The sequence below is a fragment of the Methylomicrobium album BG8 genome (assembly GCF_000214275.2).
Taxonomy (GTDB): Bacteria; Pseudomonadota; Gammaproteobacteria; order Methylococcales; family Methylomonadaceae; genus Methylomicrobium; species Methylomicrobium agile.
This window is the reverse complement of record NZ_CM001475.1, coordinates 1144088-1259430: the sequence shown is the minus strand read 5'-3', so window position 1 is coordinate 1259430 and position 115343 is coordinate 1144088. Positions and strand designations below refer to the sequence as shown.

Sequence of the window (115343 nt, the reverse complement as noted above, 5' to 3'; positions counted from 1 at the left end):
CTGTCGCGCGGCTTGCTGTTCGTCTGCCTGATCGTGATTTTTGCCGGGCTCACGCCGCTGCCCAGGGACAGCTGGTGGCATGAGTCGATGCTGCTGCCGCATTTCCAGAATACGGTCGTGTGGCTAAAGACCCGTTTTCCGTCCGGATTTTCGGATTTTCTTCATTATTCTTGATTTTTTAAGGCTTGGACTTATCGATATGTGTGGTATTGCTGGAATTGTTTCCCATCAAAACGTCAACCAGGAGTTGTTCGACGCCCTCACGGTGTTGCAGCATCGGGGACAGGATGCCGCCGGAATCGTAACCTGCGAAAACGGCCGTCTGCATTTGCGTAAGGAGAACGGTCTGGCCCGCGACGTGTTCACCAATGCGCACATGCTGAAACTGAAGGGCGCCATGGGGATCGCCCATGTCCGCTACCCGACCGCCGGCTGCACCAGTTCGGCCGAGGCCCAGCCGTTCTATGTGAACTCGCCGTTCGGCCTGACGCTCGCGCACAACGGCAACCTGACCAACACCAATGAATTGAAAAAAGCGCTGTTCGTCGAGGACCAGCGCCATATCAATACCGATTCCGATTCCGAAGTGCTGTTGAACGTGTTCGCGCACGAGCTGCAGAATCTCGGCAAACTCAGTCTGACCGTCGACGACGTGTTCGAAGCGGTGCGCGGCGTGCATCGCCGCTGCCGCGGGGCTTATGCGGTCGTGGTGATGATCACCGGCTTCGGCATCCTGGGCTTTCGCGACCCGCACGGCATCCGCCCGGTCGTGTACGGCGAGCGCAAGACCGACAAAGGCTCCGAATTCATGATCGCCTCCGAAAGCGTCGCGCTCGACGTGCTCGGTTTTAATCTAATCCGCGACGTCGAGCCCGGCGAGGCAGTCTTCATCGAACAATCCGGCGAACTGCATACGCGGCAATGCGCGGATACGGTCGACCATTGCCCCTGCATCTTCGAATACGTCTATTTCGCCCGTCCCGACTCGATCATCGACGATATTTCGGTCTACAAGGCGCGTCTCCGGATGGGCGAAAAACTCGCGCAAAAAATCCTGCGCGAATGGCCCGATCACGACATCGATGTCGTCATCCCGATCCCGGACACCAGCCGCACCGCGGCGCTGGAAATGGCCAACCGGCTCGGCGTCAAATTCCGCGAAGGCTTCATCAAAAACCGCTACATCGGCCGGACCTTCATCATGCCCGGCCAGAAAATGCGCGAAAAATCGGTCCGGCAAAAATTGAACGCGATCGGCCTCGAATTCGAAGGCAAAAACGTACTGCTGGTCGACGATTCGGTCGTGCGCGGCACGACCTCGGCCCAGATCATCCAAATGGCGCGCGACGCCGGCGCCAAAAAAGTCTATTTCGCCTCCGCCGCGCCGCCGGTCCGCTACCCGAACGTTTACGGGATCGACATGCCCGCCGCACACGAGCTGATCGCGCATAATCTGTCCGAAGAAGAAGTCGGCAAGGCGATCGGCGCGGACCGGATCATCTACCAGGATCTGCAGGACCTGATCGACGCGGTACGCAAAGGCAATCCGGCCATCGAGCATTTCGATACCTCCTGCTTCAGCAAGGAATACGTCACCGGCGATATCGACGACGCCTATCTCGAACATATCGAAGACCTGCGCAACGACCATGCGCAAAGCCAGCGCAATGCCCAGAACTTCATCATCGAAATGCAGAATTGCTAACGATTAATCCACAGAAACGCGCAAGCATTGTAGGCCGGGTTAGCGATAGCGTAGCCCGACAACATCAGGAGTCCCGACAAACCATGAAAGACATCGACTGGAGCGACTACTCCCTCGAAACCCAAGCCATCCGCGCCGGCCATCGCCGCACCCCTGAAGGCGAACACAGCATCCCGATTTTCCCGACTTCCAGCTATGTCTTCAACAGCGCGGAGGAAGCGTCGCTGCGCTTTACCGGCCAACTGCCCGGCAACGTGTATTCGCGCTTCACGAACCCGACCGTGACCGCCTTCCAGGAACGGCTGGCCCTGATGGAAAAAGGCGAACGCTGCCTCGCGTTCGCATCGGGCATGGCCGCGATCATGGCGGTCGGAATGGGTATTCTGAAAGCCGGCGATCATGTGGTCTGTTCGCGCGGCGTGTTCGGCAATACCGTGCTGTTGTTCCAGAACTACTTCGGCAAATTCGGCGTCGAGACCGACTTCGTCGATTTGACCGATTCCGCCGCCTGGGAAGCCGCGATCCGGCCGAACACGCGTTTTTTATTCCTCGAAACGCCGTCGAATCCGTTGACCGAAATCGCGGACATCGCCGAACTGGCCGGCATCGCGCACCGGCATGGCTGCCTGCTGGTGGTCGACAACTGTTTCTGCACCCCGGCCCTGCAAAAACCGCTGACTCTCGGCGCGGACATCGTGGTGCATTCGGCCACCAAATACCTCGACGGCCACGGCCGCTGCGTCGGCGGCGCGGTCGTCGCCAACAACGAAATCATCGACAAACAGATTTATCCGTACCTGCGCACCGGCGGCGCCACGATGAGCCCCTTCAACGCCTGGACCTTCCTGTCCGGCCTCGAATCGCTCGCGGTCAGAATGAAAGCCCACTGCGACAACGCGCTGGCGCTTGCCCACTGGCTGGAACGGCAGCCCGGCGTCGCCAAAGTCCACCATCCGGGCCTTTCCTCGCATCCGCAACATGCGCTCGCCAAAACCCAGCAAAGCCACTTCGGCGCGATCGTCAGCTTCGAACTGGCCGGCGGCAAGGAACAGGCATGGAAGCTGATCGATGCGACCCAAATGATCTCGATCACCGCCAATCTCGGCGACGTGAAAACCACGATCACTCATCCCGCGACCACCACGCACGGCCGCCTGACGCCGGAAGCGCGCGCCGCGGCCGGTATCCGGGACGGTTTGGTCAGGGTTTCGGTCGGGCTCGAGCATATCGAAGATATCAAGCGGGATATCAACCGGGGTTTGTAGAGCGCAATCTGTCGTTTGATTTCGCGTAAGCGTTCACCTCCCTTTGAAAAAGGAAGATCGAAGGGGAATTCAGTTTAGAAAATCTCCCCTAGCCCCTCTTTTTCAAAGAGGAGAACCCATAGCGGGACGGGATTTGCAATCAACGCCGTTAAGTTAAGAGGGAATACCCTGTAGGGTGGATAAGCGAAGCGCATCCACCGCACGGACGCCGGATGCGCTTCCTTATCCAGCCTACCGAATTCCTTAACTTAACGGCATTGTATTTACAATCCCCTCCACACCGTTTTGCGGCTGCCGGCACCCTCAAGTTCTGGAAAATCCTGGAACAACACAGTTCACCCGTCGTCACAAAAATAGTTCGGTTTTAAAAATCCCCCCGGAAAAGTATAATTCCGGCATCGCCTTTGCTTCCCTTTATCTTAATATGTCAATCCAATTCCTGACCTTACACCATGCCAGCCTGATCGTTTCGGATACCGAAAAATCCTTGCCGTTCTACAGGGACGTGCTGGGGCTCAAGCAAATCGAACGGCCGCCGCTGCCGTTTCCGGGCGCCTGGCTGCAAATCGGCGCCTCTCCATCCCAGCAGATACACCTGCTCGAACTCGACAATCCGGACCCGACCACCGGCCGTCCCGAACACGGCGGCCGCGACCGCCACGTCGCGCTAACGGTCGCCTCGCTGGATCCGGTGCTGGAATCGCTGGAAAAAAATCAGGTTTCCTATTCGCTCAGCAAATCGGGCCGCAGAGCGCTGTTCTGCCGCGACCGCGACGGCAACGCAATCGAATTCATCGAACAGCCGCAATAACCTGCCTATCATTTGGGAAAGAAGTAGGCCGGCGGATCGCCTGACGGCATCCGCCCTACGCGCTTCCAAGGAGTAGGTCGGGCAACAGCTCCACCGTTGCCCGACATTGAGCTGGCCATCATACGCCGTGGTGGCGATGATTCACCGTCCACGGTGCAATAGTTGAAAAGTCGGGCACAAAAAACGTGCCCGACCTACTATTCACCGAATACAGTATTAATTAAACCGAAGAGTTTATAGGAGTAGGTCGGGCAACAGCTCCACCGTTGCCCGACATTGGGCTGGCCATCATGCGCCGTGATGGCGATGATTCACCGTCCACGGTGCAATGGGGCGTTGATCTTCCAAGGAGTAGGTCGGGCAACAGCTCCACCGTTGCCCGACATTGGACTGGCCATCATACGCCGTGGTGGCGATGATTCACCGTCCACGGTGCAATAGTTGAAAAGTCGGGCACAAAAAGCGTGCCCGACCTACTATTCACCGAATACAGTATTAATTAAACCGAAGAGTTTATAGGAGTAGGTCGGGCAACAGCTCCACCGTTGCCCAACATTGGACTGGCCATCATGCGCCGTGATGGCGATGATTCATCGTCCACGGTGCAATAGGGCGTTGAAAAGTCGGGCACAAAAAGCGTGCCCGACCTACTATTCACCGAAATGTTGATCTTCCAAGCCCGCCGCCACTCCTGCCCAATCCGAAGGATAAACGCCAAGATGGATGAAACGGTGAAAACTTGAATAGGGCCAATCCCCCGCGCGCAAAACCAAGCCGTGTTTCACGGGATTCCAATGGATATAGTCGCAGTGTTTTTCGAAATCACGGTCGTTGCGAATTTGATGTTCCCAATAGCGCGGTTGCCAGATGGTTTGGGCGCGTTTACGTCGTTGCGCACGGGATGGCAGTGATTTGTAGACGTCCGGGCAATGGCGGGTGAAATGCTTTTTGATGGCGCTCCAGCGCATTGGGTAATTTTTGTCGCCGGGCGGCAACGTCCAAATGCAATGCAGATGGTCAGGCAGCAGCACAAAGGCGTCAATCGTAAAGGGATGAGCGGATTTTACCGTGCGGAAGGCCGTGCGCAATAATTCGACGTTTTCCGGCACGCACAGAAATTTTTGCCGCCGATACGTCACCACGGTAAAAAAATAGGTACCTCCGGGCGTTTGAGCGCGACGGTATTGCATTAAAAATTCCCACGAAATTGAACATGCACATCAATTAAAGCACAGTTTCCACAAAAAAAAGTAGGTCAGGCAACAGCTTCACCGTTACCCGACGTTGGGTTGGCCATCATGCGCGGTGATAGCGATGATTCATCGTTCTCGATGCGATGGGGCGTTAAAACGTCGGGCACAAAAGCGTGCCCGGCCGGCATGATCGAGGCCGCATAAAAAACCACCCGGGCCGACAAACAGCGCGGGTGGTTTTTTCAGGTCAAACACCGTGAGTATTGGAAAAGTCGGGCAACGATGAAACCGTTGCCCGACCTACCCGGCTCAGGGCCGCATAAAAAACCACCCGGGCCGGTAAACAGCGCGGGTGGTTTTTTCAGGTCAAACATATAGTGGGTATTGGAAAAGTCGGGCAACGATGAAGCTGTTGCCCGACCTACCCGGCTCAGCGTTAACCTTCACCGCCCTCACCACCGCCACCTGCAACGGCACCTGCATTACGGCATTGCGCTGGCGCATATTTGTAGCTCTCAGCCGGAACTGTGCATGCCCACGCTATGGTTCCATCCCCGTTAACAACAGGCGTCAATGTCAATGTAAAGTCACCAGCCTTTGTGGTAGTTGCTACCGTAATTACTCCACTTGCGTCAGCACAACCTGAACTTTTAACGTTTTCTGTGGCAGTAGCAAGAGTGGTAACGCCGTTGCATGCGCCTGCTGCAATTACACCACCATTATTAGAAATATTTTCGGCTACAGTCGCTTTCATACTTGATGCGGCGACAAGAGCTTCTGACGCACGCGCACGTATGGTGTAATCCTTATAAGCCGGAATCGCAACCGCCGCCAGGATGCCGATGATCGCAATCACGATCATTAATTCGATTAAAGTAAAACCTTGTTGTTTTTGTACGGGAATATTTTTCATGGTAATTTCCTCTTTGAATGGGTCATTGTTGAAAACAACTCAACAAAAGCAGGTTATGTGCCAAATATTCAATATCCCACGCTCAAGCGTGAATCATGAAAAATTTCATTTCAAAAACAATTCGTTATACTCCACCGTTTTTTTAAAAGGCATTTTTTCATTGCCGGGAAAACCGTTTGAAGAATCATCGCTTCGGCAATTGACAAAAAACGGCATCGTTTTGTGACGCTTTTTGTCAGTAAGGAATCCCCGCCACCCAATGACAACCGCCGAACATAACCGGGTAGGTCGGGCACGCTTTTTGTGCCCGACTTTTCAACGCCCAATAGGTCCGTGGATGATGGATCATCACCATCACGGCGCATAATGGCCAACCCAGCGTCGGGCAACGATGGAGCTGTTGCCCGACCTACCCGACTGACGCTGCATCGCGGCGGATTGCCTCGCGGCGAATCCGTCCTACAAAAGGGCGGAGCCTGGCGGCGGGCTTACCGCTTTTGAACGATTTGTTGAATTTCCGATTCGGATAAGCCGGTTATGTTGGCGATCTCGTCTCGATCCACGCCGGACGCATGCAGCTTGAGCGCAATTTGTGTTTTGGCTTCATATAATCCTTCCGCTTTGCCTAACTCCAGGCCTTTATCCATTGCCGAGGCAATCTTGCTCTCCACGTCGGCCAACGCCTGCATGCGCACTTCGTAAATCCGCCGTTCTTCTTCATCGAACATGCGGTCCACCGCGCTGACCGCTTTGACGATCGCGTTGTCCTCCGCCAATTCTTTCGGAATCTTGTGTTTGTCCAATTGATGCGCCTTGGTCAAAAACGTGCTCCAGCGGTCCAGCGCGGTCACGATTTGTGCACCGGTTTTGGTGAATTTTCTGAGTTCGATGTAATGCAGTTCGAATACGTCGTGCAGTTTGTCGTCTTTGCCGGTTGCGGTATTGATGATCTTGTAAATGGTATGGAATTCGTCGGTTCCCGGAACGAAATTGAAATCCAAGATGTTGATGCTGATCGTTTTTTTTAACTCTTTGAACATCGCGCCTTCGCTGAGCTGTTCGGTGACCAACTTGGCCCAGTAATAGATCGCGCGTTTGTCGAAGTTGTAATCTTCGCTGATCTGCATTTCGATGTTGTACCAACGGCCTTTTTCACTCTTCGCCTTGATGTCGAGAATCGATATCTTGCCGGCCTGATAATCGGCCAGGTTGTAGGGGTTTTTCAGTTCGACGTCCGCGACCCGGTCTTCTTCGGACACGATCGCGTTGATCAACGATATGAGGAGGTCTTTGTTTTCTTCGCTGCCGAACAGCTTTTTAAACGCGAAGTCGACGCGCGGGTTGATGATACACATGGGAATGTCTCGTTACAGCGGGGCAATACCGCCATTATCGCGTTCGCGCGGTGGAAAGGCAATCGGCCGGGCGGTGTCTTTTGCGCCCGACTTTTCGGCGCATGATGGCTAACCCAACGCCGGGCAACGGTGGAGCTGTTGCCCGACTTACTCGGCTACAGATTTTGAACGATTTGTTGAATGTCCGGCTTGGATAAGCCGGTGAGGTTGGCGATGGCGTCTTGATCCATCCCGGAGGCATGCAGCTTGAGAGCGATTTGTTTTTTGGCTTCATATAAACCTTCCTCTTTGCCTTCCGCTCGGCCTTGCTCTTTGCCTTCCGCTCGGCCTTCTTCCCTGCCTTTCGCTTTGCCCAACTCCAAGCCTTTATCCATTGCCGAAGCAATCTTGCTCTCCACCTCGGCCAACGCCTGCATGCGTACTTCGTAAATTTTGCGTTCGTCTTCGTCGAACATGCGGTCCACCGCGCTGACCGCTTTGACGATCGCTCGGTCTTCCGCCAATTCTTTCGGGATTTTGTGTTTGTCCAACTGGTGCGCCTTGGTCAAAAACGTGCTCCAACGGTCGAGCGCGGTGACGATTTGCGCGCCGGTTTTGGTGAATTTTCTGAGTTCGATGTAATGCAGTTCGAACACGTCGTGCAATTTGTCGTCCTTGCCGGTTGCGGTATTGATGATTTTGTAGATGTTGTGGAATTCGTCGATGTCCGGCACGAAATTGAAATCCAAGATGTTGATGCTGATGGTTTTTTTCAGTTCCTTGAACATCATGCCTTCGCTGAGCTGTTCGGTGACCAGCTTGGCCCAGTAATAGATCGCGCGTTTGTCGAAATAATAATCCTCGCTGATTTGCATTTCGATGTTGTACCAGCGGCCATTTTCACTCTTGGCTTTGATGTCGAGAATCGATATTTTGCCGGCCTGATAGTCGGCCAGGTTGTAGGGGTTTTTCAGTTCGACGTCCGCGACCCGGTCTTCTTCGGACACGATCGCGTTGATCAACGATATGAGGAGGTCTTTGTTTTCTTCGCTGCCGAACAGCTTTTTAAAGGCGAAGTCGACGCGCGGGTTGATGATGCACATGGGTATGACTCGTTAAGGCGGGGCAAGGTTGTCATTATCGCGTTCGCCCGGCTGAAAGGCAACTGGTCGTGCAGCCGCGTACACCTAACGCCGGACAGGGCATAGCCGGGTAGGTCGGGCACGCTTTTTGTGCCCGGCTTTTCAATGCCCAATAGGTCCGTGGATGGATCATTGTAACCGCGACGCATAATGGCCAACCCAGCGTCGGGCAACGATGGAGCTGTTGCCCGACCTACCCGACCTACCCGACTGACGCTGCATCGAGGCGACTTGTCGTTAACCACGCCAAGCGTTATGAAGCCGGGTAGGTCGGGCACGCTTTTTGTGCCCGACTTTTCAACGCCCAATGGGTCCGTGGAGGGATCATTGTAACCGCGGCGCATAATGGCCAACCCAGCGTCGGGCAACGATGGAGCTGTTGCCCGACCTACCCGACTGACGCTGCATCGCGGCGACTTGCCGTTAACCACGCCAAGCGTTATGAAGCCGGGTAGGTCGGGCACGCTTTTTGTGCCCGACTTTTCAATGCCCAATGGGTCCGTGGAGGGATCATTGTAACCGCGACGCATAATGGCCAACCCAGCGTCGGGCAACGATGGAGCTGTTGCCCGACCTACCCGACTGACGCTGCATCGAGGCGACTTGCCGTTAACCACGCCAAGCGTTATGAAGAGCACAGTTGTAGGGCGTTTTCGCGATAGCAAAACGCCAACAGGCTTCAAAGCGATGGCGGATTGCCTGGCGGCGAATCCGCCCTACAAAAGGCTCAGAAGTAGAATGATTGCAAGGCTGCGCGGGCGGAATAAATACCCCGCTCCCGCCCGGTGTGCAGTCATAAAAAATATATTTTTGATAGCGTTTGCCGATTGCGAATTCAGAGCTGTGCTATGCTTTTCTCATCCATTATCTCCATTTGGCTTTGTTAACCGGCGGTACCGCTGCCGTGTTTTACACTTGAGTCACTCCCATTGCAGAGCGCCTTATGCAGAAATTCCACCCGTTGCCATTTGAAACCACCACGGCCTCCATCGGCAGCTGGCTGCTTTCCCTCGATCGAGTGGTTCCCGCCGAGAAAATCAATTTGCTCAGCGGGGTATTGAATGAATTGGCGAAATCCCCTATCGAAAAAAGCGCCTTGTTTCTGACCCTGGACAAGCTGACCGAAACCGTTTTGCTGTTATCCAAATTATTGGAGCACCATGCCAGAAAGTCGGCCGACTCGCCGGATAAAGCCCAAAAGCGGATGGCCGCCGCGATCAAATTGCCGAGAAAATTGAGCTTCGCCTATGCGCAATTAGCGCGTGAAAACACCCTCCCCCGCTCCCAACAAGCGGTTTGCGCGTATAGAGCGATGCAGATTTTGTCGCTGCTAAATAAGCGCAATACTTTGTTTTATGCCGCTCAGGATTTGACGATCTGGAAAAAATTCGCGAATTTGTATCTGCTGGCGGAAACGAATCAATGGCTGATGCTGAAATTCGATGACCGAATTCCGGGAATGCCCCATTATCCGACGATCGACGCGCTCGTAAAGCATGCGCTGCTCTTCCATTCGTGCCATCCTTGCCGGTACGACGGCACGGCGATAACGGCCATTTTTGACGCTACCGCGAAATTAGCCGAATATGTTCGGCTGGACCCCGGCTCATCGGATTTTGCCCTCTGCCATTGGCGGCCCGACGCGCTGCTTCCTCCCGATTGCATGGATTCGGAAATTCCCGCGAAACGGGTAGTATCGCTGCATACCGGCAAGTTGACGGATTTTCTCGAAAACCATCCGGATCAGGCGGCAAAATTCGCAGCTTACCCCGGCCTCCTGCCCCGCTTGACCGCTTATCATGAAATCCGCCGCTCGCTCGACCCGCTGCATTCCAGGACCTGCGGCTTGATTGTCGGAAGCGCACAAGCCCGGAAGTTTTTAAATATCCTGATCAGCCGCCACCGGGTCATGGAACTCAGCGGCATTCATGAAAGCCATCAGGCTGTAACCCGTCTGGAGCTGATACCGCTGGAGTTCAGAAGTAATCCGGCATCGCTGTCGTCGAAGATTCTGGCTGACTTCAAAAATGTCTCGGCAAGTCAATCCGCGCTGTTCCCTACCAAAGACAGCGCGTTTTGGGTCACCAAAACCGCCAATCTCAAGTGTTCGCAGGACGAACCGGCGATTCTTGTCCAGGAAAGGAAGCCGCCCTGTTTCGCCTTGATACGCCATATCCGGCCGGACAGCAACATCAAGTTTAAAAATCTTTTGCTGGAGAAAATCGACGGAGACGTTTATCCGGTCGAGTTAGGAAAAATTCATGGATTCATTGTCATTCGCCAGAAAAACGTGCGCGCCGAGCTTTTTCTGCCTCCGGCCAGCCGGTACGGAAATACCGCAGTGCTGGCGATCGGCCGGGGAATTATCGATGCTTCGCTCCGGATAGAGAAATTTATCGAATCGAATATGCATTTTGCTCGCTATGAAGTCAGCTTCTGCTGAACCTGGCCTACAAGCCGGCCCGGCCGGTGCAGAAATTCCGGTTTCAAACCGGAGCCGCAATAGAGTCATGTTCCTCACGGCGAAGTAATCGGTATATTGACGCCGAAAGGCTATAATATACCTCCTTTTCCGGTTAGACTTTCTCGGACAATGGGAGTTTTTTCTCGCCTTCCGCTTTATGAATGGAAAAAACTCTCCATATTTCTACTAGACTTGTAGATTTTTATTCTTGTAAGGCATTAAGGAAGTCGAATTGAAAAGGCAGGTTCCCCTCTCAAAAATTACAAGAAGCCGGGTTGCCCTCGCTATTTTGTTGTGCCTTTGGATAGAGAGGGGATATCCGGAATCTGTTCCGAATAAAGTCAGCCCTGACAGCGTTTATATCATTATCAATTCGGCCAATTTTCAACGGCAAATCAGCCAAACCGGTTTGAATGCCATATTTAAGGAAACTCTGAATAAGTCCTACGCCTGGGATAAAATATCCGCAGCTTGCCATTTTCGATAGGTGCCCGCCATGAAGCAACTCGGACTCAGTGCCCCACTGTTTGTGAAGAAACCGAAACAGACTCGGCGGCAGCAATTTCTCCAAGAGATGGAGCAGGTAGTGCCTTGGAGTTTGTGGACGAGCCGGATAGCGCCGCACTACCCGACAGCGGGCCGAGGCCGCCGCCCCTTTCCCTTGGCGACGATGTTGCGCATTCACCTGATGCAGCAGTGGTTCGGCTATTCCGATCCGGCGATGGAGGAAGTATTGCACGACATGCCGCTGCTGCGCGAGTTTGCCGGGCTCGATGCGGGCGAGGACGCCCTGCCGGATGAAACCACGATCCTCAAGTTCCGGCATCTGCTGGAACGCCATCAGTTGGCACAAACCCTATTTGATGAAACGGCGGCGCTGTTGGCCGAAAAAGGCCTGTTGCTACGGCAAGGCACGATCGTCGATGCGACATTAATCGCTGCCCCGCCGTCCACCAAGAACCGGGCGCGCAAACGGGATGCCGAGATGAGTTCGACCAAGAAAGGGAACAATTACCACTTTGGGATGAAGGCGCACATTGGGGTCGATGCCGAGTCGGGGTTAGTGCATACTGTGGAGATGACCACCGCCAAGGTGGCGGATGGGGTCATGACGGAGGCGTTGCTGCACGGCGAGGAACGGGTCGTGCTGGGCGATCGGGCCTATACCCGCAAGGACCGGAATCTGGCGGCGGATCGCCTGGAAGGTGAGCCGGTTTGGGCCTTTCCGTTCAAGCGGGGGAAGGGTGAGGAGTTGCCGGTAGAGCAAGCCCTTCACAACCACATGCTGGCGCCGTTACGCGCCATGGTCGAACATCCGTTCCGGATCGTCAAGCGCCAGTTCGGCTATACCAAAGTGCGTTACCGGGGGCTGTTCAAGAATGCCCAACAACTCTACTTGCTGTTTGCCCTGGGCAATCTTTATCACGTTCGGCAGGCGCTGCAGCCGACCTAGGGAGACCTTTGTCCTTCGCCCTGGAAAACCGAGAACACTGAGTGAAATCACCCCGATAGCGGGCGCTGCCGGGAAGGATTTGCCCATTTTCGGCGAGGTGCCACGGATGTCGCACGGTGTCGCTTATAAAAACCACTTATTCAGAGCTTCCTTAATATGCGTTTGAGACACTGGAGCGATGGTTCTCCGATTACGGTTTACGTACTGCAGGATGAAGATCCGCTGCATAAAACCTTTTGCAAACAGAAATTACGCGTATTTCCCCATCAGATACGCCGCGGCTGGAACAGGCTGGTTTTCAGCGGCACGGGACAGGCCCCGTTAGTGGTCGAAACGAAAGAGGAGATGTTGAAACAAGTCATGGAAACGCCCGGGGCAGTAGGCTACTTGAGCGGTAAGGATTTGACCTCAGCCGTCAAAATATTGGAAATTCAATAGGAAGATAGGCCTTTATGCACTATTCGCCAATACACTTCAAGCATGACTTGTTCTTCGCGTGCTCCTGCATCGCCGCGTTAGCATTCAGTGCATCCACCGCCGCGCAAAACTTGAACATCAACAAATGGTTGCCCGATTCGGTACAGGTGCACGGTTTTCTGTCGCAGGGCTTCATTCATACGAGCAACAACAATTTTTTCGGCCATTCCAAGGACTCGCTTTCGACCGATTTTCGCGAACTGGGCGTTAACGGTTCGTGGAGCGCATTGCCCGATTTGCAATTAGCGCTGCAGGTGGTCTGGCGGGACGCGGGGCAAACGGATGAAGACGGTTTTCGCATCGATTACGGCCTGGCCAACTATAATCTGTTGTCCACCGAATCCTCGCAGCTGGCGATACGCGCCGGCCGAGTACCGACACCGCTCGGTTTTTACAATGAAACCCGCGACGTCGCGTCGACCCGGCCGAGCATTTTCTTGCCGCAATCGATTTATTTCGATCGCAACAGAAATCTGGCGCTGTCCGCCGATGGAGGCTATCTGTATGGCGAGCACCGCACCGACTTCGGAGATTTTTCGTTCAACTTCGGGCTGATCATCCCCCGCACCGACGACCCGGAATTCATGAATACGATTTTGAGAAGGGAATCGGGTGCTTTGGAAGGCGATACTTCCTGGATCGCCCGCTTGGGTTACGAAGCGCCTGACAAGGGAGTCCGCCTGGCAGTAACTTATGCAGAATTCCTTAGCGATTTCCATTCTTCGCAGCAGCCGTCGAACGAAGGCTCATTCCATTTCAGCCCCTTGATCTTGTCGGCCCAGTACAACGCCGAAAAATGGTCTTTGACTGCAGAATATGCGTTGCGCCGCACCCGCCTGGATTACTTCCAACACTCGGACATCGGTTTTACCGGCCAGAGTTATTATCTCCAAGGCACTTACCGTTTCACCGACAAGCTGGAAGGACTCATCCGCTACGACGAATTGGTATGGGATCTTGACGATCAATACGGCTATCGGTATCCCGCGCCGTTGGGCCCCTCCTTTTCCCGCTATGCTCGGGACTGGACGTTCGGCCTGCGTTATGAAATTCTGCCTTCCTTGCTGGCGAGCGCCGAATACCATCACATCAACGGTACCGGCTGGCTGCCGCGTTTGGAAAATCCGCAGCAAGAGGCTCAACGCTGGGATATGTATGCCTTCATGCTTTCGTATAATTTTTGAGAATACGGCATCACTCCGACAAGACCAGCCAGGTTTTAAAAACCTGGCTGGTCTTCACCCGGAAACCGTCACATTTTCCATATGAAACTCGGGATACGGCATGGCTTTGCCGATGCCGTAGCCTTGCGCGTAATCGATGCCCATGTCCGCCAGCCTGTTCAGAATATCCTGATTCTCGACGAACTCGGCAATCGTCTTGATGCCCATCCCTTGCCCTACGCTGTTGATCGCTTTCACGAACAATTGATCTTCACGGCAGTACAAAATATTCTTGATGAATGAGCCGTCGATCTTCAAATAATTGACCGGCAACTGTTTCAAGTAACTCATCGACGAGAAGCCGACGCCGAAATCGTCCAACGCAAAACTGCCGCCGATTCCCTCGATTTGCAAAATCAAATCATGGGCCGCCTGCAGCCTGGTTACCGCCTGCGTTTCGGTCACTTCAAAGATAAAGTGCTTGGCATCCAGGCGGTAACGCTGCAAATACCGGCTAATCACCGAAAAAGCCCCCGGATTGGACAACATTTCGGCGGACAGATTGATCGACAGCTTGATATCGAGGCCTTGTTTCAATAACTCGGCCTGTTTGCTGAACGCCAGTTCGATCACGCGCTGGTCGATTTGATAGATCAGCCCGGTTTGTTCGGCCACCGTGATAAACTGGGCGGGGTGAACGATCTCGCCCCCTTCCCCGACCATTCTGAGCAGACACTCGTAGTGCGTAATCGTGCGGTCGGCAATGCGCATGATCGGCTGGTAATAGAGTACGAAGCGGTTTTCTTCGAGCGCTTTTTCGATTTTGGCCTTCCAGGTGACCCGGCTCTTGATTTCGTTCCGGTTGATATCGGCATGATTGGCCAGCCGCCAACTGCCCCGGCTTTCCTCCTTCGCCCGATACATCGCGATATCCGCCGAGGCGAGCAGGTCATGCGCGCTGCAGTCCCCTTCCGGAAACATCAAGAGGCCGGCACTGACCGAAACCCGATGCTGCTCGCTGCCGACATCGATCACGACCGCCGCCATTTCGCTGCACAATTTCTGCGCCAGCTCCTCGGCCTGTTTTTGATCGACGTCGATGGCCAGAATGATGAATTCGTCGCCGCCGAAGCGCGCGACGATATCCGCTTTGCGCGTAATGTGGAGCAGTTTCTCGGCCACCTTGATCAAGAGTTCATCGCCGACCTGATGGCCGCTGCTGTCGTTGATGTATTTGAATTGATCGATATCGAAGAATACGATCGCGGACGTATGATTTTGGCGAATCGCCAGGTTGATCGCGTGTTCGAGCTCTTTCTCGAACTTGGGGCGGTTGTAAAGGCCGGTCAAAAGATCGTGTTCGGCCAGCCAGGTCAGGCGGTTCTCCGATTTTTTGCGTTCGGTCAGATCGAGGCCGACCACCAGGATTTCATGCGCGGATTCGGCATTCAGCTCTTCGATGAACAGCGGCGACAAATACCACGAAAGATAGAGTTCGGAACCGTCCGCCGCAAAAATCGGGCACTCGAACTGTAGATTCTTGCTCTGCGTCCGTTCGAAAACGCCGTTCGGCGTGCGTACCAGATCGGAAGCCTCGGCGGTGAAAAACAGCTCGGAAAATTGTTTGCCGACCAGATCGCTTGCCGTGTAACCGGTCAATTGCTCGGTAAATTTATTGAGGGTGCGTATCGTGCCGTTATTATCGATGGTCAGAATGATCACCTGCGCCGTGTTGAGCATGTTGTCGATGAAGTTTTTCTCGATCAAAAGCTCCTTCGCCTGATTGAACAATTCCTGAGTGCGCTGATTGACTTGATTATCGAGCGCCTGCAATGTGCCGATGAGTTCATGCGCCGCGCTTTCCAGTACATCGATTTCGTCCTTCAGGAAAGCGTGTTTGGGCGGCAGGATTTGTTTCCCGACATCGCGGTACTGTTTTTTCGCGATCAAAGGGAACACATTGACCAGGCTTTTGAGGCGCCGCGTCGGTCCGATCAACAAAAACAGCAAGACACCGCCGGATAATAAAAGGCTCGACAGCCCGCTCAGCGCATACAGGGCGGTCGCCTTTTTGACGCTGTCCAGCGAATCGCTGACATCTTCGATGATCAACAATCGGGTTTTATGGCTGGTTTCAAACGGCAGCGAAATCAAATCGTAGGTTTTTCCGCCGATTTCGAAAACGGCCGATCCTTGCGGCAATTCCTCGGGATAGCGTTTGCTGATTTCCCTCAGCAATGCCGAGTTTTTTTTAACCTCGGTCATCGCAATCACATTCATCGCCCAAGGCTCCAGCCGTAGAATGCCGAGATTCTCGCCCGGCGAATGCCGGGTCAGAATAGCCGCATCCAGGCCGATCACATTTTTCAATTTCAATACGGTATCGGCCAAATCGACGCCGAAAATGAAAATGCCGAGAAAATCGCCGTCGTGCAAAAACGGGGTCGCGCGAAAATGAATGCAGTGATCCTTGCACAAAATATAATCGTACGCGGTTTCGTTTTTGGCCGTCAGATTGACCCACTCGTCGAACTGCTTTTGATAAGCGCCTCCCCAGTTGCCAAGCATTTTTGCATCCTTGGTAAACAGAAAAACCGAAGTGATCTGCGACTCCAGTTCGATTTGCGGCCAATTCCGGTCGATCGTCCGCTTGATGGCTTTCAATACCTTGTTCGGCGACATCGAAGAATCCAGCAGCCCCGGAATCAGCCAGCCGATATCGATCCGGTCATTCTTGACCTGTTCCAGAATGGCTCCAAATGCCTGGGAGTAAGCGTGATGCAAGCGCGCCCTTTCCTGTTCGTAATTTTTGTTCAGTGTAAATTGTCCGAACAGCACCACGGCGCCGGAAGAGAGGAAGGTAACGAAGCTGACGGAGAGGATGGCTTTCCAGACAAGGCTCAGAAAACGTTGTGTTTTTCTTTCCATAAAGGGAGGATAGGGAGCGTTCGGGCGATAGCTAGTCGATCAGCTCAGATTGTATCGCATCGTAAAGCGCCTGGTAATCGGGACTTAGATTTTTGTAGATAAGTTCTGGGAAAATCAGATACGGCGCACGCAGACCGAAATAATCCGCCGCCTCCCCGATCCGGCTCAAACCGACACCGAACCGCATCAGCAGCCTCGCAAGACGCGGCTCCATCAAGGCGACCCCATAATCGAGTTTTTCTTCCAACATTAAAATCGCTGTCGCAAATATCAGGCAGACCGGCAGGTAATTGATCGGAAATCGTTTATTACTCTGATCCTCGGAAGATTCCTCGTTTCCGAGATCGTAGCTCTTATCGCTTTTCCGGCGCCGGAAGGATGAAAGAATCAGCATTCTGGAGACTTCGCCGGTTTTTCCGCTTCTGATGTCGTGGACTGGCGCCCGGCTGAAATCGAACGGGTTGGGATAGGTTTTTTCAATCGGCAGCGTTTTCGTAGGACTGGCGTCTAGCGGAACCAATCTGACGTTGCCGATGGGTTGACCGCTCGGTTTATGATAAAGCAGCGTATGAATCGAACAAGCATCCCATAAATCGGTTTCTAAACGTTCCTTGCTTAACGCATCGTTCGCGATCATATTTTGCTCTTCAAAATAAACGCGATAGCGTATGTTAAAAGCGATTTTCTTCATTTCAGGGCTCGAGGCCTTGACCATGCAGAAATATTTTTTGTAATGCGACACAAGACTTAAATTACAATCCATTGAATCACCTCGGCTGAACAGGGCAGCACAATTTATAATTGCAGGACTTTGCTGATTTTGATCGAACCGCAGGCTTGCCCTCAGTGGCACTGCACCGGAACCATGGCAATTTCATGCTCCCTAAGTACCTGCACAGGTTCAGGCAGACCAGCAAATCGAAGGCACCCGGTATATTCTTCACCCTGACATGAACCCTCGGAAAAAGCAGACGTATAGGCTAACGACCGCGCAACTGCACTCATGACGCAAGAGGCACGCCGTCGGTCATCTGCCCGGCTGTTTTCATTCCGGTGCATCCAAAGGCGATGGTATCTGAAAGAAGGCATTCATAATCATAATGCACTCCGTCTGAAATTTAAAAGAAAATCACAATCGTGAATTTTTGATTGTGGTTGTTTTAACTTTTCAGTAACCTACCTTCGCTTAAGTAACGGCCGAATATCCGGCCCGCGATCATCACGGGATAATGAACGCGGACGAAGCCGGGCAGGAGCGGGGCAATGCGTTGCTCCATCCTAACGGGCGTAAGGATGAGACGTTTTGAGGAACTTTTACCCTGCCGATCAGGAGCGGGGACCCTACAAACGTTTTTTTCGTCCGTGCCGGCAAAAGCACCGGCCGCTTACCAAGCCATAATCAATAACAATAACTAAAAAACTAGGAGGAACGGTGTTAAGCGCATCGCTGGCGATAGTTATCGCATTACTGACGGGTCTTTTGGGCGTAGTTTACGTCTTGTGGCAATTCAAAATCATTCTCGGCTACGACCGCGGCAATGCCACGATGCAAGCCATCGCCGAAGCTATCCAGGAGGGGGCTTCGGCTTTTCTCAACCGGGAATACCGGGTTCTGGCCGTCTTCGTCGTGATCGTGGCCTTGGTCATTTCATCCTTTTTACACTGGCAGACGGCGCTGTGCTTCATCGTCGGCGCCATCGCCTCCGCCGCCGCGGGTTATCTGGGCATGTACGTCGCGGTGCGGGCCAACGTCAGAACCGCCGCAGCCGCCAGCCGAAGCCTGCACGAAGGCCTCAGGGTCGCGTTCGGCAGCGGCGCGATCATGGGCATGTCGGTGGTCAGCTTCAGCCTGATCGGCATGGCATCGCTTTACTTGATCTTCAACGGCGATCCGAACCAGATGACCTACGTGACCGGTTTCGGCTTCGGCGCCAGCAGCATCGCTCTGTTCGCGCGGGTCGGCGGCGGTATCTTCACCAAGGCGGCCGACGTCGGCGCGGACCTGGTCGGCAAGGTCGAGAAAGGCATACCCGAGGACGACCCGCGCAATCCGGCCGTGATAGCCGATAACGTCGGCGACAACGTGGGCGATGTCGCCGGCATGGGCGCCGACTTGTTCGAAAGCTACAGCGGCTCGATCATCGCGGCCGCGACCCTCGGCGCGACGCTCGGCGGGGACAAAGCCGCCGCCTTTATCGGCCTGCCGTTCCTGGTAGCAGCGGTCGGCATTGTCGCCAGCCTGTTCGGAATCTACATGGTGACCGGCGAGGAGAAAAATGCGAACGAAGCAACTACCAGGATCTATCCCGGCTATTCCTTATGGATTCGCTACAGCCATCATTTACGCCACTTCGTCGCGAAAATCGACGAAAACGCTTCGCTCGAAGATCTGCTGGCGGCGTTGCGCCGTTCAGTCTGGGCCGCATCGGCAGCCATCCTGGCACTCAGCTTGACGACCGTCCTGATTTCCGGCGCCAGCATCAATTACTGGCTGGTGATCCTGGTCGGCCTGGTCGCCGGCAACGGCATCGCCTATGCGACCGAATATTTCACTTCTTACACCGATAAACCGACCCTCATGATCGCGCACGCGACCCAGACCGGCCCCGCGACGACGATCATTCAGGGCATGGCGGTCGGGATGTTGAGTACCTTGCTGCCGGTACTGATCGCCGCGTTCGCGATCCTGATGAGCATCTGGCTCGGCTTCAAGGCCGACGGCACGATCGCCGCCGGCCTGTACGCGGTAGCCTTGTCCGGGGTCGGCATGCTCAGCACGCTCGGGGTGACGCTCGCGACCGACGCTTACGGCCCGGTCGCCGACAATGCCGGCGGGATCGCCGAAATGGCGCATCTGCCGAGCGAAGTCCGCCACCGCACCGATGCGCTCGACAGCCTCGGCAACACCACCGCGGCCACCGGAAAAGGCTTCGCGATCGGCTCGGCGGTGCTGACGGCGCTGGCGCTTTTAGCCGCCTATGTCTCCGCCGCGAAAATCGAGAGCCTGAACATTCTCGGCCCGACCATGCTGCCCGGCATTCTGATCGGCGCGATGATGCCTTATCTGTTTTCCGCGCTGACGATGATGGCGGTCGGCAAGGCCGCGCACGCGATCGTGATGGAAGTGCGGCGACAGTTTCACGAAATTCCGGGCCTGATGGAAGGCAAGGCGCAGCCCGACTATAAGTCCTGCGTGGGCATCAGTACGGAAGGCGCGCTGAAGGAAATGATCCTGCCGGGCGCGCTGGCGGTTGTCGTGCCGCTCGTCGTCGGCCATGTGCTCGGCAAGGAAGCTCTCGCCGGCCTCCTGATCGGCACGATGAGTTCCGGCTTTCTGCTCGCGGTGATGATGGCGAATGCGGGCGGCGCCTGGGACAACGCGAAGAAATGGATCGAAACCGGACAATACGGCGGCAAAGGCTCGGATGCGCATAAAGCCGCGGTCGTCGGCGACACCGTCGGCGACCCGTTCAAGGACACCAGCGGCCCGTCGCTGAATATCCTGATCAAGCTGATGACGATCGTCAGTCTGGTGTTCGCGACTTCGTTCGGATCGGGGTGGCTGAGTTTCTAAGGCATTTTCATATCGCGTGTAGGGAAGTCCTCACCTTCTGAAGGGTGCCCTGCCGTTGCCCCGTAGGGTACGCTGTGCGTACCTTTTGACATTGAGGGTACGCACAGCGTACCCTACGGGCTGAACCCGTAAGATACAGGTGCCGGACGGGATATTTATGCCGTCCGCAACGTTTAAAGAGGGACGGACAGGTGAGGATGATTTTATGTCTGGAGCACAAAGCTGGCTTTGTTACTCCGTTTCGTCATTTGCAAAGCCAGCGTTGCAACGCCTCGGGGCTAAGCTTAACGGCATGGGTTATAAACCCCATCCCGCTCGGAGCTATTTTCTGTAGGGTACGCTGTGCGTACCATTGGGGGTGAAAAGGTACGCACAGCGTACCCTACAAAATCTTACGGACGGCGCCTATGGCCGGAGGAAACAAAAAAGGGCCTTCCGGCCCTTTTTGCAAACCGAAGCGGAAAAGCTTATTCTTCCTTTTCCGCTTCTTTCATACTCAGGCGAACGCGGCCCTGGCGGTCGATTTCGAGTACCTTGACCCGAACCACGTCGCCCTCGGACAGCTTGTCGCTGACCTTGTCGACATGCTCGTTCGAGATTTGCGAGATGTGCACCAGGCCATCTTTGCCGGGCAGGATCGTCACGAACGCGCCAAAGTCCATCAGGCGCACGACTTTGCCTTCGTAAATCTTGCCGACTTCGACCTCGGCGGTAATCTCTTCGATCAGACGGCGCGCTTCTTCGCCGGCCGCCTTGTCGACCGAGGCGATCTTGACGACGCCGTCGTCGGTCAGGTCGACGCTTGCGCCGGTAATTTCGGTAATGCCGCGGATGGTCGCGCCGCCCTTGCCGATCACTTCGCGGATCTTGCTCGGATCGATCTTGAAGGTGATGATGCGCGGCGCGTAGTCGGACATGTGTTCGCGCGCGGCCGGCAATACCTTGTTCATCTCGCCGAGGATGTGGATACGTCCGGTCTTCGCCTGCGCGAGCGCAGTCTTCATGATCTCGGCGGTGATGCCGTCGATCTTGATGTCCATTTGCAGCGCGGTGATCCCGTCGGCGGTACCCGCGACTTTGAAATCCATGTCGCCGAGATGGTCTTCGTCGCCCATGATGTCGGACAGGACCGCGTAATCGTCGCCTTCCTTGATCAGCCCCATCGCGATGCCGGCCACCGGCGCCTTGATCGGCACGCCGGCGTCCATCAGCGCCAGGCTGCTGCCGCAAACCGACGCCATCGAACTGGAGCCATTCGATTCGGTGATTTCGGAGACGACGCGGATCACATACGGAAATTCTTCCATGACCGGCAACACGGCCAATACACCGCGCTTGGCCAGGCGACCGTGGCCGATTTCGCGGCGCTTCGGAGAGCCGACGAAGCCGGTTTCGCCGACGCTGAACGGCGGGAAGTTGTAGTGCAGCATGAACAGCTCTTTGTATTCGCCGGTCAATGCGTCGATGATCTGCGCATCGCGCTGGGTACCCAGCGTCGCGACGACCAGCGCCTGCGTTTCGCCGCGGGTGAACAGGGCGGAACCGTGGGTTCTCGGCAGTACGCCGGTCCGGATCGTGATCGGGCGAACCGAATCGAGCGTACGTCCGTCGATGCGACGTTTCTCGCTCAGAATCGCCTGGCGGACGATGTTGTATTCGAGATTTTCGATGATGTGGCGGATCGCGTTTTCGGTATATTCGCCCAGTGCGGTAAATTTCTCGATCGCCGCGGTGCGGATCACTTTCAGACGATCCTGCCGAACCAGCTTTTCGGCGATCCGGTAGGCTTCCTGGATGCCTTCCTCGACTTCGGCGGTCACCAGGCGCACCAGCTCGGCATCGGCATCGGGAGCGGTCCATTCGACCACGCCGGCGCCGGCCGCGGCCGCGAATGCGTTGATCGCGTTGATCGCGGTCTGCATTTGTTCATGGCCGAACAACACCGCGCCGAGCATTTCGTCTTCGGTCAGGCCGTCGGCTTCGGATTCGACCATCAGTACCGCATTGGCGGTGCCGGCAACGACCAGTTGCAGGCGCGAATCCTTCAACGCCGCCGGCGCCGGATTCAACAGATATTGGCCGTCCTTGAAACCGACGCAAGCCGCGCCGACCGGGCCGTTGAACGGCAGTCCGGAAACCGCCAGCGCCGCGGAAGCGCCGAGCAGGGCGGGAATTTCGGTATCGACTTCCGGATTCAGCGAGATGACGGTGGCGATGATCTGGACTTCGTCCGTGTAACCTTCAGGGAAGAGCGGGCGTATCGGCCGGTCGATCAAACGCGAAATCAGCGTTTCCTGTTCGGACGGGCGGCCCTCCCGCTTGAAAAAACCGCCGGGGATTTTACCGGCCGCATAGGATTTTTCCTGATAATTCACCGTCAGCGGAAAAAAGTCGTTGCCGCCTGTGTCTTTTTTGCTAACGACGGTCACCAATAATGAGGTGCCTTCGACATCGATGATCACGGCGCCGTGGGCCTGGCGAGCAATTTCACCGGTTTCCAACGTAACGGTGCGATCGCCGTACTGAAATTCTTTCCTGATAGGATTCACTATTAGGTTCCTTTGCGTAGATATTGTTGAGTTAAAACTGGAGGTAACGCTGAAACGCAAACGGCGCCGAACCGGCGCCGTTTGCATTCTGTCTTATTTGCGCAAACCGAGACGATCGATCAGCGTACGGTAGCGGTCGCTGTCCTTGTTTTTCAGATAGTCGAGCAGTTTGCGACGCTGGTTGACCATGCGCAGCAGGCCGCGACGCGAGTGATTGTCTTTTTTGTGCTCCGCGAAATGCGGGGTCAGGTGCTGGATGTGCGCTGTCAACAGAGCGACCTGAACTTCCGGGGAACCGGTATCGGTTTCGGACAGACGGTACTCTTCAACGATTTTTTTCTTTTGTTCCGCAGTAAAAGGCATTTGATCAAACCCTATAATTTTATGTTTCGATAATTAAAAAAAGCCCTGACAGGGCCGGTGACACACCCATTTCCGCGATAGGGGGCAGAGAATGGGGAAATTAAGGCGAAAGAACTGATGGCCAGCCTTTCGCATTGTACTGTTCTGTAGGGTTCCGACGTTCCCACCTGGGAACGATGAAAACAACCCTTTCGTCCTTTTCCTTTAGCCGACTCCTTCCAAATTGAACAGTCTGCAAGGCGCTAGTTTACCATCCAATCGCATTTCGCCCAAGCCTAAAAACGCGCCTGCATGGTACAGGCGCACGGGTCCGGACTGTATAAGTTCGGACCGGACCGACTGTCCATTCCTGATCTTAACCGCATCGCCGTCCTGCAGTTCGACCGCCTGCAATGCCTGCAGCGGTTCATCGACGTTCAGCAGGCAGGCGTCGAGCTGCCGGGCATCCATCGCGCGCAATTGTTCAATCGTGAAAGCCCGGTCAATCGTAAATACGCCCGCCTGCAGGCGGCGCAGTTCCGCGACGGTTCCGCCGCAGCCGAAGTGTGCGCCGATGTCTTCCGCCAGCGAGCGGATATACGTGCCTTTCGAGCAAAACACTTCCAGCGTCAGTCGGTCGTACTCGAAACCGAGCTGTTTTATTTCATAAAGGGTGATCCGCCGGGCCTTGCGCTCGACCGTTTTGCCTTCGCGGGCCAGTTCGTAAAGCTTCCTGCCGTTCAGCTTCAGCGCCGAATACATCGGCGGCACCTGGTCGATTTCGCCGGTGAAGCGCTGCAGGCAGGCATCGAGCATCGCCTGGGTAATCTCGGGAACCGGCTTCGTTTCGAGCACCGTCCCTTCCGCATCGCCGGTGTCGGTCAATACGCCGAGCCGGATCACGACCCGGTAACGCTTGTCGTCATCCAGCATCATGCCCGACACCTTGGTGGCCTCGCCGAAACACAAAGGCAACAGCCCCGTCGCCAAGGGATCGAGACTGCCCGTATGCCCGGCCTTGGCGGCATTCAAGAGGCGCTTGGCCTCCTGGAGCGCCAGGTTCGAAGACACGCCGAGCCGTTTGTCCAGCAGCAGAATGCCGTGGACATTGCGCCGGAGATTACGTTTGCTCATTCCTGATCGGGGGCTTTATCGGTCTGGTCGATATCGCTGAGGAGTTCCGCAACGCGCATGCCGGTATCGAACGAATCGTCGTAGATAAAACGCAGCTCCGAGATATGGCGCAGCCGCATCCGTTTCGCGAGCTCGTGCCGGATTACCGGGGCCAGTTGATTTAGCCGTTTGACATGGTTCCGCTTGCCGGCCTCATCCGCGTTCAGTACCGTAAAATAGATTTTCGCGAGCGCCAGGTCCTTGGTCAGATCGACTTCATTGATCGTAATGAAGCCGAGCCGGGAATCCTTGACGACCCGCTGCAGAATGAACGAGAGTTCCTTCTGCATTTCAGATGCCACGCGGGCGCTACGCCCATATTCTTTTGCCATGATGCTTTACAATACGCGTTTGACTTCGGTCCGTTCAAAGACTTCGATCTGGTCGCCGACTTTGACGTCGTTGTAGTTCTTGACGCCGATGCCGCACTCCATGCCCATCTTGACTTCGTTCACGTCGTCCTTGAAGCGGCGCAGCGATTCGAGCTGACCTTCGAAAATCACCACGTTGTCGCGCAAGACGCGGATCGGCAGGTTGCGCTTGACGTAGCCCTCGACAACCATACAGCCGGCGATCGCGCCGAACTTCGGCGAACGGAACACGTCACGAACTTCGGCCAGGCCGACGATCTGCTCCTTGATTTCCGGCGCCAGCATGCCGCTGATCGCGTTTTTGACTTCGTCGATCGCTTCGTAGATGACGCTGTAATAATGCAGATCGACGCCCTTCTCTTCGATCAGCTTGCGCGCGGTCGCATCGGCGCGGACATTGAAGCCCATCAGGATCGCGCCCGACGCCAGCGCCAGATTTACGTCGCCTTCGTTGATGCCGCCGACGCCGCCGTAAACCACCTTGACCTCGACTTCCGACGTCGACAGGTCGACCAAGGCACCGCGCAATGCTTCGAGGCTGCCCTGCACGTCGGTCTTGAGCACCAGGTTCACGCTCGCGACCTCGCCGGCGGTCATCCGGGAGAAGACCTCGTCCAGCTTGGAAGCCTGCTGCGCCGCATGACGCGTGGTCCGCTTGCGCTCTTCGCGGTGCTTGGCCAGCTCTCTGGCGATCCGTTCGTTCTGTACGACCAGGAATTCGTCGCCCGCATTCGGCGTGCCCGACAAGCCGAGAATTTCGACCGGCACCGAAGGGCCGGCTTCCTTGATCGCTTTGCCGTTCTCGTTGAACATCGCCCGCACCCGGCCGTATTCGTGGCCGCACAGGACCATCTGGCCACTTTCGAGCGTGCCTTTCTGGACCAGCACGGTGGCAACCGCGCCGCGGCCTTTATCCAGGCGCGACTCGATCACGATACCCGAAGCCGGGCCTTGCACCGGCGCCTTCAGTTCGAGAATTTCGGTCTGCACGATCAGGGCTTCGATCAAATCGTCGATGCCCTGGCCGGTTTTCGCCGAAATTTTCAGGAATTGCGTATCGCCGCCCCATTCCTCGGCCAATACGTTGATAACCGACAATTCCTGCATCACCTTATCGGGATTCGCGTCCGGTTTATCGATCTTGTTGATCGCGACGATGATCGGCACGTTCGCGGCGCGCGCATGCTCGACCGCTTCCTTGGTCTGCGGCATCACGCCGTCGTCGGCCGCCACCACCACGATCACCACGTCGGTCACGTCCGCACCGCGCGCCCGCATCGCGGTAAACGCGGCATGGCCCGGCGTATCGAGGAAGGTGACCGCGCCGTGGTCGGTCTTGACCTGATAGGCGCCGATGTGCTGGGTAATGCCGCCCGCTTCGCCGGCGGCCACCCGGGTTTTACGGATATAGTCGAGCAACGAGGTTTTACCGTGGTCGACATGCCCCATGATCGTGACGATCGGCGCGCGCGGCACTTCCGGATAATTCTCTTCCGACTGCGCTTCGGCGAGCATTTCTTTTTCGAGATCGTCGTCGCTCTGCATGATCGCCTTGTGGCCCATGTCCTCGACCAGAATCGCCGCGGTGTCCTGATCGATGCTCTGGTTGATCGTCGCCATGATGCCGAGCTTCATCAGTTGCTTGATCACCACTGCGACCTTCACGCTCATCTTGTTGGCGAGATCGGATACCAGAATCGTTTCCGGAATCGTGACTTCCTTCACGATCGGCGCGGCCGGCATTTCGAACTGATGCTTGCTCTCGAACGGAGATCCCGACCGCTGAGGCGTCGTCTTGGACTTTTTCTTCGGACGGCGCGGCGCATCCCGTCCTTCGGAAAAGACGCCGTCATCGCGCTGCTTTTTGCGATGCAGCGTTTCCTGCTTCTGCAGCGCCTGCTGGCGGACTTTTTCGGCGGTGCGGTTGATCGACTCCTCGACGCGCCGATCCCGTTCGCTTATCTTCTTTTTGGCGGCTTCATCGGTTTCTTTGCCTTTGACGGCTTTTTCCACTTTGGCTTTCTTGCCTTCCTTAGCTTCCTTGACTTTGACCGTTTCAAGCCGGGTTACCGCCCCCCGTGCCGCCGCATCCGCTTCCTCGACAACCTGCACGGCCGCTTCTTCCTCGAACTCCTCCTGCGGCGCTTCTGCCGGAGACGCGGGCCGGGCCTCGACAGCCGGCGGGGCCGTTTCCGCAACCGGTTCGACTACTTCGGCAGGCTTCGCTTTTTGTTCTGCGGCAATGGCCGGCTCGGCCGTCGGCACGGACGGTTTTTCTTCCGGCGCGGGCTGCGGCCGGACTGGCGGTTTGGTTTCAACCGTCTCGACAAGATCGCGTTTGTTTACATAGGTTTTCTTTTTGCGAACTTCGACGGGGATCGTCTTGGTTGCCGTGCCCGGTACGCTCGCCTGCTTGATTTCAATCACCTTGCGGCGCTCCAGCGTCACGCGTCGGGGGACCGTTTTCGACTCGCCGCCATCCTTGCCGTGGCGTTTGCGCAAATGCGCCAGAAGCTGCATTTTCTCGTCTTCGCTGATCACATCGTCCGGCGTATTGGCCGACAACCCCGCTTCCTTCAATTGTTCCAATAACCTTTCCAGAGGTATTTTGACTACCTCGGCCAATTGCTGTACTGTTTGATCGCTCATCGCCTACTCCCGCCTTACTTGCCTTTTTCTTCAGAGAACCAGGGCTCCCGCGCCTTCATAATCAACTTCGCCGCTCGATCTTCATCCATTTCGGGTAAGCTCAGCAGGTCGTCGATCGACTGTTCAGCCAGATCGTCCATCGTGATTATACCGCGGCCGGCCAATTCATAAGCCAGCTCTTTGTCCATGCCTTCCATCTCCAGAAGGTCCTGGGCCGGCTCGTTGGTTTCTATTTTTTCTTCCGCCGCGATCGCGCTGATCAATAAGGAATCTTTCGCCCGGCTGCGCAGCTCGTTCACCAATTCTTCGTCGAAGCCCTCGATTTCGAGCATTTCGCTGACCGGCACATAAGCGATCTCTTCGATCGTATTGAAACCGACTTCGACCAGCGTCATCGCAATGTCTTCGTCGACATCGAGTTCCCTCACGAACAGATCCTTGATCTTGTTCGCTTCGGCTTCGCTGTTCGCTTCGGCTTTGGAGGCATCGATCACGTTCAGCTCCCAGCCGGTCAACTGGGTCGCCAGCCGAACGTTCTGGCCGCCCCGGCCGATCGCCTGGGACAGGTTTTCGGTGCTGACCGCCAGATCCATCGAATGCCTGTCTTCATCGACCACGATCGACTGGATTTCGGCCGGCGACATCGCATTGATCACATATTGCGCTTCGTTCGGATTCCAAAGAATGATATCGACCCGCTCGCCGGCCAGTTCGTTCGAAACCGACTGCACGCGCGATCCGCGCATGCCGACGCAGGCGCCGACCGGATCGAGGCGCGGATCGTTGCTCTTGACCGCGATTTTCGCCCGCGACCCCGGATCGCGGGCCGCCCCCATCAGCGTGATCAGCCCTTCGCCGACTTCCGGCACTTCCAGGCGGAACAACGCCAGCAACAATTCCGGCGCGGTCCGGCTGACGAACAATTGCGGGCCGCGCGGCTCCGAACGCACGTCTCTTAAATAGCCGCGGATACGGTCGCCGACGCGCACCGACTCGCGCGGAATCATGTCTTCCTTCGCGATGTAGGCTTCCACATGGCCGCCGAGATCCAGATAAACGCTGCCTTTCTCGATGCGCTTGACCACGCCGGTAATCAACTCGCCGACGCGGCTCTTGTACGCATCGACGATTTTCTTGCGTTCGGCTTCGCGGACCTTATGGATGATCACCTGCTTCGCGGTCTGGGCGGCGATACGGCCGAACTCGACCGATTCGATCTCTTCCTGCGCCATGTCGCCGACTTGGGCATCCGGATTGTCGAATCGTGCGACATCGAGCAAAATCTGCGTGCCGGGAAACTCGACGTCGCCGTTGATCTCGCTGTTCGGCGCCACCACGTCCCACAGCCGGTAAGTCTTGTAATCGCCGGTCTTTCGATCGATTTCGACACGGGCTTTGATCGGAGTGGCATAGCGTTTGACCGTCGCCATTTCCAGCGCCGATTCGATGGCCTGGAAGACCACTTCCTTCTCAATCGCTTTTTCGTTGGAAAAAACATCCACGACCAACAAAATTTCTTTATTTGCCACTGCGTACTCCTTTTTCGATTAAATACTCCGGCACCAGACGCGCCTTGCTGATTGCCGAAAACGGCACTTCGAAAATTTGGCTGTTTTCGATCAGTGTAATGATATCTTCCTCGACTTTTTCGATCAGACCGGTAATCCGTTTGCGTCCGCCGATCGCCTTGAACAGGTTCACCTGCACGGTACTGCCTTTGAAGCGCTCGAACTGGCTAATCTTGAAAAACGGCCGGTCCGCCCCCGGCGAGGATACTTCCAACTGGTAATTGTCCGGAATCGGATCTTCGACATCGAGCATGCCGCTGACCTGATGGCTGACTTTCGAGCAGTCATCGAGCACTATGCCGTTGTCGCTGTCAATATAAATTCTCAATAAACCGTGCCTCGGATGCGGGTGATATTCAATGCCGACACATTCATAACCCAAACCCTCCACGATCGGCTCGATCAAGGCGACCAAATGTTCGGGAGCCTGCTTCATTTTTCCTCGCTTTTCACCGCACAAAAAAAAAGAGCCCAGGGCTCTTATCACTGACTAGCCAATGCTGTCGCCACAAACACGGAGCCCGGAAAATAAAAAACCCCATGATGGGGCTTCCGTGTAAATGGCGGCAGGGACCTTCGAAACGACCGCTTTCGAACCTCTGCCGTTAGGATACGACATAAATACCGACACATCCTAAAAGACTTAATATATCATAATGTTTAGCAATTTTCAAAACGATTTAAGCATTTCGGCCCGCCGCCCTGCGGAACGCGCGCCCAAAGCGGCAAGGCCGTACGTGTCCGCGGTTCCATTGCCGTTTTTCACTACCGAGGATGAGCCCCGTTTCCAGGCCATGCTATGATGGACTTTTTCGGAACGGGAGCCATCCCGATGTGGATACAAAAAGCATTCTTTCTGCCGCTGAAAAAACGCGGCTTTCATTTGGTTACCAACGAGATCCTTCAGGAAATCCCGGAGTTAAGCACTATCCATTGCGGGTTGCTGCATTTGTTCATCAAGCATACCTCCGCCTCCCTGGCGCTCAACGAGAACGCCGACCCGACCGTGCGCCAGGACCTGGAAAGCCATTTCAACGAGATGGTGCCAGAGCGCGCGCCTTATTATCTGCATGATTACGAGGGCGACGACGACATGCCCGCGCACATCAAAAACTGCCTGCTCGGTTCGAGCCTGACGATTCCGGTCACGCGAGGCAAATTGAACCTGGGGATATGGCAGGGCATTTATCTCTGCGAGCATCGGAATCATGGCGGCAATCGGGAGATGGTCGCCACACTGCATGGCGAGTAAGAACCGGCATCATCAACAGGGAAAGGACGGTCTTGTTCGGATTGCCGGGACGGGCTTCAGCCCTGTAGCCTCAACCGTCAGCCGACTTCCAAAACCGGCGCCGCCGCCAACAGTTTGCGGGTATAGTCGTGCCGCGGCGCCGTCAGCACCTGCTTCACGTCGCCATACTCGACGATTCTCCCGCGGTGCATCACCGCAACTGCGTCGGCAATTTCGGCAACGACCGCCAGATCGTGCGTGATGAACAGATAGCTGACGTTCTTTTCGCGCTGCAGGGTTTTCAAAAGCTCGATGATCTGCGCCTGCACCGATACGTCGAGCGCGCTGGTCGGTTCGTCGCAGACGATCAGCTTGGGATCGACCGCCAGGGCGCGCGCGATGCAGATACGTTGGCGCTGGCCGCCCGAGAATTCATGCGGATAGCGCTCTGCCGTATCGGCCGGCAGGCCGACCTGTTCGAGCAATTGCCGGACCTGTTCTCGCCGGGCATCGGCGCCGGTCCCGGGGCGCAGGGCGCGAATCCCCTCCGCCACGATGTCGCCAACCAGCATGCGCGGATTCATCGACGAAAACGGATCCTGAAACACAATCTGCATGTCCGCGCGCTTCCGTCGCAATGCCTCCCCCGTCAACTGGCCGAGATCGACCCCATCCAGAAGCACCCGCCCCGCTCCGCCTGGAATCAGGTTCAACAACGCCTTGCCGAGCGTGGTCTTGCCGCAGCCGGATTCGCCGACCAGTGCCAGCGTTTTGCCCCTTGGAATCGTGAAACTGACCCCGTCGACCGCGCGCACATGGTCGACCACGCGCCTGAACAGGCCTTTGCGGATCGGATAATAGCAGCGAAAATCTTCCACCTTGAGCAGCGGCAGCGCTTGCTCGGGCCGATGCGCAAGGCAGCTTCGCATCGACGGCAAAGCTTGCAGCAGCTTTTGCGTATAGGGGTGTTTCGGCTGTTCGAAAAAATCCGGTAGCGCGCCGGTTTCGACGATCTTGCCCTGCTGCATCACCGCGACCCGGTCCGCCAGCGTCGAAACCAGCGCCAGATCGTGGCTGACCAGCCACAGCGCCATGCCGGTCCGCTGTTGAATGTTTTTGAGCAAAACCAGAATTTGCGCCTGGATCGTCACGTCCAGCGAAGTCGTCGGCTCGTCCGCGATCAACAAATCGGGCCGGCCGGCCAGTGCGATCGCAATCATCACGCGCTGCCGCTGGCCGCCCGAGAACTGGTGCGGATAATCGTTGATCCGCTGCTCCGGATCGGGAATTTCGACCTGACGCATGAGTTCCAGCACGCGGTTCCGCACGGCCGCTTTCGGCAGCGAAAAATGGCTCTCGATCACTTCCGCGATCTGCCTGCCGACCGTCATCACCGGGTTCAGCGACGACATCGGGTCCTGAAAAATCAAGCCGATGCGCCGTCCGCGGATTTGGCACAACTCCAGCTCCGAATGGGCGGGCAGGTTATCGCCGTTCAGCGTGATCGAGTCGGCGGCCATCCTGGCGTTGTCCGGCAACAGGCGCAGCACCGATAAAGCGGTGATCGATTTGCCGGAGCCCGATTCGCCGACCAGCGCGAAGGTTTCGCCCGGATGGATCGAAAAACTGATGCGGTCGACGACTTTGTGGTGGCGATTGAAGGCGACGCTAAGGTTTTGAACGGATAACAGAGGGTTAGTCATCACTCAAACAAATTCTCGAAGCTTTCTTAAAAAGTAATTGAAACTCAGGGATAAATTATTATCCACGTCCATATAAGGCGTAATATTTTCAGCCCATACAGATTTTTCAGCACCTTCCGCTCGACCTCCCAGCTTAGTGAGTGCCTGAGCCCCGCCCCTGTAAACAGCATCAGCCAATTGTTCCCAAGCCCCACAAATCGAATCGTTGACATATGCATTTAACACAGTATCTCTTGCTTTTGGATAAGCTTGCTTGATAGCGGTAATATCACCTAAAAACCAAGCCTCAGCCTCTTCAACCGCAATGCAAAATCGGGTTTCCGGCCGTGGATTGCAATTATCCAAAATAGAGAGCAGTTCGACTCTAAAATTCTTCAAACATTTGTCATCCAGGTCGCATACTACGAACACCACCCCGTAATCTTGCAACGATTTACCATAGGCTTTTAATAGCTTTGGCAAGTTATTCAGTAGCATACGATTGCTTATATTTTTAGCGGAGGCCATCGATCTCGGAATGTGGCCAATGCCCTTAAATGAGGTTACCCTAAACGTATGAGTATCTCCAATAATTTTGGGTATAAGAATATCCAGTGCAATTTTACCGGAACGGTCCTCCACAAGTATTTCGAAATGCATCTGGATTATCTCGCATCCAGATAATCGCTATACCAGAGTGAGCCCAATGGCAATCCTTCTGCAACCATATTTTTTACCAACTCATCATCGCTCGCCCTGCGAATAATGGAAAAACCATCCGAACCTTTTTCCAAAATCCAGACTTCCTTTGGATCGAGCGCATCGACGAAATAGGGCTGATGCGTGGTAATGAATACTTGCGATCCGCCTTTCCGGCCGGTCGCATGTTCTCGAAATTCGTTGGCCAACGTCTCCAGCAGTTTGTGATATAAACCGTTCTCCGGTTCTTCTATACAGAGAAAGGGGGGAGGCGATGGATCTTCCAATAAAAGAAGGTAGGCAAACACTTTCAATGTCCCGTCAGACATTTGTTGGGCATAAAAAGGATCTTGAAAGCCTTTGTCGTTGAATCGCAGAAGCAGTCGCCCATCGGCCGTCTCATCGGTGTCGATTTTGTCAATACCGGGAATCTTTTTTGCAATTCGGTCTAACACTTTCCTGAAGCGGTCTTTATGTTCTCTTTCCATGAATTGCACGACATTGCCAATATTGTCGCCCTTGATGTTCAGATGCTTCTGAGGCCCTGCGAGCGGAAGGCTTCTTGCCGAATTAGGCTCGAAATAACTCAAATACCATCCTTCAATAAATTGACGAAAAAGCGAAATTCGGGGATGTTGTTTTAAAGAACCTAATGTTGCGATTCCTAACTTTCTTTTATCCGATAGTTCGACGACTTCGGTTTCTTTACTTTCCTCCTTAATTGAAGACTCAAATAAATCATTGAAATCAATCTTTTTTTTGTTTTCGTCAATACCTTCCGCCTCGCCTTTCCATACGACTCCTTTCCCGTTTTCCAAAATTAAAAAAGAAAAAGGCCGTCCTTTATCCTGTCCTTTACGGCGCTGCCTAAGGCGTTCTTTTTGAACATAAGGCCTTCCCGACTCATCCACATCGATAGAAATCTCGTAAGTAATGGGGCGCGCATTGCCGTCTTCCTTATAATAAATTTCAAATTCCATCGGCCCGCCCTGCCCCTGAGAGCGAATTTTCTTAAACCCGCCGCGCCCGCGCGAGTCGCACGCTTCTTCGACTCCGAGCTTGAGAGCATCGGCCAAAAAACCGAAAACATCGAATAAAGTACTTTTACCCACGTTATTCTTCCCAATGACGACAGTCATTGGCGTCAGCGGCTCGGCCTGTTGCAAAGTCCATAACCGTCCGAGCGTTATATCTTTTAAAGCACGAAAGTTTTTAACTCTGATTCCTTCAATTTTAGCCATTGATTTTTCTCATTCTGGGCAATCATTTTTTTATCAGGCTTTATTGCCGCTCCGCCGCGGATCAAACGCATCCTGCACCACGTCCGCAAACAGATTGGCCGCCAGGACCAAAATAAACATGAACACAAAAGCGGCGGCCAGCGACCACCAGACGACCGGCTCGCGGGCCATCTCCAAGCGCGCGCCGTTGATCATGTTGCCCCAGCTGTAGGTGGTCGGATCGACGCCGATGTTGATGTAGGACAGCACCGCCTCGGCCAGCACCAGCGCGCTGAAATCGAGCACGACCGAGATCAGCACGATATGCATCACGTTCGGCAGGATGTGCCGTGCCAGGGTCGCGCCCTGTTTGACGCCCAACGCTTCGGCCGCCCGCACGTACTCCATTTCCCTGAGCTTCAGCGTTTCGGCGCGAAGCAGCCGGCACAGCCCGGTCCAACTGGTCACGCCGAGGATCATGCAGAGGAACAGGAGGCGCATGTCGGCGCGCACCACCACGCTGGTGAAGGCTTCCTCGTGATTCGCCATGTACACCTGCACCATCAGGATCGAGGCCGCGATCAGCAGAACGCCCGGAATCGAGTTCAGCGTGGTGTAGACGTACTGGATCACGTCATCGATCCAGCCCTGAAAAAATCCGGCCAGAATCCCGAACAGAATCGCCATCGGCAGCATGATCAGGGTCGTCAGCGTACCGATCACCAGGCCGGTGCGGATGCTTTTGACCGTCTGGTAGAACACGTCCTCGCCGACCTTGTCGGTGCCCAGCACGTGGTAATAAGAAGACAGATAGCACAGCATGTAACTGGCCGTCACGATCCCGAAGCCGACCGCCAGGGCGCTTTTCGCCGGTGCAGAGCCGTACAGAAAGCGCTTTTGCCGGGCGGCGAAAATTCCCCAGAGCATCAGCAGAAAAAACGCGCAGAGACTTGCGCCCTGAAACAGGCCGTAAGCGGCTTTCTTCAGCACATCGCCGGCCAACTGCCGCTCCGGATCGGCCAGATGCGCGCCGCCGTATTTCAGGCGCGGATAATCCCAGCGCGTCGCGCCGCCGTCCAGCGTGATCATTTCCTTGCCGTAGCCGAATGCCGCGAACGGTGCGGAATAAGTCTTTTCGCCCTGGCGACGCAAAGGCGCGGCCCAATAGTCGAGTACGCTGATCACATCGTAGCCGTCATCTCCCGACGCCTTGAAATGGATCGAATCGAACAGGCCGACCAATACGAAGAACAGCAGCACGGTCAACGAGACCATGCCGCTGCGGCTCGCGGCGATTTGCCGGAACGGCCGCCGGAAATGCTCCTTGCCGCGCATATAGAAGCCGAGGCCGATCGTGATCGCGATCAGCAGAAAAATCAGGGCATCGGTCCATAAAACGATCATGAAAACAACCTGTCCGGGAAGAAATGAAAGCCATGCGGGTGCGCTATTTTCCCATAATTCCGGCCAATCGCGGCATTTTGATAAAGCCGGGCGTTTTTCGGGTTCTATGATAAAATCGGCCAGTTCAGTGTCCGGCGTCCCCTATCGAAGACATGAAACGGCTCCGGAAGGGCATGGCGGCACAAAGGCCTCGTTGTGCCCAAGCATTTTATCCATCACATCATTATAAAAACGCACATGAACAAACCTAAGAAAGTTGCAATTTTGACCGCCGGCGGCCTGGCGCCCTGCCTTAATTCCGCGATCGGCAGCCTGATCGAACGCTACAACGAGATCGATCCCTCGATCGAGATCATCTGCTACCGCAGCGGTTACAAGGGCCTCCTGCTCGGCGATTCTTACAAAGTGACTCCGGAAGTGCGCGCCAATGCCGGCCTGCTGCAGAAATTCGGCGGTTCGGTGATCGGCAACAGCCGCGTCAAGCTGACCAACGTGAAAGACTGCATCAAGCGCGGCCTGGTGCAGGAAGGCCAGAACCCGCAAAAAGTCGCGGCCGACCAGTTGGTCAAAGACGGCGTGGACGTACTGCATACGATCGGCGGCGACGACACCAATACCGCGGCGGCCGACCTCGCGGCATTTCTGGCGCAGAACGACTACGGCCTGACCGTAATTGGTCTGCCGAAAACGGTCGACAACGACGTGTTCCCGATCAAACAATCCCTAGGTGCCTGGACCGCTGCCGAGCAGGGCGCGCGTTATTTCCGGAACGTGGTTGCGGAAAACAATTCGAATCCGCGCATGCTGATCGTGCACGAAGTGATGGGCCGCAGTTGCGGCTGGCTGACCGTGGCGACCGCCGTCGAATACCGCAAGCTGCTCGATCGGGCGGAATGGCTGCCCGACCTGGGCCTGAGCCGAGACACCTATGAAGTCCACGGTATTTTCGTGCCGGAAATGGATGTCGATCTGACCGCCGAAGCGAAACGCCTGCGCGAAGTAATGGACAAGGTCGACTGCGTGAATATTTTCGTTTCCGAAGGCGCCGGCGTTGAAGCCATCGTCGCCGAAATGCAATCGAAAGGACAGGATGTGCCGCGCGATGCGTTCGGCCACATCAAATTGGATGCGGTCAATCCGGGCAAATGGTTCGGCGAGCAGTTCGCGCAGATGATCGGCGCGGAAAAGACGCTGGTGCAAAAATCCGGCTATTTCGCGCGCGCCGCCGCCGCGAACGCCGAAGACATCCGCCTGATCAAGTCCTGCGCCGACCTGGCGGTCGAATGCGCGCTACGCCGCGAACCGGGCGTCATCGGCCATGACGAAGACAACGGCAACGTGCTGCGCGCGATCGAGTTCCCGCGCATCAAGGGCGGCAAGCCGTTCGACATCAATGCGCCGTGGTTCGAAAAGACCTTGAGCGCGATCGGCCAGACCAAAGGCAAAAAAGTCAGCGCCGCACATTAAGCCCGCTTCGCCCATGATTCCCATGCTTCGCATGGGAATCATGGAACCTTCCTTCTCCCTATCTAGGGAAACTATATCCCTTTCTGTTCGGGGGTCAAGGCATTAAGCCAGCCTTCCACTTCCGGACTTAACTGCCCTTTGCCGGACAGTTTCAGGGTTTCCTTCAGATAGCCGTGCTCCACGATCGGCAGCGGCAAGATACCCTGGCCGCCCATGCCGTTATGGGCTTGGATACTGCTATCCTTGAGATCGGACAACAATATCCGGCCGGCGACTTCCAGCTTGTCCATGTCGATGACGATCAAATCGTTGGCAAATTTACTTGCCACATAGGCGTAATAACCGCCTCCTTTCTTCATCCCGAAATGAGCGCCATGGCAGCCCGGCTCGCAAGGCAGGCTCTTGACTACCTTGTTGGTGGCGGTATCGACGATGGTGATCGACGCGCTCAAGGTATTGGCGGTGACCACGTACTTGCCGTCCGGACTCACCGGCGTCTGGATCGGCAACAGTCCATAGGCCTCGCCGCTGATCTTGCCGGTTACCGGATCGTAGTCCGCGGCCAGATTGATGTCTAGCAGTTTTTTCTTTCCTGGAACATCGATGACCGTCAGTGTACTCAGTAGCGGCGGCGTGCCGAGCAAGTTGGCGGCGTAAGCGGTGGAACCGTTCGGCGTGCCCCAAACGGCGATCGGAATGACGCCGCCAGTTGGAATTTCGGTGTTTGTATCGGTGTTTAAATCCACTACCGATACGCTACCGGCGAGAGCATTCGGAGTAACCATGTACTTGCTGTCTTCGGTAATATAGTGGCCGTGAGGCGACGTATGAGGGCCGGTATTAATACTTTTCTGTGCGGCCGGATTCTTGCCGCCTGTCATTTTGACTACCTGCTCTCCGGCGTTGATCGCGACATACAGCATGTCATCCGAAGGCCGTGAGATGACATGGGATGGCGATTCGCCGACCACGACCTCACTATACGTTTGGCCGCTGACGCGGTCGAAGGTCAACAGTTTCTTATCAAACCACGCGGTTTGATAGATATTTTGATAGCGTTTGTCAGTCCACATGTTGTGGGGATTGTTCATATCTTCCTTGACGCCCTTGAACTTGCTGGTCACGCTCCAGGTTCCCGTATTGATCCGTGTCGCGGTGCCGGATTTTTTCTTGCCGTCGATCTTCTCGAACTGCGTATTGACCCAGACTTCGCCCACGCCCGGCGTGCCGGGCTTTTTCAATTCATTGGGCATGGTCATGCCGAGCGCGCTGAGACTGATCGTATTGCCCTCGATGTTGAGCGGAATGTCGGGCAGCTTGACCTCCCATTTGGGCTTGCTGTAATCGCGCCAGAGGCTCGGGGTGGTGGCCACGAAGAAAGTCCGCAGCAGGCGTTTGGCAATGTCGCTGCTGGCCGGCACCTTGGCGCCGGTCACCAGTTGCAGTTCGCTACCGACATCCAGCCCCTTCGTGTTCGGATCGTCCACCACGACCGCGCCGAACATGTAAGGATGCACTTTGCAGGTAAAGACATACAGCCCCGGCTTGTCGAATTCCGTGGTCACGCTCGCGCTGGAGGGTTTTTCCTGGTCTATCGGAAAATTTTTGGCTCCGGAGGGCCACAACAGACTGGTGATGGTATGTTCGGTATTGGTGTCGGTCATCTTGATCATCGCCGCCTGATTGGGCTTGATGACGACCAAGGCATCGCCGTCGACGGGATCTTTAAACCACAGTCCGGGTTCGTCGGACATCTCCAGCATCGCCGACGGTATCAGGCCTGGTACACTGAGGAGCTGGTCATCGCCGCTCGCTTGTGCCGCACAAACGGGAATTCCGAGGTTTGCCATTAAAACGGCCGTTGTCAACTTTAAAACTTTGTTCATGATCGTGTCTCCTCAATTTTTATTCGATGACTCTGAAACCGCCCATCATGCCGCTTTGCATGTGCTGCAAAACATGACAGTGGTAATGCCAAGGCCCGGGGCCGACGCCTTCGCCCGCCTTGATCACGAAGGATTCGCGCGTAATCGGGCCAATATTCACCGTGTCGACCAAATGCGTTGTTCCCGGTTGCAGCCAGCGATGGCCGTGCAGATGGAAGGTATGGAACGCCGTGCCGATGCCGATGACATGGAAACGGACCAGCTCGCCCTCGCGGGCTCCAAGGGTGGGGTTTGTCCACAGCGGCACTTGGCGATTGGCAAGATGATTGATTTCCGTGCCCCAGAATGTGGTCTCATGCATCCAGAGAACAAACTCGCGTTTAATATCTTTGATATCCACTCCTTTCATCTGGCCATCCACCATCGCCATTATCTTGCCTCCTTTTGGATTGACGATCAGCGTTCCGTACAACCCCTTGTCCTCCGCACCCAACATCGGATTGCCGAAGGCATGATCGTGATAAGGCCAAGTTCCGGCGGTGCCCGGCGCGGCCGTCCATTTGTAGGTATAGGGTTTACCAGGAAGCGCCGCCTGGTCGGCTAGATGGTTGAACACCTTCATGGTGCCGTCGCTGTCGATTTTGTAATGAACGCCATGAACATGAATGCTTACGGGCTCATTCGAATCTTTGATGCCTTGTTCCAAAGTCACTTCGGCTTGGTCTCCCTCGGTCATCACGATCGCGGGTCCCGGGATGGTCGGTTCGGTGCTGTAACGATTGGTAATGTCTTCGAGCTTTCCGGAAGCGTCGCGTATTTTGTGGCTCACCATCTGGTAAGCCAACTGTCCGGAGTCCAGTTTGGCGGCTTTCAAGGTGATCAGGTGAGTTTTCCCGGATTCCGTGCCGGCATTCGCCGTAGGCATCAATGCCCATGCACAGAAGATTAAAACGGCTACTTTTGTCATTTTTTTTATGCCTCTCTATCAAGTGAGCTGTAACTGAAGCTCCCGTTTCATCCAGCCGTGTCGAAAAAACAGGACTGAAAAAATCCCTACAGACTTTGGCAAAAAATTGTCTTATGAAATAACGGCCGATCCACCATCGATCGAACCGCACGAGAAATTTTTCCAAGTCCTCTTCAGTGGTGTCTAAGTCCTCGCAAGCGAACTTGCTTTGGAACTGGAGCCTCAATGGTCGTATGAGGAGGACCCGGTGAGCAGCCGGTTTACAAAGAAGCTCCAGTTGCAGCTAGTGTAGACCGCAAGAGAAACTTTTTCAACTTTTAAGTTTTATAAGATTATTTATAATTTTAATCCGAGCGGGGAACACCTATGGTATCCTTGCAAAAAACATTTTCCCGAATGAAGGCTGTCATGTCTCAAGAGATAAGCTCCCGCCAGAGTCAAATACTTAAACTATTGCTCGAGAACAGGAACGGACTGTGTATCGACGACGTAGCCGATGCGTTGGATATTTCAAGAACCGCGGTTCAAAAACATTTTGCCGCACTTGAAAATGAAGGCTACATTAGAAAAAAGACATTCAATAAAACCGCCGGCCGACCGGTTACGGTGTATGCGCTGACGGATAAAGGCATCAACCATTTTCCCAAGCAATATGCCTGGTTTTCGGAATTAATGCTGAGCGATTTGCGCCAGGAAATAGGCCCCGAGCGTTTTAAGGACTATATGCGAAAACTGGGGCTCAAATTGGCAGAAAAGCTGCGCAAACGATTTGAAGGGAACGAGCTCAATGAAAAAATCGATGAGCTACTCGAAATCATGACGGAACTCGGCTATGCGGTACAAGCCGATGCCCAGACCGAATCCGATGCGTTCAGCATCCAGGCGCATAATTGCGTCTACCATGACCTGACTAAACAACACAATGAAATCTGTGAGTTCGATCTCGCCTTAATAACGGCCTTGCTGGGTGAAAAAGTAGAACAGCTGAGTTGCATGGCAAAGGGGGATTGCGCCTGCAAATTTAGAGTCAGCAAGAACGACGCAAAATGATTCCCGGCTACTGTAGACCACAGGAAAAAGACCGGTTTGCTGTCGCCCCACAGCATTTATTTCGCCTGGTAAAAGGCAAACTCATGTCCGTCCTGGGTCAACAGCCGTATCAATTTCGGATGCACGAACAGTTTTTCCTTGCCGGCTCGGATTTCAGTCAGCACGCCGATTTCCGCGAGCTGCTTCAGATAGGATGATGCGGTCTGGCGCTTGGCGACCCCCCTTTCCACCAGATTTTGTATCCGGCAATAAGGCTGCTCGAAAACGATTTGCATCAGTTCATGGCTGTAAATCTGCGGCAACCGCGTTCTGACATGGTTGCCCGTATGTTCGATCAACAAGCGTATCGCGGCAATTTTTGCGGTAGTCCAGCCGGCCGTGACTTCGACGGCTTTCAGCATGAAAATGATCCATTCCTCCCACTGTTGGTACTGCGTCACCGCCAGCAGCAGGCGGTAGTAATCCTGTTTGCGCCGGACGATATAACGGCTCAGGTACAGGATCGGCAAGGTCAACAACTGTCGGTCGATCAAATACAGGATATTGAGGATGCGCCCGGTACTCCCGTTGCCATCGGTAAACGGATGAATCGCCTCGAATTGATAATGGGCGATCGCCATTTTGATCAATGGGTCGGTATCGTCTTCCGCGTGCAGGTAATTTTCCCAGTTGCCCAGCAGATCGCGGATGATCGATTCGCCCACCGGCGGCGTATAGATGATGTCTCCATTCGCCTGGTTGCTGAGCATGGTTCCCGGCACCTTGCGAATGTCCATTTGCACCGATTTGATCGTGCTGCAAATTTCCAGCGCGGTGTTGGCGCATAACGGCCGATTGACAAGCCCCTCGTATCCCTGACGCAGCGCCGTACGGTAACGCTGCGCTTCCTTGGTCATCGGATCGGCCCGATGGTCTTCTTCTGCAAAACGGAAAAGTTTGTCGGTCGTCGTGACGATGTTTTCGATCTCGGAACTGCCTTGCGCTTCCAGTAAAGGCAACAGGTTGATCAACAGTCCTTGATTGGGCAGCAATTCGCCCGCCTGCTTGAGTTCAGCCAGTGCCGCCCGGGCCGGAATGCAGGCTTTTAGCACCGCTGATGCTTTCATATTCCATTTGCGGTGGCAACGGCGGAAGCGGGTTATAAGGTTGCTCTGGTCGCCACGTCATGTTTAACATTCTTTAAAATTTCGACATATTGTAAAGATATGTCGAAGCGATAAACATGTAAAGCTAATATGTCGAAAACAACTGAAAATTTCGACATGTTATTTTCCCAAGCGATCGATTCAGCGATGAAGCCGGCGAAAAACGGCCGCGCCGATTTTTAGCCCGTCCGGCACAGACAGGAAAAAACCTCACTTGAGCGCCGCGCCGGCAAATCCTAATTGCCGCCAGGCTTCGTACACCGCCGCCGCCGCGGTATTCGACAGGTTCAAACTGCGGCTCTCCGGGCGCATCGGCAGGTACAGGCAGCGCGCTTCACCAAGATCGGCCAGCAGGCTTACCGGCAGGCCACGGCTCTCGGGGCCGAACAGCAAGGCGTCGCCGGCCTGGAAGGCGACGTCGCTGAACAGCTTCCGGCCTTTCGTGCTCAACGCGAAGACGCGGCCGGGCCGTACGCGCTCCAGAAAATCGGCCAGTGCCGGATACACCTTCACCTCGGCCCATTCGTGATAATCGAGCCCGGCCCGACGCAATTTCTTGTCTTCCAGTTCGAAACCCAGCGGCTCGATCAGGTGCAGCTTTGCGCCGGTATTGGCGCAAAGCCGGATGATATTGCCGGAGTTCGCAGGAATCTCCGGCTCGTACAACACAATATGCAACATCGAAAACCGTCAATCCAGGGCCGGAATCGGTGTCAGTTTCCAGATTTCGTTGTTGTAGTCGGCGATCGTGCGATCGGTCGAAAATTTGCCGCTGGCGGCGCAGTTGAGAATGCTCATCCGCGTCCAGCGCTCCTGGTCCCGATAAGCTTCCTCCACGCGGCGCTGGGCATCGACGAAACTGCGGAAGTCGGCGATCGTCATCCACGGATCGTATGGACTTTTCAGCGAGGCGATGACCGGATCGAAAATGTCCGGCTCGAAGGAGTTGAAATAGCGCATCTCAAGCAGATTCATCACCCGCTTCAGGTCTTCGTCGGCTTCGATGATCCCCACGGGATCGTAATGGCGGCGCGCCTCCTCAACCTCCTGCTCGGTCAGTCCGAACAGGAAGAAATTCTCGTCGCCGACTTCTTCGCGGATCTCGATGTTAGCGCCGTCGAGCGTACCGATCGTCAAGGCGCCGTTCATCATGAACTTCATATTGCCGGTGCCGGAGGCTTCCTTGCCGGCGGTCGAGATCTGCTCGGACAAATCGGCGCCCGGACAGATTTTTTCCATCCCCGATACCCGATAATTCGGCAAAAAAATCAGTTTGAGCTTGTCGCCGACCATCGGGTCGTTGTTGATCACTTCCGAGACGTTGTTGATCAGCTTGATGATCCGCTTCGCCATGAAGTAGCCTGGCGCCGCCTTGCCGCCGATCAGTACGCAGCGGCTGGTCCAGTTGGCGGTATCGCCGCGCTTGATTCGGTCGTACAAATGAATCACGTGCAATACGTTCAGCAACTGCCGCTTGTATTCGTGGATTCGTTTGACCTGTACATCGAACAGCGCGTCCAGATTCACATCGATGTCGTGCTCCGCTTTCTTGTAATCGACCAGGCGTTTTTTCGCATTCAGGCGCACTTCCTGCCAGCGTTTTTGGAAAGCCTTGTCGTCGGCGTATTTCTCCAATTTTTTCAGTTGGGTCAGATCGGTCAGCCAGCCGCCGCCGATCGTTTCGGTAATCAATTCGGCCAGGTCGGGATTGCAGGAAGCGAGCCAACGGCGCGGCGTGACGCCGTTCGTCTTGTTGTTGAATTTTTCGGGCCACAATTCATAAAAGTCACGAAACAGCCCCTGTTGCAAGAGCTTGGAATGCAGTTCCGCGACCCCGTTGACCGAGAAGCTGCCCACGATCGCAAGGTAGGCCATACGGACATGCTGCTCGTGGCCCTCCTCGATCAACGACATCCGGCGCTGACGATCGATGTCGCCGGGCCAGCGCGCCGACACTTCGGTCAGGAAGTCCGCATTGATCTGGAAGATGATTTCGAGCAGGCGCGGCAACAGGCTCCTAAACAACGAGACCGACCATCTTTCCAGCGCCTCCGGCAACAGCGTATGATTCGTGTACGCCATCGTTTCGCGCGTAATCAGCCAAGCTTCATACCATTCGAGGCCATACACGTCGATCAACAGCCGCATCAGTTCCGCAACGGCGATGCTCGGGTGCGTATCGTTCAATTGGAAACAGTTTTTCGCCGCAAACTGGCTGAAGTCGTTGCCGTGACGGCCGATCCATCTTTCGAGCACGTCCTGCAGGCTGGCCGAGGCGAGTAAATATTGCTGTTTCAGGCGCAATGCCTTGCCGTTTTCGTTGGCGTCGTTCGGGTACAACACCATCGTGATGTTTTCGGCGGTATTTTTCGCGGCGACCGATTCCGCATAATCACCCGCGTTGAATTCGTCGAGATTGAATTCTTCGGTCGCGGTCGCCTTCCACAGCCGCAGCGTATTGACCGTACCGTTCTGGTAGCCGGGGACCGGCGTGTCGAACGGCACCGCCAGCACGTCGTGCGTATCGACCCAGGAAACCCTTTTCCGTCCGAATTCGTCGACATGCGTCTCGGTACGCCCTCCGAACTTGATCCTTTGCTTGTATTCGAGGCGTTCGATTTCCCAGACGTTGCCGTTGCGCAGCCAGTGGTCGGGCTTTTCGACCTGTTCGCCGTTGACGATTAGCTGCGTAAACATGCCGTATTCGTAGCGCAGGCCGTAGCCGGTCACCGGCAGTTGCAAGGTCGCGCAGCTGTCGATGAAGCAGGCGGCCAGCCGGCCCAGGCCGCCGTTGCCGAGTCCCGCATCGGGCTCGTTCTCGACCAGTTCTTCCAGCTCCAGCCCCAAGTCGTAGAGAGCGCTTTTGGCCGATTCGTCGATACCCAGGTTCAGCATGGCATTGCTCAAGGTGCGCCCCATCAGAAACTCCATCGATAGGTAATACGCCATTTTGCTGTCGGCCTGTTTATAGGCGTTATAGGTCTTTTTCCAACGCTCGATCAGGCGGTCGCTGATCGCCAGCGAAAACGCCTCGTAGGCATAATGCAGCGAAGCGCAATTTTCATCCCGGCCCAGCCGGTTCCCATAATAACGCTTGAAATCGTCCTTCAGTCCCCCCGTGTCCATTCCCAAACCGGGCAGCTTCGTAATCTCGGTTTTTGGTTGGCTCTTTTTGAATTGTCTCTTAGGCATTGTTCGGATCGCAGTCAGTTAATAAAAGATGGAGGCCATTTTAGGCTTTTTTAATTGAGGTTTCAGCTAAGTTTTCGGATTTTCGCCGATTCTCCGTCAACTTCCGTCAACAGACCCATTTTGGGGCGGAAAACGCCCAATCAAAACGCCTAACCCGCCAGGATCGTGCATGAGCGGAATCATAGCCGTTTGTACGGATAAATTATGCAACTCGCATGCCGTAAGAGAACACCCGAAGCGCAAAATCATCGCATCGAGATTGGTCATTACAATTTTATCGAGAACCGGGTAGAATACTGAAGCTATTGCCGGAATAATGGCTTATAATAAACGGTTATTCGATGCGTTTTTACCGAAGCGGTATTGACCATGCGGCAAAACACGAAGCCGAATTGCCGGCTTGAGAAAATTTTCAGGTTAACGAGGTACTGGGGTGGAGCTAAACGGCGCACAAATTTTGGTGCAGAGTCTCAAAGACGAAGGCGTTGAATATATTTTCGGCTATCCTGGCGGCGCAGTACTGCATTTGTACGACGCGCTGTTCCAACAGCAGGACATCAAGCATATTCTGGTGCGGCACGAGCAGGGCGCGACCCACGCGGCCGACGGCTATGCGCGCGCAACCGGCAAACCCGGCGTGGTGCTGGTCACCTCCGGCCCCGGCGCCACCAATGCGATCACCGGCATCGCGACCGCCTACATGGACTCCATCCCGCTGGTGGTAATCTCGGGACAGGTTTCGATGCCGGTGATCGGCAGCGACGCGTTCCAGGAAGTCGATATGATCGGCATCAGCCGTCCCTGCGTGAAGCACAATTTCCTGGTCAAGGACGTCAACAAGATCGCCGAAACGGTCAAGAAAGCCTTCTACATCGCGACCACCGGCCGGCCTGGCCCGGTCGTGGTCGACATTCCGAAGGACATGACCGACCCCCGCATCAAGGTACCGTACCATTACCCGAAAAAGGTCTCGATCCGCTCCTACAACCCGACCGTGACCGGCCACAAGGGCCAGATCAAGAAAGCGGTCGACCTGCTGCTGTCCGCGGAGCGCCCGGTCATTTATTCCGGCGGCGGCGTCGTGCTCGGCGAAGCCAGCCAGGAACTGACCGAGCTCGCCCACCTGCTCGGTTACCCGGTCACCAATACGCTGATGGGGCTCGGCGCCTACCCGGCCACCGACCAGCAGTTCATCGGCATGCTCGGCATGCACGGCACCTACGAAGCGAACATGGCGATGCACGAAAGCGATCTGATCATCGCGATCGGCGCGCGCTTCGACGACCGCGTCACCGGCAAACTGGACCGCTTCTGCCCGCACGCGAAAATCATCCATATCGATGTCGACCCGGCCTCGATCTCCAAAACGGTCAAGGTCGACATTCCGATCGTCGGCGAAGTGAAGCCGGTGCTGGAACAGATGATCGAACTGATTCGGGAACATAAAAAGAAGCCGAACAAAAAGGCACTGGACGACTGGTGGAAACAGATCGCGCAGTGGCAGGCGATCCAATGCCTGGAATACGACCGTTCGAGCCCCCTGATCAAGCCGCAGTACGTGATCGAGCAGCTTTGGGAAGTTACCCGGGGCGACGCCTATATCACTTCCGACGTCGGCCAGCACCAGATGTGGGCGGCACAGTATTACAAATTCGACAAACCCCGGCACTGGATCAATTCCGGCGGCCTCGGCACGATGGGCTTCGGCCTGCCCGCCGCGATCGGCGTCAAGATCGGGCATCCGGAAGCGGAAGTCGCCTGCGTGACCGGCGAAGCCAGTATCCAGATGTGCATTCAGGAACTGTCGACTGCGCTGCAGTACAATACGCCGATCAAGATCGTCAACCTGAACAACCGCTACATGGGCATGGTGCGGCAATGGCAGGAGTTTTCCTACGAAAGCCGTTATTCGCATTCGTACATGGACACGATTCCGGACTTCGTCAAACTCGCCGAAGCCTACGGCCATGTCGGCATGCGCATCGACAGGCCCGACGAGGTTCGGCCGGCGCTCGAACAGGCGTTCGCACTGAAAGACCGTACCGTGTTCCTGGACATCATCACCGACCGAACCGAAAACGTGTATCCCATGATAGAAGCCGGCAAAGCCCATAACGACATGAAGCTCCGGGTTGCCGCTTCCGCCTCGACAGACAGGGAACTGGCCTAATGAGACACATTATCTCCGTTTTAATGGAAAACGAATCCGGCGCACTGTCGCGCGTCGCCGGCCTGTTTTCGGCGCGCGGCTACAATATCGAGTCATTGACCGTCGCTCCGACCGAAGACCCTACCCTCTCGCGGATGACGATCGTCACGCGCGGCAGCGACGACATCGTCGAACAAATCACCAAGCAGTTGAACAAGCTGATCGACGTGGTCAAGGTGCTCGATCTGGCCGACGTCGGCGCGCACATCGAACGCGAACTGATGCTGATCAAGATCCGGACGACCGAACTGAACCGGCTCGAGATCCGCAGCCTCGCGGACATTTTCCGCGGCAAGATCATCGACGTCACGGCGACCACTTACGTCGTCGAGATGACCGGTCCTTCCGAAAAACTCGACGCATTCATCGCCGCCATCGCGCCCGAAGCGATCCTCGAAGTCGTCCGTTCCGGCCCGACCGGCATCTCGCGCGGCGAAAGCGGACTGCACTTGTAAAGCCGCCGGCTGTTTTCATTTTTCTAATTTATAAAAGCAACAACAGGTAAAACCATGCAAGTTTATTACGACAAAGATGCGGATCTTTCAATCATCAAATCCAGGAAAGTAGCGATCATCGGCTACGGCTCGCAAGGCCATGCGCATGCGAACAACTTAAAAGACTCGGGCGTCGATGTGGTAGTGGGCTTGCGGCCGAGTTCGGCCTCCGTCGCGAAGGCGCAAGGCTCCGGCCTGACCGTCAAGGACGTGCCGCAGGCGGTGGCCGGCGCGGACGTGGTGATGATCCTGACGCCCGACGAGTTCCAGTCGCAACTGTACAAAACCGAAATCGAGCCGAACATCAAGCAAGGCGCCACCCTGGCGTTCGCGCACGGTTTCTCGATCTTGTACAACCAGGTCGTGCCGCGCGCCGACCTCGACGTGGTGATGATCGCGCCGAAAGCGCCGGGTCACACGGTCCGCTCCGAATTCGTCCGCGGCGGCGGCGTGCCCGACCTGATCGCGGTGCACAGAGACGCTTCCGGCAACGCAAAGGCGCTGTGCTTATCCTACGCTTCCGCAATCGGCGGCGGCCGTTCGGGCATCATCGAAACCACCTTCCGCGACGAAGCCGAGACCGACCTGTTCGGCGAACAGGCCGTACTCTGCGGTGGCGCGGTCGAACTGATCAAGGCCGGATTCGAAACGCTGGTCGAAGCCGGTTATGCGCCGGAAATGGCCTACTTCGAGTGTCTGCACGAACTGAAACTGATCGTCGACCTGATGTACGAAGGCGGCATCGCGAACATGAACTATTCGATCTCGAACAACGCCGAATACGGCGAATACGTGACCGGTCCGCGCGTCATCAACGACGAAAGCCGCCGCGCGATGAAAGAAGCGCTGAATAACATCCGCAACGGCGAATACGCGAAACGCTTCATTCTGGAAGGCGCCACCAACTATCCGGAAATGACCGCGCGCCGCCGGCTGAACGCCGAACATCCGATCGAGGTCGTCGGCGAGAAACTGCGCGCGATGATGCCGTGGATCAAGGCAAACAAGATCGTCGACAAAGCCAAAAACTGATCCAACCGATCCGGTCCGACCCAAAAGCCCGCCTTTCGGCGGGCTTTTTTTACGCTATAAAAAATCTCACCCTCATAAATTTAGGCTTTCGTCAAAAAACACTTCCCCCTTTTGAAAAAGGGAAATCGAGGGGGATTTGTTTGATAAATCTCCCCGCCCCCTTTTTTCAAAAAGAGGCGTGAATAATCTGCTTTTGTAACGTCAATAATTGAAAAGTTATTTCCTACCAGACCTTTATATTCAATTTTTAAACCATTTTCAATATACGATGACTCCAACTTCATGCTATGCTTCATCAACTGATGTAGGTTGTTAATATGAACTACTCATCCCCTACAGGGGTCTCATTTTCACTTTGCCGCCCGTTCATCGCGTATTCATTTTGCGGAAAGAATAATAGGCTGCAGCTGAGAAAAAAACCCGCCTAAAGGGTGAAATCAACCGTCGAATTTCATTAATTCGCGGGGGAAAAGCAACCTCTTCCCCAACCAAGCCGCATTAATCAAGCAAAAATAAAAATGGCCTGTTTTTTGCTTATTGATTTTTAGTCCCCCTCAACATCACCAAGTTTTGAAATTGATAAGGAGTGTGTATGATACGCATCATTGAAAAATGGAATGACGCGGAATTAATTTACGACGATTACGGTTATCATTTGCGCGTATTTTTGGGAGATCAACTCAGATCGATCATCAATGTGACGGCCGAAAATGACGACGAAGCGATTAAAAGAGCGCGGCGCGCGATCTATCTTTTCCTGTCCTGATGCGGACCGGCCGAAAGTCCGGCCAATGCCGTCTAGCCGTTGGTCGGATGAGTCGGCATACCCGAGCGCGTTTTTTCCGCACTGGGCAATAGACGCGCCAAAGCAGTTTCCAGAAGCACTATCCCAATTCGTCTTTCTTTTCTTAAAGACATATGGGATATCGGCTCGCCGCGCGGCATTGATTTTAAAAACGCCGGAGTTTTGCCATAATGGCAAAAAACCAACGCACACCGCCAATGCGCACTCATCCTCGCTTTTTCTATTGCCTCGGGCTCGCGCTTTTCTGGACCGCTTTCATCTGGTCCGGTATCCGTCCGAAGGACTATCCCACATGGATCCTCGAAACCCTGCCCGCCGTTATCGGAATCCTCATCGTTATCGCCACCCGCAGGCGCTTCCCGCTGACGCCGCTAGCTTACTGGCTGATCATCGCACACAGCGTGATCCTGATGATCGGCGGCCATTACACTTACGCGGAAGTCCCGTTGTTCGACACGCTTAAAGACATTTTCGGCTTCGAACGCAACAATTACGACAAACTCGGCCATTTCATGCAGGGCTTCAATCCGGCGATCGTCTCCCGGGAGATCCTGATCCGCAACCGGGTGCTCCGGAAGCCGTCATGGCTAAACTTCATGATCGTCTGTTTTTGCCTGGCGGTCGCCGCCTTTTACGAAATGATCGAATGGTGGACGGCCCTGCTCAGTAAAGATGCCGCCGAAGCCTTTCTCGGCACGCAAGGCTACGTCTGGGATACGCAGTCGGACATGGCGTGGGCCTTGCTGGGCGCCATACTGGCATTGAGCGGTTTGCACCGGCTGCACGACCGGCAATTGGCACCGCTCGCCGCCACACCCGGCTTCGGAAGATCATAAAATCTGATGAAGACCGAGCACCTCTACAACAGCGCCGCAACACATCATGCTCCCGATCGGATGGTTTCGGACATATGAGACAGCTCAAAAATATCTGCGTCTATTGCGGCTCAAGCCCCGGTAGCCGGGAGGCCTATGCCGGAAAAGCCCGCGCGCTTGCCGAAACGCTGGTTAACCGCGGTATCGGCCTCGTCTACGGCGGCGCGAGCATCGGCCTGATGGGCATGATTGCGGACCATGTACTGCGGCTCGGCGGCAGGGCGGTCGGCGTGATTCCGGAAGCCTTGATGCACAAGGAAGTCGCGCATTATCGATTAACGGAACTACATGTCACCCACTCGATGCACGAACGCAAGATGCGAATGGCGGAACTGGCCGACGGCTTTATCGCCCTACCCGGCGGCCTCGGCACCCTGGAGGAACTTTTCGAGATCTGGACCTGGGCCCAGCTCGGCTTTCATGGCAAACCGTGCGGCCTGCTCAATGCGGAAGGCTATTACGATCCGCTGATCGAATTTCTGGACCATGCCGTGACGGAACAATTCGTCCGTCCGTCGCACCGTTCGATGCTGATCGTGGAAAGCGAGCCCGAAAAGCTGCTGGACCGCTTTGCGGATTACCGGGTCCCGGCCGTAAAAATCTGGGTAGAGAAGGATGAAACATGAGGCAGCCTGGATACCCTTCTCATCTGCACAAAAAAACTCAGAGGATAAAATCCAAAGATAAGAGTATTTTCATTTCGAGTAAACGGCCTTTTAAAGAAAAACGCGTCATTCCGGCAGGGATTGCCGGAATCCCGAAGCCAGGGATGGCAAGCTCCAATACATTCCTGAACTCTGGATCTCGCCAATCCCTGCCGAGGCATCGATCCGACTGACCGCCGCCGACATGGCGGCCAATGAAGCCAGCAGCATCATCGGCCGATGCACTTCCGGCCGCCGCCGCTGCCATACGCCAATGCCCACGAAACCGGCGAAGATCAGAATGCTGACGATCGGGACGGCCATGAATTGTTTGGGAGACAATCCCCATATTCTCAATTCGGACGGACTAATCAGCGTCGCCTCGATCCCGAGCCGAAAGCCGAGGATCGCAATACAGGCCGCCAGCCCTGCCCCGATGCGCCCCAGCATCCGGTGAATACGGCGGTTGCCCGTCATGATCAACAGCGGCTGGACCAGGAACAACAGTATCCACGCCGACATACCGATGCCGTGCAGAATGAGTAAGGTACGTATCGGCGGCGCGAGTTCGCGGCCCGGATAAGCCTTACCTTGCAGATAAAAGTGCTGGAAACCGAGGAGCATCAGCACCAGCGGCAATGCTGCTGCGATGAAATAGAATAGGCGAGCGGGATTGCGCGAAACGGATTTTCCGAACGGCCAGCGGAAAACGAAATTTGACGGGAATTCATACCGGAACGGTTCCTTATTTAAATTTCGACGAGAGGCAATTGTGAAGCTTATGGCTCTTAACGTAAAGCTAATTCAGAGACTTGGAATAAAAACGATGTCATAAATGTAGGGCGGATGCCGGCAGGCGATCCGCCAGTTGGCAGTTGCCTATGGCGGAACCGCTATCGCGTTCCGCCTTACACGGATTAGCGTCAGCGCAATCGGAGAGGATGGGGAATGCTGCGAGCCGGCTGCAACGGTTGTTTTTTCTTCCGCTCCCAATACAAATTGATAAAGTTACCCGCCAGTATTAATCCCGCACCCAAAACCAAAAACTCATCGACACGCTCACTGTAAAGCGCATAGCCAACCAGTGCTATGAGCGGTAAGCGCAGAAAATCTAAGGGCACCACTACCGAAGCATCCGCCAGGGAAAATGCCCGCACCATGCAGTAGTGCGCGCTGAGCCCGGCAATGCCGACCACGATGAGCAAAGGCCAATGCGCCGCTGCCCGGGTAGCCCAATTAAACACCGCCGGCACCAAACCTAAAGGGAGCTGAACCAACATCATGTAAAAGAGAATGCACAGCGGCGTGTCCAACCCCGCCAGCCTCTTGGTCAATGTATGAGACAGTCCATACGCAAAGGCACCGGCCAACATTACAAGCGCTGCCGGATGCACGACCGACCAGCCGGGGCGAAGGATGACCAAAACACCCGAGATGCCTAGAACAACCGCCAGCCCCCGAGTCGCGGAGATACGCTCACCCAGCAGGAATGCCGCGAATACTACCGTCCAAAGCGGCACTGTGAACTCAATAGCAAACACAGCCGCCAGCGGAATAAGCGCAATGGCATAGAACCAACCGAACTGCCCGCAAAAGTGAACAAAGTTCCGCCCGAAATGCAGTCTAACGTTCCGAAACGAGACTTGCGCCCAACCCGCCCTTGTGAGTATGGCCGAGATAACAAGCAAGCCGATGAGACTGCGGATGGCAAGAAGCTGGAACGTGCCAAAGTTCGCGGAAAGTTCGCGCACCGCAACCGCCATTGCGGAAAAGGAGAGTAAAGCGCCCGCCATCCAGGCGGCAGCAACAACTAAGGGGTGACGCATAGGCGTAACGCCTCCTTTCCGGTTCTACCCACAATTAGCTATCCCAAATGACGCAAAACATTTCACCACAGGCATACTTCGCATTTTTGAAAAATAAGAAGAACAACTCGTAGGATGTGCCGACGAAGGAGGCGCATCAATCGCGAACGATGCGCTTCACTTTGTTCAGCACATCCTACGGCCCTATCGCGTTCCGCCTTACACGGGTTTATTACGTCTTGAATAATGACTCCCATGCATCCTCAGGCGGCTTATCCTATCACACCCCCATCCATTTACGGATCACGTCAACCTTCACCCGAATCTACGCTTTCTTCAATCATTTCCGGCTGAATCGCATGGATTTTTATTAGAGGCTCAGGGTTCCAGTTCCGAACGGCCCACTCCAGCATTTCCGAACAAGAAGCATCCCTCAGCCCAACCGGCGGCTCTTGCTTCAATAACTCCAGCAACCGAAACATCACGGCAGACGTATTCCGCATCGTCACCGCCTCGGCCAGCGTCTGCTTGCTGAGTTTGCAGCCGTGGCTGTCGATGATGATCGGCACGTGCAGGTAGGAAGGCCTCGGCAGGCCGAGCAATTGCTGCAGGTAAATCTGTTTCGGGGTCGAATCGACGAGGTCGAAGCCTCTGACGACATGGGTGACGCCTTGCAGGTGATCGTCAATCACGCAGGCGAACTGATAGGACATGATGCCTTCCTTGCGTTTCAGAATGAAGTCGCCATGCTCCTCGGCAAGGTTTTGGCGAATGCTTCCCTGCAAACGGTCATCGAAGCCGATGTCGCGGCCGTCGCTTTTGACGCGCAAAGCGTAAGGCCGATCGGTGGGAAAAACGGTCCGGTTTCGGCAAATACCGGGATAGATATCGTGCCTGCCGGGGCGTTCGGCGAGCGTTTTGCGGCTGCAGGTACAGGGATAGAGAAGGCCTGGCCGTTGCAGTTCTGAAAGCGCCTGTTCGTAGTCGGCCGGATGTTCGCTTTCGTAATAGACGGGACCGTCCCAATATAGGCCGTAGGCTTCCAGAGTGGTCAATATACTGTCGACCGAACCGGGCACATTGCGCGGAGTATCGATGTCGTCGATACGCAGCAGCCATCGGCCGCGATGGGCGCGCGCATCGAGATAGCTCGCAAGCGCCGTGTAGAGAGAACCGAGATGCAACGGGCCGGTCGGCGACGGCGCAAACCGGCCGACGTAGGGCTTACCGCCCGCCACGGCGCGGCGAAGGTTCAGCCCATTTGTTTTTCGCGGATCTCATCCAGAGTCTTGCAATCGATGCACAAGGTCGCGGTAGGACGCGCTTCCAAGCGACGGATGCCGATTTCGATGCCGCAGGATTCGCAGTAGCCGTAGCCGCCGGATTCGATTTCCTTCAACGCTTCGTCGATTTTCTTGATCAATCGGCGTTCGCGGTCGCGAGTCCTGAGTTCGAGGCTGAATTCGGATTCCTGTGTCGCCCGGTCGTTCGGATCGGGAAAATTGGCCGCGTCGTCCTGCATGTGGTGCACGGTGCGGTCCACTTCCCTCATCAATTCGGCTTTCCAGTTTCTCAGAATGGTCTCAAAATGCTTTAATTGAGCGTCACTCATGTATTCTTCGCCTTCTTTCTCGACATAGGGCGTAAAACTGAACGGTGATGCGCCAACTTTAGAACTTTCGATCATCCACTAACTCCCCAGGGATAGGCTAAATAAATCCTACATTTTTAGCAGAATCATTACGGATTGGCAAGATTTATTGGTATCATGCCGGATTTTGGAACGAGCGGCGACAGCATGAGCTTAAGGGTAGCGGAGCGGATTTCGGGCATACAACCTTTTTATGTGATGGAACTTTTGCGGCGGGCCAAGGAACTGGAAGCCGACGGCAAGGATATTATCCATATGGAGATCGGCGAGCCGGATTTTGCCACACCGCAAACGATTCTGAAGGCGGCGCTTGCGCATACCGCGACCGGCGACGTGAAATATACGCCGGCGGCCGGCCTGACCGAACTCCGGCAAAAGATCGCCGCGTTTTACCGGCGCCGTTACGGCGTGAACATTCCCGAACAGCGCGTCTTCGTGACGCCGGGCGCGACCGGCGCCTTCCTGCTGGCTTTGGGAGCCAGTTTGAATCCGGGCGAGGAAGTCCTGATGGCCGACCCATGCTATCCCTGCAACAGCAATTTCGTGCAGCTTTACGACGGCAAAACGCGCACCATCCCGGTCGATGCGGACAGCCATTACCAGTTGACCACCAAACTGATCGAACGCCACTGGTCGGCCGAAACGAAAGGCGTCCTGATCGCCTCGCCTTCCAACCCGACCGGCACGCTGATCCCGCGCGCCGAATTGCAAAAAACGATCGAGGCGACCCGCCGCCTCGGCGGCTGTTTTTATTCGGACGAGATTTACCACGGCCTGGTCTATGGCGAAAAGGCCGCGACCGCGCTCGAATTCAGCGACGACGTTTTCGTGATCAACAGCTTTTCGAAATATTTCGGAATGACCGGCTGGCGGATCGGCTGGCTGATCGTACCGGAGCTGTTTATCGAAGCGGCCGAAAAATTGTCGCAGAACATCTTCATTTCGACTTCGAGCGACGCCCAGCATGCCGCATTGGCCGCCTTCGACGAATCCACGCTCGCCGAGCTTGAAGACCGGCGCCGGGAATTCGAAAAACGGCGCGACTTCCTGTACGATGCGCTGGTGCGGCTCGGCTTCGACATCCCGATCAAACCGGCAGGCGCTTTTTATATCTACGCGCGCTGTGCGAAGTTTACCGACGACAGCTTCCAATTCGCGCTCGACCTGCTCGAAAACGAAGGCGTCGCGGTCACGCCCGGCAAGGATTTCGGGCTGCACGAAGCCCATCACGCCCTGCGCTTCGCCTACACGACCTCGCTGGACAGGCTGGCGGAAGCGGTGCGGCGCCTCGAACGATTTCTCGACGCAAGGTAATTTATGGCAATCACGACACTCTCGGCATCCGAACTGCACGAACGCCTGGTGCAAGGCGAAGACCTTTTTCTGCTCGATGTCAGGGAACCCCAGGAATACCGCTACGCCAACATCGCCGGCAGCACGCTGATTCCGCTGCGGCAGATTCCCGCCCGGATCGGCGAACTCGATCCGGAGCGACATATCGTGGTGATCTGTCATCACGGCATGCGCAGTATGCAGGCCGCGACTTATCTGGCCCATCAAGGCTTTCAGAATATCGCGAATCTGACCGGCGGGATCGACGCCTGGTCGCTCCAATGCGACAGTGCGGTTCTCCGGTATTGAGATCAAGGCTCGGGGCGCCGTGCGCCGCTCCAAGCCTTCAAACAGCAGGATTGCAAGCCGCACCTCCTCAACCGGCTGCCGATAACCCGGTCCGTTCCTAGCCAAAGGCGGTGGCTCTTTGCGCATTTCCCAAACGATTGAAATCAAAGCTTTTCCTAAAGTTAAAAACCTAATATAATGGCCCGTTTTACCGGGGCTTTGCCTCATCCTTGCTTTACTGTCCCGCCCAAGCGGGGCGGAAGGCTTCAACCGTAAGGAAAAATCATGCGACATTATGAAATCGTCTTTTTAGTCCATCCTGACCAAAGCGCTCAGGTGCCGGCGATGATCGACCGCTACAAAGCGATCATCGAGGGCGCTTCCGGCGCGATTCACCGTCTGGAAGACTGGGGCCGCAGACACCTGGCCTACCCGATCAACAAAATTCACAAAGCGCATTACGTGCTGATGAACATCGAGTGCGACCAGCCGACGCTGGCGGAACTGGAAAGCAGCTTCCGTTTCAACGACGCGATCCTGCGCAGCATGACCCTGGTGCAAAAACAGGCGGTCACCACGCCTTCCCCGATCGCAACCCAGGCGGCTGAAGAGAGCAAGAACGCCGAAGCCAAAGCCAAAGAAGCCGCCGCACGCGCCGCTGCAGTTGAAGGAGCCGATACCGACGAGATCGAATCCGACTTCGAAGGCGACGAACCGGCTTCCGAATAACCCATCAACCTGACAGGATACGAGAATACCCATGGCACGTAACGCAAGACGTAAAGCAAAAGGCTTGGGCGCCGGCAACGGCGTTGAAATCGATTACAAAGACCTGAATCTGCTGGGCGACTATGTCACCGAAACCGGCAAAATCGTCCCCAGCCGCATCACCGGCGTCAGCGCCAAATACCAAAGACAGTTGTGCACCGCGATCAAGCGCGCGCGCTACATCGCGCTGCTGCCCTATTGCGACGCGCATAAATAATCGAGTCTGGGCGAGACAGTGAAAATTTTGGCGGATTACATCATGCGCGGACGGACGCAGGCCATTATCGTGGCCTCGACGCTGGCGCTGCTGTCGCTGAAGTTTCCACCGGTCAGCGTTCTCAGCTCGGCCTCCGTGGCCCTGGTCACATTGCGGCACGGCGCTCTCGAAGGGGTGTATATTCTGTTCGGCGCCGGCATCGCCGCCGCGCTGCTCGGCTTTTTCGCGATCGACAACTACCAGTTTGCCTTGTTCTATGCATTGCTGCTGTGGCTGCCGGTCTGGATGATCTCGATCATCCTCAGGGAAGGCCGCCGGTTGTCCCTCGCGGTCGAAATTGCGGTCTTTATCGGCATCCTGGGCGTTGCGGGTTTTTATCTGTACGAACCCGACCCCGCCGCCATGTGGGCCGGTCTGCTCGAACAGATGATCCAGCAAACCCAGGCGCCGATCAAGGACACCAAGATCTGGATCGACAACTTTGCCCATTACATGACCGGCCTGTTTGCCGCCGGCACCGTGTTCAGCCTGCTGTTCGGGCTGTTCCTGGGCCGCTGGTGGCAGTCGCTGCTGTTCAATCCGGGCGGGTTCAAACAGGAATATCTGGCGCTCGGCACCGGCCCGAAACTGGCAATCAGCAGCCTAGCCATACTGGCAGCCGCCTTCTTTACCACGGGAACGCTGTCGGAAATCGCCTGGAACATGACCATTTTACTGTTTACGCTCTATACCGTGATCGGCGCTTCGGTGCTGCATGTGGTATTTTCGCAAACCAAAATGAGCCGTTTTGCGGTGCCGCTGTTTTATGTAACGCTGATCCTGGTCCCCCAGGTCCTACCGCCGGTCGCGATCGTCGGACTGATCGACGCGTGGCTTGACATACGTAAAAAAAATTCGAATCAATCAGGCGCCTGAAGGCGCCATTTATCGGCTAAACGTCCGAATAAGAGGATTAAAAGATGGAAGTTATTTTGCTTGAAAAAATAGCGAACTTGGGCGGTCTGGGTGACAAAGTCACGATCAAGGCCGGCTACGGCAGAAATTACCTGATACCGACCGGCAAGGCGGTAGCGGCGACCCCGCAGAAAATTGCCGAGTTTGAAGCGCGCCGCGCCGAACTCGAAAAAACCGCCGCCGAAAAACTGGCTGCCGCAAAGGCCCGCGCCGAGGCGCTCGGCAAACTGCAAATCGTAATCGCCCATAAAGCGGGCGATGAAGGCAGATTGTTCGGTTCGGTCGGCACCCACAACATTGCGGAAGCGATCACTGCCGCAGGCGTCGCGGTCGAGAAATCCGAAGTTCGCCTGCCGCACGGCGCGATCCGCCACGTCGGCGAAGTTTCGATCGACATCAACCTGCATTCCGATGTCGTGGTGACGCTGCCGATCACAATCGCCGCGGAATAAAAAACGGTTTTACCGATTCTTTCCGGGCGCCGTTCGGCGCCCGGCTCCTGCCCAACCCTCCCTGGCAGGCTAGAGCATTTTCATATCGCTTATAGGGAGATAATGCCGTTAAGTCAAACCGTCATCTCGGCAGGGATTCATGCCAGGCTTTCCTGCCTGGCCCCCTTCGGGTCAATGCAAATCTGTTCCAGACAGATTTGTGCCGAGATCCAGACTGCAGGGATGCATTAAAGCTTGCCATCCCTGGCTTCTGGATTCGGCAACCGCTCCCTGCGTTGCCCTCGATCGCGTGTTCCCGACGCGATCTACCTCGCCCTTCCTTGGGCTCGTATCTCCTGCCTCCCTGCAGTCGTCCGGCAAATCCCTGCCGGAATGACGCGTTTCCCCTCACTTTGCGGCATAGCTTATGACCGTACACCCAAAACGAAAATGCTCTAGCGTCGATGTGCTTGCCTTTTCTTCGAGCGCAGATTCCGTCCGCGCCCGCTTTCCCTCTCCAGCCTTACGGGATGATGTTTAAACAAATTCCCGCGCTTTGGCAAATGCGTCCCTGAAGTCCAGATACCACGGCTGCTCGGCATCCAGCAATAATCTCAAGAGTTTGTTTTGCAGTTTGTATTTGACGTCGCCCACCGCCAGCGCGCCAATACCGACCGCGCCTTGCGCCCGCTCCGCATATACCAGCGGCTCACCCCTATGGCTACGCTTGATTCCCTCGATGCCGAGCGGCGGCACCGCATTGACATCGGCGGCGACTTTCAGGTTTTTCGCCGTTTTCAACACGCCGGCATTCAATACCTGCACGCCGGCTTTCGCCGTGCAGAAAATCACGTCGACATCGGCGATCAATTCGGCTTTTTCCGCATCGGAACTCGCAAACGCGCCTTTGATATGGCAGCCGAAGCGGCGGTTATAAGCCGCAGCGATTTCGTTCGCGGTATCGAGGGACAAATGATCGACGATCGCAACATCGAGCCCCGCCTGGGAAGCGATCACTGCGGTCGTAATGCCGATCGCGCCGGTGCCGCCGAAAACCAGCGCCTTGCACTCCTTGAACGATTTGCCGTGCTTAACGGCCAATTCTTTTTCGACGCAGGCAACCAGCGCGGCCGCGGTCGTAAAAGCGCCGCTCGGATCGGCCAGCACCGAAATTTCGAACGGCGGCACCATTGCGCGCCTGCAGGCGGCCAGCATGTCGATCGCCAATCCGATGTCGCGCCCGCCGATAAAGATTGCGGTGCGCTTGACGCCGGACGGCCCCCGCGAAAAAATCGCATCCTGAGCCAACCCATTGACATTGTCCAGCTTCACGTTGCTGTACGGTATCAGCACATCGAAACCGGCATCCACAGCCATGTTGATGTCGAACGGACTATTGTTAGGCATCGGGTCGAGCATGTGAAGTACGCTGCGTTTTTCCATCGGGTGATCCTTGTCTTGTTGCGGATAAGCTTAATATAGAGGGGAACGGTTAAAATATAAAGAGAGCATCTCGATCGGCAGGAAAAGCCGATGCAACAAGTTGCCCAGGCATGCGGCAATGCTGCGCCGGATCTCGCAGATCAATCCGGCCCGAACGCGCTGGAAACCGGACATTCTCCGAAACGGCCGGTTTCCAGCAAGAAAATCAAGGATTGGCCTTGATATATTCCCTCGCCACTTCGAAAGCATGTTCGAAATGCAGATAGACCGGCTTTTCGGAGTTGAGCATTTTTTTCAGCAGCAAATTCTGTGCCTGATATTTCACATTCCCGATCGCCAGCGCGCCGATACCGACCGCACCACTGATCGAACCGGCAATCGGCGTGCCGTTATGGAACGCATCGACGCCGGCAATACCGGCCGGAGGCACCGCATTCACGTCAGCCGCGACTTTCAGCTGCGGCGCCGAGGCGATCAATTGCGCGCTCAGCAGTTCGATGCCCGCCGCCCCGGTCGCGAACACCACATCGGCGGTCTTGATGTATTCGGCTTTATCCGCATCGGCGCCCGCGAAGATGGTGATTTTACCTTCGCCGAATTCATTGCTGCACAAATCGGCCACGCTTTGCGCTCTTTCGAGCTGGCGGCCGATAATTCTGACATGGGCGCCTGTGCGGGCCGCAATTACCGCTGCCGCCTGCCCGACCGGCCCGGTCCCGCCGAGCGCCAGAATGTTTTTACCTTCCAGCGTGGTATTGAATTTGGCGATCAATTCGCGCTCGACCGCTGCCACCATGCCCGCGGCAGTCGTGAAAGCGCCGCTCGGGTCAGCAAATACGGAGACTTCGAAAGGCGGAACCATCGACCGTTTGGCGATCTTGAGCATGTCCATCGCCTGTTTGGTGTCCCGTCCACCGATAAAAATTCCGGTGCGCTTCAGATTTTTCGCGCTTCGCGAGAAAATCGCGTCCTGAACCAGCCCCTGCACTTCGCTCGGCTCGACGTTGATATAAGGAACAGCCGAAACCCAGCCCGCATCCATCGCCATATTGACGTCGAACGGGCTCAAATTTTTGGCGGTCGTTAACATGTGTAGAATAAACGGTTTTTCCATGATATCCCCTTGGCTAAAATAACCGGAGAGTATAAAAGAATTTTGCCGGTAAAAACAGCGGAGGCCGCGATACGGTTCAAAATAGCCCCGAATTTGTGTATGATCGCCGGTTTTCGCAACGAAATGGTAGCTCATGCCTACCCGTAAAGCCCAACAGCGCCGCGCCGCCCATCAGGCCCGCGACCGGCAGACCGACAAGGATACGCTCAGCATCGAAATCTGCGCCCGCCTGATCGCTCGGCCCGAGTATCGGGCCGCTTCCACCGCGATGTGGTATATCGGCTGCAAATCCGAGGTCGGAACGCTGGCGGCCCTGCGTAGCGAACTGGCCGGCCGCAAACGCATCGTGACTCCCTATTGCACCGTGGACGAACACGGACGGCGCAAGCTCGGCCTATGGCATCTTGAAGACCTTTCCGAACTGACGCCCGGCACCTGGAACATTCCGGAGCCACCTCAGACACGCAGGGGTGAAACGGGAAAAGAAATGCCGCCTTCCGAACTCGATGTCATCGTCGTTCCGGGCGTCGCGTTCGACCGTAACGGCAGACGCCTCGGCAACGGAGCCGGTTATTACGACCGCCTACTGGCCGAGATCCGGGAAGATGCGGTTTCATTCGGCGTTTGCTTCGAGTCGCAGCTTCTGGACCGGATCGAAACGGAATCGCATGATGTCCCGATGGATTTCGTGGTTACCGAGAAAAACCTTTACACCGGCAAAAGCCGGAGAGCGGCGCGATGAACTTGAGCGCAATCAAAGCCGCACTGCCCTCCTCGCCCGCGTTCGTGATCGACAGGGACGCGCTGCTTGCAAATCTGCGAGCGCTGGAGGCGCTAAAAAAACACAGCGACGTCCGGGTGCTCTATTCGATCAAATCGCTGCCCCTGTCGCGGGTATTGCAGGAGGCAAAACCCTACGTCGACGGCTTTTCGGTCAGCTCGCTGTTCGAAGCCCGGCTCGCGCAGGAAGCGCTGTCGAAACCGGGCAGCGTACATTTGACGACGCCCGGTCTCCGGCCCGACCAGATAGACGCTCTCAGCACGCAGTGCAGCCATATCAGCTTCAATTCACTGGGTCAGTTTCGGCGTTTCGCGCCGGCGCTGGGAGACAAGGTTTCTTCCGGCCTGCGGATCAACCCGAAATTATCCGGGCTGAACGACGTCCGCTTCGATCCCTGCCGGCCGCATTCGAAACTCGGCGTTCCGATCGAGGATCTCGCCAGCCTCGAATCCTGGCAAGGTATTGCCGGCCTGCATCTGCATAACAGCTTTGCGGCGACCGGCTATACGACGCTGACCGAAACCCTGCAAAAAGTCGAGGACTGCCTGAGCGATAGACTGAAGCAGTTGGAGTGGATCAATCTCGGCGGCGGCTATTTATACGGCGGCATCGCCGACCAGCGGCCGTTCATCGATGCCGTCCGAAGGCTCCGCAGCCGCTACGGCGTACAGGCTTATATCGAACCGGGCAAAGCGGTGGTCGGAAATGCGGGCCACCTGATTTCGACGGTGCTGGATGTTTTCGAAAGCGACGGCAAAACCGTCGCGGTCCTGGACACCAGCGTCAACCATCATCCGGAAGTATTCGAATACCAGCGCCGGCCCGACCTGGCCGAAGCAGCGCCGGACGGAAGCTACCCGGCGATTTTGGCGGGCTGCACCTGCCTGGCCGGCGATCTTTTCGGCGAATACCGGTTCGCCGCACCGCTCGCGATCGGCGACAAAGTCGTCTTCAAGCATGTCGGCGCCTACAGCCTGATCAAGGCAAACCGCTTCAACGGCTGCAATCTGCCCGATATCTATATCGCCGCCGGCGGCGGACTGGAATGCGTGAAGCAATTCAGCTATGAAGAATTCCGCAATCAATGGAGCTGCGACCGGGATTTGCCCGAAAACGCGAAAGAAAACGCCGCCATCACGGTCTAACATCATTCACTTATCCGGAGGAACAGCCATGAAAGCCATCCTGATGACCGCCGTCGGCGGCCCCGAAGTTTTGTCCCTGCAAGAAATCGACGAACCGCAGATCACCTCGCCGACCGAAATCAAGGTCAAACTGCATGCGGCCGGCGTCAATCCGATCGACACCAAAGTCCGCCGCCGGGGCGTATTCTTTCCGAACCCGCTGCCGGCGGTGTTGGGCTGCGACGGTGCCGGCAAAGTGGTCGCGGTCGGTTCGGCGGCGGACCGTTTCAAACCCGGCGACAAGGTCTGGTTCTGCCACGGCGGACTCGGCCGCGAGCAAGGCAATTACGCCGAATATACGGTGCTGGACCAACGCTGGGCCGCCCCGATGCCGGTTTCCCTGTCGTATGCCGAAGCGGCCGCCGCCCCGCTGGTGTTGATCACCGCCTGGGGCGCGCTCTTTGACCGCGGCGGCCTCGAAGCGGGCCAGACCGTGCTGGTCCATGCCGGCGCGGGCGGCGTAGGCCATGTCGCGATTCAATTGGCGAAACTGAAAGGCGCGCGCGTAATCACCACGGTCAGTTCGGCGCAAAAAGCCGAGTTTGTCAAAGCGCTGGGAGCGGACCATACGGTCGATTACAAAACCGAAGGCGGCTTTGCCGAAGCGGTCAACCGCCTGACCGACGGCAAAGGCTGCGACCTGGTCTTCGATACGGTAGGCCCGTCCGTTTTTGAAGAAAGCATCCCGGTCACCGCGCATTTCGGGCGTCTCGTCACGATTCTCGAACCCGGCGCACTCAATTGGGGCGAAGCCAGAATCCGAAATCTGCTGATCGGTTTCGAACTGATGCTGACGCCGATGCTGCGGGATTTGGATGCGGCCCGGGACAAACAGATCGCCATGCTGAATCAATGCGCCGAATGGATCGATCAAGGGCGGTTAAAGATCCATCTCAGCAACCGAATGGCGCTCGAAGACGCCGCCGAGGCGCATGAACTCATCGAAGCAGGCCACACGCAAGGGAAAATCGTATTGACAATGTGACGTAAACCGGCAGCCGGTCCCGATAAAAAAAGGCGCTTAACCTGGTCGATTAAGCGCCCATATCCATAACAACATTGGAGAGAGGAGGAGAAAATAATCACGCTGTCCATAGAGTACGTAGTCTATCAAGCATTTTTAATGCCAATCCCTTTACTATCTCCCTTAACCGCCCAAAAATCAGCGTCCGGAAGACGAACCCCTCGCCTGCCATAGCGGTACAGAGCGGACAACGTCAACCCGATCGGGGCTTCGGCTTAAACCCATGACGGCATCGAGCTTGAATCCACATACCGAATCATTGACGAAAAGCCCCCAAACCCACCGGTTTCCGCGATTTACCTGTCGATTTTGCCCAATTGTAGTGCGTATGTCACATCTTTGAGGCAAATTTAACATACGGCCCGCCCAGATCCCTGCAAAGAATTACCGGCCAGTCCGCCCGCTCCTGGGCTACCGGATGCCGCAGAATTTTTGAACTGTTGTAAAACTCGGTTGTTTATTTAAAATGAAAGAGCCTTTACGAAATCGTAATCGGTTGAATCAGGAGCGAGAATATGAAAACGAAAATGATCCGTTTTTTCCAGGTCGTGGCGCTGTTACCGATATTCGCAATAGGCTTGCCCCGGACCGAAGCGGCGGCCGTTCTCCCTTTGGCGAATAATCCCTTGCCTGAGATGCTCAAAAAAGTCGTTCCCGGCGTGGTGAACATCTCGACCCGGACGCGCATCCGCTTCGAAGAAAATCCGCTGTTCAGAGATCCGTTTTTCCGCCAGTTTTTCGACATTCCGAACATGCCCCTGGAACGGGAGCAGCAAAGCCTGGGCTCGGGAGTGATTATCGACGCCGGCAAAGGTTATATCCTTACCAACAACCACGTGATCGACAAAGCCGACAAGATCACCGTCACCCTGCAGGACGGCCAGAACGTGGACGCGAAGCTGGTCGGCAGCGACCCGACGACCGACATTGCTCTGATCCAGATCAAAAACGGCCATCTGGTCGAATTGCCCAAAGGCAATTCCGACCAGTTGCGGGTAGGCGATTTCGTGGTCGCCATCGGCAGCCCTTTCGGGCTGGGTCAGACCGTCACGTCCGGCATCGTCAGTGCGCTGGGCCGTACCAGCCTGGGTATCGAGGGCTACGAAGACTTCATTCAAACCGACGCCTCGATCAATCCCGGCAACTCAGGAGGCGCTCTGGTCAACCTGAACGGCGAACTGGTCGGAATCAATACCGCGATCGTCGGCCCCAGCGGCGGCAACGTCGGCATCGGCTTCGCGATTCCGATCAATCTGGCCAATCAGGTGGCCAATCAGATCATCCATTTCGGCAAGATTCAACGCGGACAACTGGGCGTCCAGATCCAGGACCTGACGCCGGCCCTGGCCAACGCATTCGGGATCCGCCAGCAGCACGGCGCGGTGATCGCCGGCATCGTTTCCGGCTCGGCGGCCGAGAAAGCGGGACTGGAGCGCGGCGACGTAGTCATCGCCGTCAACGGCCAGCCGGTGGAATCGGCCACCAAGCTGCACAATCAAATCGCCTTGATGCAGGTCGGCGACCAGGTCAATATGGATATCCTGCGCAACGGCGAGGAACTGAACATCAAGGCGCGAATCGGCAAGGCGGTCGCGGCGAAGCGGTTACAACCTTATTGATTTTAGCCAGTGCCCGCTGCCGGAAGATTCACTGCTGCCTTGTTACATCGGGCTCCCCTTACCCATTGGATAATCGACGGAGTAAAGCCATGACTGAACACCTTATTTCCTGCGACCTTCACGACTATATCGAAGTGGCCTGCATGCACAACTACCGGGTCGAACTCGTCTTGAAGGGAGGCGAAGTGATCGAAGGCAAGGCGCTCGATGTGCTGACCTCTCCCGAAAAACGGGAGTTTTTGGTGATCGACAACGGCGGGCAAAAGCAGCAGGTTGAACTGACCCAGTTGCACAAAATGATCGCATTGACGCCGAATGCATCTTTCAACGAAGTCGAGTTCAAAACCCGTGCGTAAGACGGTTGATGCAGTTGAAGAGAAAATACCCGGTATCGCGTGGCTGAAAATGCATGATTGAACGATTTGTTACTCGAAGCAAAGCCCGTGTTTCGATAGGGCTAAATCGACGGGGCTGCGCATTCGCGCCTAAGCTTTGGTAAAATATTGCCGTTTTTTCATACCGTTTTTAAACCATTCATGTCTAACACTATTCGCATCGAAAGATTTAGCGGCAAAGCCATCGAGCCTTACATCAAGGAGCTAGCCCGCTTGAGAATCCAGGTATTCCGCGAATTTCCGTATTTGTACGACGGCACCTACGAATACGAAGAGAAATACCTGCAAACCTATCTGAACTGCCCGCAAAGCGTGATCGTGATTGCGTTCGACGGCGACAAGATCGTCGGCGCCTCGACTGCGATCCCGATGCAGTACGAAACTGAAGAAATGCAGCGACCGTTCATCGAAAACGGCTACGACCTAAGCGAAATCTTTTATTGCAGCGAATCGGTGCTGGACAAGCATTATCGCGGCCTCGGCATCGGTGTGCGCTTTTTCGAGGAGCGCGAGGCGCATGCGCAGGAACTGGGCGGTTTCAAGTACATCACCTTCTGCTGCGTCGAACGCCCGGCCGACCACCCGCGCCGGCCGGCCGATTACGTGCCGCTCGACAAATTCTGGAACAAGCGCGGCTACGTAAAACATCCCGAACTGAAGACGACCTATCTCTGGAAAGACTTGGACGACGCGGTCGAAACCCCGAAACCGATGACCTTCTGGCTGAAGCATGAAAGTTAAGATCGCCGCCGCCCAATACGACATCGGCTTCCTGGAAAACTGGGACGCCTACCGGCAAAAAATCGAGCGCTGGGTTAACGAAGCCGCCGCCGAGGGCGCGAAGATCCTGCTGTTTCCCGAATACGGCAGCATGGAGCTCGCCTCGCTGTTCGGCCGGGACATCTATGCGTCGCTGAGCAAACAGCTCACGGCGATGCAGTCGCTGCTGGACGGTTACATCGAGCTGCACCGCGGACTCGCTCATCAACATGGCTGCTATATCCAGTCCGGCACCTTTCCGGTCCGGATCGAAGGCGAGATTTACCGCAACCGCGCCTACCTGTTCATGCCGAACGGCGAGTTCGACTATCAGGACAAGATGATGATGACCCGCTTCGAGAACGAGCAGTGGCTGATCAATCGCGGCCTCGAACTGAAGTGTTTCGATACCGAATACGGCCGGATCGCGATCAATATCTGTTACGACAGCGAATTCCCGATGCTGGCGCGGAAACAAGTCGAGGCGGGTGCGAATCTGATCCTGGTGCCGAGCTGCACCGACACGCTGGCCGGCTATCATCGGGTCCGGATCGGCTGCCAGGCGCGCGCGCTCGAAAACCAGTGCTATGTGGTGCAGTCGCCGACGGTGGGACTGGCGCCCTGGTCCGAAGCGGTGGACGTGAATATCGGCGCGGCGGCAATCTATACACCGGTCGACCGCGGCTTTCCGGATAACGGCATTCTGGCGATCGGCGAACTGAACGCGGCGCAGTGGGTATTCGCGGAAATCGATCCGGACGAAATCGCGAAAGTGCGCGAAAACGGCCAGGTGTTCAATTATCGGGACTGGCCGCTGCAGCAGGCGGCAAGCCTTTAGTTGCGGCGCATCCGCAACCGGGAAATTCGCGGCCTAAGACCTGCCAGGTTTTTAAAACCTGGCAGGTCTCTCCGAGCCGCTGCCTTCACCTTTTTCATGCCCTAACCCAGATAATCCGCGGGGTTGAGAAAAAACATCAGCTTCCAGTCCTCCGCCTGGCCGGAATAGCGGCCGAAGCGGGGAATCAAGCTGATGAGCGAGTAATGCAGATGCGGCGGCCTGGCGCGGGCATTGCCGGTATTCCCGACCTTGCCGACGACGCTTCCCTGAGATACCCATTCCCCGGCTCTGACCGCGGCCGAATCCAGATGCGCATAATAGTGCAGCCGCCATTTCGGATCGAGTACCGCCAGCGCCTTACCCCCCAGTTTCAATTCGCCCTGGAACACGACCAGCCCGGAAACCGCCGCCAGCGCGTCCGTTCCGCGCGGGGTGAAAATATCGATCCCTTTATGGACGCCGGACGCACCCCAGACGGGGCTCCAGAAAGACGCCGGATTCCAATCCCTGGGAGCGGGGCCTTTGACCGGAATGATGATACCTTGCTCGAAAAAAAGGCCGATGCCGAACAAAAAGAAAATCGGGACCAGGACAGCGAGTCCGAACCCAAGTTTGCTTTTCTTGAAGCTGGCAGTCATTGGCGTATAGTCCTAACCGAATATAAGTGCACATTGAAGCAGTCGCCGACCGGAGTCAGCATGCGCCCTCCGGGCTTCAGCTGCTTGATCAGAGGCGGCGGAATATGGCTGGCGGCCGCGGTGACCAGCACCGCGTCGAACGGCGCCGCTTCGGGCCAGCCGTAGTAGCCGTCGCCGGTACGGGTATGGATGTTCGCAAGCCCGAGTCTGGCGATCCGCTCGCGGGCGGCCGCCAGAGGTTCGACAATTTCGATGGTGTACACTTCGGCGCCGACCGCGCCGAGCACCACCGCCTGGTAGGCCGAACCGGTGCCGATTTCGAGCACCTTGTCGCCGGGCTTCGCATCAAGCAACTCGGTCATCACCGCGACGATGTAAGGCTGCGAAATGGTCTGGCCGTGGCCGATCGGCAGGGGACGGTTCTGATAGGCATACGGCCGCATCTCCTCGCCGACGAACTGGTGCCTGGGTACTTTGCCCAATGCCGCCCTGACCTCGGAAGACAGCCCTTTCCGCCCCAAAAGCCCCGCCGTCTACGCCATATTCGCTTCGATCTCGGCCACCATCGCCGCGCGCTGCGGTACGTAGGCATCGGTTTCGGCGCGGGCGAAACCCGCGAAAAAGAGCAGCAATACCGCAGTCCGCATACAGGTTGGATAGATCATGGCGAAGTTCCTTCCTCCGAATTTAGCTATGCGACCTTTGCGCTTGCGATTAGTGCCATTTTTTCAAATGATCCTTATCCACCAAAGGCACAAAGGCAACATCGAGGATCTTGCCGAGCTTGTTGTCACCGTGCTCCTGTTTTTCCAGCACGATCAACTCCTGGTGCTCGAAAGGCCGGCCGACCGGAATCACCAGCCGGCCGCCCGCTTTCAGTTGCGCGATCAACGGCTCGGGAATATAAGGCGCGGCGGCGGTGACGATCACGCCGTCGTACGGGGCCTGTTCCGGCCAGCCTTCATAGCCGTTGCCGGTCTTCACGTGAATATTCCGATAGCCGAGCTTTTCGAAACGGGCTGCGGCTTCGACGCTCAAGTCCTCTATCACCTCGACCGTATAAACCTGCCCCGCCAGGAGCGACAGAATCGCGGACTGGTAACCCGAACCGGTGCCGATCTCCAGGATCCTGTCGGTCAGTTTGGCGCCGAGCAGATCGGTCATCAGCGCGACGATGAACGGCTGAGAGATGGTCTGCCCGTAACCGATCGGCAAGGGGCCGTTGTCGAACGCCATCGGTTCCATGCCGGGCGCGACAAACTGCTCGCGCGGCACCTTCCTCATCGCCGCCATCACCTCCGGCGAAAGCGCTTTGCGGCCGGTCAGAAAGGCGGTGGACTGCGTTTCCTGTTTGATGTCTTCCAGCATGCGATGAATATTTTTCATAGGACGTTGACCCGAAAAATCGACATAAATTTGGACTCCCGCGCCCCACAATATACTCGCTTCAGGATTACGGCCAATGAAATCTTCGCGCCGGGCTGCCGGCGGATTCCCGGCCGCGGTTTTGCAGGGGAGCGGATGCCGCAGCGCCGGCGTTTTCCCAGGCTTGGTAGAGAAAGCACGCATTTAGATGGTATGATGGGCAAAAAACGAACGTCTGGCGCAGGCTTGCGCAGCTTAAAGATTTTGTAAATGATCAGGAGAGGACGAGATGAGTGATTTGCCGAACAGTCTGAAATATGCCGCGACCCACGAATGGGCCAAACTGGAAAACGGCAACGTGGTGCGCGTCGGCATTACCGATTTCGCGCAGCAGGAGCTGGGCGATCTAGTATACGTCGAGCTGCCCGAGGTGGGCCGCCGGGTGAAGGCCAAGGAACAATGCGCGGTGGTCGAATCGGTCAAAACCGCCTCCGACTTGTACAGCCCGGTCTCGGGAGAAGTTGTCGAGGTCAACGAGTCCTTGTCCGACAGTCCCGAGCAAATCAATGACGCGCCCTACGATACCTGGATTTTTTGCGTAAAAACCGCAGAGGCTTCCGAACTGAGCAACTTAATGGACGCCGATGCCTATCAAGCGATGATCGAGGCCGAATAGGCGCCCGGACGCATCAATCCGTTTCAAAACAATTTTGTAGTAATGCATGGCATATCAAACTGAAAAAGGGTTTAAACGCATCCTCAATGCGTGCAGCTTTTCGGCGGCCGGCTTCAAAGCCGTCTGGACACATGAAGAAGCCTTCAGACAGGAAGTATTGATATTCCTGGTCACCACGCCGTTGGCGATCTGGCTGGGCCGGACGCCGATCGAAAAACTGCTGCTGATCGGCAGCGTGGTGCTGGTCTTGCTGGTCGAGCTGTTGAATTCGGCGATCGAGGCGACCGTCGACCGGGTCGGGCTGGAACGCCACGAGTTGTCGGGCCGGGCCAAAGACATCGGTTCCGCCGCCGTGATGCTGTCGCTGGTCTGGGCCGCCATCACTTGGACTTATATTTTAATAGGAGTTAAATCATGAGCGCATTGATCTGCGGTTCGATGGCCTACGACACGATCATGGTCTTCCATGACCGCTTCAAGAACCACATCCTGCCGGACAAGGTGCACATCCTGAACGTGTCGTTCCTGGTGCCGGTGATGCGCCGCGAGTTCGGCGGCTGCGCGGGCAACATCGCCTACAACCTGGGCCTGCTCGACGAAGATCCCTTGATCATGGCGACCGTCGGCCACGATTTTGAACCCTACATGCAATGGCTCTGCCAGAACGGCCTGTCGCGGGAATTCATCCGGATTCTCGACAACCATTACACCGGACAGGCTTATATCACCACCGACGAAGACGACAACCAGATCACCGCGTTCCATCCGGGCGCGATGAGCGAATCGCATCTGAATTCGGTACCGACCAACCGGGACGACATTACGATCGGCATCGTATCGCCGGACGGCAGGGACGGCATGCTGCTGCATGCGGCGCAGTTCAAGGAACTCGACATTCCGTTCATCTTCGATCCGGGCCAGGGCATTCCGATGTTCGACGGCGAAGAGCTCCTGACCTTCCTCGGCCAGGCTACCTGGGCGGTGGTCAACGATTACGAGTCCGAACTGCTGCAGCAGCGCACCGGCCTGTCGCTTCCGGAACTGGCCGGGCGCGTCGAGGCGTTGATCGTGACGCTCGGCGCACAAGGCTCGAAAATTTATACCCACGGCCGCTGCATCGAAATTCCTTCCGCCCAGCCGAAACAACTGCTCGACCCGACCGGCTGCGGCGATGCCTACCGCGCGGGCCTGCTGTACGGCCTGATGAACGAATTCGACTGGGAAGTGACCGGCCGGATCGCCTCCCTGATGGGCACGATCAAGATCGAGCATAACGGCACGCAGAACCACAGCTTCGACACGGAGGCTTTCAAACAGCGCTACCGTGAAAGCTTCGACGCCGAGTTCTGACCGACATGCTGAAAAATACCCAACACCTGCTGGACATCATGGCGCGCCTGCGCGATCCCGAACAAGGCTGCCCCTGGGACCTCAAGCAGGATTTCGCGACGCTGATCCCTTACCTGATCGAAGAGGCATACGAAGTCGTCGACGCGATCGAGCGCAACGACATGGACGATCTGCGCGCCGAACTCGGCGATCTGCTGCTGCAGGTGGTCTTTCATGCGCAGCTTGCGAAGGAGCACGGCCTGTTCGATTTCGAGCAGGTTTCCCAAAGCCTCTGCGACAAGCTGATCCGCCGGCATCCGCATGTGTTTGCGGACGCGGTCTTCGAAACCGACGCGGAGCGGCAGGCAGCCTGGGAACAGGCCAAGGACGAGGAACGCCAGGCGAAAGCGAAGCCGGAGGAGCCGGCCAGCGTGCTGGCGGGCGTCGCGGCCAGCCTCCCCGCCCTGCTCGAATGCGAAAAGATCCAGGACCGTGCCGCCCGGCACGGCTTCGACTGGCCCGATACGCCGCCGGTGTTCGACAAGGTGATGGAGGAACTCGAAGAAGTCAGGGAAGCCTGGAAGTCGGGCGATCCCCATCACATTCGCGAGGAAATCGGTGATCTGCTGCTGGTGGTCGTGAACCTGGCAAGGCATCTCGACGTGAATCCCGAACTGGCGCTGAAGGAAAGCACCAGAAAGTTCACGCGCCGCTTTCATTATATCGAACGGCAGGTCGCTTCCTCGGGGCGCAGTTTGACCGATTGCGACCTGTACGAACTCGACGCCTTCTGGCATCAGGCGAAACAGGCGCTCAAACGCAAGGCCGATTGACGGGCGATAGATCGGCAATATCCCTGCCGGACGGGACATACTTCCCCCGATGCCGTTAAGTTAAAAGGGAAGTACCCTGTAGGGTGGATAAGCGAAGCGCATCCGCCACACGGACGCCGGATACCCATAGAGCACAAAAGGGCGCTTCGCTTATCCGGTCTACCGAGTTCCTTAACTTAACGGCATTGTGCCGCTCCGTCCGCACCGTTTTCGCCGTTTCCGCATCTTCATAGGTTTTCATGAGACAAATCTTCTTCCTTTTAGCGCTGTCATTGCTGCTGATGACCTTCCGGCCCGCCGCGGCGCGCGAAAATCCGGGAGCACCCCAGACGCCGCCCCAATCGGAAGCGCTCCAGTGCGTCGCCTTCAGCCCCTACGTGAAAGGACTGAATCCCGATTACGGCCCGCATCCGTCGAAAGCCCGGATCGAGCAACTGCTCGACGTACTGGTCGAAAAGACGCCTTTCCGCTGCATCATGACCTACGGCGTCCTGAACGGCCTCGATGCGACCTTCGCGGCGGCCGAGGCCCGCGGAATCAAGGTGATCGCAATCCTCTGGCTCGACGACGATGTTGCCGTCAACTCGGCATCGATCTCGCACGGCATCGCGCTCGCCCGGACTTATCCGAACACGATCATCAAGCTCAGCTGCGGATCGGAAGTCCGGACCCGCCACGGTACTGCGCTGGACAGCGAGATCATCCGCTGCCTCGACGCGATGCGCGAAGCGAAGATTGCCCAGCCTATTACCACGATCGACACCTGGTGGGAATGGTGCAACCGCGCCACCCCGTGCCAGCAAACCGTTTTCGCCAACCGGGTCGACTGGATAGGGACCAATATCTTTCCCTGGTGGGAAAACAAGCACGCGGGCGTGCATTCGTGTACCCCCGCCGAAAAAGCCGCCGACTTCCATGTCCAGCGCCTGAATGAGATCAGGCGCACTTACCCCGACGTCGAGGTAATCCTGACCGAATTCGGCTGGCCTTATGCGCCCGAAGGCGGGACCGAAGTGAACGCACGCACCGGCGAGCATTGCGGTATCGCCGGGCGCCGGAACCAGGCGTTGGTGATCCGCTCCACGCTGGAAAAAATGGCCGAAAACCGATGGTCTTCGGTGATTTTCGAAGCCTTCTCGGAACCCTGGAAATCCCAAAAGGAGGGCTTATTCGGAGACTCCTGGGGAATCTGTGCGGGAGAGCCCCCCTACGAATGTCTGGACAATCTGGTTCCGCCGCCCGACCACGGCAAGCGGGATTGATTTCTATGGTTAACAAGTATCCTGAGTGGGATGTCAAAGCCGTTACAAATACATTTCTCCCCTTTTCAGTCTTTGCTAAAATAATAAAGACGGGTTTCTGCTTAAGTCGGATTTAGGGATCGAGCTGCCAGGATGAAAAACTTTTGTCTCCTTGCCGCGGAGTTTATGCGGCATACCGCTTAAATCGCCCTGATTTCTTCGGAGATCATTGCGGTCGACCTGCTTTACTCCAATCAGTCAGCCCCTCCTTGCACCCCGGCCTGTTTTGGATCGGTCAGAGTTTTCGAGATTTTTTCAATGCGTAAAGTAAAGTCGTTTGTTATTGTCCTGCTGACGTTCGGCGCGCTGCTGGCGGCCGGCGCCGCCCACGCGCGTCATGCCGCGATCCTGATCGATGCCGAAAACGGCAATGTCCTGCATGAAATCGACGCGACGCATCCCTGGTATCCCGCTTCGCTGACCAAGGTGATGACGCTGTACATGGCCTTTGAGGCGCTGGCCCAGGGGCGTATCGGACTGCATGACGGCATGACCGCTTCCTACCATGCTTCCCGGCAGCCGCAAAGCAAGCTGGGACTCCGCGCAGGCGAAATCCTGACCGTCGAAGAAGCCATCCTGGCGGTGATTACCCGCTCGGCGAACGATGCGGCGGTCGTGCTCGGCGAGCATTTGGGCGGCACCGAAGAGGCTTTCGCGGGGCAAATGACCGCCAAAGCGCGCCAACTGGGCATGTACAATACCCGCTTCATGAACGCGACCGGCCTGCCGAACGATCTGCAGGTCACCACATCCCGCGATCTGGCCGTCCTGGCCTGGAAAATCATGAAGCATTTTCCGAACTATTATCCCTATTTCGCCAGCCACGGCTTTTTCTTCAAAGGCCGTGAACTGCACGGCATCAACAAATTCACGGCCCGCTATCCCGGCGCGGAAGGGATGAAAACCGGCTTTACCTGCGGCTCGGGCTTCAACCTGATGAGTTCCGCATTGCAAAACGGCAAACGCTTGATCGGAATCATCCTGGGCGGCTCGACCAGCGCCGAACGTTACCAGTTGATGATGAACATGATGGATGCGGGCTTCTCCAACCGTTACGGCGACGGTTCCTACCGCAACATCGGCATGATGACCGCCAGCGCATCGGGCGAACCGCCCTATCAGCTCGACTGCGGCAAGCATCCTGGCATCCAGGCCGCTTCCGCGGCCGGCGACGGCAACTATCACCGCGTCGTAGACAGACAGCCCGCCGCCAAGCATTACCGCGCGCACAAGCCGCTTCGGACCGCTTCAGGCTATCATCGCCTTGCCGCCGGAAAGCAGGCCGCCCAAAAAGCCGCCGCCAAACGCAACGCTCCGGCCGTCCGAGCCAAGACCGCCCCAGGCAAACGCAGCGGCGTAACGCGGACCGCCCAGAAAACCGCCGTCACAAAGAAAAAGACCGTAAAGCCGGCCGCCAGCCAAAAAACGGTCAAGAAAACCAAAAAATCCAAGTAAATCATTTTTCGCAAAGCGCTCATCGCGATACACCCTTTCCAAGGGGGCAAGTCGCTATAGAGTGCGCTGTGCGTACCTTTTCACCGCTGCTTGCAGGCAATGCGGCAGCGGGGGGCATCCTCATCGAGGCGATCATCCCGCAGAACGAACCCAGCAGCGACCTGTGTCTGGCGGCCGAAATAAGATTCATCATTCCAGCTCGACCTCGACGCGCCGGAAAAGGCCCAGCCGTAGCGACTCCGCCGCCCGGCCTTCCAGTTCCCGGCCCTCGATCGTCCGCTCGCTGCCGTCCCGGCCGTACAAACGGTAACGGCGCGGCATCGCCGCAGCGGAGCCGAAGGTATCCCTGCACTGGGGATTGCGATAAACCAGCAGAGTCGATCCGAATAAGGCGCAGGCCGCGCTGCCGGCCGGCAATTTCTCTTCCGTACCGAAAGGGTGAACGCATTGCGCATCCGCCATGAAAAACGACTTCGACAGCAGCGGCGCGGGACGGAAGCGCAGTTTTCCCCGCTCGGCGACGAAAGGCTCCGGCCCGAGGAAAAGGTAAAGCCACAGGTGCAAAAGCTCGACCGTCGAGCCCGACAGGCGCGCGACGCAGCCGCGCCCGTGCTGGCGCGGATCGACGGTGAAACCGCTGCTGACCAGAAAGCTGGAGCTTTCGGCCGGGTTGCGCCCGTATTCGGCGGGATCGTGAAAGGCCACCAGCAGTTGGTCGATCCGGCGGTAGAATTCATTGACCAGACCGGCCCGCACCATTTCCAGCACGAATTTGTAATGCAGGTGCAGGAAGATCGAGCCGTTCTCCAGCCAGCCGTAGTTGAAAATGCCGATCCTGCCCAGGTCCAGGGCATTTTCCCCGAGCGGAGCGTTCAGCAGGTACATGCCCAGCTTGTCATCGAACAATGCCGACTGATTTACCGCCTCATACAAGGCGCGGGCCTCTTGCGGTTCCGCGATGCGCAGCGCATGCACGAAACCCTCCAGAAACAGCGGCAGCGGTTTTTGGCGAAAGCGTATCACTTCCGCCCGGCCCGGCCCGATTTTCCGGTACTGCGCCGCTTCATAGGCAAAATAGGTAATGATCCCTTCCGGCCTGCGCGCTTTGACGATCGCCGCGTCCAGATGAGACGAAACCGTCTTCAAAAAGGCCCGCAAGCCGGCAATCGAACCCGGCCGTTCGGCGCCCGCAAAGCCCATGAAGGTCTTGTCCCGATAGGCTTCCTTCAAAGCCCCGCCGTCCCGCCAGAAGGAGTCATCCGTCAGGTTCGGGCGCTGCAGCAGCGCTTCCAGCCCGGCCATGAAATCGGCCAGTTCCGCCGGCAAGGAAAATTCGCCTTGCAGATCGGCCAGCGCTTGCGCAGTGAAGTCGACCAGGCGCTTGAGCTCGATCGTCTCGTTTACGGACGAACCGAACAGGCCGGGCAGGCCGTTCAACGCGTCGCACCAGCCCGGCCGGTCGGCCTCCATTTCGATCCCCACGCCGCCCGGGTCCAGGGAAGCCAGTTTATTCACCACGAGCGTCAGAATCTTGCCGAGCAGCGTGGTATAGACGATCTCGCCCTGCCCACCTTGGGCGCGGACCTGGTAGCGGCGCCGGGTTCGGGATTTGATCAAGGCCATCTTGTCGGAACGCGCCCGCACCGCGCCGAACTGGCGCACGCCTCGGGCGGTCATCACGTATTTTTCGGCGCGAGGCAAGACCGCATGGGTGGGATCGAAAAAGGTATAGGTTTTTTCCAGAAACAAACCCTGCAGGCGGTCCGGATAAACGGCCTGGTAATTGATCAGCAAATCCACCAGATAGGTCCAGTGATCGCTCCAATAGCCCCGGTCGAATTCCGCATCCTCGACTTCCTGCGCCTGCGCCAGAATGTCCTGCAAGATCGCCGGCCGCTCGGACGCGGCTTGTTCGAGCGCCGTCCAGAGCTCCGCGTATTTAAACTCGCGGTCGAACAACTTTTCCAGCGCCGGAAACCGGCCGGAATAAGACGCAAAGTTCTGAGGCGACTCGACAGCGAAACTTGAATTCCTGAGCGAACAAGGATTGTAGCCGTCCGGCTGGATCAGGTTGAAGAAATAGCGGATGTTTTTGGCATCCAGGGCCGGATCGAAAAAGAGGTCCAGTCGGCGGTTTTGCAGCACGTCGCGAAAATCGCCGTTGCCTTCCGAAAACGGCGTATCCCGGAGCAGAAAATCGTTGTAATCCCGCTCCAGATCGCCATGCTTGCGGCCGAACAGATACAGGCGCGCGCCGCCCGGCACGGCGGTCGGAAAACCGCCGCGCAGGCCGTTGTCCAGATAACACTGACGGACGTGCGCATCGAACAGCGGGCGGGCGGTTGCGGTAAAGGCAGGCCGAGTGATGCCCTCCGGCAAGCGGCGGTTGACCGCCCGTTTCGCCTCGAAAAAGCTCTCCGCATCGATCCCGGCCAGAAATGAGTCCAGGTCCGGCAGCGAAGGCGCATGGCCGTATAGGCCGTAAAATACCCGGCGCTCTCCCGGCCGGAGTTCGAGGGTCATTGCCTGGAAAGCCGAGGGCGTCCGGTTGGACGTCACTTGAGTGGAAAAATCCGGCCGATCTTCGGAGAAAAAGCGTTCCGGCCTGGATAAATCGCCCGCCAGGCCGAAAACCCGCTCGGCATCCACCACCGCACGGTTACGCTCGCCGTTCAAAAAACCCACGAAAAAATGGCCCGGTATCACCGGTTCGACCTCCGGGGTGTCGGACGGCCAAACCTTCAGTCGATAAAAAGGCCGGTTTTGCTCTACCCCTTCGACCCGCATGAAGGCTTCCGAGGTCCGGCTCATGAACTTGACGCCCCATTGATTGAGTCCGTAAGGCAAAACTTGCGGCAAACCGTCGACGATCTCGATGATGCGGGACTGCGCGGAGAGATTCACGATTTCGACCCGTCTGACCAGGCCCGCCACGAACGCTTCTTCCGGCAAGGTGAACATATCGGCCCGGATGCGGATCCCCACGCAGGGATTGATCTCATCGACCCCGACTTCGTGGGCTGTCACGTAGAGGCGCTGAATGACATCCGGCCCTGCCCGGCGCTGGAAAGGTTCGTGGGCGATCATCCGATCGCGATCGGCAAGCTTCAGAAAGGTCCGGAAGCCGCGGGATGGAGTGAGTTGATACGCCTTGTCGGCCGGATAAAACTCCAAAAAAGCCCCGTCCTTGTTGCGGATGCCGAAACTCGCGACGGCTTGGCCGCGATTGACGTAAAAAGCCCAGGCGGGGCGCCCCCGGATACCGGCAATCCCCGGCAAAAAACCGGCGAAAGGCGGCCGTTCGTTGTACTGCTCGATCACGAAACAGCGGTAATCGTCTCTGAAAGCGTAGGTCTGATTCATGATGCAGTTTCAGAATGTTTTGATTTCAGCGCAACCGGCGAAATCGTTCAAGGCGGGGATCCCGGCAAAGCGTTCCGGCGAGTTCATCGTCGATCGTCGAAAAGATAAGTCTTGATTCCGCGGGCGGGAATGGCGGTCTTGGCCTGTAATCCCGGAATCTTCAGATCAAAGTCGATCGCTTGGCTGGAGCGGTTCAACACCACGGCGGCCACCGTGCCGTCGGCGTTCAAAAACGCGGTCGATTCGAGCGCATCCGAGGTACTGGCGCAAACGACCCGGCGGGCGCCGGGACGAATGAAGCGCGAGAAATGCCCGATGTAATAGTAGGAACTTTGATAGCGAACCGCCCCGGCTTGCGTGTCGGCAATGATCGGCGCGCTGCAGAAATTATTCACGTGGTTCGGCCCGCCGTTCTCGTCCAGAACCAGGTTCCAGTCCACCCAGGCTGCCGTCCAACGGTTAAGGTCCTGGATGATCGAACGGGCATAGCGCTCGCCGGGCTCCCAGGCGCCGAGATGCGGCCAGCCTTCCTGGCAGCCCTCGGTAAAAATCAGGTGTTTGTCCGGGTAGGCATCGTGCGTCAATTGGACATTGTCGAAATGATCGCCGCAATACCAATGGAAGCCGATCCCCCAGACATAGCGCGCGGCGTCCGGATCGTCCAGGACGATTTTGGCCCGTTCATACATCCGGTCGCGGTTGTGGTCCCAGATGATCAGTCTGACATCGGCGAGCCCGACGCGATGCAGGGCCGGGCCGAGATAATCCCTAACGAAATCGCGCTCTTCCTCGCCGGTATAGAGGCAGGAATCCCAGGTTTGCGAGGCTTCCGGCTCGTTCTGCACGGTCACTCCCCAGATCGGGATGCCCGCTTTCCCGTATTCCCGAACGTAGCGGACGTAATAATCGGCCCAGGCCTGACGGTACTCGGGTTTCAGCCGGCCGCCGCCGTTCATCCGCCGGTTCGTCTTCATCCAGGCCGGCGGGCTCCACGGCGAAGCGAACAGGCTGAGCTGCCCGCCGGCCAGTTCGATCGCGTCGCGTATCATCGGTATCAGGGTTCGCCTGTCCCGGTCGATGCTGAAGTGTTTCAGCTCGACATCGTCCTCGACCTCTGCGTAGGCATAGTTGCCGAGCGAGAAATCGCAGCTGTTGATAGGGGTCCGGCATACGGTGTAACCGTGGCCTTGCTGCGGCGAAAAATAGGCCGCCAGAATTTCCTGGCGCAACGAGGCGGGCATTCTGTCCAGCGTCGTTGCCCCCGCTTCGGTGAAAGCGCCGCCGAATCCCAGAAACGCCTGAAACTTGACCTGGGTGTCGATGAAAACCGCGGGGCCTCCAGGCTCAGAGGCCGGCACGAATTCGATCGGCGCCCGTTCCGCAAGCCGGTCGGCCGTGTCGCGGGCGGTACAGAATTGCCTTACAAGCCGCTGCGCTGTCATCCGGTTTTCTCCGAAGTCGTTTGATAATAAGCCGGCACCGGTGCTTTCAGCCCGGCAAAAATTCGGCTCGACGAAAGCCGAAAGGCGGCCCCGGAGCCCATTTCATTTGGAAAATGATAGCGAATCTTTGGCGCGGCTCATGAATTTTTTCAGCCATTATTTTTCAGGCGGGCGGCAGCCGTGACGGCAAAATACTGATAAAATTCCCGCGGTATTGCATTTGGCATGCATTCGCTATCTTAGCAATCCGTCCGATCCGGGCGGCGCCTGTTGAGCGTTGCGCATCCGGAAGGAAAATCACCGCCCCTGACTGCCCGCAGAAGCGGGCTATACGGCCCGGGCATGAACAAATACAACCCCCGTATCTCAAAGAGCACAATCCGTCATGACAACCCTCACGCCTTACGAGGCCATCGGAGGCGAACAGGCCATCCGCAGCCTGGTCGACCGGTTTTACTTCTATATGGACATCCTGCCCGAAGCGCAAGGCATTCGCGCAATGCATCAGCCCAGCCTGGCCTCCGCCAGGGACAAGCTGTTCAAGTTCATGTCCGGCTGGCTGGGAGGCCCCAATCTGTACATGGAAGAATTCGGCCACCCGATGCTGCGCGCCCGCCATTTTCCGTTCGCGATCGGCGAAGCGGAGCGCGACCAGTGGATGCTGTGCATGAATAAAGCCCTGGCGGAAATGATCATGGATCCGCAAATGAGAACCCATATGCAGGCAGCGCTGCAGCACCTTGCCACGCACATGATCAATCAGGAGACGGAGCGGCTGCCGTAACCCGCACGTCCCGGCAAGCCGATGATCTAAAAAACCTGAGTCGGGATAAGCCATGATGTCTGAGCGAGGCTGGGCGCTTACGGTCAGGCACGAAACAGCGTGTGCCCGACCTACCGGGCTAAATACCCTATTCATTAATTGATTTTTATCCCTGAATAGTTATGAGAAAATATCCGTTCATATAATTAATAAAAAGCTGGCGGGGTGTGCTTGTCGAAACGCGATAGTGAAGCGCCGAAGCGGAAACAGCGGCTCGTTGCAAAATACACTACATCACAATGAAAATCGCAACATTCACGTCTTCATCATGCCGCGTCATGGCCCTCTTACCAGTGCCGGCAAAATCCTCCGCAGGACGCATCGGAAATCTTCCCCTCCCCCGCGCCTAAACCGCTCATGCTTTAGTCATGTTCGATTATAGCGCTGCCTCCTTCATTATCTGCGCGTATATCCTGAGCGCGGGCATTCTGTTTTGGAATGGCGTACAATCGATCATGCTGGCCCGTACTGCCGGGAGCGATCGGCGCATATCCCTGAGCTTTGCGTGCTGCTGTTTGTGCGCGGCGGGGTATCAGATTTTTACCGCGCAATACAGTATCGCGCCGACACTGCGCGAGGCTGCCAATGCCTTGCGTTGGCAAACCGCCTGTGCTTTTGCTTTTTTCCCTGCCTTTATCGCTTATGTCGCAGCGCTTGCCGGACAGCCTTGCGGCAAGCGCTGCCTGATTGTCGCCGTCTCGGTTTTCGGGATGCTGCTGATTGCCAATCAGGCGTCCGAATACGGTTTGCGATACGATACGCCGGCGCGCTTCACGCCATCGATGAGTGTCTGGAACGCCGTCGGCTATCTGGCGATTGCCGGTACCCTGCTCTGGGCTTTGGCCCGCTCCCGGCGGATATACCGCCTCGGCGAACGGCGCATGGCTTTATCTCTGGCGTTTTCCGCAGGCTTGCTGATCGCAGCCGGAGGCTGGGATTTGCTGAGCGATTGGAGAGTGACCGCGCCTTATTATCTGACCGGATTCGGTTTTTTCGGTTTCGTGATATGGCACGGTACGCTGATGACGCTCGAGGTACGAAACCGCATCGACAGTCTGAAATCGGCCGACAGCCGATTGCGAACCGAAATCGAGCGCCGGATGCGGATTGAACGTATTCTGTCGGATCTGCGTAGCGGGATTTCGCGTCAATTCGGAACCGCCTTTCTCGAAGGGTTGGTACAACGCCTCACCCAGCATTTCGATGTCGATTATGCGCTGATCGGCCTGCTCGATGAACCCGGCAGGAACAGTATTACCACGCTGGCGGCCTGCGAGCGGGGCGCGTTGACTTCGAATCTGAGCTATCCTCTTACCGGTAGCCCGTGCGCCCAGGTTATCGGTCGTCACTGTACGCAGATATACGAAACCGACGTCCGCGCCAAATTTCCGGACGATGCGTTGATTCAGGCGTGGAATGTGGACAGTTATATCGGAACATCTTTTTTCGATTCCACGGGGCAGCCTCTCGGCATCGTCGTGATGGCGGGAACCCATCCGTTGAAAGATACCGAAATGATCATCGAGGCGCTCGACGTGTTCGCGGCCCGGATCGGCGCGGAAGTCGGCCGGTTAAAGGCGGAGATGGCGCTGCGGCATTCGCACGCGATATTGCAGACGCTTTCCGATGTGCAGCGCGATTTTCTGCTTAACCGGGATGTGGCCATCACCTTCGAACATATGCTGAATCCACTGCTGAATCTGAGCGAAAGCCAGTATGGCTTCATCGGCGAAGTGCTGATCGACGAGGCGGGCCGGCTCTACCTCAAGACGCATGTCTACAGCAATGTCGTCTGGGATGCGGACACGCGCCACCTCTATGAAAATACGCTGCAAAACGGTCTTGAGTTTCACAACCTGAATTCGCTGATCGGCGCGGTGCTAACCAGCGGCAAAGCCGTTTTGAGCAACGATGCGCCTCATGATCATCGGCGCGCCGGCCTTCCCTCTGGGCATCCGGCCATCGATTCGTTCCTGGGTTTGCCGATTTATCAGGGCGACGACATGATCGGCATGATCGGACTCGCCAATCGGCCGGGCGGTTATAATCTGGAGATCGCGGCTTCGCTCGATCCTTTTTTGAGCACCTGTGCGGCTCTGCTGACCGGTTACCACGCCGAACGCAAACGGCAGGCAATGAAAGCGAAAATGCTGGAGAGCGAGGAGCGCTTTCATGTGTTGGCCGACAGTCTGCCGATCAAAATCTGGATGGCGGATCTCGAAGGGCGTTGTTTATGGTTCAATCGAGCCTGGCTGGATTTTACGGGCCGTCCGATGGAAGAAGAACTGGGTTACGGCTGGCTGAATGATGTGCATCCCAGGGATCGGGACGTGTGCCTGAACGGCTATCAAAACGCGATGGCCGCCAAGGAGCCGGTGGTGCTGGAATACCGCCTGCGCCGGCATGACGGCCAATTTCGCACCGTTCTGGACACCATGGCGCCGAGATTGCTGCCCGATGGGGCGGTCGTGGGTTTCGTGGGCGCCTGCATCGACCTGACGGAACATCGGGCTCTGCAAGCCCGAGTCGAGCATCTGGCCTATCACGACGCATTGACCGGTCTTCCGAACCGGGCGCTGTTGTCGACCCGCATCGAACAAACGTTGAGCTTCGCCCGGATCAGCGGCCATCAGGCGGCGGTATTGTTCGTCGACCTCGATCGTTTCAAAACGATCAACGACTCGCTGGGGCACGCGCTCGGCGACCTGCTGTTGCGGGAAACCGGGCTGAGGCTCGGCCAGGTGCTCCGCAAAGGCGATACGGTGGCGCGCATGGGCGGCGACGAATTCGTCATTTTACTGCCCCGGATTTTCAGCGCGCGGGAAACGGCGTTGGTCGCGGAAAAAATACTGGCGGTTCTGGCGCTTCCGTTCGATCTGTCCGGCTATACGCTGCATGTCACGACCAGCATCGGCATCAGTCTGTTTCCGCAGGACGGCCAGGACGGCGACACCCTGATCAAACATGCCGATGTCGCGCTTTATCAGGCCAAGGCACGCGGCCGCAACAATTTTCAGTTTTTCGACCCGGTGATGACCGAAGCCGGCGAACAGCGGCTGATGCTCGAAAACGACCTGCGCAAGGCGCTGCTTCGCGATGAATTCATACTCTACTATCAGCCGCGCATCGATCTATCGACAGGCAGCGTCACCAGCGTGGAAGCCTTGATCCGTTGGCAGCATCCGCAACGGGGATTGTTGGCACCGAACGCATTCATCCATCTGGCCGAAGAGATCGGACTGATCGGCGAAATCGGCCACTGGGTGCTGAACACAGCCTGCCGGCAATTGCGTGATTGGCGAAGCGAAGGGCTGACCGATCTGCGCATGGCGGTCAATGTGTCGGCCCGGCAACTTCACGATTCCGCATTCCACTGCCTGGTCGAGAAGACCCTGCTCGATGCGATGCTGCCGGCCGCCTGCCTCGAATTGGAACTCACCGAATCCTGTGTCATGGACAATCCCGAAAAAGCCATCGTTGTGCTGAACACAATAAGCCGCCTCGGCGTTCGTATCGCCATCGACGATTTCGGCACCGGCTATTCCAGCCTAGCCTATCTCAAGCGGCTGCCGGTCACTTGCCTGAAAATCGATCGCGCCTTCGTCCAGGGGATTCCCGAGGATGCGGAGGATGTGGCGATCGCCGAAACCATTCTGAGCATGGCCAAACATTTGGGTCTGGTCGTTGTGGCGGAGGGTATCGAAACCGAAGCCCAATGCGATTTTCTGGCGCGTCGCCACTGCAAGGAAGGTCAGGGCTATTGGTTCAGCCGACCTTTGCCGGCCGGCGACCTGATCAACTTCATCAACTCAACCGTACCGACATGACAATCGGGATGATCGTTGAGCCCGTGCACCCGAGTTACAGCGTTGATGACTCAAAATGAAACAACATCATAATAATGAGCCGATTTACCGCGCGTTGGTCGAAGCGGCTCCGATCGCAATGGTCATGGTGGATAACCGGGGCCACATCGTTCTTGTCAACAACCAGGCCGAGCGCATGTTCGGCGCCGTCCGCACCGATCTGGCCGGGCAGCCGGTCGAAGTGCTGCTGCCGGAACGCTTTCGGGCCGGCCACCCCGCTTCGCGCCACGATTTTTTCGCCCATCCCAAGGCGCGCGCGATGGGCGCCGGCCGGGACCTATACGCCAGGCGGCGCGACGGCAGCGAGTTTCCGGTCGAAATCGGCCTCAATCCGATCGAAACCGCCGAAGGGCCGATGGTGCTCGCCGCGATCGTCGATATCAGCGAACGCAAACGTCTTGAAAACCGTTTTCAGCAGGTGGTCGAATCCGTGCCCAACGGCATCGTGATGGTCAATCGCAGCGGTTTGATCGAGCTGGTCAACCCCCAGGCCGAGCGCATGTTCGGCGCTGTCCGCACCGATCTGGTCGGGCAGCCGGTCGAAATGCTGCTGCCGGAACGCTTTCGGGCTGAGCATCCCGCTTCGCGCCACGAGTTTTTCGCCCATCCCAAGGCGCGCGCGATGGGCGCCGGCCGGGACCTGTACGCTAGGCGGCGCGACGGCAGCGAATTTCCGGTCGAAATCGGCCTCAATCCGATCGAAACCGCCGAAGGACCGATGGTGCTCGCCGCCATCGTCGATATCAGCGAACGCAAACGCCTTGAAAACCGTTTTCAACAGGTGGTCGAATCCGTGCCCAACGGCATCGTGATGGTCAATCGCAACGGTTTGATCGAACTGGTCAACGCGCAAGCCGAGCGCATGTTCGGCATCTTGCGCGCCGAGCTGATCGGACAGCCGGTCGAAGTGCTGCTGCCGGAACGCTTTCGGGCCGACCATCCCGTTTCGCGCCACGATTTTTTCGCCCACCCCAAGGCTCGTGCGATGGGGGCGGGCCGGGATCTGTATGCCAGGCGGCGCGACGGCAGCGAATTTCCGGTCGAAATCGGCCTCAATCCGATCGAAACCGCCGAAGGGCCGATGGTGCTGGCCGCTATCGTCGATATCACCGAACGTAAACACGCCGAACAGGCACTTCGCGAAAGCGAGGAAAGCTTTCGCCTTCTGGTCGATGGCGTCAAGGAATATGCGATTTACATGCTCGATGTGGATGGCCATGTCATGAGCTGGAACGTCGGCGCCCAAAACATCAAGGGTTACAGTGCCGATGAAGTCCTGGGCCGTTCACCGGACATCTTCTATACCGAAGACGAAGTACGGTCGGGCTTGCCCGGGAAACATCTGCGTCTGGCTCGTGACCAGGGCTATTTTGAAGGTGACGTCCTTCAGGTACGCAAGGACGGTTCGACTTTCTGGGCCAACATCCTGCTGACCGCGTTGTACGATGAAACGGGGCTACATCAAGGGTATTCCAAGGTGACCCGCGACATCACCGAACACAAACGAACCCAGGAAACGATCAGCCGCGCGCTCGATGAAAAAACCACGTTGCTGAACGAAGTGCATCATCGGGTCAAGAACAATCTGCAAGTCATTTCCAGCCTGTTCAATTTGCAGGCTTTGCATACCTCGGACCCCGACGTGAAACAGGTCCTCGCCGAAAGCCAGGGGCGGGTACGGGCCATGGCGCTCATTCATCAGCTTCTCTACGAATGCAACGATTTTACCCGCATTCATCTCGACGACTATCTGGAGCGGCTCGGGCAATTGCTGATCACGTTGAACGCGCCGGCATCCAGCCGCGCCTCGGTACGAACCGAATCGGAAGGCTTCCCGGTCTACCTGGATCTGCACCGCGCCATACCGTGCGGCCTGCTGGTCACCGAATTGATCACCAATGCCTTTAAGCATGCGTTTCCCGACGGACGCAGCGGCGAAGTCCGCATTACGCTGAGTTGGGACGGCCAAGGCGACGCGTGTTTGTCGATCCGCGACAACGGCGTCGGCTTGCCCGAAGGCTTCTGTTTCGAACAGACTCGATCCTTGGGACTCAAACTCGTGCAGCGGCTGGCGGGACAAATCGAAGGCCAGCTGGAAAGAGGGCGGAGCAAAGACACGTGTTTTATGCTGTATTTCACGCCGATGATGGAGGATAACAAAACATGAAGCCGACCCGGATTTTATTGGTAGAGGACGAAAGCGTCATCGCCTTCGATCTCGAAATGCAATTGACCCACCTGAATTATGAAGTGGTGGCGATCGTCGCGAGCGGCGAACTGGCGATTGAGCGGGCCGGCGAACTGAATCCGGACATCGTGCTGATGGATATCAATCTGGCGGGCGACATGGACGGTATCGAAGCGGCGCGCAAAGTACGCGAACACTTCAAGATCCCGGTGGTGTTTTTAACCGCTTATGCCGAGGACGACATCCTGCAACGGGCGGAGGCGAGCCGGCCTTACGGCTATCTGGTCAAGCCCTGCGAGGGCCGGGAATTGCACGCCACTTTACAAATGGCCTTGGTGCGCCGAATGGCCGAGGCCCAGGTCGAAGCCAGCGAAGAGCGTCTTCGCCTGGCGCTGGATGCCGCGGGCCTGGGTATTTGGGAGTTTGATGTCGGCAGCCGGCGCGTCATTACCGGAGGCCATTTTTATTGCGTGATGGAAACGCCCGAGCAAATCGGGGAACCACCGTTGGAAACGTTACTGAAAGGGGTACAGGCAAGCGACCGGCCGGATGTCGAAGCCGCCCTAACCGAGGCGCTGAGCCAGGAAAAGCAATTGCACCGGTTTTTTCGGCATGATCACGACGACGGCCGCATCGCCTGGGTCGAGATGCACGCGAAATCCTATCCGGGCACGCGCGGCAAGATCACCCGCATCATCGGCGTCGTTCGCGACATTACCGAACAGCACGACTCCGAGGATCGGCTGAGAGCCGCCGCGGCCGTGTTCGACACCACGACCGAGGGTATTTTCATCGCCGACGACAGCCTTCGGATCATTACGGTGAATCCGGCTTTTCTACTGATTACCGGCTTCGAAAAACAAGAAGCCATCGGTGCCGATGTCAACCAACTATTGCTCGAAGCGCCGTTGCTCCCGGATTTTTTCGGTCGCATCGGCTCGATTCCCGGCGGGTACTGGCAGGGCGAACTGCGCTGTCGACATTCCGATGGGCATGGCTTTCCGGCCTGGGCCAGCATCAGCGTGGTGCGCGACATGACCGGCGCGGTTCAGCGCTATGTCGGCGCGCTGTCCGATATGTCCTTATTGCGCCATGCCGAAAACAACCTGACGCAGTTGGCCTTTTACGACTCGTTGACGAAACTGCCGTCCCGCCAGCTTTTCAACGACCGCCTGGAACGGGCGCTGGCCGGAACCGACAGCGAACCGATAGCGGGGGGATTGCTGCTTATCGATCTGGATCGTTTCAAAGAACTCAATGCGCGCCTGGGCCGGGTATGCTGCGATGCGCTTTTGCAAGACATCGCCAAGCGTATCGGGAGCGTACTGCAAAAAGCCGATACCGTTGCCCGCTTCGATGGCGACGAGTTTTTCGTGCTGTTGCCGCGTATTCGTCACAGCGACGATGCCGAGCGGACCGCGGCGAACCTGCTCGCTGCGATCGCAAGCCCGCCGCTGGCAGCGGCCCCGGAAACCGCCGTTTCGGCAAGCATCGGCATCGCCATGTACCCCAAAGATGGCGACGATCCTCAATCGCTGATGCAAGCGGCCGATCGAGCGCTATGCCGGGCCAAGGAGCAAGGCCGTAACCGTTACTGTTTATATGCGGCGTAAGGAATATGGAAAATTTGCGGCGCCGCCCCTCCCCCTCGCTTTTGAAACGGTACGCCTCATCGAGCGGCCTGAAATTCTGCATTTTTCGAAAGGCAACCCTTTCACTTTTTTCAAGGTAACGGAAAAAATAAGTCCAGTAACCTGTAGGGCGTTTTCGCGGCAGCAAAACGCCAGCATGCCTCAAAGCTATGGCGGATTGCCTAGCGGCGAATCCGCCCTACGGCCCTACGTGGGCTTTTGGAAACCCTTTCACTTTTTTCAACGTAACGAAAAGAATAAGTCCAGTAACCTGTAGGGCGTTTTCGCGGCAGCAAAACGCCAGCATGCCTCAAAGTTATGGCGGATTGCCTAGCGGCGAATCCGCCCTACGGCCCTGATAAACCCGAGTTTGAGCCAATAGCCGGAGGCTTGGCGCAACGTGACGGATTGGGGGCGGCCTCTCGGGCAAATCAGACGAATTCATCAGTCACTTTTCCGGCAGTGAAATGGATAAAAAACAGCACGGGATTATAACCAAACTCCACTGTCAGGAAGCGCAGTTCGCACCGTTTTTTTTATCAAAACTTTCAGGCAGCCTTAGCCTTATAAACGGAAGAGAGCGAGGCTCGGATCATTTCGTGTCTAATGAGAGCAGTCTGGCGTATACGGCCAGATCGTCCGCCGAGAAACAGCAGAAAATGACTTCTTCTATCGAAATCGGGCGGACCACCATAGCGGAGACGGTCCGATAAGCGACTTCAGCCGCCAGTTCGACCGGATAGCCGTAAATACCGGTAGCGATGCACGGAAACGCCAGAGTCCGGATACCATGCTCGGCCGCAATTTCCAGCGAGCGCCGGTAGCACGATGCCAGCCGCTCAGGTTCGTTTCGTACCCCGCCGCGCCAGACGGGACCGACCGTATGGATCACATATCGGGCCGGCAACCGATAACCCCCGGTCAGCTTGGCATCGCCGATCTCGCAGCCGCCCAGCGTCCGGCATTCCCGCAGCAATTCGGGCCCGGCCGCGCGATGGATCGCGCCGTCCACGCCGCCTCCGCCCAGGAGGCTGCCATTAGCGGCATTGACGATCGCATCGACCGCCAAAGCGGTGATATCGGCCTGTATCGCAGTCAGTTTTACGGCCATGTCTCAGCTCCTAAGATAAAAAGTTCCGCCCGACGCGCGCTCCCGCCAAGGGCGAGAAAGCCGGCTACCAGCCGCCGCCCAGGTCGTAGATCGCATCCATCACAATGCCGGTGCCGATCGCAATCAACAGAATATCCGAAGCCACGCGCACGAACCGGTAACCCGGCGGCGGATAGCCCAACCCCAAGACGACGGGCTGCGGCACGTCGTAAAAAATCACATTGCGCGGCAAGGGACGGCCGATCGCCCACCTTCTTGCCAAGCCGGGCGGCACGCAGCCGTTGCCTTTCTTCACTAATCCCGGCGGGCAGCGGCCGCCGCGGTATTGATCGTAATAATAATTGTGCACGATGGTGCGGTGATTATCGACGAAATACCGGCCGCCGCTGTAACGGGGACGATCCGCGTTCTTATAGCGCGGCCCGTCATTCCGGTCCGCCTGTCTCCCGCGCCGGTAATCCCGGCCGCCATCCCCGCCGTGGAATTCCTTTCCCGAATAACCGCCCTGGCCTTGCCAGCGTTCGGCTTGGCGACTCTGTCCTCCGCGGGGGCCGCCGGCCCAGCCCGGCTTGTCCGCAAACGTCGGGCCTGCCGTAAACAGCGACGCGACAGCCGCCAAAATAAGGCATTTAGCCCGAAAACCCGATCGAATCATGACTTGTCTCCTCACAATGAATTTGCAACACTGAACCGGCAAGCCGTCCGCAAAGCCCTGGACTCCTCTGCATCGACGGCCTTTTCTCTGGGTATCAGCATACACATCGCCGATGAACATCGGCTTAATGAAGACTTGCGTTTATTTTCGGTCGCCAGGCGGCGCGTTCAATCGTCCTCGTCGGGGATTTGCGCGCGAAACTCCTGCGACAGCAGCATTTGGCTGCCGACCGACACGATGTCTTCGCCCGCCTTCAACGCGTCCCGAACGAAATAGCCCTCGGACGAAGGCCGATAATTTCCGATCAAGCGCCGGCTAAAGGCTTCCGGACCGGTTCTCACATACACGAACGGCTGATCCATCGACCAGACCAGCGCCGATCCGGGAATGGTAACGCCGTCTTCCTGCGCGTTGCCATCCGGCAGCCACACGCTGACCGTCATGCCGGGCCTGACCCTGCTGCCGGAGGTCCGGAAAAAATAACTGGTTCCCTGCACGGCCTGATCGATCTGGGGCGCAGGCGAGATATAGACGGCCGCCTCGGCATTGGCGCGATTGCCTTCGGGATCGGCGAACGCCGCCGCATTCGGCAGCGGCAACGCCTTGCCGGCCGGCAGGGTGACCAGCAGCAGAGTCTCCTTGCCGTTCACGAAATCGCTCAACCGGTCCTTGCCGGACTGAAATACCCAATCGGCCAGTTCCGAGCCCCACGTCACCCGCGCCTCTTCGAGCACCGCATCGCTCTGGGCGCGCCGGGCCTCGAACTGCGCCTTGTCGGTCTGCCAGAACGACTGCCGCTCCTGCATGACCCGCTTGGCCGCGACCCCATGCCGGTATAATTCTTCGGTGCGGCGAATGCTCTGGCCGGACTGGGCGAGCCGCGCGCCGGCGCTTTTCTGCTCGGACAGCGCGACCCGGTATTGGCTCCTCAGCGCCAAGAGCGGCTGGACATTGACCGCTCTGCCGTAGGCGGTGAATTCCGGCCGATATGGACTCGGCCGGACTTTCACGATCTCCAGGCCGGCCAGTTGTTGTTTCCGCCGGTCGAGACTGACGACCGGCCTGCCTCCCGAATCTTCCGCCAGGGCCGGTTCCGCACCGCCTTCCTCCCCGGCATCGGCAGCGGCCGTCAGCGGCCCGCCAAGCGCAAACAACGCGGCCATGAGAAGTAACGAACGGAAACGCATCGCGAACATCGAGTAAAATTTAGGAACAAGACGAAAAATCGATAGCATAGCCGGTATGTCACCGTCCGTAAACCTGCCTAAGCCTCCGGCAAACCGCTCGACGCTTGAACGGGCGCCGCGAATTCGGGTTACAATGCCCGGCAGATTTTACTTTACCGAAAATGGAGCGTTTCCCGTGTTTTATAACCCCGAACTCGTCGACGAACTGAATGTGCTGGTCCGTTATAACCTGACCACCACGCAGGAAGGCATCAAGGTACATAAAAATGCCGATCCCCAAGTGATCGAAGCGACCCGGCGCCTGTTTCGCAAAGGCCTGGTCACGCACGAAGACGGCGGCTACCTGACCGCGCTCGGCCGCGAGACCGCCGAGCAGGTCCAGACCGTACTGGACATCCTGACCGCGGAGTGAAAAAAGCCCGGAGCCATTCCTTCCCACAGCGCCAGGAGAACACCGCCGATGACCAACCGCACATCCCCCACGCCGCCCAATCGAACCTCGACCGTTCCGGTCGATCCGGCGATCGAAAACTATCTGCGCGGCTTGCTCGGCCGCACCGATACCCCTATATTGCAGGATATGGAGTCCTTGGCCGTACAGAGAAGTTTTCCGATCGTCGGGCGCCTGGTCGGGGTGTTTCTGGAATCGCTGGCCCGATCGATCGGCGCTGAGAGCGTGTTCGAGTTCGGCAGCGGCTACGGTTATTCGGCCTACTGGTTTGCCCGCGCAGTGGGCTCCGAAGGCCGGATCGTCTGCACCGACGGCGATCCGCTGAACCGGTTCCAGGCCGAGCATTTTCTGAAAGTGGCCGGTTTATGGGAAAGGATCGATTTCCATACCGGATTCGCGCAGGATATTTTCACCCGCACCCACGAACCGTTCGATATTTGCTATAACGATGTCGATAAAGGCGATTATCCGGAAGTCTGGCGCCTCGCCAAAGACCGGATCCGCTCCGGCGGACTCTATATCGCCGACAACGTGCTCTGGCACGGGCGTGTCGCAATGGACGAATATACCGACGTCGTGCCCGGCTGGACCGAAGCGATACTCGAACACAACGCGCTGATTTTCGGCGATCCCGACTTCGACGCGTACATCAACCCGATCCGGGACGGCGTGCTCGTCGCGCGCAAAAAAACCGGCTGACTTCGCCATGACCAAACCCGTCACCCCGCTGCTTGCCGCCGACACGATCATCGAACTGATCGACCTGCCCGAACGGCCTTTCATCCTGATCGAGCGCGCGTTTCCGCCCTACGGCTGGGCGATACCGGGCGGCTTTGTGGATGTGGGCGAAACGGTCGAACGGGCGGCGATCCGCGAAGCGAAAGAAGAGGTCGGGCTCGACGTGCGCCTGACCGCGCTGCTCGGCATTTATTCGGACCCGAAGCGCGATGCCCGCGGCCATACGGCGACCGCCTGCTATGTGGCCGAGGCGCACGGCATGCCCGTCGCCGCCGACGATGCGAAGAACTGCGGCATTTTCACATTTGCGACACTGCCCGAATTGCTGGCGTTCGATCACGCCCAGGTGCTGGCCGACTATCGGAATTTTTTGGCGACGGGCCAAGTCACACCATTACGTTTTTAGCTAGACACGGGTAGGAGCATCCGTTTAACACCTACCTGCATAATCAATGGGCGCAAGAACGCCGCAGACGATGGAATTCGGCCATTTGTCCGCTTATGGCTACAGGGGGAAAACCAGCATGACAACACAATACATCTTTTCTTTCCAACAAGGCGACGGCAAAAACAAGGCGCTGCTCGGCGGCAAAGGCGCGAACCTGTGCGAGATGACTCAGATCGGCCTGAACGTGCCGCCCGGCTTCGTGATCTCGACCGAAGCCTGCCTGGATTATCTTCAGCATCACCGATTACCCGATGGCCTGATGAACGACGTCAGGCACCACATGCAGGAAATCGAACGGACGACCGGCAAGACTTTCGGCGGCAAAAGCCAGCCGCTGCTGGTGTCGGTGCGCTCAGGCTCGGCGATTTCGATGCCGGGCATGATGGACACGATCCTGAATCTCGGACTGAACCGGGAAACCTTGCAGGACCTGATCGAAGCGACCGGCGATCCCCGCTTCGGCTTCGACGCCTACCGCCGCTTCATTCAACTGTTCGGCAAGGTCGCGCTCGGCATTCCGGACGAAAAATTCGACGCGCATTTCGAAGAGGTCAAAAGACAGGCGGGCATCAAGGCCGATGTCGCGCTCGACGCGGATCATCTAAAGGAGATCAGCGAGTTGTTCCTGCAGGTAGTCAGGGAAGAAACCGGCCGTCCTTTTCCCGAAGACGTGTACGAACAGTTGGAGCTGGCGATCAAGGCGGTGTTCGATTCCTGGATGGGCCGGCGCGCGGTGGACTACCGGCGCGAGTTTCGCGTAACCGAAAAGATGGCCAACGGCACTGCGGCGAACATCGTCACGATGGTGTTCGGCAACATGGGCAACGACTGCGCGACCGGGGTCGGTTTTACCCGGAATCCCGGCACCGGCGCGAACGAAATGTACGGCGAATATCTGGTCAATGCCCAGGGCGAAGACGTGGTCGCGGGCATCCGGACGCCGAAACCGGTGCATGAGCTGGCCAAAGAAATGCCCGACCTGTACCGCCAGTTGTCCGAGCTGCGCAACAAGCTCGAACAGCATTACCGCGAAGCGCAGGATTTCGAATACACGATCGAACGCGGCGTGCTGTACTGCCTGCAGACGCGCAACGCGAAAATGAACGCGGCCGCGATGGTCCGAACCTCGGTCGAGATGGTCAAGGAGGGTCTGATCAGCAAGGAACGGGCGCTGCTCAGGATCAATCCGGAACTGCTCGAACAACTGCTGCATCCCCAGCTCGACCCGCACAACAAGATTCCGCCGCTCGCTCAGGGCCTGCCGGCCTCCCCCGGCGCGGCCTGCGGCAAATGCGTTTTCGACGCGGATACCGCAGCGATGATGGGCAAGGCCGGCGAAGCGGTGATCCTGCTCCGCGAGGAAACCAAGCCGGAAGACATCCACGGCTTTTTCGCCGCGCAGGGCATCCTGACCAGCCGCGGCGGCAAGACATCGCACGCGGCGGTCGTGGCGCGCGGGATGGGCAAGGCCTGCGTCGCGGGCGCCGAGGACATCCGGGTCGACGTCAGATCGCGGCGCGCGCAGGTCGGCGAGGTGTTGATCCACGAAGGCGACATCATTACGATCGATGGTGGCACCGGGCTGATCTATCTGGGCGAAATTCCGACCGTGGCGCCGACCGTTTCGGAAGAATTGCAGACGCTGCTGGGATGGGCCGACGAATACGCGGAGCTGAAGGTGCATGCGAATGCGGATACGCCGGAAGGCGCGAAGAAGGCGCTCGCCTACGGGGCGGCCGGCATCGGCCTGTGCCGCACCGAGCGGATGTTCAACGCAAAAGAGCGTCTGCCGCTGGTAATCGACATGATCCTGGCCGAAGACCCGGAAAGCCGTGCCGCGGCGCTCGAAAAACTGTTCCCGATCCAGCGCGAAGACTTCGTGAAATTGTTTACCGCGATGGCGCCTTTTCCTGTAACCGTCCGCCTGCTCGATCCGCCGATGCACGAATTTCTGCCCAGCGAACATCAGTTGGAAGATGAAATCCAGGCCCTGAAAAAATACGAAACGATGATCAAGGGCCAGCGCGTAACGCTGGAAACGCTGTCCGGACACCTGACGACGCTGCCCGCCCCGTTCGATCTGTTGAACGAAGAGGTGATCAGCAAGGCGATCGCGAAAAAAGAACTGATGCTGAAAAAAGTCCGCGATCTGTACGAAGTGAATCCGATGCTGGGACACCGCGGCGTCCGCCTGGGCATGTCGTACCCGGAAATTTACAAGATGCAGATCCGCTCGGTGCTGGAAGCCGCCGCGCTCTGCGCGCAGCAGGGCCTGAAGATCGCGCCGGAAATCATGGTCCCGCAGGTGATCACCGCCGAGGAACTCAAGCGGGTCAAGGAATATGTCGCCGAAGTCCGCCAGGAAACCGAAACCCGCTACGGCCTGACGCTGGACTTCAAGTTCGGCACGATGATCGAGACGGTCCGCGCCTGTACCCGCGCCGGCCAACTGGCCGAACTGGCCGAGTTTTTTTCGTTCGGCACCAACGACCTGACGCAGGCGACTTTCTCGTTCTCGCGCGAAGACGCGGAAAACAAGTTTCTGCCGCTGTACAATGAAGTCGGCCTGCTCGAAGACAATCCGTTCGAAGTGCTCGACGTCAAGGGCGTCGGGCAACTGATGAAGATGACCGCAGAATTCGGCCGCCACACCCGCCCCGGCCTGAAGATCGGCATCTGCGGCGAACAGGGCGGCCATCCGCAATCGATCCGCTTCTGCCACCATATCAAGCTGGATTATGTGTCGTGCTCGGCGCCGCGCATTCCGATCGCGCGTCTGGCCGCGGCACACGCGAAACTCCTGGAACATGAGTTTTTCAATCACTCATAAACTCGATGCAGCCGGGCGGAAGCCGGGACTTTACTGTGCAAAAATCTGAGCTTGACCTTACAAGTCATCGAAAAGAACTCGATGGCATCTTACATTGACCGCCTCGCTTCGACCCTTTTCTACCCATATGCAATAATTTGCAAGGACAAGAAAGGACAAATAAGCTGTCATTTGAAAATATAAGTGCGATTATCTTGTGTAATCGCACATTTTGAGGTCAACATGCCTCCGAGTACGCTATCGCCAATGACTCGAACGCCGTTGATAACGCCGTTGATACAGCGCGCCGGAAAAAATCATTACCGAGCCTAGAGTATTTTCGTTTTGGGTGTACGATCATAATCAATGCCGCAAAGTGAGGGGAAACACGTCATTCCGGCAAGGATTGCCGGAATCCAGAAGCCACTGATGGCAAGCTTTAATGCATCCCTGCAGTCTGGATCTCGGCAATCCCTGCCGAGATGACGGTTTGACTTAATCTCCCTATAGGCGATATGAAAATGCTCTAGCCAAGCCAAGCAGCTCGATTGCCTAACGTACATCAAAATATAGAGAACCTAACCCCATGGCCCATGCCCGTATCACCTGCGTCGTATTACGAAATTACAAAAGTATTGGTTATTGCAACGTAAAATTGGACCAACTAACCTATTTAGTAGGGGCAAATGGTTCCGGTAAAAGCAATTTCCTCGATGCCTTGCACTTGGTACGAGATGCCTTGACAAGTTCGTTGGACAACGCATTAAACGAACGCGGGGGCCTGTCGGAAGTACGCAGATATTCCAGCGGCCATCCAAACCATTTCGGCATCCGTCTGGAATTCTCACTCGCTAATGGGCAAAAAGGACATTACGCATTCAATGTGGGAGCGCTCTCCGGCCAAGGTTACGAAGTGCAAACCGAGGAATGCGTATTGGTGGGTATTGGTAAAGGCCCATTTTTCCAGATCGATAAAGGCAAACTGCGCAACAGTAGCGAATCGACGTTCCCCTACGTGACCTCCGACCGCTTAGCCTTGGTAGCCGCTTCCGGCTTGACCGAATTTCGTCCGGTTTTCGACCTGTTCTCAACAATGGGATTTCACAATTTGAATCCCAAATTAATGCGCGAACTGCAGAAACCGCAAGAGGGTAAGTTGCTAAAGCCGGTTGGCGAAAACATCGCTAGTATCATTGGGCACTTAGAAAGAGTATCTCCGGAACGTATAGCCATCATCCAGGAATATTTGCAGACTGTCGTACCTATGGTTCATGGTGTGAAACGTAAGTCCATTGGCCCGATGGAAACCCTTGAATTTCGTCAGGACATGGCCGGCGCCAAGCATCCCTGGCGTTTTCTGGCGCAAAACATGTCCGACGGCACCTTAAGGGCATTGGGAGTATTGGCTGCACTGTTTCAAGGTAACCGGGATTACGCCCCCACTTTGATTGGCATCGAAGAGCCGGAGACGGCGTTACATCCGGCGGCAAGTTCAGCTTTGCGCGAAGCGTTGAATCGGGCTTCGCAAGAAACTCAAATCATCGTCACCAGCCACAGTCCGGATCTGCTCGACGATCGGCAATTGAACGCCGATTCTTTATTGTCGGTGGTTTCCGAAAAAGGCGAAACCCGGATCGGCCCCATCGACGAAGCGTCTCGGCAAGCGATGCGAGACTCACTGTTCTCCGCAGGCGAATTGCTGCGCATAAATCAGCTGGCCCCCGACCGCAAACAGCTGGAAGCGCAAGAACTAAAACAAATCGATTTATTTGGAGACAGCCAGCCGTGATCAATGTGACTGCGATTGTGGAGGGCGATGGTGAAGTCATCGCTTTACCTGTCCTATTACGGCGACTCAACGAGTGGTTAACCCCGGAAGTCTATGTCGATGTAGGCTATCCGATTCGTGTCCGCCGAGACCGTTTCCTAAACAAGGATGACGAATTTCGCCGCCATCTCACTCTTGCCGCCAACAAATGCGGCGACGAAGGCTGGATATTAATCCTATTCGATGCGGACGATGACTGCCCCGCCGAACTGGGTCAAGAGATTTTGTGTCGCGCCCAAATTATCGCCCCTCACCGTAAAATTTCCGTTGTGTTGGCAAACAGAGAATACGAAGCCTGGTTTATCGCAGCCGCCGAATCGCTGCAGGGAAATCGAGGCTTCAATTATGACCCGGCAAAGGCCATCGATCCCGAACGACCGCGCGATGCCAAGGGCTGGATCGAGGCTTGCATGGCCAACCGCTCGTATGGCGAAACGACCGATCAACCGGCATTTTCCGCGCAAATAGACTTGCAGCTAGCGTTTGACCGTAGTCGCTCGTTTAGAAAGCTTTGTAGCGAATGGAACAAACGGCCACAGGCTCCTAACCCGTAAGATGTGCCAAGTGTAGGATGTGCCGAGGCACGAGGCCCATCGATCGAGAAATTATTCTCACGCGAACGATGCGCTTCACTTCGTTCAGCACATCCTACGGCCCTCGATGCGGCAGGGCGGTAAGCAAGGACTTTAATGCGAATTAAGCGCTGCATCGGCGTTGCCTCATCAACTATTTGTAGAGAAAATCCCCTGCCCCCTTTTTCAAAGGGGGATGTCGCCAGCATACTTGCTCTCTTTTCAAAAAGGGGACGTCGTTTTGGCCATTGTTGAAGCGACTCTTGCTCTCGCCCCTTCGACAATGCCACTTTCCTCTCCCCTTTTGAAAAAGGGGCAGGGGGATTTTATTAGACTGCTTTCACAGCGCAACAGTCTTCAGCTCTTAATCCGTATTTAAACTGAATGTCACAAAGTACATTAAAACCAGCCACTTATTCTCACCTGGAGCAGTCAGAATAAGCTTTAAAAGACAGCAACAATGACGAAACTACTTAATCTCGCTGGCCTTTGCCTTAGTTTTAGTCATTAGATTTGGCGGGGGGCCGATAGGATCGAAATTTTTTAGTAACGGTACATCGTCTTTGTTGACCCACAGCACATCCATGTTGTACGAACCTTGCGGCCCCCAGCCACCGAAAAACCTCTTGCCGTCCGGCGAGAACGACCAACACATGTCTTCGCCGGCGGTATTCACTGTGTCGCCAAGGTTCAGCGGTTCCTGCCATTCGCCCTTGGGATTCCGGTGCGAAATCCATTCGTCGTGGCCGCCGCGCGAACCCATGTCGGTGCGCGTGCTGGTAATCACCAGACTTTTGCCGTCTTTCGACAATCCGGTCCAGTGCAAATGATCCCGGTACGGCGAGTTGATCCGCATTCCCAAGCTTTGCGGTTTTTGCCAAGCGCCGTTTTTCTTTTCGACCTTCCAGATGTCGCTGTCCTGGGTGACGCCCGGTTGCTGATAGCTGAAATAAATCAGACTGTCCGATGCAATGATCGGGCAATGTTCCTCGCCGGTCGGTGTGTTGAGATGCGGCAGTTCCGGGACGTCATTCCAGCTCTTGGCTTGTTGCCAGATGCCATCGATTTTCTGCACTACGTACAAATCGCCGGTCGAAAGATTACCTGGCTGGTAGCGAGTGAAATAAATCGCGTTGCCATCGTCCGATAGGCTGGGCTCAAGTTCCCAGGCTTCGGTATTGATGTTTGGGCCCACCTTGGGATCGATGCCAGGCCCAAGATGAATCGGTGCCTGCCAAGCGCCATTGGCGCTGTGAGCCATCCAGATATCAAAGCTGTAAGGGGTGCCTTTGGACTCGATACTGCCCGGCCGAGTAGAAACAAACAAAACGGTTTTGCCATCGGCGCTGTAGGTCATTTCGAACTCCGCAGCATCGGAATTGATCGGCGCGCCGATGCTTTTGGCCAATGACGGTGCTTGGGCGCTCGCGCCGGAAGGCATGTCCATGCCCGGCATCGCATAAGACGGGCTCTGCATCAACAGCACTGCCAACCCGCCGATGGCGCAATTGAAGATAGAGAATCTTGATTTCATAGTAGATACCGAATAACAAAGGATGGGGCGAACGGAAACGAAGCCTTTCCCAGGCGTTTAAGCCTTGGGCTTTTCCGTCTCGAATAAAATGGCTTGCATCGGATAACGCGTCGGGCCAGAGCCGAACTCTTTTTTGAAGGCTTCGGCTAGCTGCTTGACAATATCCTCGGGATCGACGCCGCCTCGATCCCTGATTTCGAAAATCACCGGCGTGTATACCAAAGCCCGCGCAAACGCCGTCACATCGAGAATATCGTAGACGTGACGCTGCACGGAAATAACCACCGGATCAAACCCGATCTGAATCAACTGTTCCTTGAGCGGATCGATTTGATGGCAGGACACAGGATCGAATAAAAACTGCGGTGTATCCGACGGAAAATAGTGTTTAAAGACTTCGAAGCTCAAACTGGCAAACGGGTTATAGCGTTCCGAATCCCAGACACGGAACAAATAGCGACCGCCGGGCCTCAAGGTTCTGTAAACCTCGCGCAACCCCTTGTCGCGGTCGAAAAACATGATGCCGAATTGGCAGACCACGGCATCGAAGGATTCGTCATCGAACGGCAACGCAGTGGCGTCGGCATTCATGAACGTGACTTGTTCGCCGGGCTGAAACTTCTGCCGGGCCACGTCCATCATCGTATCGCTGATATCGATCGCGGTCAGGCGGGCTTCCTTCGCCAACAAATTGCGCATGTGGCGGGTGACGATACCGGTACCGGCAGCGATTTCCAGGACGTCCAGTGGCGCTTGTCCGGCAACGCGCCGAGCGGTATCGGCGCCGTAATGCTCGAATAGCACCGGTCCAAGATCACGATCGTACGGAATGACAACCTCATCAACGTAGCCCGGCATAATATTTTCCTTTGCCAACAATAAAGGGGGAATTTTTGAAAAAACAGGCAATAACTCTGCGTCCTTTCGCCTTCGTTTTATTGCAGCGAGTCTCCGCTTAACACGGAGCGAGATCCGCATTATGCTCGATTACATACATGAACCGAACCAGTGTACCGCGCTCGGCATGATCCTTGAACCAGCCGTTCTCCGCCATGCGCGCCTCGCACAAAAAGGCATTGCCTTCGTCGGCAAACTCGGGCTGAAGCATGCGAGAGAATTGGTAATTTTTTATCCAGTGATTGCGGATATTCGGAGTAAAGTCGTGCTGAACATAGCGGAATGACAGAGCCTGTAGCGCCTGATCCATGCGCGTATGGCCGGGCAACAAAATTGCATCGGAATCATGCTCCTCCTTGACCTGAAACGCCGCGATGATCATACGGCCGCCGGGCCGCAGTCTGGCATTGAGCTTGACCAGGATCTTATTGTAATCGCCCATGAAATAGATCGAATCGATGGCGAGAATAACATCATAATCGTCGCCGGGCAGTTCGTCATGAATCAGGTCTACGCACTGAAAATTCAACGTGCCGGCTTTATCGCGGTTTCTGTCTTGCGCCTGGGCAATGGCAGCATCCGCATAATCAAGGCCCAGGATATGACTGCCTGTTTTTTCGTGGAGGTATTCGGTGATGTAACCGTTTGAGCAGCCGACTTCCAGCACCTTCTCGCCAACGCTGAGCAATGAAGCCAAAAAACCCATTTCCTCAATATCCATCATGCCGTGTTGGCACAGGTCTATACCATAAACGGCCTTGCAGAAGCGTGAATGCGCCGGGCTTTCGGCCGCACGCCGAAAATATTCGTTGTACCAGGCCCTGGAAAACATTTCCATCTGACCCATCTCGGCCGTGTGGTTCATCAGTTCATTCATGCTCTGTTCCACGCTTACCTTACCCCATGAGCCGTTACAGCTCTTCTTGATCGAAATAACTATTATAAGCGACTGGCAAATGATTAAAATGCATGCCTAATATTGAATTTAGCATAAGGCCATTGCAAATATGCATAATCTAAATTGGGACGACTTGCGTTATTTCATTGAAGTAGTTCGTTCGGGTAATGTCACGGAGGCGGGGTTACGGCTCGGAGTGAATCAATCCACCGTGAGCCGGCGGGTTGCGCAACTGGAAAATCAACTAGGCAAAGCCTTGTTCGACCGTACTGCAAAAGGCTGGGTCATCACGCCGGTTGGGGAAAAGATCGTCGCGCTGGCGGAAGTGATGGCGAACCAAGCCAATGCCATTTATCGCAAGGTCGAAAGCGACTCCGAGGATATTTCGGGATTGATTAAAGTGACGGTTTCCGATGTATGCGCGAAGCGTTTTGTGTTGCCGGTTATCCGCGATTTCAAGCGAGATTATCCCGACGTCGATTTCGAACTCATCGCTGCCGAGGAAGTTTTGAATCTGGCTGGCCGCGAGGCCGACATTGCGATTCACGCCCTTATCGAGCCGCCGCCGAATGTGGTCGGCAAACGTATTTGCAGGCTTGCCTATTATGTTTACGGCCACCCGACGCTATGGCTAAACCTGTCGCCGGAAACACCGCCCTGTATCACCTGGATAGGCGATGGCGTCAGTTTGCCGTATTGGATCAAGAAAAATTTTCCCAAACTCAAGCGAGCTTACCGGACCAACTCCAGTGTAGCCATGTTCGAAATGTGCCGGGAAGGCCTAGGGCTGGCTTTACTCCCTTGTTCTTTAGCCGACGAGGCGGATGAACTGATACGCATCCCTGTTGAGTACACCGAATCGGGATCTGATATTTGGGTACTCAGCCATGTCGATTTGCGCACAACTGCAAGAGTTCGAGTCTTTCGAGATCGTATGGTCGCATTCCTGACCAACGAGATTGACTTATTGGAAGGACGTAAACCCAAAACCCGTAAAATGCGCCAAATGTAGGATGCGCCGAGGCACGAGGCGCATCGATCGAGGGAACTATTCTCACGCGAACGATGCGCTTCACTTCGTTCAGCACATCCTACGGCCCTTAATCCTAAAAACGTCAGACCCCATTTAGATGTCTATATTTTTGTTTCAAAACCTCCCGATTCCGCCCCCAGCGCCGCCCGCAAGGCGCCTTCCAGATCCGGATGGCGAAACAGGAAGCCGTGCATCAGCAACCGTTCGGGCAGCACCCGCTGGCTGCCCAATACCAGCTCAGACATTTCGCCGAGCAGCGTTTTCAACACGAAGGCGGGCAGCGGAAACAGCGCCGGACGGTGCAGGCAGCGCGCCAGTGTAGCGGTAAACTGCCGGTTCATGACCGGATTCGGCGCGGTCGCATTGTAGGGGCCCTGCATCGTTTCATCGGCGATCATCGTCTGCGCGATCCGGATCCAGTCTTCCCGATGTATCCAGGACATCCACTGCCGGCCGCTGCCGAGCCGGCCGCCGATGCCGAGGCGGAACGGCAACAGCATCCGCTGCAATAAGCCGCCGTCACCGGCAATCACCAGCCCGCTCCGCATCAGGCAGACCCGGACGCCGAACTCGGCCGCCCGGCTCGCCGCCTGTTCCCAGTCCGCGCATAACCGGTGCGAAAAATCGGGCCGAACGGACGATGCTTCGGTGAGAATCTGATCGCCCTGATCGCCGTAATAACCGACCGCCGAACCGTTGATCAGCAGCTTCGGCCTGACAGTCATCCGCTCGATGCAGGAGACCAGTTGTTCGGTCAAGCCGATCCGGCTTTCCCGGATCAGCCGTTTGCGCGCTTCGCTCCAGCGCGCGTCGAAAATCGGCGCGCCGGCCAGATTCACGATCACATCGAACGACGCGTCAGGCTGCAAAAAGCTCAAATGGCCGAGCCCTATCACTTCCGGACCGAAAACCCGTTCGACGTTCTCGGGGCTGCGGCTCAACACGGTCACCCAATGGCCTTCTCCGATCAGGGCTTTGACCAGGGCCTTGCCGATAAATCCGGTACCGCCGGTAACGAGAATTTTCATTTAAAGCCCTCCTAAAGTAATTGACTGCGCCGAATCCAAGCCCGAACCATTTACCGGGACAATATACCAGCTCGTAGGATGGATAAGCGAAGCGCATCCACCACGCAATTGCCGGATGCGCTTCGCTTATCCGGCCTACGCAATATCTTAACTTAACGGCATTGACCATATACTGGGACAATATACCAGCGAGGCTCGGGATGCCAACTCTCGCACAGCCAGATCGAGTCATCGAAACAGGCTTTGCCGAAGCTCGCCGCTCCGTTAAAATTCCGTTTATTTCGATCAGGACATTTTGATGTTTGAGTTATATCTCGATACCGCCGACCTTGGACAAATCTCGCGCTTCGCTGCCTGCCTGCCGGTGCACGGCATTACGACCAATCCTTCCATTCTGGCCGGTTCGGGCATCGGGCTGGCCGAATTGCTGCCGAAAGTCGCCGAAATCCTGGGAGACAAGGCGGTGATTCATGTGCAGGTCGTCGGCGAAGACGCGGACGCGATGGTCCGGGAAGCCTTACACCTCCAGGAACTGCCTTATCGGATCGTCGTAAAGGTGCCGGTGACCGAGATCGGGCTCATCGCGATCAAACGGATGAAAACGCGCAACATCCCGGTCCTGGCGACCGCGATCTACAGCGTCCAGCAGGGATTTCTGGCCGCCTTGTGCGGCGCCGATTATCTGGCGCCTTATGTGAACCGGATCGATGCGATGGGTGCGAACGGCACGGGCGTCGTCGCCGATTTGCAGTCGCTGCTCGACCGGCACCGGCTCGTCGGCAAGCTGCTGCCGGCCAGCTTCAAGAATACGCAGCAGGTGCTGGAAGTGTTGAAGGCCGGCGTCGGCGCGATCACGCTGCCGCCCGGCATCGCGGCCGAACTGTTTGCGCATCCGGCCGTGCAACCGGCGGTGAATCGCTTTACTCAAGACTGGCAAGCGGTCTTTGGACGGAAACTCTCGTTTGAAAGTTAGAATTTCGTCAAAAGATTCATTCCTCCCCAAACTGCCGTCTTTGACGCCGCTATCGTTAAAACAGCATCTTACGCGAAAAAGGAGGCGCTCTCCCGGCTTTTCGTTATCACGGGCTCAGGTTAATTAAAATGCAAAACATTCACCTCGCTCCAGGATTTCTCGACAAAATCGTCATCGATGAACGGCATTCCCTCCCATATCCAGCGTACCAGAATTTTAGCGACGTTCGGGTAAGTGACCCGGATCCGGTGCGGATTTTCCAGCCAGCGCGCGAGCGCCTTCGAATCGAGTTCGTTCATGATCCGTCCGTAGCCGAGCTGTTTCAGCGCCGCGGCATTTGAAATCTGCTCCATCTGCGAATGCAGCGGCTTGACCATGATTTTCTTGCCGAGCTGCAGCGCCTCGCTGACCAGTTCGAAACCGGCATTGCTGAGGATGCCGGCGCAGTCTGCCAGATCGTTTTGAAAACCTTCGCGCGATAAGGGCCGGATTTTGATATGCTCGGCAGGGGAAACCAGGCGTACGGGCATGTAGACGAAAAAATCATGCTCCCTGAACGGCCTCAGCATCCTGATCACGTCCTGCGGGTCCTCGAACGGCAGGTATACGACGATTTTGTTCGGTATGGATCGCTCGGGCGGCTCATGTACTGCAATGATCGGCGGCAGGATCGGCTGGCCGAAATGATGCCAGTGCAGGCCGATATGCTGTCGCGTCGGCGCAAAATATTTCATCACCTTTTCGGCGATGAAATCCCCGCCTTCCCGCGGTATAGGATAATTGAACGCATATTGATGCCCGATGCCGAGGACTTTTTTGTTGCTGAACCGGCCGGCCCAGGCAGTGACCGGCTCGAAATCGGAGAGCACCAGATCGTAATCGCTGAAATCGAGCGTCTTGATGTCTCTGACGAAATGGATCGGATGCGTTTCGAACGCGGTCTTCAGATAGCTGACATCGCCGTTCCGGGTGTGAAAAGTCAGCCCTTTCCTGACTTGGTAAGCGTTGAAGATCTCCATGTCGAAATAGCGGGACGCCTCCCGGCCGCTGAACAAATAAGTCACCTCGACGCCCGCTTCCGCGAAGGCTTTGGCCATTTCGCGAGCCCGCGTAATGTGGCCGTTGCCTGTGCCCTGCACACCGTAAAATATTTTCATCCGAAGTTATTTTTCCTTTTGCGGCCGAACAGGCCGGCCGTTCCGATACAGACATCGGGCTTGCTCGACTTGTCCGAAAAATCATGCCTTTCTTCTGGCTCGTTCCCGACAGATACAACGGATAAAATAGCAAGCGTTTGTGACAAAACGTTAACGGTTCCGTGACGGTTCGATGAAACCCGGAGGCGGTTTAAAAACTGGCAATTGGGCCGTCTATGTGCTGAAATACCAGCCAAAGCAAAGGATCGACGGTGCGCAGTCGAGATCAATCAGGGAACGCGGCTTCATGCAGATGCCGGGAACCCGTAAAAAAGCTTGGTCTGCCTTCGTTTCAAATTTTGGAACATTGACGATTTTTTGACCGAGATCAATTTTTTGCCGCATGTTTGTTTCTATTCTCTACAGCATTGCCGGAACGAGGCTACGCGTTAAAAAAGCGTCGCCGTCCTCTACATTGAACGTCAGGACCGGCGCACCGTCTAATGACCGATGGAACTCAATCGGAAGCTCGAATATTTCGAACCATGATGCATGCCTCCGAAATAACGCATTTAATCGCGCGTCTCCCCGACTCAACCCGTATATCCTGAAAATGCCCCCCATGATTGCTTTGTGCCTGCTGGTGAACTGCGCGTTGGCAGACAGCACCACCGAAATGATGTGGCGCAGTCAAGCCACGGCGCCTCTTTCGATAGAACTGACCGCAAAAGAAAAAGCGTGGCTCGCGCGCCATAAAAAAATCCGGGTCGCTTTCGACGACTCCCTGCCGCCTTACAGTTTTGCCGATTCGGACGGGCGCTTCAACGGCATCGCGGTCGACATTTTCGATGAGCTGAGCCGGAAACTGGACATCCGCTTCGAACCGTTTCCCCGGAAATCATGGAACCAGCTTTACAGGGCCGCCGCAGAACATCGCGCGGACGTCGTCGCGACGATGGTCGACCGCCCCGAACGCAGGCTCTGGTTTAATTTCACCCATCCCTATCTGACCAAATCATTGGCGCTCATTACCAGGGAATCGGATGCCGAAATCAAAACGCCCGATGACCTTGCCGGCAGAACCGTCGCCTATACCAAAGGCTATCAATTTTCGGAGGGCATCAGAAAAAAACATCCCTCGATCAAACCCCATCCCGTCGGATCGATGCTGGAATGCCTGCAATCGGTCGGCGCGCAAAAAGCGGATGCCTGCATCACTTTCGTGGCTACCGCCAATTATCTTCAAGCCAAGCACCCATTGACCGGCATCAAATTCGCCGGCTTTTACGAGCGCCATACTGCCGATGAAAGCATTGCCGTGCGCGGAGACTGGCCGATATTGGCCGGCATTTTGCAAAAAGGGCTGGACGTGCTGAGCGAAGCGGAAATGAATGCGATCTATTTCAAGTGGGTGCCTCCGCCTCCCGAGGTCTCCGTTGTCGTCGAGAAAAACGCCGTGCCCGCCCTATCGGAAGAATCGCCACTGGCCGAAAACGGCCTGCAGGAAACGATATCGCCGTTCTTGTTTTTATTCGTTATCGGCTATGTCTGGATATGGAGCCTGCGCGTCCGGCGCCATCTTCGCCGTGCCTCGCCGCCGCCCCGTCAGGACGAACCGGCACGCATCCCCCCACCGAATCCGCAGTTGCCGGGCGATTTTGAACGGATGCTGCTGAAACGCGCGACCGATCTGCAAAACTACGATATCCGCTTTCGCAATTTGATCGAAAATCAGAGTAAAAACTATTTTTTCTTTCAATGCGACAAAAAGGGCAAAATCACCTACGTCAGCCCTTCCGTCACCCAGATGCTGGGCCACCGGCCCGACGAATTCATTGCCGGATTTCAACATTACATTACCGACAATCCCGAAAACCTCAGCGTCAACAACCTGTTCGAACTGAACCGCCAAGGCATACCCTGCGCTCCCTTCGCGCTTGAAGTCTACGATAGCGGCGACGAACGGCATTGGCTGGAAATCACCAGCGAGCCGGTTTATGACGAATTCGGCAACTGTATCGGCGTCGACTGCCTGGTTTTCGAAATCACCAAACGCAGGCAGGAAGACGAACGCCTGATCTGGCTATCCTTTCATGACGAATTGACCGGCCTCGCCAACCGGCGGCTGTTCATCGAACGCCTGCAACAGTCGCTCGCGATGGCAAATCGCAACCGGATGCCTTTTGCAGTGCATTATCTGGATCTGGACGGCTTTAAATCGTTGAACGACAGATTGGGACATGCCGCGGGCGACCATGCGTTAAAGGAAGTCGCGAAAAAGCTGATGGCCACCCTGCGCGATACCGATACCGCCGCACGCTTCGGCGGCGACGAATTCGCGCTGCTGCTGCCGGACTGCGACGAGCAAGCCTGCGCATCCGTCGCGAAAAAGATCGTCGAAATCATGCACGAACCGATCTCCTACAATGGAGAAGCGGTCCGCCTCGGCGTCAGCATCGGCATCGCCCTTTATCCCCGCAACGCAGACAACTGTGATGCTTTGCTGCGCTACGCCGATGCCAGCATGTACCATGCCAAACAAAAAAGGCTTGGCTATTCGTTTGAGGCATAGGCGGAAAATTTCTTCCGCATCGCTATTTCAAAAGAACATACAAGGGAAGACACATTCAGCAGGAGCTTTTTGAGATTAAAATGGTCTCCAGGAAGTGGCAAAAAATAACTTCCCGGAATGCCGCCCGATCGTTCCTATGCTTTACGTCACTGCCATTAAGTTAAGCCGTCATCCCCGGCAGGGATCCAGAGTACAGGGATGTATTAAAGCTTGCCATCCTTGGCAACTGGATTCCGGCAATCCCTGCCGGAATGACGAGCTTTCCCTTAACTTAATGGCAGTGACGCTTTGCGTAGGAACCAGGAAGGAAGTTATTATCGACCCAATCCCGAGTTTGTAGCATCCTCGGCAATGCATACCGATTTCTGGACCTATTTTCCGCCGGCTTATGGCGCCAACCAATGGAAGAAGTTGATTATGGACGAACTTGCAGCTCGGCATGGCGTTTTCTACCTATTCCTCGCTAAAGCATCCGATTTCCCATATGCTTGCCGGACCTCATCATGAAAAACATCCTGAACATGCCATTGCTGACGGTCTTGCTGTTTGCTGCCGGCTCGGCCGATGTTTACGCCGACCCATACCATTCCAAGTCGTGCCGCGCCTTTCAGGGCAAATTGACCGACTTGAAACTACACGAGTCGCCTAAGCGGGTACTGCTGATTCCCTTGCTGAGCAGGGATCCGGACGCCAAAGAATCTCCCCGCTGGCCCGAACAACCCGCGCGCGTTTTGAAAACTTTCTACAAGAACCGCTTCAACTCGGAAGTGCAAATACTGCACGATATCTGGAACTGGTCCGATTATTACCCGCAGGTCGAACGATTGGCTCTGGAATCGCCGCCTTTCGACCGGATCATCTTCATCAGCCACGGCGGTTTCGACGGGCCGGTGATGAAAAATGCGGTATTCCGGCAAAAACATCGGATCAACGGAGACAAAGGCGAACTGGTTCAGCTTTCCGAAGCGCAGCCGGGCCTGTTGAACAGAATGGAGGTCACTTACGGACTCACAAAAAACCGCGTATTCAGCGACTACATCGCTTCCAACCTGGATCATTTCAAGTCGATGAAGTCGAGCGACATCTTTCAGCAATTGAAAAATCTGGAAATGCGGCTGCAGCCTCTGGACCAAAGCTGCTTCGAGCGCTACTGCGGACCGGACAAGCTGGCCAACAGCCCGGCAAGGCTCAAACCCTACCGGCTCGATATTTGCGAACGCACCTGCCGGGAGCCGTTATTCCAGCAAAAGAATTCCGCCGACATTTCTTCCGAAAGATTCTTTGCTTTTACCAAATCGCTGGATTCGCTGCTGACAAAAAATGGCCTGATTTTTTTCGGAACCTGTAACCCGGGCAGCACGGCGCCCCAAAAAGAGGACGAACCGGACACCACCGAACTGCTGATCAATTCCCGTCTGGCGGGTGGTCCGCACAAAACTTATGTACATCTGGTCAGCGCGGCAACCGGCCGAGTCGCGGCGGGTCCGATCGGAAAAAGCAGCGCCGAGGACATCATCCATCGGGTAACGCTTTTCGAAAACAACCGCGCCCAGCGACGCCTTTGCATCGCCTTGCCTCCCCAGGCGCCGTAGTCCCCGCAAAAAATCGGCGCGCTGAACCGGTCCCGGCGCGCGAAAATGGGCGAGATGACATGGATGTATTAAAGCATCTTCATATCGCGCGTAGGGAAGTCCTCACCTTCTGAAGGGTACCCTGCCGTTAAGTCCAGCCCCGTAGGGTACGCTGTGCGTACCATCCATGTCGAAAGGTACGCACAGCGCACCCTACGAGGGCAGTCATCTCAATCCCTGACCGGGGCAGGCTCTGCCGGAATGACGAGTTTCCCTTAACTTAGCGGCATGGCTTATGAACATAAACCCAAAACGAAAATGCTCTAAAGGTACGCACGGCGTACCCCACCCTCACATCTGCTGATTGATAAGAATTTTATACTCGCTCCGTCCGGGCATCGCCGCATTTTCGACCGTTCCGATCAAATCCCCCGGCTGCGCGACGGCCTGCCCGGATTTGGAGATGCGCGCCAGCAGTTTCACTTCGCCGAAATTCGATAATTTCATTGCCGGCATCATCGCCGTCGAATCGTCGAGCGTAACCTTCAGAGGCAGGTCGGAGACCTGCTTGCGTACGATCGCGAGCGGCATTTTGGGGCCGGACGGAGCCTGGGCGTAGATGAAGACCGTATCGTCCGGACTCGCGGACGACCGGAGCTCGGGAGCCAGGCCGACCTCGACCGTAATCGATTTGGCCGGGACGGTGGCCGGCGGCGTCTTCGGCTCGCCGGCCGCGGCTTGCGCCTGGCCGGGCAGGCCGGCGATGATGTTCTGCATTTCCTTGCGCGGTTCGGAACCTTCCGGCAGCAAGGATTCGAGCTTGCGCCACAGCACAGCCGCGGCCTTGGGGTCGCCCTGCTGAACTTTGGAGAGACCCGCCAGCCAAAGGCCGTTCGGGTTTTCGGGTTCGAGCTCCAGCGCCTTGAAGATCAGTTCGGACGGCTTACCAGCCAGATTTTTGTCCGCCGCGAAGGCGAGCGCGTCGGCGTACAGCAGCATCACCTCGGGCTTGTCGCCGAGCAGCCGGTAGGCATTCGCGAACGCATCGGCGGCTTTCGGATATTGCTCCAGGTATTTGTAAGACTTGCCGAGCATCAGCCAGCCTTCGGCATTGTCGGGATTCGCCTTCATCTTTTCGGCAAGACCGGCGACCATTTTTTCGATGTCGGCGGCTGTCGGCATCCCGTCCGGCGCGGCCTTGGCTAGTTCCTCGCCATGTCCGACCACATCGAAGCGCCCGAGCGAAAAATACAGCGACCCGGCCAGCAACGGAACGGCCAGGGCAACCACGTACGCCATCCAGCGGCCACGGCCATGCGCCGCTTTGACCCGGCTTTCGATCGAAAGATCGTCGCTCAGCGCAAGCTCCAGCTCGGCGGCCTGCTCGTCGAATTGCGCCCGAGTGATTCCACCGGCGCGCAGATTGCTTTTCAATTCGGCCAGGCGGCTGCGGGCGATTTCGATGTTGCGGTGATCGAGATCGGACGGCTGCAACTCCCGCGCACGCCATAACGGCGGCAGCACAAACGCAAAAGCGGCCAGCATAAAAACGCCCGCAATCAGAAAAAATACCAGGTTCAAGAGCGGTCTCCTTCATCGAGCAGACGGCGAATCTTTTGCCGCTCGTCGTCGCTGAGCGCCTTGGAGGGACGGGTCCGTTTGCGGCGGATCAGCAGGATCACGAAGACCACGCCGATCAGAAAAAACAGCACCGGCCCGAACCAGAGCAGCACGGTCTTGCTCTTGAACGGCGGATTGTACAGCACGAAATCGCCGTAGCGTTCGGTCATGAAGCGCAGGATTTCGTCTTTGGATTGGCCTTTTTGCAGCATTTCGTAGACCTGCCGGCGCAGGTCCGCGGCCAGGTCCGCGTTCGAATCGGCGATCGTCTGATTCTGGCAGACCAGGCAGCGCAGCTCCGAAGTCAGCGACTCGTAGGCTTCCTGCTGCTCGGGGGTCGTAAACTCCCGGTATTCGACGCCGGCGAAACCTGCGCCGGCCAACAACAAAAGAAAAATCAGCGTAATCGGTTTCATTCGGCTTGCAGTTTGGCGATCAGGGGAAGCAGGGTTTGTTGAACGGTTTCGGGCGTCACCGGCCCCGTGAGTTTATGGCGGATCACGCCCTTCTTGTCGATCACGAAGGTTTCCGGGACGCCGTAGACGCCGTAATCGATGCCGATCCGGCCTTCCGGATCGACCACGCTCATTTCATAAGGGTTGCCAAGCCGGTTCAGCCAGCTCAGCGCATCTTCCCGCGCATCCTTGTAGTTCAGTCCGATGATCGGTGCCGCCTGCTGCTTGGCCAGCTCGTTCAGCACCGGATGCTCGGCCCGGCAGGAGGTGCACCAGGACGCCCAGACGTTGAACAGCCAGACCTTGCCTTGCAAATCCGCAGGCGCCAGTTGTTGCTCCGGACTGTCGAGTCGGGGTGCGCTGAACGCCGGCGCCGGTTTTCCGATGAACGGCGACGGAATCTCGGTCGGGTTCAGCTTCAGCCCAATCGCGAGAAACACGCCCAGTACGATGAAGATGGCTAAAGGAATCAGGTATTTTAACATTACAGAAGGTTGACTAGAGTAAATGTAAGCATCACCAGATGACTTTCACATCATAAAGCGACATGGCCCGGTCTCTGCTGACCAGAGACATATTTTGATTCATCGCTTGGGCCGCCAGCAATCTATCGAATGGGTCTCTATGATGAAAAGGTAGCTGGCTCACAAGTAAGGTATCCTCGATGGCAATAGGCAACACCTCCAGACCATTCTCCCAAACCAATCGTTTTAACTGAGAAATCGAGATTTTCATAACAAGCTTATTCAAACTTAGTTTTATCGCGATTTCCCAAAAAGTGGCAATACTTATGAAGTTGGTATTGTCCGGATTTTCAATCTGCTTCCTGGCTGAAACACTCAGATTCCCATCCCCCTCCAACAACCAGATCAGCGTATGGGTATCCAGCAATAAATTCATTGCATATAGCCATTGAGATCTTCAAGGGGTTCGTCAAAATCGTCAGCCATCTTGAACGATCCTTTAGCGCAGCCAAATTTGGGCAGCCTTTTATTCATTTTTTGCTCGGAAAACTGTTTGGCAAGCAAATAATCCAAGAAAAATAACAGCTCGTGTTTCAAGTTTTCCGATTCGATTTGCTGAATTTTTGAAGCTATTATCTGTTCCTGGTTCATACCTGTATCTGCACCTTAGGAAATTTACACATAGTTAGCTCCGCTCGACTTTTTGGCAATCCGGTAGCGCCGGTCGAGCGCAGCCAAAAATCCTCCAGCCGCCATGAAGATCGCGCCGAGCCAGATCCAGCGGATGAACGATTTGTAATAAATCCGAAGGCTCCAGGCGCCCTGGTTGCCGAGCGGCTCGCCGATCGCGACGAACAAGTCGCGGAACAGGCCCGCGTCGATCGCGGCTTCGGTCATCGGCATTTTCTGCACCCGATAAATCCGTTTTTGCGGCTCCATTTCGGCGACCCGTTCGCCCTTGTAGTCAACCGTCACGAACGCCTGATCGGCGATATAATTGGGGCCCTGCGTCTCTTTGATTCCGTGAAAGCGGAAGCTGTAGCCGGACAGGTCGAGCGCCTCGCCCGGCGCCATCCTGACGTCTTTTTCGACGCTGTAGGCCGAGGTCAGCGTAATCCCGACCACGAAGACCGCAATCCCGGCATGCGCGAGCGTCATCCCGTAAAACCCTGAAGGAATGCCTTTGAGCCGCTCCCAGGAAAAACCTTTCGCGCCCATCCGGTCGTAAAAGGACAGACCGGTACTCGCCAGCGTCCAGAACGCGAGGCTGAGCCCCAACGCGGCTGCCCACGAATAAAACGGCATCGCCAGCGGCAACGACAAACCCAGCGCGAGGCAGGCCAGCGCAATCCAGCGCACCCGCACGGCCAGTTCGCCGAAGAGGTCGCGCTTCCAGCGCAACAGCATGCCGAGGCCGACCGCGATCGCGAGCGGCGCGGTCAACGGGATGAACACCGCGTTGAAATACGGCGGCCCGACCGAAATCTTGCCGAGGCCCAACGCGTCGATCACCAGCGGATAGAGCGTGCCGAGCAGAATACTGGCCGCGGTCACGACCAAAAGGATGTTGTTCAACAGAATCACCGACTCGCGCGAAACCCATTCGAAGGTCGCGCTGCTTCTGACGGCCGGCGCCCGGACCGCATAAAGCAATAAGGAGCCGCCGACTACGATCCCGAGGAACACCAGAATGAACAGTCCGCGCGCCGGGTCGCTCGCGAACGCATGCACCGAGGTCAATACGCCCGAGCGGACCAGGAAAGTACCGAGCAGGCTCAGCGAAAAGGAGAAGATCGCCAATAGCACGGTCCAGGTCTTGAACACGCCGCGTTTTTCGGTCGCGGCCAATGAGTGGATCAGCGCCGTGCCGACCAGCCAGGGCATGAACGAAGCGTTTTCGACCGGGTCCCAGAACCACCAGCCGCCCCAGCCCAGCTCGTAATAGGCCCACCAACTGCCGAGCGCGATCCCGATGGTCAGAAACATCCAGGCGATGCTGGTCCAGGGCCGGGACCAGCGCGCCCAGGCCGCATCGAGCCGGCCTTCGAGCAGGGCCGCGATCGCGAATGCGAACGCAACCGAAAAGCCGACATAGCCCATGTATAACATCGGCGGATGGATCGCGAGGCCGGGGTCCTGTAACAGTGGATTCAGATCGCGGCCTTCGGCCGGCGCGGGAAACAGGCGTTCGAACGGATTGGAGGTCAACAGCAGAAACAGCAAAAAGCCGATCGACACCAGCCCCATCACGCCGAGCACGCGCGCCACGGTCGCCTCGGGAATGCTCCTGCTGAAGCCCGCGACCAGCCCGGTCCAGCACGCCAGCACCAGCGCCCACAGCAACAGCGAACCTTCATGCGCGCCCCAGACGCCCGAGATCAGATACAGCGTCGGCAGTGCCGTATTCGAATTGGTCGCGACATAGGCGACCGAAAAATCGTGGCTGATGAAGCTCGCCGTCAGGCAGCCGAACGCAATCGCCATGAACAGAAGCTGCGCATAAGCGGCCGGCCTGGCGACGCCGATCCAGCCGGCGATCGCGCGAGCGGAGCCGAAGATCGGCAAAGTGGCCAGCACGATCGCCATGCACAGGGCCATGATCAGCGCGAGGTGTCCTATTTCGGGTATCATGAGAGTCGACCTTTTTTTGGTTGATTATTTAACCGGCCAGTTTACGCATTTGCATCAACTTGGCTTGAGTGCTCTCAAGAATAAAGTCTCTTAAAAATACGCTAGCTTTCAGGATTTCGATACCGATCAGTTCGCCCTCGGCA

At 56.4% G+C, this 115343-nt stretch carries 102 protein-coding genes (2 of these 102 running past the window's edge); 52 read left to right on the top strand and 50 right to left on the bottom strand.

The window, feature by feature from the left end; translation table 11 throughout:
* The 4 genes from METAL_RS05510 to METAL_RS05495 all read left to right on the top strand — a co-directional run.
* Nucleotides 1-174, top strand: partial view of a CvpA family protein gene (locus METAL_RS05510; RefSeq protein ID WP_005370400.1) — the end only. 357 nt of this gene lie to the left of the window's left edge; 174 of the gene's 531 nt are visible here — the last part of the coding sequence; the start codon falls outside the window, past its left edge; its stop codon occupies nucleotides 172-174.
* Between the two features lie 25 nt (nucleotides 175-199).
* Nucleotides 200-1705, top strand: coding sequence for an amidophosphoribosyltransferase (gene purF / locus METAL_RS05505; RefSeq protein ID WP_005370399.1), 1506 nt, complete (start codon nucleotides 200-202; stop codon nucleotides 1703-1705).
* A gap of 83 nt (nucleotides 1706-1788) precedes the next feature.
* Nucleotides 1789-2970, top strand: a complete 1182-nt coding sequence (locus METAL_RS05500) for an O-succinylhomoserine sulfhydrylase (protein WP_005370393.1) — start codon at nucleotides 1789-1791, stop codon at nucleotides 2968-2970.
* Nucleotides 2971-3394: 424 nt separating this feature from the next.
* A complete protein-coding gene (locus METAL_RS05495) occupies nucleotides 3395-3781 on the top strand; it encodes a VOC family protein (RefSeq protein ID WP_005370391.1) in 387 nt (128 codons plus the stop codon).
* Between the two features lie 650 nt (nucleotides 3782-4431).
* Here the strand turns inward: METAL_RS05495 and METAL_RS05490 are convergent.
* The 4 genes from METAL_RS05490 to METAL_RS05475 form a co-directional block, all read right to left on the bottom strand.
* Entirely contained in the window at nucleotides 4432-4971 is a 540-nt protein-coding gene (locus METAL_RS05490) for an REP-associated tyrosine transposase (protein WP_005370390.1), read from the bottom strand.
* A gap of 439 nt (nucleotides 4972-5410) precedes the next feature.
* Nucleotides 5411-5887: a pilin gene (locus tag METAL_RS05485; protein WP_005370389.1), complete on the bottom strand. Its 477-nt coding sequence runs from the start codon at nucleotides 5885-5887 to the stop codon at nucleotides 5411-5413.
* 488 nt (nucleotides 5888-6375) lie between these two features.
* Nucleotides 6376-7242, bottom strand: coding sequence for an Rpn family recombination-promoting nuclease/putative transposase (locus METAL_RS05480; protein WP_005370388.1), 867 nt, complete (start codon nucleotides 7240-7242; stop codon nucleotides 6376-6378).
* 155 nt (nucleotides 7243-7397) lie between these two features.
* On the bottom strand, nucleotides 7398-8324 hold the full coding sequence (locus METAL_RS05475; protein WP_005370387.1) for an Rpn family recombination-promoting nuclease/putative transposase: 927 nt from the start codon (nucleotides 8322-8324) through the stop codon (nucleotides 7398-7400).
* Nucleotides 8325-9306: 982 nt separating this feature from the next.
* Between METAL_RS05475 and METAL_RS05470 the strand changes: the two genes are divergently transcribed.
* The 4 genes from METAL_RS05470 to METAL_RS05455 all read left to right on the top strand — a co-directional run bounded on the left by METAL_RS05470 (nucleotide 9307) and on the right by METAL_RS05455 (nucleotide 13941).
* Nucleotides 9307-10806 carry a hypothetical protein gene (locus tag METAL_RS05470; RefSeq protein ID WP_005370386.1) on the top strand — a complete coding sequence of 500 codons (1500 nt, stop codon included), beginning with the start codon at nucleotides 9307-9309 and terminating at the stop codon, nucleotides 10804-10806.
* Between the two features lie 517 nt (nucleotides 10807-11323).
* Nucleotides 11324-12280, top strand: a complete 957-nt coding sequence (locus METAL_RS05465) for an IS5 family transposase (RefSeq protein WP_005369238.1) — start codon at nucleotides 11324-11326, stop codon at nucleotides 12278-12280.
* 156 nt (nucleotides 12281-12436) lie between these two features.
* Nucleotides 12437-12718 carry a hypothetical protein gene (locus METAL_RS05460; RefSeq protein WP_051040325.1) on the top strand — a complete coding sequence of 94 codons (282 nt, stop codon included), beginning with the start codon at nucleotides 12437-12439 and terminating at the stop codon, nucleotides 12716-12718.
* Nucleotides 12719-12828: 110 nt separating this feature from the next.
* Nucleotides 12829-13941: a hypothetical protein gene (locus METAL_RS05455; protein WP_036304447.1), complete on the top strand. Its 1113-nt coding sequence runs from the start codon at nucleotides 12829-12831 to the stop codon at nucleotides 13939-13941.
* A gap of 54 nt (nucleotides 13942-13995) precedes the next feature.
* On the opposite strand, the gene METAL_RS05450 is transcribed toward METAL_RS05455, so the two are convergent.
* Both METAL_RS05450 and METAL_RS05445 read right to left on the bottom strand, forming a co-directional pair.
* A complete protein-coding gene (locus tag METAL_RS05450) occupies nucleotides 13996-16848 on the bottom strand; it encodes an EAL domain-containing protein (RefSeq protein WP_005370383.1) in 2853 nt (950 codons plus the stop codon).
* Between the two features lie 31 nt (nucleotides 16849-16879).
* Nucleotides 16880-17701 (bottom strand): PEP-CTERM/exosortase system-associated acyltransferase, encoded by an 822-nt coding sequence (locus tag METAL_RS05445; protein ID WP_245549472.1) that lies wholly within the window; start codon nucleotides 17699-17701, stop codon nucleotides 16880-16882.
* A 579-nt stretch (nucleotides 17702-18280) separates the two neighbouring features.
* On the opposite strand from METAL_RS05445, the gene METAL_RS05440 reads away from it, so the two are divergent.
* Nucleotides 18281-20422 carry a sodium-translocating pyrophosphatase gene (locus METAL_RS05440; RefSeq protein WP_005370380.1) on the top strand — a complete coding sequence of 714 codons (2142 nt, stop codon included), beginning with the start codon at nucleotides 18281-18283 and terminating at the stop codon, nucleotides 20420-20422.
* A 467-nt stretch (nucleotides 20423-20889) separates the two neighbouring features.
* Here METAL_RS05440 and pnp read toward each other — a convergent pair whose 3' ends face one another.
* The 7 genes from pnp to rimP all read right to left on the bottom strand — a co-directional run bounded on the left by pnp (nucleotide 20890) and on the right by rimP (nucleotide 29510).
* Entirely contained in the window at nucleotides 20890-22971 is a 2082-nt protein-coding gene (pnp, locus tag METAL_RS05435; RefSeq protein ID WP_005370379.1) for a polyribonucleotide nucleotidyltransferase, read from the bottom strand.
* A 93-nt stretch (nucleotides 22972-23064) separates the two neighbouring features.
* Nucleotides 23065-23334 (bottom strand): 30S ribosomal protein S15, encoded by a 270-nt coding sequence (gene rpsO, locus METAL_RS05430; protein ID WP_005370378.1) that lies wholly within the window; start codon nucleotides 23332-23334, stop codon nucleotides 23065-23067.
* A gap of 204 nt (nucleotides 23335-23538) precedes the next feature.
* Nucleotides 23539-24447 carry a tRNA pseudouridine(55) synthase TruB gene (gene truB / locus METAL_RS05425; protein ID WP_005370377.1) on the bottom strand — a complete coding sequence of 303 codons (909 nt, stop codon included), beginning with the start codon at nucleotides 24445-24447 and terminating at the stop codon, nucleotides 23539-23541.
* On the bottom strand, nucleotides 24444-24818 hold the full coding sequence (gene rbfA / locus METAL_RS05420; protein WP_005370376.1) for a 30S ribosome-binding factor RbfA: 375 nt from the start codon (nucleotides 24816-24818) through the stop codon (nucleotides 24444-24446). Before rbfA ends, truB begins: the two co-directional genes overlap by 4 nt.
* Nucleotides 24819-24824: 6 nt before the next feature.
* Nucleotides 24825-27506 (bottom strand): translation initiation factor IF-2, encoded by a 2682-nt coding sequence (gene infB / locus METAL_RS05415; RefSeq protein ID WP_005370373.1) that lies wholly within the window; start codon nucleotides 27504-27506, stop codon nucleotides 24825-24827.
* A 14-nt stretch (nucleotides 27507-27520) separates the two neighbouring features.
* Nucleotides 27521-29035, bottom strand: a complete 1515-nt coding sequence (gene nusA / locus METAL_RS05410; RefSeq protein WP_005370372.1) for a transcription termination factor NusA — start codon at nucleotides 29033-29035, stop codon at nucleotides 27521-27523.
* A complete protein-coding gene (gene rimP / locus METAL_RS05405) occupies nucleotides 29025-29510 on the bottom strand; it encodes a ribosome maturation factor RimP (protein ID WP_005370371.1) in 486 nt (161 codons plus the stop codon). The genes nusA and rimP overlap by 11 nt, the downstream gene beginning before the upstream one ends.
* A 396-nt stretch (nucleotides 29511-29906) precedes the next feature.
* Here rimP and METAL_RS05400 point away from each other — a divergent pair, with 396 nt between their 5' ends.
* Nucleotides 29907-30326, top strand: coding sequence for a secondary thiamine-phosphate synthase enzyme YjbQ (locus METAL_RS05400; RefSeq protein WP_005370370.1), 420 nt, complete (start codon nucleotides 29907-29909; stop codon nucleotides 30324-30326).
* A gap of 77 nt (nucleotides 30327-30403) precedes the next feature.
* Here the strand turns inward: METAL_RS05400 and METAL_RS05395 are convergent, their stop codons facing one another.
* The 4 genes from METAL_RS05395 to METAL_RS05380 are packed head-to-tail and all read right to left on the bottom strand — an operon-like array spanning nucleotide 30404 to nucleotide 35310.
* Nucleotides 30404-32008, bottom strand: coding sequence for an ABC transporter ATP-binding protein (locus METAL_RS05395; RefSeq protein ID WP_005370369.1), 1605 nt, complete (start codon nucleotides 32006-32008; stop codon nucleotides 30404-30406).
* Nucleotides 32009-32011: 3 nt separating this feature from the next.
* Nucleotides 32012-32647, bottom strand: coding sequence for a DUF4276 family protein (locus METAL_RS05390; protein ID WP_005370368.1), 636 nt, complete (start codon nucleotides 32645-32647; stop codon nucleotides 32012-32014).
* A 5-nt stretch (nucleotides 32648-32652) separates the two neighbouring features.
* Nucleotides 32653-33927 (bottom strand): AAA family ATPase, encoded by a 1275-nt coding sequence (locus METAL_RS05385; protein ID WP_005370366.1) that lies wholly within the window; start codon nucleotides 33925-33927, stop codon nucleotides 32653-32655.
* Between the two features lie 33 nt (nucleotides 33928-33960).
* Entirely contained in the window at nucleotides 33961-35310 is a 1350-nt protein-coding gene (locus METAL_RS05380) for an ABC transporter permease (protein WP_005370365.1), read from the bottom strand.
* Between the two features lie 237 nt (nucleotides 35311-35547).
* Between METAL_RS05380 and METAL_RS05375 the strand changes: the two genes are divergently transcribed.
* On the top strand, nucleotides 35548-36777 hold the full coding sequence (locus tag METAL_RS05375) for a pyrophosphate--fructose-6-phosphate 1-phosphotransferase (RefSeq protein WP_005370363.1): 1230 nt from the start codon (nucleotides 35548-35550) through the stop codon (nucleotides 36775-36777).
* Between the two features lie 71 nt (nucleotides 36778-36848).
* Here the strand turns inward: METAL_RS05375 and METAL_RS05370 are convergent, their stop codons facing one another.
* Nucleotides 36849-38663, bottom strand: coding sequence for a YVTN family beta-propeller repeat protein (locus tag METAL_RS05370; protein ID WP_005370361.1), 1815 nt, complete (start codon nucleotides 38661-38663; stop codon nucleotides 36849-36851).
* A gap of 19 nt (nucleotides 38664-38682) precedes the next feature.
* The gene (locus METAL_RS05365; protein WP_005370359.1) at nucleotides 38683-39630 is read right to left on the bottom strand and encodes a multicopper oxidase domain-containing protein; all 948 of its coding nucleotides are present in this window, start codon (nucleotides 39628-39630) and stop codon (nucleotides 38683-38685) included.
* Between the two features lie 408 nt (nucleotides 39631-40038).
* Between METAL_RS05365 and METAL_RS05360 the strand changes: the two genes are divergently transcribed.
* Nucleotides 40039-40680, top strand: coding sequence for a helix-turn-helix transcriptional regulator (locus tag METAL_RS05360; protein WP_031431132.1), 642 nt, complete (start codon nucleotides 40039-40041; stop codon nucleotides 40678-40680).
* 56 nt (nucleotides 40681-40736) lie between these two features.
* On the opposite strand, the gene fic is transcribed toward METAL_RS05360, so the two are convergent.
* The 3 genes from fic to METAL_RS05345 form a co-directional block, all read right to left on the bottom strand.
* Nucleotides 40737-41786, bottom strand: coding sequence for a protein adenylyltransferase Fic (gene fic, locus METAL_RS05355; protein ID WP_425357664.1), 1050 nt, complete (start codon nucleotides 41784-41786; stop codon nucleotides 40737-40739).
* 249 nt (nucleotides 41787-42035) lie between these two features.
* On the bottom strand, nucleotides 42036-42506 hold the full coding sequence (locus METAL_RS05350; RefSeq protein WP_005370353.1) for a tRNA (cytidine(34)-2'-O)-methyltransferase: 471 nt from the start codon (nucleotides 42504-42506) through the stop codon (nucleotides 42036-42038).
* Nucleotides 42507-42515: 9 nt separating this feature from the next.
* Nucleotides 42516-45017 (bottom strand): glycogen/starch/alpha-glucan phosphorylase, encoded by a 2502-nt coding sequence (locus METAL_RS05345; RefSeq protein ID WP_005370350.1) that lies wholly within the window; start codon nucleotides 45015-45017, stop codon nucleotides 42516-42518.
* A 433-nt stretch (nucleotides 45018-45450) separates the two neighbouring features.
* Between METAL_RS05345 and METAL_RS05340 the strand changes: the two genes are divergently transcribed.
* From METAL_RS05340 to METAL_RS05320, 6 genes are all read left to right on the top strand, one after another.
* Complete coding sequence (locus METAL_RS05340; RefSeq protein WP_005370348.1) at nucleotides 45451-47187, top strand: acetolactate synthase 3 large subunit; 1737 nt, start codon at nucleotides 45451-45453, stop codon at nucleotides 47185-47187.
* Nucleotides 47187-47681, top strand: a complete 495-nt coding sequence (ilvN, locus tag METAL_RS05335) for an acetolactate synthase small subunit (protein ID WP_005370347.1) — start codon at nucleotides 47187-47189, stop codon at nucleotides 47679-47681. The genes METAL_RS05340 and ilvN overlap by 1 nt, the downstream gene beginning before the upstream one ends.
* A gap of 54 nt (nucleotides 47682-47735) precedes the next feature.
* The gene (gene ilvC / locus METAL_RS05330; RefSeq protein ID WP_005370345.1) at nucleotides 47736-48752 is read left to right on the top strand and encodes a ketol-acid reductoisomerase; all 1017 of its coding nucleotides are present in this window, start codon (nucleotides 47736-47738) and stop codon (nucleotides 48750-48752) included.
* Between the two features lie 592 nt (nucleotides 48753-49344).
* Nucleotides 49345-49518, top strand: coding sequence for a hypothetical protein (locus tag METAL_RS20500; RefSeq protein ID WP_005370343.1), 174 nt, complete (start codon nucleotides 49345-49347; stop codon nucleotides 49516-49518).
* 209 nt (nucleotides 49519-49727) lie between these two features.
* A complete protein-coding gene (locus METAL_RS05325) occupies nucleotides 49728-50393 on the top strand; it encodes a DUF2238 domain-containing protein (RefSeq protein WP_005370341.1) in 666 nt (221 codons plus the stop codon).
* A gap of 74 nt (nucleotides 50394-50467) precedes the next feature.
* Nucleotides 50468-51058: an LOG family protein gene (locus tag METAL_RS05320; RefSeq protein ID WP_005370339.1), complete on the top strand. Its 591-nt coding sequence runs from the start codon at nucleotides 50468-50470 to the stop codon at nucleotides 51056-51058.
* Nucleotides 51059-51163: 105 nt separating this feature from the next.
* Here the strand turns inward: METAL_RS05320 and METAL_RS05315 are convergent, their stop codons facing one another.
* The 4 genes from METAL_RS05315 to dksA form a co-directional block, all read right to left on the bottom strand.
* Nucleotides 51164-51706 (bottom strand): hypothetical protein, encoded by a 543-nt coding sequence (locus METAL_RS05315; RefSeq protein WP_157203432.1) that lies wholly within the window; start codon nucleotides 51704-51706, stop codon nucleotides 51164-51166.
* A gap of 293 nt (nucleotides 51707-51999) precedes the next feature.
* Nucleotides 52000-52902 (bottom strand): DMT family transporter, encoded by a 903-nt coding sequence (locus METAL_RS05310; protein ID WP_005370335.1) that lies wholly within the window; start codon nucleotides 52900-52902, stop codon nucleotides 52000-52002.
* 287 nt (nucleotides 52903-53189) lie between these two features.
* On the bottom strand, nucleotides 53190-54119 hold the full coding sequence (gene gluQRS / locus METAL_RS05305) for a tRNA glutamyl-Q(34) synthetase GluQRS (RefSeq protein ID WP_005370333.1): 930 nt from the start codon (nucleotides 54117-54119) through the stop codon (nucleotides 53190-53192).
* Nucleotides 54120-54133: 14 nt separating this feature from the next.
* A complete protein-coding gene (gene dksA, locus METAL_RS05300) occupies nucleotides 54134-54568 on the bottom strand; it encodes an RNA polymerase-binding protein DksA (RefSeq protein ID WP_005370331.1) in 435 nt (144 codons plus the stop codon).
* 111 nt (nucleotides 54569-54679) lie between these two features.
* Here dksA and METAL_RS05295 point away from each other — a divergent pair, with 111 nt between their 5' ends.
* The 6 genes from METAL_RS05295 to rplI all read left to right on the top strand — a co-directional run bounded on the left by METAL_RS05295 (nucleotide 54680) and on the right by rplI (nucleotide 58543).
* Nucleotides 54680-55846, top strand: a complete 1167-nt coding sequence (locus METAL_RS05295; RefSeq protein WP_031431121.1) for a pyridoxal phosphate-dependent aminotransferase — start codon at nucleotides 54680-54682, stop codon at nucleotides 55844-55846.
* Nucleotides 55847-55849: 3 nt separating this feature from the next.
* Entirely contained in the window at nucleotides 55850-56173 is a 324-nt protein-coding gene (locus tag METAL_RS05290) for a rhodanese-like domain-containing protein (RefSeq protein WP_005370323.1), read from the top strand.
* Nucleotides 56174-56437: 264 nt separating this feature from the next.
* Complete coding sequence (rpsF, locus tag METAL_RS05285) at nucleotides 56438-56881, top strand: 30S ribosomal protein S6 (RefSeq protein ID WP_005370321.1); 444 nt, start codon at nucleotides 56438-56440, stop codon at nucleotides 56879-56881.
* Between the two features lie 31 nt (nucleotides 56882-56912).
* Nucleotides 56913-57137, top strand: coding sequence for a 30S ribosomal protein S18 (rpsR, locus tag METAL_RS05280; RefSeq protein WP_005370319.1), 225 nt, complete (start codon nucleotides 56913-56915; stop codon nucleotides 57135-57137).
* An 18-nt stretch (nucleotides 57138-57155) separates the two neighbouring features.
* Nucleotides 57156-58052, top strand: coding sequence for a DUF2232 domain-containing protein (locus tag METAL_RS05275; RefSeq protein ID WP_245549470.1), 897 nt, complete (start codon nucleotides 57156-57158; stop codon nucleotides 58050-58052).
* Between the two features lie 44 nt (nucleotides 58053-58096).
* Entirely contained in the window at nucleotides 58097-58543 is a 447-nt protein-coding gene (gene rplI / locus METAL_RS05270; protein WP_005370315.1) for a 50S ribosomal protein L9, read from the top strand.
* Between the two features lie 516 nt (nucleotides 58544-59059).
* Here the strand turns inward: rplI and METAL_RS05265 are convergent.
* Nucleotides 59060-59965, bottom strand: a complete 906-nt coding sequence (locus tag METAL_RS05265) for an NAD(P)-dependent methylenetetrahydromethanopterin dehydrogenase (protein WP_005370305.1) — start codon at nucleotides 59963-59965, stop codon at nucleotides 59060-59062.
* A gap of 90 nt (nucleotides 59966-60055) precedes the next feature.
* Here METAL_RS05265 and METAL_RS21805 point away from each other — a divergent pair, with 90 nt between their 5' ends.
* Nucleotides 60056-60187, top strand: coding sequence for a hypothetical protein (locus METAL_RS21805; RefSeq protein WP_281023978.1), 132 nt, complete (start codon nucleotides 60056-60058; stop codon nucleotides 60185-60187).
* Here the strand turns inward: METAL_RS21805 and METAL_RS05260 are convergent.
* Nucleotides 60171-61079, bottom strand: coding sequence for an NADP-dependent methylenetetrahydromethanopterin/methylenetetrahydrofolate dehydrogenase (locus tag METAL_RS05260; protein ID WP_005370304.1), 909 nt, complete (start codon nucleotides 61077-61079; stop codon nucleotides 60171-60173). The genes METAL_RS21805 and METAL_RS05260 overlap by 17 nt on opposite strands.
* Nucleotides 61080-61212: 133 nt before the next feature.
* Between METAL_RS05260 and METAL_RS05255 the strand changes: the two genes are divergently transcribed.
* From METAL_RS05255 to METAL_RS05225, 7 genes are all read left to right on the top strand, one after another.
* Complete coding sequence (locus METAL_RS05255; RefSeq protein ID WP_005370303.1) at nucleotides 61213-61821, top strand: 5-formyltetrahydrofolate cyclo-ligase; 609 nt, start codon at nucleotides 61213-61215, stop codon at nucleotides 61819-61821.
* Nucleotides 61818-63005, top strand: coding sequence for a type III PLP-dependent enzyme domain-containing protein (locus tag METAL_RS05250; RefSeq protein WP_005370302.1), 1188 nt, complete (start codon nucleotides 61818-61820; stop codon nucleotides 63003-63005). Before METAL_RS05255 ends, METAL_RS05250 begins: the two co-directional genes overlap by 4 nt.
* Before the next feature lie 28 nt (nucleotides 63006-63033).
* Complete coding sequence (locus METAL_RS05245; protein ID WP_005370301.1) at nucleotides 63034-64029, top strand: zinc-dependent alcohol dehydrogenase family protein; 996 nt, start codon at nucleotides 63034-63036, stop codon at nucleotides 64027-64029.
* Between the two features lie 554 nt (nucleotides 64030-64583).
* Entirely contained in the window at nucleotides 64584-65687 is a 1104-nt protein-coding gene (locus METAL_RS05240) for a Do family serine endopeptidase (protein ID WP_005370300.1), read from the top strand.
* An 89-nt stretch (nucleotides 65688-65776) separates the two neighbouring features.
* The gene (locus METAL_RS05235) at nucleotides 65777-66043 is read left to right on the top strand and encodes a Rho-binding antiterminator (RefSeq protein WP_005370298.1); all 267 of its coding nucleotides are present in this window, start codon (nucleotides 65777-65779) and stop codon (nucleotides 66041-66043) included.
* Nucleotides 66044-66223: 180 nt separating this feature from the next.
* The gene (locus tag METAL_RS05230; protein WP_005370293.1) at nucleotides 66224-66823 is read left to right on the top strand and encodes a GNAT family N-acetyltransferase; all 600 of its coding nucleotides are present in this window, start codon (nucleotides 66224-66226) and stop codon (nucleotides 66821-66823) included.
* A complete protein-coding gene (locus tag METAL_RS05225) occupies nucleotides 66813-67679 on the top strand; it encodes a carbon-nitrogen hydrolase family protein (protein ID WP_005370291.1) in 867 nt (288 codons plus the stop codon). Before METAL_RS05230 ends, METAL_RS05225 begins: the two co-directional genes overlap by 11 nt.
* A gap of 101 nt (nucleotides 67680-67780) precedes the next feature.
* Here METAL_RS05225 and METAL_RS05220 read toward each other — a convergent pair whose 3' ends face one another.
* From METAL_RS05220 to METAL_RS05210, 4 genes are read right to left on the bottom strand one after another with little or no spacing between them, the layout of a single operon-like run.
* The gene (locus tag METAL_RS05220) at nucleotides 67781-68317 is read right to left on the bottom strand and encodes a M23 family metallopeptidase (RefSeq protein ID WP_005370290.1); all 537 of its coding nucleotides are present in this window, start codon (nucleotides 68315-68317) and stop codon (nucleotides 67781-67783) included.
* Nucleotides 68314-68799, bottom strand: coding sequence for a protein-L-isoaspartate(D-aspartate) O-methyltransferase (locus tag METAL_RS05215; RefSeq protein ID WP_051040321.1), 486 nt, complete (start codon nucleotides 68797-68799; stop codon nucleotides 68314-68316). The genes METAL_RS05220 and METAL_RS05215 overlap by 4 nt, the downstream gene beginning before the upstream one ends.
* Before the next feature lie 51 nt (nucleotides 68800-68850).
* Entirely contained in the window at nucleotides 68851-68982 is a 132-nt protein-coding gene (locus tag METAL_RS21950) for a hypothetical protein (protein WP_342633130.1), read from the bottom strand.
* A gap of 49 nt (nucleotides 68983-69031) precedes the next feature.
* Nucleotides 69032-69703: a protein-L-isoaspartate(D-aspartate) O-methyltransferase gene (locus METAL_RS05210; RefSeq protein WP_005370288.1), complete on the bottom strand. Its 672-nt coding sequence runs from the start codon at nucleotides 69701-69703 to the stop codon at nucleotides 69032-69034.
* Nucleotides 69704-69971: 268 nt separating this feature from the next.
* Between METAL_RS05210 and gcvH the strand changes: the two genes are divergently transcribed.
* From gcvH to METAL_RS05180, 6 genes are all read left to right on the top strand, one after another.
* Entirely contained in the window at nucleotides 69972-70358 is a 387-nt protein-coding gene (gene gcvH / locus METAL_RS05205) for a glycine cleavage system protein GcvH (RefSeq protein WP_005370286.1), read from the top strand.
* A 46-nt stretch (nucleotides 70359-70404) separates the two neighbouring features.
* Nucleotides 70405-70776, top strand: coding sequence for a diacylglycerol kinase (locus tag METAL_RS05200; RefSeq protein ID WP_005370284.1), 372 nt, complete (start codon nucleotides 70405-70407; stop codon nucleotides 70774-70776).
* Nucleotides 70773-71708 (top strand): carbohydrate kinase family protein, encoded by a 936-nt coding sequence (locus METAL_RS05195; RefSeq protein WP_005370283.1) that lies wholly within the window; start codon nucleotides 70773-70775, stop codon nucleotides 71706-71708. The genes METAL_RS05200 and METAL_RS05195 overlap by 4 nt, the downstream gene beginning before the upstream one ends.
* Nucleotides 71709-71713: 5 nt before the next feature.
* Nucleotides 71714-72520 (top strand): nucleoside triphosphate pyrophosphohydrolase, encoded by an 807-nt coding sequence (gene mazG / locus METAL_RS05190; protein ID WP_005370282.1) that lies wholly within the window; start codon nucleotides 71714-71716, stop codon nucleotides 72518-72520.
* Between the two features lie 239 nt (nucleotides 72521-72759).
* Entirely contained in the window at nucleotides 72760-73782 is a 1023-nt protein-coding gene (locus METAL_RS05185; protein WP_005370281.1) for a glycoside hydrolase family 17 protein, read from the top strand.
* A gap of 297 nt (nucleotides 73783-74079) precedes the next feature.
* Nucleotides 74080-75276: a D-alanyl-D-alanine carboxypeptidase family protein gene (locus METAL_RS05180; RefSeq protein WP_005370280.1), complete on the top strand. Its 1197-nt coding sequence runs from the start codon at nucleotides 74080-74082 to the stop codon at nucleotides 75274-75276.
* 189 nt (nucleotides 75277-75465) lie between these two features.
* On the opposite strand, the gene METAL_RS05175 is transcribed toward METAL_RS05180, so the two are convergent.
* Together METAL_RS05175 and METAL_RS05170 are read right to left on the bottom strand one after the other, a co-directional pair.
* Nucleotides 75466-78639: a hypothetical protein gene (locus METAL_RS05175; RefSeq protein ID WP_005370277.1), complete on the bottom strand. Its 3174-nt coding sequence runs from the start codon at nucleotides 78637-78639 to the stop codon at nucleotides 75466-75468.
* An 83-nt stretch (nucleotides 78640-78722) separates the two neighbouring features.
* A complete protein-coding gene (locus METAL_RS05170; RefSeq protein ID WP_005370275.1) occupies nucleotides 78723-80081 on the bottom strand; it encodes a glycoside hydrolase family 30 protein in 1359 nt (452 codons plus the stop codon).
* A 385-nt stretch (nucleotides 80082-80466) separates the two neighbouring features.
* Here METAL_RS05170 and METAL_RS05165 point away from each other — a divergent pair, with 385 nt between their 5' ends.
* The 4 genes from METAL_RS05165 to METAL_RS05150 all read left to right on the top strand — a co-directional run bounded on the left by METAL_RS05165 (nucleotide 80467) and on the right by METAL_RS05150 (nucleotide 88571).
* Entirely contained in the window at nucleotides 80467-80865 is a 399-nt protein-coding gene (locus METAL_RS05165; RefSeq protein ID WP_005370274.1) for a group II truncated hemoglobin, read from the top strand.
* Nucleotides 80866-81272: 407 nt separating this feature from the next.
* Entirely contained in the window at nucleotides 81273-84731 is a 3459-nt protein-coding gene (locus tag METAL_RS19830) for an EAL domain-containing protein (protein ID WP_005370273.1), read from the top strand.
* A gap of 55 nt (nucleotides 84732-84786) precedes the next feature.
* Nucleotides 84787-86937 carry a PAS domain S-box protein gene (locus METAL_RS19825; protein ID WP_005370272.1) on the top strand — a complete coding sequence of 717 codons (2151 nt, stop codon included), beginning with the start codon at nucleotides 84787-84789 and terminating at the stop codon, nucleotides 86935-86937.
* A complete protein-coding gene (locus METAL_RS05150; RefSeq protein WP_005370271.1) occupies nucleotides 86934-88571 on the top strand; it encodes a diguanylate cyclase domain-containing protein in 1638 nt (545 codons plus the stop codon). Before METAL_RS19825 ends, METAL_RS05150 begins: the two co-directional genes overlap by 4 nt.
* A 610-nt stretch (nucleotides 88572-89181) precedes the next feature.
* Here the strand turns inward: METAL_RS05150 and METAL_RS05140 are convergent.
* From METAL_RS05140 to METAL_RS05130, 3 genes are all read right to left on the bottom strand, one after another.
* Nucleotides 89182-89700 carry an O-acetyl-ADP-ribose deacetylase gene (locus METAL_RS05140; protein WP_005370269.1) on the bottom strand — a complete coding sequence of 173 codons (519 nt, stop codon included), beginning with the start codon at nucleotides 89698-89700 and terminating at the stop codon, nucleotides 89182-89184.
* Nucleotides 89701-89764: 64 nt separating this feature from the next.
* Complete coding sequence (locus METAL_RS05135; protein ID WP_005370268.1) at nucleotides 89765-90355, bottom strand: RcnB family protein; 591 nt, start codon at nucleotides 90353-90355, stop codon at nucleotides 89765-89767.
* Nucleotides 90356-90522: 167 nt separating this feature from the next.
* Nucleotides 90523-91518, bottom strand: a complete 996-nt coding sequence (locus METAL_RS05130) for an efflux RND transporter periplasmic adaptor subunit (RefSeq protein WP_213069461.1) — start codon at nucleotides 91516-91518, stop codon at nucleotides 90523-90525.
* Nucleotides 91519-91717: 199 nt separating this feature from the next.
* On the opposite strand from METAL_RS05130, the gene METAL_RS05125 reads away from it, so the two are divergent.
* From METAL_RS05125 to METAL_RS05100, 6 genes are all read left to right on the top strand, one after another.
* Nucleotides 91718-91954 (top strand): TIGR02647 family protein, encoded by a 237-nt coding sequence (locus tag METAL_RS05125; RefSeq protein WP_005370266.1) that lies wholly within the window; start codon nucleotides 91718-91720, stop codon nucleotides 91952-91954.
* Nucleotides 91955-92002: 48 nt separating this feature from the next.
* Entirely contained in the window at nucleotides 92003-92692 is a 690-nt protein-coding gene (locus METAL_RS05120) for an O-methyltransferase (protein WP_005370265.1), read from the top strand.
* 7 nt (nucleotides 92693-92699) lie between these two features.
* Nucleotides 92700-93137, top strand: coding sequence for an NUDIX domain-containing protein (locus METAL_RS05115; protein WP_005370264.1), 438 nt, complete (start codon nucleotides 92700-92702; stop codon nucleotides 93135-93137).
* A 118-nt stretch (nucleotides 93138-93255) separates the two neighbouring features.
* Nucleotides 93256-96009, top strand: a complete 2754-nt coding sequence (gene ppdK / locus METAL_RS05110; protein ID WP_040578462.1) for a pyruvate, phosphate dikinase — start codon at nucleotides 93256-93258, stop codon at nucleotides 96007-96009.
* A gap of 565 nt (nucleotides 96010-96574) precedes the next feature.
* A complete protein-coding gene (locus tag METAL_RS05105; RefSeq protein ID WP_005370261.1) occupies nucleotides 96575-97777 on the top strand; it encodes an AAA family ATPase in 1203 nt (400 codons plus the stop codon).
* Complete coding sequence (locus tag METAL_RS05100; RefSeq protein ID WP_005370260.1) at nucleotides 97774-98370, top strand: DUF4276 family protein; 597 nt, start codon at nucleotides 97774-97776, stop codon at nucleotides 98368-98370. The genes METAL_RS05105 and METAL_RS05100 overlap by 4 nt, the downstream gene beginning before the upstream one ends.
* 487 nt (nucleotides 98371-98857) lie before the next feature.
* Here METAL_RS05100 and METAL_RS05095 read toward each other — a convergent pair whose 3' ends face one another.
* The 3 genes from METAL_RS05095 to METAL_RS05085 form a co-directional block, all read right to left on the bottom strand.
* Entirely contained in the window at nucleotides 98858-99922 is a 1065-nt protein-coding gene (locus METAL_RS05095; protein ID WP_005370258.1) for a PD40 domain-containing protein, read from the bottom strand.
* Nucleotides 99923-99979: 57 nt separating this feature from the next.
* Nucleotides 99980-100780 carry a class I SAM-dependent methyltransferase gene (locus tag METAL_RS05090; RefSeq protein ID WP_005370256.1) on the bottom strand — a complete coding sequence of 267 codons (801 nt, stop codon included), beginning with the start codon at nucleotides 100778-100780 and terminating at the stop codon, nucleotides 99980-99982.
* A 97-nt stretch (nucleotides 100781-100877) separates the two neighbouring features.
* Nucleotides 100878-101696 (bottom strand): class I SAM-dependent methyltransferase, encoded by an 819-nt coding sequence (locus METAL_RS05085; protein ID WP_005370254.1) that lies wholly within the window; start codon nucleotides 101694-101696, stop codon nucleotides 100878-100880.
* Nucleotides 101697-101826: 130 nt separating this feature from the next.
* On the opposite strand from METAL_RS05085, the gene METAL_RS05080 reads away from it, so the two are divergent.
* Nucleotides 101827-102729, top strand: coding sequence for a LysR family transcriptional regulator (locus tag METAL_RS05080; protein WP_005370253.1), 903 nt, complete (start codon nucleotides 101827-101829; stop codon nucleotides 102727-102729).
* Between the two features lie 122 nt (nucleotides 102730-102851).
* Here the strand turns inward: METAL_RS05080 and METAL_RS05075 are convergent, their stop codons facing one another.
* Nucleotides 102852-103778: a TIGR01777 family oxidoreductase gene (locus tag METAL_RS05075; protein ID WP_005370251.1), complete on the bottom strand. Its 927-nt coding sequence runs from the start codon at nucleotides 103776-103778 to the stop codon at nucleotides 102852-102854.
* Nucleotides 103779-104076: 298 nt separating this feature from the next.
* Between METAL_RS05075 and METAL_RS05070 the strand changes: the two genes are divergently transcribed.
* Nucleotides 104077-104751, top strand: a complete 675-nt coding sequence (locus tag METAL_RS05070; RefSeq protein ID WP_005370250.1) for a transaldolase family protein — start codon at nucleotides 104077-104079, stop codon at nucleotides 104749-104751.
* Between the two features lie 119 nt (nucleotides 104752-104870).
* Here the strand turns inward: METAL_RS05070 and METAL_RS05065 are convergent, their stop codons facing one another.
* Together METAL_RS05065 and METAL_RS20495 are read right to left on the bottom strand one after the other, a co-directional pair.
* Nucleotides 104871-105908: an MJ1255/VC2487 family glycosyltransferase gene (locus METAL_RS05065; protein WP_005370248.1), complete on the bottom strand. Its 1038-nt coding sequence runs from the start codon at nucleotides 105906-105908 to the stop codon at nucleotides 104871-104873.
* Nucleotides 105909-106121: 213 nt separating this feature from the next.
* Entirely contained in the window at nucleotides 106122-106292 is a 171-nt protein-coding gene (locus tag METAL_RS20495) for a hypothetical protein (RefSeq protein WP_157203429.1), read from the bottom strand.
* 208 nt (nucleotides 106293-106500) lie between these two features.
* Between METAL_RS20495 and METAL_RS05055 the strand changes: the two genes are divergently transcribed.
* Both METAL_RS05055 and METAL_RS05050 read left to right on the top strand, forming a co-directional pair.
* Nucleotides 106501-108459 (top strand): diguanylate cyclase domain-containing protein, encoded by a 1959-nt coding sequence (locus METAL_RS05055; protein WP_213069460.1) that lies wholly within the window; start codon nucleotides 106501-106503, stop codon nucleotides 108457-108459.
* A gap of 503 nt (nucleotides 108460-108962) precedes the next feature.
* On the top strand, nucleotides 108963-110051 hold the full coding sequence (locus tag METAL_RS05050; protein WP_005370243.1) for a hypothetical protein: 1089 nt from the start codon (nucleotides 108963-108965) through the stop codon (nucleotides 110049-110051).
* Between the two features lie 330 nt (nucleotides 110052-110381).
* On the opposite strand, the gene ccmI is transcribed toward METAL_RS05050, so the two are convergent.
* The 7 genes in view from ccmI to METAL_RS05015 are tightly spaced (at most 31 nt apart) and all read right to left on the bottom strand, a layout consistent with a single transcriptional unit that may run on beyond the window.
* Nucleotides 110382-111611: a c-type cytochrome biogenesis protein CcmI gene (ccmI, locus tag METAL_RS05045; protein WP_005370241.1), complete on the bottom strand. Its 1230-nt coding sequence runs from the start codon at nucleotides 111609-111611 to the stop codon at nucleotides 110382-110384.
* Nucleotides 111608-112066 (bottom strand): cytochrome c-type biogenesis protein, encoded by a 459-nt coding sequence (locus METAL_RS05040; RefSeq protein ID WP_005370237.1) that lies wholly within the window; start codon nucleotides 112064-112066, stop codon nucleotides 111608-111610. Before METAL_RS05040 ends, ccmI begins: the two co-directional genes overlap by 4 nt.
* The gene (locus METAL_RS05035) at nucleotides 112063-112590 is read right to left on the bottom strand and encodes a DsbE family thiol:disulfide interchange protein (protein ID WP_005370236.1); all 528 of its coding nucleotides are present in this window, start codon (nucleotides 112588-112590) and stop codon (nucleotides 112063-112065) included. The genes METAL_RS05040 and METAL_RS05035 overlap by 4 nt, the downstream gene beginning before the upstream one ends.
* 31 nt (nucleotides 112591-112621) lie before the next feature.
* Nucleotides 112622-113005 carry a type II toxin-antitoxin system VapC family toxin gene (locus METAL_RS05030; RefSeq protein WP_005370235.1) on the bottom strand — a complete coding sequence of 128 codons (384 nt, stop codon included), beginning with the start codon at nucleotides 113003-113005 and terminating at the stop codon, nucleotides 112622-112624.
* Nucleotides 113002-113220 (bottom strand): type II toxin-antitoxin system VapB family antitoxin, encoded by a 219-nt coding sequence (gene vapB / locus METAL_RS05025; protein WP_005370234.1) that lies wholly within the window; start codon nucleotides 113218-113220, stop codon nucleotides 113002-113004. The genes METAL_RS05030 and vapB overlap by 4 nt, the downstream gene beginning before the upstream one ends.
* A 24-nt stretch (nucleotides 113221-113244) precedes the next feature.
* A complete protein-coding gene (locus METAL_RS05020; RefSeq protein WP_005370229.1) occupies nucleotides 113245-115200 on the bottom strand; it encodes a heme lyase CcmF/NrfE family subunit in 1956 nt (651 codons plus the stop codon).
* Between the two features lie 28 nt (nucleotides 115201-115228).
* Nucleotides 115229-115343 carry the 3' portion of a DUF2283 domain-containing protein gene (locus METAL_RS05015; RefSeq protein WP_005370227.1) on the bottom strand. The gene runs 116 nt beyond the window's last position, so only the last 115 of its 231 coding nucleotides appear in the window; the start codon falls outside the window, past its right edge; it ends in the stop codon at nucleotides 115229-115231.

Coding starts and splice junctions, on each gene's coding strand:
- purF (WP_005370399.1), top strand. CDS start 200: ATGTGTGGTATTGCTGGAATTGTTTCCCATCAAAACGTCAACCAGGAG.
- METAL_RS05500 (WP_005370393.1), top strand. CDS start 1,789: ATGAAAGACATCGACTGGAGCGACTACTCCCTCGAAACCCAAGCCATC.
- METAL_RS05495 (WP_005370391.1), top strand. CDS start 3,395: ATGTCAATCCAATTCCTGACCTTACACCATGCCAGCCTGATCGTTTCG.
- METAL_RS05490 (WP_005370390.1), bottom strand. CDS start 4,971: ATGCAATACCGTCGCGCTCAAACGCCCGGAGGTACCTATTTTTTTACC.
- METAL_RS05485 (WP_005370389.1), bottom strand. CDS start 5,887: ATGAAAAATATTCCCGTACAAAAACAACAAGGTTTTACTTTAATCGAA.
- METAL_RS05480 (WP_005370388.1), bottom strand. CDS start 7,242: ATGTGTATCATCAACCCGCGCGTCGACTTCGCGTTTAAAAAGCTGTTC.
- METAL_RS05475 (WP_005370387.1), bottom strand. CDS start 8,324: ATGTGCATCATCAACCCGCGCGTCGACTTCGCCTTTAAAAAGCTGTTC.
- METAL_RS05470 (WP_005370386.1), top strand. CDS start 9,307: ATGCAGAAATTCCACCCGTTGCCATTTGAAACCACCACGGCCTCCATC.
- METAL_RS05465 (WP_005369238.1), top strand. CDS start 11,324: ATGAAGCAACTCGGACTCAGTGCCCCACTGTTTGTGAAGAAACCGAAA.
- METAL_RS05460 (WP_051040325.1), top strand. CDS start 12,437: ATGCGTTTGAGACACTGGAGCGATGGTTCTCCGATTACGGTTTACGTA.
- METAL_RS05450 (WP_005370383.1), bottom strand. CDS start 16,848: ATGGAAAGAAAAACACAACGTTTTCTGAGCCTTGTCTGGAAAGCCATC.
- rpsO (WP_005370378.1), bottom strand. CDS start 23,334: ATGCCTTTTACTGCGGAACAAAAGAAAAAAATCGTTGAAGAGTACCGT.
- truB (WP_005370377.1), bottom strand. CDS start 24,447: ATGAGCAAACGTAATCTCCGGCGCAATGTCCACGGCATTCTGCTGCTG.
- rbfA (WP_005370376.1), bottom strand. CDS start 24,818: ATGGCAAAAGAATATGGGCGTAGCGCCCGCGTGGCATCTGAAATGCAG.
- infB (WP_005370373.1), bottom strand. CDS start 27,506: ATGAGCGATCAAACAGTACAGCAATTGGCCGAGGTAGTCAAAATACCT.
- rimP (WP_005370371.1), bottom strand. CDS start 29,510: ATGAAGCAGGCTCCCGAACATTTGGTCGCCTTGATCGAGCCGATCGTG.
- METAL_RS05400 (WP_005370370.1), top strand. CDS start 29,907: ATGTGGATACAAAAAGCATTCTTTCTGCCGCTGAAAAAACGCGGCTTT.
- METAL_RS05395 (WP_005370369.1), bottom strand. CDS start 32,008: ATGACTAACCCTCTGTTATCCGTTCAAAACCTTAGCGTCGCCTTCAAT.
- METAL_RS05390 (WP_005370368.1), bottom strand. CDS start 32,647: ATGCATTTCGAAATACTTGTGGAGGACCGTTCCGGTAAAATTGCACTG.
- METAL_RS05385 (WP_005370366.1), bottom strand. CDS start 33,927: ATGGCTAAAATTGAAGGAATCAGAGTTAAAAACTTTCGTGCTTTAAAA.
- METAL_RS05380 (WP_005370365.1), bottom strand. CDS start 35,310: ATGATCGTTTTATGGACCGATGCCCTGATTTTTCTGCTGATCGCGATC.
- METAL_RS05375 (WP_005370363.1), top strand. CDS start 35,548: ATGAACAAACCTAAGAAAGTTGCAATTTTGACCGCCGGCGGCCTGGCG.
- METAL_RS05370 (WP_005370361.1), bottom strand. CDS start 38,663: ATGAACAAAGTTTTAAAGTTGACAACGGCCGTTTTAATGGCAAACCTC.
- METAL_RS05365 (WP_005370359.1), bottom strand. CDS start 39,630: ATGACAAAAGTAGCCGTTTTAATCTTCTGTGCATGGGCATTGATGCCT.
- METAL_RS05360 (WP_031431132.1), top strand. CDS start 40,039: ATGTCTCAAGAGATAAGCTCCCGCCAGAGTCAAATACTTAAACTATTG.
- fic (WP_425357664.1), bottom strand. CDS start 41,786: ATGAAAGCATCAGCGGTGCTAAAAGCCTGCATTCCGGCCCGGGCGGCA.
- METAL_RS05350 (WP_005370353.1), bottom strand. CDS start 42,506: ATGTTGCATATTGTGTTGTACGAGCCGGAGATTCCTGCGAACTCCGGC.
- METAL_RS05345 (WP_005370350.1), bottom strand. CDS start 45,017: ATGCCTAAGAGACAATTCAAAAAGAGCCAACCAAAAACCGAGATTACG.
- ilvN (WP_005370347.1), top strand. CDS start 47,187: ATGAGACACATTATCTCCGTTTTAATGGAAAACGAATCCGGCGCACTG.
- ilvC (WP_005370345.1), top strand. CDS start 47,736: ATGCAAGTTTATTACGACAAAGATGCGGATCTTTCAATCATCAAATCC.
- METAL_RS20500 (WP_005370343.1), top strand. CDS start 49,345: ATGATACGCATCATTGAAAAATGGAATGACGCGGAATTAATTTACGAC.
- METAL_RS05325 (WP_005370341.1), top strand. CDS start 49,728: ATGGCAAAAAACCAACGCACACCGCCAATGCGCACTCATCCTCGCTTT.
- METAL_RS05320 (WP_005370339.1), top strand. CDS start 50,468: ATGAGACAGCTCAAAAATATCTGCGTCTATTGCGGCTCAAGCCCCGGT.
- METAL_RS05310 (WP_005370335.1), bottom strand. CDS start 52,902: ATGCGTCACCCCTTAGTTGTTGCTGCCGCCTGGATGGCGGGCGCTTTA.
- dksA (WP_005370331.1), bottom strand. CDS start 54,568: ATGATCGAAAGTTCTAAAGTTGGCGCATCACCGTTCAGTTTTACGCCC.
- METAL_RS05295 (WP_031431121.1), top strand. CDS start 54,680: ATGAGCTTAAGGGTAGCGGAGCGGATTTCGGGCATACAACCTTTTTAT.
- METAL_RS05290 (WP_005370323.1), top strand. CDS start 55,850: ATGGCAATCACGACACTCTCGGCATCCGAACTGCACGAACGCCTGGTG.
- rpsF (WP_005370321.1), top strand. CDS start 56,438: ATGCGACATTATGAAATCGTCTTTTTAGTCCATCCTGACCAAAGCGCT.
- rpsR (WP_005370319.1), top strand. CDS start 56,913: ATGGCACGTAACGCAAGACGTAAAGCAAAAGGCTTGGGCGCCGGCAAC.
- rplI (WP_005370315.1), top strand. CDS start 58,097: ATGGAAGTTATTTTGCTTGAAAAAATAGCGAACTTGGGCGGTCTGGGT.
- METAL_RS05265 (WP_005370305.1), bottom strand. CDS start 59,965: ATGGAAAAACGCAGCGTACTTCACATGCTCGACCCGATGCCTAACAAT.
- METAL_RS21805 (WP_281023978.1), top strand. CDS start 60,056: ATGCAACAAGTTGCCCAGGCATGCGGCAATGCTGCGCCGGATCTCGCA.
- METAL_RS05260 (WP_005370304.1), bottom strand. CDS start 61,079: ATGGAAAAACCGTTTATTCTACACATGTTAACGACCGCCAAAAATTTG.
- METAL_RS05255 (WP_005370303.1), top strand. CDS start 61,213: ATGCCTACCCGTAAAGCCCAACAGCGCCGCGCCGCCCATCAGGCCCGC.
- METAL_RS05250 (WP_005370302.1), top strand. CDS start 61,818: ATGAACTTGAGCGCAATCAAAGCCGCACTGCCCTCCTCGCCCGCGTTC.
- METAL_RS05245 (WP_005370301.1), top strand. CDS start 63,034: ATGAAAGCCATCCTGATGACCGCCGTCGGCGGCCCCGAAGTTTTGTCC.
- METAL_RS05240 (WP_005370300.1), top strand. CDS start 64,584: ATGAAAACGAAAATGATCCGTTTTTTCCAGGTCGTGGCGCTGTTACCG.
- METAL_RS05235 (WP_005370298.1), top strand. CDS start 65,777: ATGACTGAACACCTTATTTCCTGCGACCTTCACGACTATATCGAAGTG.
- METAL_RS05230 (WP_005370293.1), top strand. CDS start 66,224: ATGTCTAACACTATTCGCATCGAAAGATTTAGCGGCAAAGCCATCGAG.
- METAL_RS05225 (WP_005370291.1), top strand. CDS start 66,813: ATGAAAGTTAAGATCGCCGCCGCCCAATACGACATCGGCTTCCTGGAA.
- METAL_RS05220 (WP_005370290.1), bottom strand. CDS start 68,317: ATGACTGCCAGCTTCAAGAAAAGCAAACTTGGGTTCGGACTCGCTGTC.
- METAL_RS21950 (WP_342633130.1), bottom strand. CDS start 68,982: ATGATCTATCCAACCTGTATGCGGACTGCGGTATTGCTGCTCTTTTTC.
- METAL_RS05210 (WP_005370288.1), bottom strand. CDS start 69,703: ATGAAAAATATTCATCGCATGCTGGAAGACATCAAACAGGAAACGCAG.
- gcvH (WP_005370286.1), top strand. CDS start 69,972: ATGAGTGATTTGCCGAACAGTCTGAAATATGCCGCGACCCACGAATGG.
- METAL_RS05200 (WP_005370284.1), top strand. CDS start 70,405: ATGGCATATCAAACTGAAAAAGGGTTTAAACGCATCCTCAATGCGTGC.
- METAL_RS05195 (WP_005370283.1), top strand. CDS start 70,773: ATGAGCGCATTGATCTGCGGTTCGATGGCCTACGACACGATCATGGTC.
- mazG (WP_005370282.1), top strand. CDS start 71,714: ATGCTGAAAAATACCCAACACCTGCTGGACATCATGGCGCGCCTGCGC.
- METAL_RS05185 (WP_005370281.1), top strand. CDS start 72,760: ATGAGACAAATCTTCTTCCTTTTAGCGCTGTCATTGCTGCTGATGACC.
- METAL_RS05180 (WP_005370280.1), top strand. CDS start 74,080: ATGCGTAAAGTAAAGTCGTTTGTTATTGTCCTGCTGACGTTCGGCGCG.
- METAL_RS05175 (WP_005370277.1), bottom strand. CDS start 78,639: ATGAATCAGACCTACGCTTTCAGAGACGATTACCGCTGTTTCGTGATC.
- METAL_RS05170 (WP_005370275.1), bottom strand. CDS start 80,081: ATGACAGCGCAGCGGCTTGTAAGGCAATTCTGTACCGCCCGCGACACG.
- METAL_RS05165 (WP_005370274.1), top strand. CDS start 80,467: ATGACAACCCTCACGCCTTACGAGGCCATCGGAGGCGAACAGGCCATC.
- METAL_RS19830 (WP_005370273.1), top strand. CDS start 81,273: ATGTTCGATTATAGCGCTGCCTCCTTCATTATCTGCGCGTATATCCTG.
- METAL_RS19825 (WP_005370272.1), top strand. CDS start 84,787: ATGAAACAACATCATAATAATGAGCCGATTTACCGCGCGTTGGTCGAA.
- METAL_RS05150 (WP_005370271.1), top strand. CDS start 86,934: ATGAAGCCGACCCGGATTTTATTGGTAGAGGACGAAAGCGTCATCGCC.
- METAL_RS05140 (WP_005370269.1), bottom strand. CDS start 89,700: ATGGCCGTAAAACTGACTGCGATACAGGCCGATATCACCGCTTTGGCG.
- METAL_RS05135 (WP_005370268.1), bottom strand. CDS start 90,355: ATGATTCGATCGGGTTTTCGGGCTAAATGCCTTATTTTGGCGGCTGTC.
- METAL_RS05130 (WP_213069461.1), bottom strand. CDS start 91,518: ATGGCCGCGTTGTTTGCGCTTGGCGGGCCGCTGACGGCCGCTGCCGAT.
- METAL_RS05120 (WP_005370265.1), top strand. CDS start 92,003: ATGACCAACCGCACATCCCCCACGCCGCCCAATCGAACCTCGACCGTT.
- METAL_RS05115 (WP_005370264.1), top strand. CDS start 92,700: ATGACCAAACCCGTCACCCCGCTGCTTGCCGCCGACACGATCATCGAA.
- ppdK (WP_040578462.1), top strand. CDS start 93,256: ATGACAACACAATACATCTTTTCTTTCCAACAAGGCGACGGCAAAAAC.
- METAL_RS05105 (WP_005370261.1), top strand. CDS start 96,575: ATGGCCCATGCCCGTATCACCTGCGTCGTATTACGAAATTACAAAAGT.
- METAL_RS05095 (WP_005370258.1), bottom strand. CDS start 99,922: ATGAAATCAAGATTCTCTATCTTCAATTGCGCCATCGGCGGGTTGGCA.
- METAL_RS05090 (WP_005370256.1), bottom strand. CDS start 100,780: ATGCCGGGCTACGTTGATGAGGTTGTCATTCCGTACGATCGTGATCTT.
- METAL_RS05085 (WP_005370254.1), bottom strand. CDS start 101,696: ATGAATGAACTGATGAACCACACGGCCGAGATGGGTCAGATGGAAATG.
- METAL_RS05080 (WP_005370253.1), top strand. CDS start 101,827: ATGCATAATCTAAATTGGGACGACTTGCGTTATTTCATTGAAGTAGTT.
- METAL_RS05075 (WP_005370251.1), bottom strand. CDS start 103,778: ATGAAAATTCTCGTTACCGGCGGTACCGGATTTATCGGCAAGGCCCTG.
- METAL_RS05070 (WP_005370250.1), top strand. CDS start 104,077: ATGTTTGAGTTATATCTCGATACCGCCGACCTTGGACAAATCTCGCGC.
- METAL_RS05065 (WP_005370248.1), bottom strand. CDS start 105,908: ATGAAAATATTTTACGGTGTGCAGGGCACAGGCAACGGCCACATTACG.
- METAL_RS20495 (WP_157203429.1), bottom strand. CDS start 106,292: ATGCGGCAAAAAATTGATCTCGGTCAAAAAATCGTCAATGTTCCAAAA.
- METAL_RS05055 (WP_213069460.1), top strand. CDS start 106,501: ATGCCCCCCATGATTGCTTTGTGCCTGCTGGTGAACTGCGCGTTGGCA.
- METAL_RS05050 (WP_005370243.1), top strand. CDS start 108,963: ATGAAAAACATCCTGAACATGCCATTGCTGACGGTCTTGCTGTTTGCT.
- METAL_RS05040 (WP_005370237.1), bottom strand. CDS start 112,066: ATGAAACCGATTACGCTGATTTTTCTTTTGTTGTTGGCCGGCGCAGGT.
- METAL_RS05035 (WP_005370236.1), bottom strand. CDS start 112,590: ATGTTAAAATACCTGATTCCTTTAGCCATCTTCATCGTACTGGGCGTG.
- METAL_RS05030 (WP_005370235.1), bottom strand. CDS start 113,005: ATGAATTTATTGCTGGATACCCATACGCTGATCTGGTTGTTGGAGGGG.
- vapB (WP_005370234.1), bottom strand. CDS start 113,220: ATGAACCAGGAACAGATAATAGCTTCAAAAATTCAGCAAATCGAATCG.
- METAL_RS05020 (WP_005370229.1), bottom strand. CDS start 115,200: ATGATACCCGAAATAGGACACCTCGCGCTGATCATGGCCCTGTGCATG.